Below are 113,240 nucleotides of genomic sequence, written 5' to 3' on the forward strand. Positions count from 1 at the left end.
TTCGCTGGCAGCGTGGTGTGTGCAGAACGCATGGGCTTGCGAAGCGTGTTGTTTTCTCAGTGATAGGGCGAGGACCAGAGTCTACAGAATGAGTGTGGTGGCCAGCGTCAGATGTGTATACGAGCCGGGCCCGGTGCCGGCGGAGCGGCGGCGCGCCCGCTTCGGCGGCGGCAGGGTGCACCAGTGCGGCGTCGATCACGCGCTGGTCGGCGGGCTGCGCATACAGGCCGTACAGGCAACGGTCCATGATCTGGTGGATGCGGCGCGGGTTGCCGCCGCTGGCGCGGTGCAGTGCCTGTGCAGCGTCGGCGCGCAGGCGGATGCCGGGGCTGGGGTTGCCGGCCGCCTCGAGGCGATAGTGCACGTAGCGCTGCACTTCATCGGCGGCCAGCACGTCGAGCTGTACGTGCTTGCAGATGCGGCTGGTCAACTGGCGGATGCCGGGCTGCTCCAGGTTGTCGCGCAGTTCCGGCTGGCCGGCCAGGACGATCTGCAGCAGTTTTTCCTGGCCGGTTTCCAGGTTGGTGAGCAGGCGCAGCAGCTCCAGGCTTTCGAGCGTGAGGTTCTGCGCGTCGTCGATCATCAGCACGCAGGTGACCTGCGCGCGCCATTGCTGGACCAGGAAGCGGTTGAGGGTATCGATGTCGGCCGCCGGCGTGCCGCGCGCCTCCAGGCCGAAGTCGCGCAGCACCGCGGCCAGCAGGTCCGGTCCCTGCAGGAAGGTGTTGAACACCATCGAGGTGACCACGCCTTCGCCGTCGAGGGAGAACAGCAGCCGGCGCAGGAAGGTGCTCTTGCCGGTGCCGATCTCGCCGGTCAGCAGCACGAAGCCGGCGCGGGTGCGCAGGCAGTGCGCGGCTTCGACCCGCTCGGCCTCCAGTCGCGCGGTCTGGAACCACGCCGCGGCATCGGGCGTGGGCGGGAACGGCGCGCGCTCCAGTCCCAGCGTCTGCAGGTGGCGGGCCAGGGCCGGGTTCATGGCGACGGGCCATCCAGTTCGGCGAGGGCGCGGGTGATCTGCTGCGAGCGCGGATAGCGGCCGGACAGCCGGGTCAGGCGCTGGCGTGCGTCGTCCAGGTCGCCGCGGCGTGCGTCCAGCAGCGCGATGTTCACGCCGGCGTTGATGTCGTCGGGCACGCGCTCGACGATCCGCCGGTAGAGCCTTTCGGCGTTGGCGGCGTCGTTGTCCGCGTGTGACACCCACGCCTGCATGCGCAGCAGGGTGAGGCTTTCGCCTGGCAGCTGCGCATCCAGTTGCGCCAGCGCACGGCGTGCCGCGGGCAGATCGCCGGTCGACATGGCCGATTCGATGTCCGCCACGGTACGCGCCACCTGGCCGTCGTCGGCATCGGGCCGGGCGGTGGTGCCGGCGCCGGTACGGCGCTCGACCTTGATGCTGATCGGCGATGGTGCCGAAGGCGAAGCGGCGGCAGGGGCGGCGGCAATCGTGTTCGCGGCGCCGGCTGCGGTGACAGGTGGTGCAGGAACAGCCAGTCCGGCGTTGCGCGCGTCCACCGCCGGGACAGGCTGCGGAGCGGATGCGACAACCGGCTCCAGCGGCGGCGCGGCGCCGGTCGCCAACGGCGCGCCCGCCTCGATGCCCACCGGTTCCGCCACCGCCAGGCCTGCCGGCGGCGCTGCCTGGGTTTTTTCCACGGCCATGGGCACGGCCACGGGCGCCTGCGGTTCGCTCGTTGCCACCGGCGGTTGTGGAAGGGGGCCGCGATGCTTCAACGCGGAAGTGGCGGCGTAGGTCAGCGGTACCGCCAGTACCAGCAAGCCCGCGAGCAGCAGGGTTGTACGCGTGCGCTCGGTCTGCCCGGCCCACCACGACGCGCGTGTCCGTGCCCGGTCCGTCGTGGCCGGGCCGGTCTGTTCCTTCAGCGCGTCGTAGATCAGGCTCATATCACCTTGACCCGCAATACCAGCACCAGCTCGCGGGTGTTCTGCTGCTTGCCGCGGGAGCCGAACAGCTTGCCGAAGGCCGGCACATCGGACAGGCCGGGGATGCCGCTGTCGTTGAGGCTGGCCTTCTGGTCGATCAGGCCGCCGAGCAGCACGGTGTCGCCGTCGCGCAGGTTGAGCGTGGTGGTGATGCCCTTGACGTTGATCACCGGCAACGTGACCGCGTTGCCGTTGGGGAACTCGCGCAGCGTCAGGCTGCCCGGCTCCACCTCGGTCTGCATCGGGTGCACCAGCAGTTCGACGGCGCCGTCTTCGCGCACGATGGGGGCCACGCCGATGACCACGCCGGAGAACAGCGAGTCGGTCTGGATGTCGGTGGACTGGTTGTAGGCGCTGCCGCCGCCGGTGTTGGAGAAATTGCTGGTGGACTTGGTGACGTAGCGGATGTTGGAGCCGACGCTCAGGTAGGCCGGGCTGCCGTTGCGCACGCGCACGCTGGGATTGGACAGCACCTTGACGTTGCCGAAAGTGCGCAGCGCGTTGAGCGCGGCCGAGAAGGTGTCCGTCAGGTAGCTGACGCCCAGCCCGCGGCCGATTGCCGAGCCCAGGGTCTGGTTGGGGAAGACGATGTTGCGCGCCTGGTCGCCATAGCGGCCGTAGCGCTGATAGGGCAGCAGATTGGGGTTGTCGGGGATGCCCAGGTCCGGGTTGCCGGTGGTGCCCGGTGCCGGCGTGATGGTGGCAGGGCTGTCGCCGTAGATGCCGGCCACGCGGTTGCGCAGCAGGTTCCAGTCCACGCCGTACTGGAAGTCGTCGTTGAGCGAGACGTCCAGGATCTGCGCTTCCACCAGTACCTGGCGGCGCATTTTCCCGGTGGTGACGGCGATCAGCTCATCGACCGCGCGGATCTGCGAGGGACGGGCGCGCACGAACAGCGTGCCGGTGCCGGGGTCGAGGCTGTAGCGGCCGGCTTCCGGCGGGGGCGGATCATCCGGGCCGCGCGCGGCGGCCGCGCCCTGCTCGCCGCCCAGGATCACCTTGAGCGCGGCATCGAGCTGCTTGTACGGGTCGTTGTCCTTGCCGACGCTGCCGGTCATGGTCAGGGTGCCGCGCAGCGACTGGCCGCCGCCGCCCGCGCTCTGCATGCCGGCGCCGAACACGTCGCCGCCGGTGGACAGGTCGAAGGAGGTGTTGGAGTTGAGCATGTCCACGTTGAAGATGCGCTCGCGCATCTGCCCGACCACCAGCGCGCCGCCGCGGATTTCGCCGTGCAGGTCGAAGGCGTCGAGGATGTGGTTGTAGACCTCGCGCGCGCTGACGTTGCGCAGGTGCAGGCTGGTGCGCTGGCGCTGCTCCAGCACGTGCGGGTCGACGATCAGGTTCATCTTCAGCTCGTCGGCCAGCGCCCACAGCAACTGGCCGACGTCGGCGTTGAACATGCTGATGCTGACCACCGTGTTTTCCAGCGGGTCGTAGGCAGGCGCGACCGGTGCGGCGGGTTCGGCAAGCTGCTGCAGGCGCTGTTCGACCTGTTCGCGCATGCGGTCCTGCTGGCTGGCGAGCTTCTTCGATTCCTCGACGATGGCCGTGCCGCTGCGTTCCAGGGCCTTGTATTCGGTCGGCGGCAGTTCCTGGACGCTGCGCGGCGGCATGTTGCTGCATGCGGTCAGCGCCAACGCGCCGATCGCGCTGACGAGCGTTCTGACCGTGGGACGGCGTGGGACGCGGGCGGTGCGGGCGTTGGGATTCATCGGTTCTGTACCTTGGAAGGAAACGGTGGAATGCAGGAGGAAGGGCATCGGCGGTCAGCGCGCGGTGGCCATCAGCCAACCGAGCAGGGCAGTGGCGCTTTCGGCGACGACGAGATCGTCGTAGCGCTCATCGCCGGGGTAGTCGGGAGGAGTGACGCACTTGCCGTTGCCCTGGGCGAAGGCGCGGTTGTTGGCGCCGTCGAAGCCGGCATCGCCGGTGCCGCCGTCGCGGGCGCTGACCGGAGCCACCAGCACGAAGGCGGGATTGACTACCCGCGAGCCGGCGCCGCCGCTGCCGCACTGCGTGGGCGTGCCGTCGCTGACGTAATGCGGCTGGCTGGCGAGCGGCGCGGTGGCGGTGCCGGCGGCCATGCGCGACAGTGCCGAGCCGAAGCCGCCCGCGTATTCCAGGTCGGGCTGGTCGGCCGATTCGCGCAGGGGAGCGACCAGGTCGGTGGCGGTCGTCCCGCGATGGACGCCATAGCGCAGGCGCTCGCCGCGTACCGGTACGTCCAGCCCGAGACTGGCATAGGGCAGCCAGCCGACATTGGCGCTGGCGGCGCAGCTGCCATTGCTGCCCTCGAAGCCGGTATCGCCGTTGGCCGACAGGTCGGGACAGGGCAGGCGCTTGTTGCGCAGCGCGAAGGCGTACAGCGCCTGCCGCGCGGCTTCGGCATGGGCGCGGGCGGCATTGTGGCGGCGCGCCTGGCCGAGATTGTCGAAGGCGGAGAGCGCGGTCATGGCCAGCAGGCCGAGCACGCCCACGACCACCGCCAGCTCCACCAGCGAGAAGCCGCTGCGCGTGCCGGGGCCGAGCCGTGCGGGGCGGTGGCGTGGCTGCATGTCACCGGGTCCGGTCCGCGGCGGTGGGCAGGCCGGCGGGGGCCACGTCGTAGCGCAGCTGGCCCTGCAGCTGCTGCAGTTCGGCGACGATCTCGGCGTTGCGCTGGCGCCGCTGCGGGCTGTCGGGCAATTGGGTGGATTCGGCCAGCTCGCGCGCCAGCGACTGCGCGCGCTTGGCGATGACCAGATTGTTGCGCAGCGCATCCAGCCGCAGATCCGGCGGCACCTTGCCGGATTTCTCCAGGGCATCGAGCTGGGCCAGCATGTCGTCGGCAGCGCGGATGTTGTGCTCCGACTTCTGGCGGATGTCGGCAAGCGAGCGGTCGATCTCGGCTTGCGCCACCGCCTGCGGTGCATTGCCAGCCGCGGCACGCGCAATGGCGGTGCCGCCGGCAGGGGCACCTTCGCCCTGCATCCATGGCATCGGCTCATCGGCGGAGGACGGAGCGACGGCGGCGGCTGCCGCCGGTTCTTGTGCCGGTGCGGTTTGCGTCGCCGGGGCTGGCGCGTCGCCGCCGCCGCCGATTCCGCGCAGGGCGATAACCGCCAGCGCGCCCACGACGATGAGCGCGCCACCCCACAGCAGGGGCTTGTGTGCCGGATTCATCGTGCGGCTCCGCTGGCAGGCTGATAGGGCGAGGGCACCGCGTGCACGGCGCGTGCGCCGTCCGAGCTCTCTATGCGCACCCAGTCGGCACCGATGGCCGCCACGCGCGAACCATCGGCGAGCCGCGTGCCGGCACGGACATGGCGGCCATCGATGATGGCGCTGCGCTGGCCATTGGCGACCAGGACCACGGAAACCGTATGCGTCGAAGGATCGGCGCCGGTGCTGGCGGTTCCGTGTGGGGCGGCGGCGCCGCCAGCAGTTGCGGCCGGAAGTGCCGAAGGCAGGGCCAGCAGCGGCTGGTTGCCATCGGTATAGGCGGACTGGCGCAACAGGGCCACGCGTTCCTGCATCTGCCGGTTGTGCTCGATGGCGCCGCGCAGTTGCGCCATCTCCGCGGTTTCGTCCGCATCGTTGCCCAGGTGCAGGACTGCCGGTTTGACGATGACCATGGTCGCCAGCCAGCCGGTGACCACCAGCCAGACCGCCAGGGCGAAAGCGGCGGTGAATTTCATTTTCATGGACGCGACTCCGCGGCCTGCGACAGCGGGCTCTTGAGCAGATAGGAGAAGAAGCCGCCGGCCGAACGCGTGTTGAGCCCGCCGCCCTGGGGATCGACCGGTTGCGGATCGAAGCCGGCGCGACGCAGTCGTTCGACGAAGGTGGGCACCTGCATGCCGGCCGTGCCGCGCCAGGCATCGGCGACACCGTCCACGCGCAGGGTGTAGCCGTCGGCCGCGGGCGCCGGTTGCGGGGCAGGCATGCCCTGCGCCGCCTGCGCAGGTGGCTCCTCCAGCCGCACCCGCAGGATGCGTACCTGGCCGGCTGCGGCATCACGCACCAGGGCCAGGCTGGCACTGGGGTCGGCACCGTTCTGCAGGCGCGCGGCACGTTCGATGAAGGCCTGGGTAGCTGGGAAGTCATCGGGCATCGCTTCACGCGCGTGCAGGCCGTCGATCTGCCGCTCGATCGCCGCGATTTCCTCGCCCAGCTGGTCCGAGCGCACATTGGCTTCGCGAGCGCCAAGCGCCCAGCGCGCGCCCAGTGCGCCCAGGATCATCGCGAACACCAGCGACGCCGCGCTGGCGATGGGCAAGGCTCCTTCGGCGAACCAGGCAATGCGGCTGCCCAGCGGATTGACCGCGATCGACGTGCTGGCCATGGACTGGATCCAGCCGATGCCGCTGCGGTACTCGTTGCCGTGCTCGTCCACCACCTGCCGCAGCGGTACGCTGGTCACCGGCAGGCCGCTGCGCGCGGAGAAGATTTCGCGCAGATCATCGTCCGCCCATGACCCGCCTTCGCCAGGCTGCCGGACCAGCACCGGGCACCACTGGATCGACAGCGGCTCCAGGTTGTCCTCGCCGGTGCCCAGGTCCTCGGCGAACTGCTCGGCCAGGGCGCCCACGGTCATCGCCAGGTCGGAAGGGTCCTCGCTGTAGGCCAGTGCGGTGCGATAGACCATGTCGTGCTTGAGCACGGCCAGCACGCTGACCTGCCGGCCGGACTGGAGCACCAGTCCCAGGCCGGGCCTGAGCGACTTGAACAACAGCGAGGTGAACGGGATCAGCAGGCAATGGTCTGGCTGCGCCTCGGCCCAGGCGTAGGTCTGTTGCCACAGGTCCAGCGGAACAGCGGTGAACAGCGTCTGGTAGCCGGCGCCGACGCCGCGGGTCTTGTGGATCAGGATCTTGCTTTCGCTGTCGATCAGGCCGTCCGAACGCAGGCGCTTTTCGATCAGCGCGACCGCATGGGCCGGGCTGCCTTCCAGCGAGATGACGTTGCTGACCGCATTCTCGAAATCGCTGACTACCACGGCCGAGCGTTGCAGACGCGGACGACTGTCGCTGCGCGATACGTTGCGGCCATCGAATACCAGCCACTGGCCCTGCTGCTGGATGACGTGAAGCTGGCTCATGGCGAAGAGGTTCCCTGATGGGCGCCGGGATCGTTGGCGGTCTGGAACAGCAGGCTGCCGCGCAGGGTCAGCGACAGCGGCGCAGGCTTGCGGTCGGCGCTGTCGGGCGGATCGAACAGCCCTTCGTCCGGGTGCGTGACGGCGATCTCGAAGGCCTCGGCGCCGAACAGGCGGTCGGGCGCGCGCTGCACGGTGGCGAGCAGGGGCAGCGTTTCCTCGCGGCTCATCTGGCTCTGGCGCAGGTTGATCAGCCGCTCGCCCCAGATGTCCGGAGCCAGCCCATGGGCACGGGCCGACGCCAGCAACTGGCGCGAGGAATTGGCGTAATCCACGCGCAGCCGGGTTTCCTGCTCGCGCACCTTCGCCTCGGACAGCGACTGGTTGCGTTCGCCCAGCCGCTGGTAGGCATCGGCCAGGGCCGAGCGCGCGTTGACGAACCAGATCGCCGCGACCACCAGCGTGGCCAGGGTCGCGGCGAACAGCAGCAGCGAGGCGCGGCGCGAGTCGCGCAGGCGCGCGAGCAGGAAGAAGGGACGCATCGGCTTACTGGTTCATTTTGTAGTTGGCGACGACGGTCATCACCTGGTCGTCGTCTGTGGCGGAGCCGAACTTGCTGCCTTCGGTGGTGGCGCTCATCGAGCCGGTGTTGTTGCCGCCCCACTCGGTGCCGATTTTCGTGGCATCGGTCGCACCGCCGGCATTGGTCGCCTGGCGGGTCAGGCCGGTGATGTACTGGCGGAACGCGCCGTTGCCGGCGTCCGGCTTGCCGTCGATCATCTGGTCCAGTGCGCGGGCCAGGTCCGGGGTCAGGCCGGTGATGATCATCGAGTTGCCCGAACCGTAGGCGCTGCCGGGCTTGTTCCAGCCGAAGCAGATGCGGATTTCCTGCGGATTGCCGTTGGTGTCCAGGTAGGCGTAGCGGTCTTCCTTGCCCTCGCCGCGGCCCGGCGGCAGGGTGATGCCAGCCTTGCGTACCAGGTCGCGCAGATCGAATTCGGCGGTGGTTTCCTTGCTACGGCCCACGTCCTTGGGTATGTCACCGGCGCCGGAGCAGATCAGCGACGGCTCGGTGGCGTTCTTGCTCATGTCGCCGCCGGAGAAACCAGTGAAATGAGCGCCATTGACCATCAACTGCGGCGCGGACTGGTTGTCGCCGATCGGTGCGCCATAGCGCTGGTGGTAGCTGTTGTAGGTGACCACCCACTGGTCGATGAACTTCTGCTTGATGCGGGTGTACTCGGCGTTGCGCTGCACGTCGCGGCCGATCATCACCGCACCGATGATCACGCCGATGATGACCAGCACCACGGCCATTTCGACAAGGGTGAAGCCGCCCTGGCGGCGCTTGGAAGACATTTGCATTGGATTGCCCCTTTGATGGAAACCTGCGCGGCCCGGCGGAAACGGAGGTTCCGCAGGGCGTGTGTTGTTTCGGGCAACTTGATAGGCCACCGGCGTAAGAGGAGCGTAAGAGCGCATCGCGGCCGGGCTTGATGGCAGCCGGGGCGGCCGCGCGACGCCTTGCGGTGGCGGGCGTGCAATCCGGCGGGAACGATGAGCACCGCTCCGCGTGCGGCGACGGATGCACGAATGCCGTCGTCCGGTTATCGTCCGGGTCCGTTCCTGCTCCCGGCTGCGCCCATGAAACGTTTCCCGCTGCTGCTCCTGTCCTGCCTGGCCATTCCCACCCTGCACGCCGCCGACCGCATCACCGGCCCCGGCTTCGCCACCCGCTCGGAGGTGATCGCGCCGCATGCGATGGCGGCGACCTCGCAGCCGCTGGCCACGCAGATCGCGCTGGAGGTGATGAAGTCCGGCGGTTCGGCGGTGGACGCGGCGATCGCCGCCAACGCCGCGCTCGGCCTGATGGAGCCGACCGGCAACGGCGTCGGCGGCGACCTGTTCGCCATCGTCTGGGACCCGAAGACGCAGAAGCTGTATGGCTACAACGGCTCCGGCCGCTCGCCCAAGTCGCTCACCCTGGCCGAGTTCCAGCGCCGCGGGCTGAAGGACATCCCCGCCACCGGGCCGCTGCCGGTGTCCGTGCCCGGTGCCGTCGATGGCTGGTTCGCCCTGCACGAGCGCTTCGGGCGCAGGCCGATGGCCGACAACCTCGCCCCGGCGATCCGCTACGCGCGCGAGGGCCATCCGGTGGCCGAGGTGATCGCCTACTACTGGGACCGCTCGGTGCCGCGCCTGTCGCAGTACCCCGGCTTCAAGGAGCAGTTCACGATCGACGGCCACGCGCCACGCAAGGGCGAGCTGTGGTGCAACCCGAACCTGGCCGACACCCTGCAGAAGATCGCCGACGGCGGCCGCGATGCGTTCTACAAGGGCGACATCGCCCGCACCATCGATGCCTACTTCAAGGCCAACGGCGGCTTCCTGGCCTACGAGGACATGGCCAGCCACCACGGCGAATGGGTCGAGCCGGTGAGCAGCAACTACCGCGGCTACGACGTGTGGGAGCTGCCGCCGAACAGCCAGGGCATCGCCGCGCTGCAGATCCTCAACATACTTGAAGGCTATGACTTCACGAAGATCCCGTTCGGCTCGCCCGAGCACGTGCACCTGTTCGTCGAGGCCAAGAAGCTGGCCTTCGCCGACCGCGCGCGCTTCTACGCAGATCCTGCGTTCTCACCTGCGCCGGTGCAGCGGCTCGTGTCCAAGGACTACGCGGCGCAGCGGCGCGCGCTGATCTCGATGGACAAGGCGTTGAAGGAGGCGCAGCCGGGCACGCCGAAGCAGCTGGAGGAGGGCGACACCATCTACATGACCGTGGCCGATGCCGACGGCATGATGGTCTCGCTGATCCAGTCCAACTACCGCGGCATGGGCAGCGGCATGGCGCCGCCGGGGCTGGGCTTCATCCTGCAGGACCGCGGCGAGATGTTCGTGCTGCGCAAGGACCATCCCAACGGCTACGCGCCGGGCAAGCGCCCGTTCCAGACCATCATCCCGGCCTTCATCACCAAGGACGGCAAGCCGTTCGCCAGCTTCGGCGTGATGGGCGGGGCGATGCAGCCGCAGGGCCATGCGCAGATCGTGATGAACCTGGTGGACTTCGGCATGAACCTGCAGGAAGCCGGCGACGCGCCGCGCATCCAGCACGAGGGCTCGACCGAGCCGACCGGGCAGGGCACGGCGATGAGCGATGGCGGCGAGGTCAACCTGGAGACCGGCTTCCCCTACGAGACCATCCGCGCGCTGATGCGCAAGGGCCACCGCGTGGTGTTCGCCGACGGCCCCTACGGCGGTTACCAGGCGATCATGCGCGACGCGGAGACCGGCGTGTACTACGGCGCGTCGGAAAGCCGCAAGGACGGGCAGGCGGCCGGTTACTGATGCCGAAGGCGCCGGGCGCTGCCCGGCGCTCCCTCGTCAATCCAGGTCCTGCGCGCGGGTCGCTTCGCTGCGGGTTTCCTCCTGCGCGGCCTTCTCGCGCTCGATCCAGGCCTCGACCATGTGCCGCGCGCGCTGGGCCAGGCGCCGCTGGCGGTTGTGTTCGGCGTCCAGCACGCGGTACAGGCAGACCATCACCAGCACCATCAGCAGCGCGAACGGCAGCGCGGCGATGGTGATCATGCCCTGCAGCGCGTCCAGACCGCCGGCCAGCAGCAGGACCGCGGCGATCAGCGCCACCGCCACGCCCCACACCGCCTTGCGCGACAGCGGCGGATCGCCGGCCTCGTCGGTGGACATGCTGGCCAGCACCAGCACCGCCGAATCGGCCGAGGTGACGAAGAAGATCACCAGCAGAACCAGCGCGACGATGGACAGCAGCAGTGGCCCGGGCAGGCTGTCGAACAGGGCGAACAGCACGGTTTCATAACCGTTGCCCAGCGCCTGCAGCAGGTCGGCGTGGCCGGTGATCTGCGCCCACAGCGCGGTGCCGCCGAACACCGAGAACCACAGGAAGCCGAGCAGGGTCGGCGCCAGTACCACGCCGACCACGAACTCGCGTACGCTGCGGCCGCGCGACACGCGGGCGATGAACGCGCCGACGAACGGCGCCCAGGCGATCCACCACGCCCAGTAGAAGATGGTCCAGTCCGCCACCCAGGTGCTGCCGGAGAACGGCGACATGCGCAGGCTCATCGTCACCAGCTGGTTGAGGTAGGCGCCGAGCGTGGTGGTGAAGGTGTCGAAGATGAAGCCGGTCGGGCCCAGCACCAGCAGCGCGGCCAGCAGCACGGCCGCCAGCAGCAGGTTGAAGTTGGACAGCCACTTGATGCCGCGCTCCACGCCGCTGAGGGTCGAGGCCATGTACAGCACGAAGGCGATGGCGATGATGGTCAGCTGCACCGGCACCGTCGCGGCGATGCCGAACACGCGCTGCAGGCCGGCGGCGATCTGGATGGTGCCGAAGCCCAGCGTGGTGGCCACGCCGATCGCGGTGGCGACCACCGCGGCGATGTTGACCGTGTGGCCGATGGCGCCGCGGTGATGGCGGCCGATCAGCGGCTGCAGCATGTCGCTGATCAGCCCGCGGCCGTTGCGGTTGTACTGGAACCAGGCCATCGCCAGGCCGATCAGCGCATAGATCGCCCACGGGTGCAGGCCCCAGTGGAAGAAGGCGTAGCGCATCGCCGCGCGCGCGGCATCCACGCTCTGCGGGGCCAGGCCTTCCGGCGGCTTGGCGAAATGCGAGATCGGTTCGGCCGCGCCCCAGAACACCAGGCCGATGCCCATGCCGGTGGCGAACAGCATCGCCAGCCAGCTGGCGCACGAAAAATCCGGCTCGGCGTCCTCGCCGCCGATGCGCAGGTTGCCGAAGCGGCCGATGGCCAGGTACAGCAGGAAGGTCAGCGTCAGGAACACGATCAGCAGGTACATCCAGCCGACGCTGCGCACGACCTCGACCAGTGCGGCCTGCACGACGTCGTTGAAGGGGCCGGGGGCGATGCCGGCCAGCAGCACCAGTGCGGCGACCAATGCGATGGAAACACGAAACACCATGGAGGAGCTTCTCCGATCTGGGGATGGGGGAGCGAGCCAGGGCTTGCGGTGGAACCGGCCACGAACAGGCGCGGAAGAGGAAGGGCCGGCGTGGCGGCACAGGAGCGGCATGAATGCGGCAGCGGCGCATCCTACTGAAAGGGCCGTCACGATTCCGTTAGAACGCGCTTCGCCATCCACTGCGAGCGATGGCCGCGGTGTGCGATGGACGCGCATGCAGATCCTGCCGCGGCCGCAGGTGCGCTGCCGTGCCGGAATCCAGCGGGAAGGCTCGATCATGCGCTGGCATGCGTCCTAGCGGGCCGGCAGAGGCCAGCGGGGAGCGCCGGTGCCTTTGGCCTGCGCTTCATGCTCTAATGCCGCCCGAAGCGGGGGTACCGCGGCCATCGTGCCGCGGTTGAGACAGTCCCTTGGAACCTGATCCGGTTGATACCGGCGTAGGGAAGCTTCGCAATGCCCCATCGTGCGTGGATGCCTGCCCAGGGTGCGACCATGCGCCAGCGGCAGTGCGCCTTCGCTTCGTCCGGCCCGTGCATCCGCGCGGGCCCCAAACAGGACGCCGCCGATGAACGCACCACTTTCCGCCCTGCAGCAGCAGGCGCAGCAACTCTCCGAATCCGTGACCCGGCCGATTCCCGGCTCGCACAAGATCCACGTGCCGGGCTCGCGCCCCGACCTGCGGGTGCCGATGCGCGAGATCGCGCTGACCCGCACGCCGACCCTGTTCGGTGGGCAGGACAATCCGCCGCTCACGGTCTATGACACCTCCGGCCCGTACACCGATCCGGAGACGCGCATCGACCTGTCCGCCGGCCTGCCGGCGCTGCGTGCGCGCTGGATCGAAGAGCGGGGCGATACCGAACGGCTGCAGGGGCTGAGCTCGCTGTTCGGCCGCGGCCGCGAGCACGACCCGAAGCTCGACGCGGTGCGCTTTCCGGCGCGCAGCCTGCCGCGCCGTGCGCGTGCCGGCGCCAACGTCACCCAGATGCACTACGCGCGCCGCGGCATCGTCACCCCGGAGATGGAGTTCGTCGCCATCCGCGAGAACCAGCGGCTGGAAGCGGTGCGCGATGCCCTGTTGAAAAGTCCGCACAAGGAGGCGCGGGCTCTTGCGGAGGGATCGGCGCTATTGCGGCAGCATCCCGGCGAGGCATTCGGCGCATCCATCCCGAGGACCATCACCCCCGAGTTCGTGCGCGGGGAGATCGCCCGCGGCCGCGCCATCCTGCCCAGCAACATCAACCATCCGGAAAGCGAGCCGATGATCATCGGCCGCAACTTCCTGACCAAGATCAACGCCAACATCGGCAACAGCGCGGTGTCCTCGGGCATCGCCGAGGAAGTGGAAAAGCTGGTGTGGGCGATCCGCTGGGGCGGCGATACGGTCATGGATCTTTCGACCGGCAGGCACATCCACGAGACGCGCGAGTGGATCGTGCGCAATTCGCCGGTGCCAATCGGTACCGTGCCGATCTACCAGGCGCTGGAGAAAGTGGACGGTCGCGCCGAGGCGCTGACGTGGGACATCTTCCGCGACACGCTGGTCGAACAGGCCGAGCAGGGCGTGGACTACTTCACCATCCACGCCGGCGTGCTGCTGCGCTACGTGCCGCTGACCGCCGGACGCATCACCGGCATCGTCTCGCGCGGTGGCTCGATCATGGCCAAGTGGTGCCTGGCGCATCACAGGGAGAACTTCCTCTACACCCACTTCGAGGACATCTGCGAAATCATGAAGGCCTACGACGTGGCCTTCTCGCTGGGCGACGGCCTGCGCCCGGGCTGCATCGCCGACGCCAACGATGCGGCGCAGTTCGGCGAGCTGGAGACGCTGGGCGAGTTGACGAAGATCGCCTGGAAGCACGACGTGCAGACCATGGTCGAAGGTCCCGGCCATGTGCCCATGCAGCTGATCAGGGAGAACATGGACAAGCAGCTGCGCGAATGCGGCGAAGCGCCGTTCTATACGCTCGGTCCGCTGACCACCGACATCGCCCCCGGCTACGACCACATCACCAGTGCCATCGGTGCGGCGATGATCGGCTGGTACGGCACGGCGATGCTCTGCTACGTGACGCCGAAGGAACACCTGGGGCTGCCGGACCGCCAGGACGTGCGCGACGGCATCATGGCCTACCGCATCGCCGCGCACGCGGCCGACCTGGCCAAGGGCCATCCCGGCGCGCAGGTACGCGACAACGCGCTGAGCAAGGCGCGCTTCGAGTTCCGCTGGGAAGACCAGTTCCACCTCGGCCTGGATCCGGAGAAGGCCAGGGAATTCCACGATGCGACCCTGCCGAAGGACGCGCACAAGCTTGCCCACTTCTGCTCGATGTGCGGCCCGCACTTCTGTTCGATGAAGATCACCCAGGACGTGCGCGATTACGCGGCCGGGCAGGGCATCGACGAAGCCGCCGCACTGGAGGCGGGCATGGCCACCAAGTCGGCCGAATTCCGCGCGCAGGGCGCCGAGGTGTATCGCGTGGAGTGAGGCAGGATGAATGCGCGGAGCGGGCCTCGCTCCGCGCTGTCTGCCGTGTGCGGAGGGATGGCGCGCGGCTTCAGGGGGATGCCTGGCAGCCATGCCGCCTGATCGTCCCTTTAGGTTTTCTTCAGCTTGTTGAAGCGACGGCATCCGCATTGCGTCGCCGCGGCGCGTCCATCGGTCCGCGCACCAGCATTCAAAGGGTTTCACGCCAGGTGCAGCGCCTCACCAGCGTTGCCAAAAAATGAACGGGAGATAAAAAAATCGCGCCCTGGGGCGCGAATTGTGAAGCGGATTATATGGATTGCGTCGGCGAGAGAGCCTGATGTCGACCCGCATGGCTATGCAGGTAACTTCCATAGGCTAATATCCGTGCGCCTCGAAACATTTGCTCATTGCGTTGACGCCACTTGCGGAATTTGGCGGTTCACTGGCGGCGGCGCCTCCAGGGGGCGGGCTCAGGACGATGCCCTCCAGCGATTCATTCCCTGACCGGCATGGAAACCATCGACAGCGCGCCCCTCCTCACTGATCGCCTGCATATCGGCGATTGCCTGATCGTCCTGCCGTCGCGCGAGGTGCAGGCCCCCGGCGCACGTCGTCCGGCGCGGCTCACGCCCAAGGCGATCGGCGTGTTGCTGGTGCTGGCCCGTGGCGCGGGCAATGTGATTACCCGCGATGAACTGTTCGCGCAGGTGTGGCCCGATACCCTTCCCACCAACGATGTGCTCACCCAGGCGGTCACGCAGCTGCGCAAGGCGCTCTCCGCCGGCGGTACGTTCCCGGAAGGGCAGGAATACATCGAGACGATCGCCAAGACCGGTTATCGCCTGCTGGCTCCCGTGACATGGGAGACGGGGGAAGAACAGTCTCCGGAGACCGGCGAGCCGCCGGTGCCGGAAGCGGACGGGCCCGTGTCCAGTGCAGTCGCGCCGATGCCTGCTGCGCAGGTGGTGGCGGATCTCCCGGGCCAGCAGAAGAACAGGGGATTCTGGCGGCAGGCGCGGCGCAGGCTGCTGCTGGCGGTTGGGCTGTTGCTGCTGTGCAGTTCGGTGACGATGGCCTGGCTGCTGTGGCACCGCCCGGTGAAAGAAACCGCGCTGGACGCGGCCACGGCCGATGGTACGGGTGTGATCGGCAGTCCGGAGCGGCCCTATCGCCTGATCACCGCCAGGCAGGGCTTCGGCACGTTCCCCGCGCTGTCGCCCGATGGCGCGCTGGTCGCCTTCGCCGACGAAAGCGATGGCGGCTCGACGCTCAAGGTGCAGAGCACCGGCAGCGCGACGTCGGCGACGCTGGTGGAAGCGCCCCCGGAGGCGATTGACCGGTTCCCTGCCTGGTCGCCGGATGGGCGCGAGATCGCATTCGCGCGCTTCCGTCGCGATGGTGGCTGCGAGGTGCTGGTGATCGGCGCCACCGGCGGCAATGCCCGTCGAGCCACCGTCTGCGATGGCGCGGAGATGTTGAGTTTCAACTGGACGCCGGATGGGCGCGGCCTGGTGTTCGGTTCGATGACGGGCAGTCACGGGGCCCCTGGCATCCGCAGGCTGGATCTGGCGACCGGCCGCTGGACGGCGCTGGACTATGAAAGAGGCGAAGGCGACTTTGACTACGCACCGCGTTACTCGCCCGATGGCCGCCAGCTTGGATTCACCCGCAACCCGCAGTTGGGCGCTGTTTGGGTGATGGCAGCGAGCGGCGGTGCGGCCCGTCGCGTCACCGGCGGCAGTGTGGAAATGCGTGGTTGGGGATGGCTTGGCGACGACGCCATCGTGTTCGGGCGACGGGTGGATAGCGAATCCCGGCTGTACCAGGTGGATCTGGGTTCGGGTCTGCTGAAGGACCTGGGCGTGGACGATGCGCAGAGCCCGAGTGTGGCCGGCATGGGCAAGCTGCTCGCCTTCGTGCATCGTGCGCCGCAGTTCGGCCTGTTCCGGATTCCGCTCGATCATCCCGAGCGCAAGGAGCGGCTGTTCGCATCGTCTGGGCGCGACGCGCAGCCGATGATCGCGCCCGATGGGCAGCAACTGGTCTTCAATTCGAGCCGCTCTGGTGCGTTTGCGTTGTGGTGGGCGCGCCTGGGGCAGCCCGACTCCCTTCATCCGGTTGAAGGCCTGCGCCCCGAGGCGCGGCAATCGCCGGACTGGTCGGCCGACAGCCAGCAGGTGCTGGTAAGCGGGCGCGACGATACCGGGCAGCCGGGCATCTATGAGGTGACGCCGGAACAGGGACAGTGGAAGCGGCTGCCGATACCCGTTTCCGAGCCGTTACAGGCGATCTACGGCCCTGCTTCCAACCTGTTCTTCGTGATCGGGCGGGAGGGGCAGGGGCCGGTCACCCTGTCGTTGTTCGACCGCGCCGGCGGCAACTGGCGGCGCCTTGCCCAGGTACCCGGCGCATCGCAGGTGCGCTACGACCACCGGACCCAGCGGGTGCTGTTCACCCGGTTGGCGGAGGGCGGCCTGTGGTCTGCCGATGCGAACCTGTCGCCTTCCAGCTTTCGCGAGCTCAGTGGAGAAGTGCCGAGCCGGTGGCGATTCCGGACCTGGGCCGTCGGCAATGACGGCATGGTGACTTACCTGCACCAGGAAGCTGGCTGTTCCGTGCAGATGAGGCGGCTCGACCTGTCGCAGGCGCCGCGCTGCCTCGAAGCCAAGGCGGCGAGTGCGACCAACGGGTTCAGCGTGTCGCCCGATGGGGATGCGGTTTATGTGGCGCTGGCAGTGGCCGATGGCACCGACATCGGCATCATGCCGGTGCCGCAGACCGTTTCGCGCCCCTTGCTCGGCGTCCTCAAGTGGTTGCCTGCATTGGGAAAACCGGATTCGTGATTTCTTCGTCCAGCGTTCCGGAAGAATTCGTGAGGTTATCGTGGGAACTTCCTGACGCGTGCGGCCAGAGTTGGCAAAACCATCGGCCATTGAAGGCAAATGATGGTGAGTCATGCGACAGGTGGCCTGGGTCGATCGCGGTCAGTCGGTTTCGTTCGAGAAGCAGCCCGAGGACGGTCCGCGTCCCAACTGCGTCGGTGTTGCCCGGCTGGGCAGCCTGCAGACCTCCGGGACGGTATTTACCGTCTGGATGCAGCTGCGCGGCAGCGCCTGGGTGGAATCCAAGGAAGGCCGCTTCCGCCTGAGGCAGCGCGAGTGGATCGCGTTCGAGAAGGAATCGCGGCCCTTGATCCAGGCCAGCCGCGATGGACTCTGCATCGGCGTGGCCCTGGATGCCGAAGCGCTGCGTACCCTGGGCGACCTGGCCGACAGTGCGCTTTATGCCGGCCATGGCCTCATGAGCCGGACAGAGGCGCGGACGGCGCTGCACCTGTGGCGCGAAGCGCAGGCCAGGGGGCCGGGCTCGCACGTCCTGCGGCCATTGCTGCTGCACGTGGCTTCGCTGCAGCGGGCTTTCTCCGACGGCGTGCAGCGTTGCCCGGGGCGCTCGCGCATCCGCAAGCGCCAGGTGTTCGGCCGCATGCAGCGCGCGCGCATGTACCTGGAGGGCAACAGCCACCGGGTGGTGCGCATCGGCGAACTAGCCGAGCTGACCAACTTCTCCAGTTGGTATCTGTCCAAGACCTTCCAGAGCCTGTACGAGGAAAGTCCGCAGTCGCTGTCCGCGCGCCTGCGCCTGGAGCGCGCCGCGATGCTGCTGCGCGATACCGACATGATGATCGGCGAGGTCGCTTCGGCCAGCGGCTTCGACAACTGCTGCAGTTTCGCGCGCGCCTTCCGCGCGCGCTTCGGCGTCTCGGCCAGCGGCTACCGTGAAACGGCCGTCAGCCTTCCGCCAAAAACGGCAAAGTCTGCGACTGGTTCGCGCAAACCCATCACTTCGGTACAAACGTAACGTTCAGGGGTGTTTAACGCACCACTAACGTAACCGGAGAGATTGATGAAATTTCGTACTCCCGCAGTGCGGCTGGGCCTGCTCCCGGCCGGCATCGCGATTGCGCTGACGCCCGCCTTCGCTTCCGCGCAGGACGCCGCCACCGGCGCCACCACCCTGGACCGCCTGGAAGTGACCGGCTCGCGCATCCGCGGCGCGAACATGGAAACCCAGCAGCCGATCATCACCCTGAGCCGTGAGAACCTGGAGAAGCAGGGCTTCACCTCGGTTGCCGACGTGCTGCAGAACCTGACCTCGGCTGGTTCGCCGGCGATCTCCCGCGCCTACGCGCTGGCCTCCGGTGAAAACGTGGGCGGCTACTACGTCGATCTGCGCAACCTCGGTGCCAACCGCACCCTGGTGCTGATGAACGGCAAGCGCCTGGGCGCCACCACCGGCGGCTACCAGGATCTGAGCCAGATCCCGATGTCGGCCATCGAGCGCATCGAAGTGCTGAAGGATGGCGCGTCCGCCATCTACGGTTCCGACGCCATCGCCGGCGTGGTCAACGTCATCACCCGCAAGCGCTTCGACGGCGCCGAAGCCCAGGTCTATGTCGGCCAGTACGGCGAAGGCGACGGTGACACCGAACAGTATTCCTTCACCCTCGGCGCCGAAGGCGAGCGCGGTGGCGTGACCCTGTCGGCCGAGTACTCCAAGCAGGATCCGGTCATGGCCGGCGACCGCTGGTTCTCCAGGAACGGCGGCAAGGGCCCGAATTCGACCAGCGCCGATTGGAGCCCCATCAGCCAGAACGGCAGCTGGTGCCAGCCTTCGCTGAACAACTGCACCAAGGCCGGTTCGATCTGGCAGACGCTGAATCCGGGCGGCGATCCGTCCAACCCGGCCGATTACCATGAGATCACCGGCGCCGAGTTCGCCAACGCCAACCAGCAGATGATGGTGCAGACCGGCATCGTGCGTAAGTCGGTGTACATCAACGGCAACTACGACTTCACCGATTCGATCTCGTTCAATGCCGACCTGCTTTACAACGACCGCACCACCGACCAGCTGATCGCGGGTTATCCGTACCAGTCGCTGGCGTTCGGCACCCCGCTGTCGGCCGACAGCGCCTTCAATCCGGTTGGCGAGGACGTCGAGTTCCGCCGCCGCCTGTGGGAAGTGCCGCGTACCACCCAGAGCAAGCTCAAGACCCTGCGCTTCGCGCCGTCGGTCAGCGGCTTCTTTGAATTCGCCGGCAAGAGCTTCGACTGGAACGTCGGCGCGCTGTGGAACCGCAACGAAGTCACCAAGAGCAACCGCGGCGACATGAGCCTGATCGCCTCGGAGCAGGCGCTGGGCCAGTCGTTCATCGATGCCAACGGCGTCGCCCGCTGCGGCACCGCGGCCAAGCCGGTCGACGGCTGCTACGCCTGGAACCCGCTGCTGCCCTACGGCGTGAGCGGCCCCGGCTCGCTCGCCAACAAGGATCTGCAGGACTTCCTGTTCCCGATCTACACCACCACCGGCACCACCAAGACCACCAGCTTCACGGCCGACCTCAGCGGTTCGATCGTGACCCTGCCGGCGGGCGACCTGGGCTTCGCCGTGGGCGTGGAACACCGCAAGGAAGAAGGTCGTTACGTTCCGGACGCGTTCGCGCAGTCGGGCATGTCCACCGGTCTGGCCTCGACCACCACTTCCGGTGCCTATGACCTGGACGAGGTGTACCTGGAGCTGAACATCCCGGTGCTGGCCGACATGGCCTTCGCCAAGGAACTGACCGTCAACGTCGCCAGCCGCTACTCCGATTACAGCAACTTCGGCGGCACCACCAACAGCAAGTTCGGCCTGACCTGGCGTCCGACCGACGACCTGCTGGTCCGTGGTACCTATGCCGAGGGCTTCCGTGCCCCGTCGATCGACAACCTGTACGGCGGCATCGGCTCCTCGTTCGAGAAGTACACCGATCCGTGCTCGGTCGGTGTCGGCGGAAGCGTCGCCGGCAATGCCGCATGTACCGCTGCCGGCGTGCCGGGCGACTACGTGCAGCTGGGCCAGGGCCTGGCGCCGTGCACCACCTGGCCGTGCGCCACGCCGGACCAGTTCATCAGCGGCTCCAACGAAAACCTGCTGCCGGAAACCTCGACCAGCAAGACCGTTGGCATCGTGTGGAGCCCGCGTTGGGTGCAGGGCCTGGACGTTTCGCTGGACTGGTTCCGTTACGAGATCAAGAACATGATCATCGAAGACGACGTGGACCGCATCCTGCGTGACTGCTACGTGCTCGGCGATTCGAGCCGTTGCGCCGGCATCGTCCGTGCGCCCGATGGCCACATCACCCAGCTGTTCTATGGCCTGACCAACCTCGGCCAGATGAAGACCGAAGGCTACGATGTGGGCGTCAAGTACCGCCTGCCGGAGCTGGCGATCGGCCAGTTCAGCATCGATTGGCAGACCACCTACACCTCCAAGTACGACGAAGCCGGCCAGAACAAGGACGGTGATGACATCACCATCGGCAACGTTGGCGCCCCGGGCATCTTCCGCGTGCGTTCCAACCTGGGCGTGAACTGGGCGCTGGGCGATTTCGGCGTCAACTACACCGCGCGCTACTACTCGGGCATGAAGGAAGGCTGCGGCCTGACCAGCTACGCCTGGTGCAACAAGCCGGATCACATCTCCAATGGCGAGAGCGATCCGCTGCACGTTGCCGGCTCGAACACCTTCCACGACCTGCAGGTCAACTGGAAGGCGCCGTGGGATGCCACCATCGCCATCGGTGCGAACAACGTGTTCAACCACCGCGGTCCGCTGATGTACTCGGCGCCGAACTCGTCGTTCGCCTACTACGGCGGCTTCGACATCGGTCGCTTCATCTACATGAAGTACACCCAGCGCTTCTGATCCATCGAAGTTCTGAGCTGCATGACGAAGGGCGGGCCGCAAGGCCCGCCCTTTTTCTTTGTTCTTCCACAGGCAAACCCGGTCGTGGGCTCGGCAGACGCATCCCTGCAGAGCGGGACAACGCCCCGCTGGAGCTTTACCGGGCAGGCCCCAGCGGGGCGTTTCCCAGCTCTACGCATGCGGGCGGAATATCGACATGCGGGCGGAATATCGTTTCCGCAGTGCTGGGCGGCGCCCGGCCAGAATCTGCCGGGAGGGTCGCGCCGGGCGTTACTCCGCTTCGCCGGATGTCTTCGGCTGCAGGCACGTCGTTCTTCCGCAGGCGGACCAAAAAGCAACGGCCGCATCCCGTGCGGCCGTTGCAGGTGCATTCGTCGGTTGCCGCCTCAGGCGGTGGCGGCCAGCCCGGCGAAGTCGTTGGCCATCTCGCGCCAGCCGTCGAGCCGCGGCAGCACCGCGGTGCGTTCCAGGTACTGCTCGTCCACCTGGCTGCCGCCGGCCAGGGCCGTGGCCACGTGCACCGCGCCGGTGACCCAGAAGCTGCGCACGTTCGAGCGCTGCGGCTGCAGGTGGAAGGCGACCGCTTCGATGATCGGCATCGGCAGGCCCCACAGGCCCAGCAGGTAGGCGCCGGCCTCGGCGTGGCCCGGGCGCTCGTCGCCTTCGGCCGCGGGCTCGCGCTCGTCGCGCACGCCGGGCAGCAGCAGGCCGATATCGGCCAGCAGGGCCGCGGTCGAGCCGAGTTCGGAGCTGGAGGACGGCAGCATCTTCGCGGCCAGGCGTGAGGCGGTCAGGGCGCGCGCCTGCAGTGCGTTGCGCTCGGCGGGGGAGACCGACGGCACCGAGAACACTTCGCTGGCGAGCACCAGGTCGCGCAGGGTGGACAGGCCCAGCCGGGTCACCGCGCCGCGCAGGTCGGAAATCGCGCGGCCGCTGTTGAAAAAGGCGGAGTTGGACAGCTGCAGCACCTTGGCGGCGATGGCCGGGTCGGCCGATACCAGCTTGGCGATGTCGTTGGCGTCGCTGTTCTCGTCCTCTTCCAGCGCATGCATCAGGCTCAGGTACAGGTGCGGCGGCGAGGGCAGCTTTTCGATGCGGCCGATGGCGGCGCGCAGGCGCGGGCTGTCCAGCAGCTCGCGTAGTTCCTCCAGACTGGTCAGCGCCTCGAGCAGCACTTCCGGCGACAGCGGCAGCGGCAGGAAGCGGTGCGCGACGCCGATGATGCGGGCCGCGGGCGCGCGCTGGCTCTGCGCGGCATCGATCAGTGCGATGCGGATCGTCTCCGGGCGCAGGGTCCGGATCTGGCCGAGCAGGGTGGCGGCAGTGAGGTCGGGCAGGAGCGGGGCCACGATGACCGCGTCGATCGCGCTGGACGCCACCGTGGCGATGGCGGCATTGCCGTCCGGGGCGGTCTGGACCTGCCACTCCTCGCCCAGGTCGGTGATGTATTCGAGGAGATCGGCCGACAGGCTGGCTTCGTCACCGACTAGCAGGATACGCAAGACACTTCCCCCAAATGGAACCGTCCGGCTGCGACCGGAACAGGCCGGAAAACCGGCCTGTCAATGTAGCGGAACACCCCGCCGAGGTCATGCCCGGCGCGCATGAAACGTGATCGTCGTCGCTGGCGGCGGCCGCCTCCCCAGAGGCGCTGCCGGCACGATTCAGGCCTGCTTGGCGGCGAAGCTCTGCTGGGCCTCGACCAGGATGCGCTTGGCCTCGGCGGCGTCGCCCCAGCCTTCGATCTTGACCCACTTGCCCTTTTCCAGGTCCTTGTAGTGCTCGAAGAAGTGGCCGATGCGCTCCAGCCAGTGGCTGGAAACCTGGGCGATGTCTTCCACGTGGCCGTAGCCGCTGAAGATCTTTGACACCGGCACGGCCAGGATCTTCTCGTCGCTGCCGGCCTCGTCGGTCATCTTCAGCACGCCGACCGGGCGGCAGCGCACCACCGAACCGGGCACCAGCGGCAGCGGCAGCACCACCAGCACGTCGGCCGGGTCGCCGTCGCCGCCCAGGGTGTTGGGGACGTAGCCGTAGTTGCAGGGGTAGCGCATCGGCGTGGAGAGGATGCGGTCGACGAAGATCGCGCCCGATTCCTTGTCCACTTCGTACTTCACCGGTTCCGAATCCTTCGGAATCTCGATGATGACGTTGATTTCTTCCGGGGGGTTCTTGCCCGCGGAAACGAGTTCCAGACCCATGCGCTGCTCCGAATCGTGCGTTTGACAGAAGACGCCCATTCTACGCCTGCCGCTGGTGCGGCGCACCAAAGGACGGGGCGGACGAGGAGGGGCAGGGAAGGAGTGAGCGCCGGGGCCGAAGCCGCACGGCCGGGATTGCGGCCCCGGCCAGCGGGAAACAGACGGGCGAGAGGAGAAACGGGCTGCGTTGCCCTCGTTCGTTCCTTGCTCCCCTCCACCCGTGCACCGGGGTGGCGAGCGACGACGCCACGACAGCGATGAGTCCGATCAGCGCCCGATGCGCTGACCCCGTCCCGATCCCTTCCCCCGCAGGGCGGGGGAAGGGCGGAGGTGCCGTGCGCAGCCGGCTACGGTTACAGCAGCGGTACCAGCAGCAGCGCGACGATATTGATGATCTTGATCAGCGGGTTGATCGCCGGGCCGGCGGTGTCCTTGTAGGGATCGCCGACGGTATCGCCGGTCACCGCGGCCTTGTGCGCCTCGCTGCCCTTGCCGCCGAAGTGGCCGTCCTCGATGTACTTCTTGGCGTTGTCCCAGGCGCCGCCGCCGGTGGTCATCGAGATCGCCACGAACAGGCCGGTCACGATCGTGCCGATCAGCAGGCCGCCGAGCGCGCGCGGCCCCAGCAGCAGGCCGACCACGATCGGCACCGCCACCGGCAGCAGCGAGGGCACGATCATTTCCCGGATCGCCGAGCGGGTCAGCATGTCCACCGCCTTGTCGTACTGCGGCTTGCCGGTGCCCTGCATGATGCCGGGGATGTCGCGGAACTGGCGGCGCACTTCCTCCACCACCGCGCCGGCGGCGCGGCCCACCGCTTCCATCGCCATCGCGCCGAACAGGTAGGGGATCAGGCCGCCGATCAGCAGGCCGATGATGACGTAGTGGTCGGACAGGTCGAAGGCGAAGCTCTCGCCCGGGTGCGCGGCCTGCAGGTTGTGGGTGTAGTCGGCGAACAGGACGAGGGCCGCCAGCGCCGCCGAGCCGATCGCATAGCCCTTGGTCACCGCCTTGGTGGTATTGCCCACCGCGTCGAGCGGGTCGGTGATGTCGCGGATGTCGCTCGGCAGCTCGGCCATCTCGGCGATGCCGCCGGCGTTGTCGGTGATCGGGCCGTAGGCGTCGAGCGCGACGATCATGCCGGCCATCGACAGCATCGCGGTGGCGGCGATGGCGATGCCGTACAGCCCGCCGAAGTGGAACGCGCCCCAGATCGCCGCGCAGACCGCCACCACCGGCAGCGCGGTGGATTTCATCGACACGCCGAGGCCGGCGATGATGTTGGTGCCGTGGCCGGTGGTCGAGGCCTGCGCCACATGCTGCACCGGCTTGTACTGGGTGCCGGTGTAGTACTCGGTGATCCACACGATCAGCCCGGTCAGCACCAGCCCGATCAGCGCGCACAGGTACAGGTTGGTCGCGCCGTAGCTGGAGTCGGCCATCAACTGCGTGGTTACAGGCCAGAACGCGATGGCCGCCAGCACGCCGGAGACGATCACGCCCTTGTAGAGCGCGCCCATGATCGAGCCGCCGGTTTTCACCTTGACGAAGAACGCGCCGATGATCGAGGCGATGATCGACACGCCGCCCAGCACCAGCGGATACAACACCGCGTTGTGCCCGGCCTCGGCGATCATCAGCCCGCCCAGCAGCATGGTGGCGATCACCGTCACCGCGTAGGTCTCGAACAGGTCGGCGGCCATGCCGGCGCAGTCGCCGACGTTGTCGCCGACGTTGTCGGCGATCACCGCCGGGTTGCGCGGGTCGTCCTCGGGGATGCCGGCCTCGACCTTGCCCACCAAATCGGCACCCACGTCCGCGCCCTTGGTGAAGATGCCGCCGCCCAGACGCGCGAAGATCGAGATCAGCGAGCTGCCGAACGCCAGCCCGACCAGCGCGTGCAGCGCGGCCTCGCCGGTCACGCCCAGGTGCCGGGTCAGCAGCAGGTAGTAGCCGGCCACGCCCAGCAGGCCCAGCCCCACCACCAGCATGCCGGTGATCGCACCGCCCTTGAACGCCACGTCCATCGCCGCGCTCATGCCGTTGCGCGCGGCCTCGGCGGTGCGCACGTTGGCGCGGACCGAGACGTTCATGCCGATGTAGCCGGCCGCGCCGGACAGCACCGCGCCGACCGCGAAGCCGACCGCGGTGTACCAGCTCAGGAAGATGCCCACCAGCACGAACAGCACCACGCCGGCGATGGCGATGGTCAGGTACTGGCGGTTGAGGTAGGCGCGCGCGCCTTCCTGGATCGCCGAAGCGATCTCCTGCATGCGCGGGTTGCCGGCCGGCTGGCGCAAGACCCAGCGCGCGGCGAACAGACCATAGGCGATGGCGATGACCGCGCACGCCAGGGCGAAGACGAGACCGTAGTGTTCCAGCATGAACCCCTCCAGCACAGGTGGATGTCGCCCAGCAACAGCTGAACGCGGGACACGCCGGGGATGAAGCACTGGAACAGACCCGGAGCCATGCAGCGGCCGTGGTACGTGTCGCGGTGTTCAACTTTTCCTGGAGCCGTGGCGAGTATGGGTCAGCTGCCGTTCACTGTCACGGGTCGGTCACGCTTGCCATTGCGTTCAGCGCCGGGCTGGCACCGTGCTGCTTTCCATGATCAGCGAGGCTGGCCGATGAAGATGGGGCGTGGAATGCTGTCGATACCCTTGCTGGCCCTGCTTCCGCTGGCCGCAGGCGCGCAGGCGCCCGCGGCGGCGCAACCGGAGATACAGCGTCCACCCGGGACCGCGCAGGCGACGGGGGCGGTGCACACCGTGCGGCAGATTCCCGAAGCCTGCACCCGCATCGAAGGTCGTTTCACCGGCCAGGCCGATGCGCCCTACGACATGCAACTGGCGCGTACCGATGCGCGCTGCCAGCCGCGCGCGGCGCTGCTGGACTTCGCCCAGGTCCAGCCGGGCAAGGACGGCTGGCGGCTCAACGATCGCATCCGCATTCCCGCCGCGGCCTGCCCGGGCCTGCAGGCGGTGGTCGAAGTCTGGCGGCGTCCGGTCGAACAGCCAATGACCCGCGATGGGCAGGGCCAGTTGCGTGTCTACCTGGGCGAAGCCCGCCAGCAGGCCGAAGCCGGCAAACTGGCGTCGTTGCCGGCATTCGCGGTGAACCTGGCGATGGAAGGCAAACCCTGCCGCTGACCGCAGCCGGCGTAGAGCGGGCAACGCCCCGCTGGGGCATTACCGGCCAAGCCCCGCCGGGCGTTGCCCGGCGCCACAGATCGCCGCCATCTTGTAGAGCGGGGCAACGCCCCGCTGGGGCATTACCAGCCAAGCCCCGCCGGGCGCTGCCCGGCGCCACAGATCGCCGCCATCTTTGTAGAGCGGGGCAACGCCCCGCTGGGGCATTACCGGCCAAGCCCCGCCGGGCGTTGCCCGGCGCTACAGATCGCCGCCATCTTGTAGAGCGGGGCAGCGCCCCGCTGGGGCATTACCGGCCAAGCCCGGCCGGGCGTTGCCCGGCGCTACAGATCGCCGCCATCTTGTAGAGCGGGGCAAGGCCCCGCTGGTGCATTACCGGCCAAGCCCCGCCGGGCGTTGCCCGGCGCTACAGATCGCCGACATCTTTGTAGAGCGGGGCAAGGCCCCGCTGGGGCTTCGCCGAAAAAGCATCCGTCGTGTGTCGCCGGATGACGCGCGGCTCAGCCTTCCCAGTCCGGAAGCTTCTTCGCCACCGCCACGTTCTTCAGCGTCACGTACTTCGGCAGGCCGTCGCGGCCCCAGGGCAGCGGCGCTTCGCCGCGGATCAGCGGCTGCAGGTAGCGGCGCGCCTTCCCGGTGATGCCGAAACCATCCTTGCGGATGAAGCCGGCCGGCATCTTCTTCTCGTGGTTGGCCACCTTGGACAGCGGCGCGGCCTCGATCTTCCAGCGGTACGGCGCATCGGACGTGCGCACGATTACCGGCATCACCGAGTTCCGCCCCTCCAGCGCGAACCGCACTGCCGCCTTGCCGACGGCCTGCGCCTGCTCCCAGTCGGTCTTGCTGGCGACATGGCGGGCCGAGCGTTGCAGGTAGTCGGGCAGGGTCCAGTGCACCTTGTAGCCAAGCTCGGCCTTGACCCGGCCGGCCAGGTACGAGGCGACGCCGCCGAGCTGGGTGTGGCCGAACGAATCGGCAGCGCCGCCGGCATCGGCGACGAAGCGGCCATCAGCGGTGTGGATGCCTTCGCTGGCAACCACCACGCACCAGCCTACCTTCGCCACCACCTGCTTCACCTTCGCCAGGAAGGCGGCTTCGTCATAGGCGCGTTCGGGCAGCAGGATGATCTGCGGCGCGTCGTCGGGATTCTCCCCGGCCAGCCCGGCCGCAGCAGCCAGCCAGCCGGCGTGGCGGCCCATCGCCTCATGGATGAAGACGCGGGTGGAGGTCTCGGCCATCGCCGCCACGTCCAAGGCGGCTTCGCGCACTGAGACGGCGGTGTATTTGGCGGCCGAGCCGAAGCCCGGGCAGGTGTCGGTGACGGCCAGGTCGTTGTCGATGGTCTTGGGCACGCCCACGCAGGTCAGCGGATAACCGAACTCCTCCGCCAGTTGCGAGACCTTCAACGCGGTGTCGGCCGAATCGTTGCCGCCGTTGTAGAGGAACCAGCGCACGTCGTGCGCCCTCAGCACCTCCAGCAGGCGCTCGTACTTCGCCCGGTCCGCCTCCAGCGACTTGAGTTTGTAGCGGCACGAGCCGAATGCGCCGCCGGGGGTGTGGGCCAGCGCGGCGATGCTGGCGGCCGATTCCTTCGAGGTGTCGATCAGGTCCTCGCGCAGGGCGCCCAGGATGCCGTTGCGTGCCGCCAACACCTTGATTTTCTTCGCCCTTGCTTCGGCGATCACGGCCGAGGCGGTGGCATTGATGACGGCGGTGACGCCACCGGACTGGGCGTAGAGCAGGGTACCTCGGGACATGGGTGGGACTCTCCGGGCGGGGACATTTCCGGGACATTGGCCGGATGCGGTAAGCTGCGTTATTGCGGTGCAGCGTGAATCGGCCCATGAGTCTAACGCCGCTGTCCGTCCCTGGAAGAAACGTCCTCTACATATCAAGGGAGTCAGGAATGCGATTGGTTCTGTTGGGACCGCCCGGTTCGGGCAAGGGCACGCAGGCGACCCGCCTGAAGGAAGAACTGCAGATTCCGCACATCTCCACCGGTGATCTGCTGCGCGCCGAAGTGGCCGCCGGCACCGAGCTGGGCCGGCAGGCCAAGGCGGTGATGGATGCCGGCAACCTGGTGTCCGACGACATCCTGCTGGGCATGCTGGAAGCGCGCCTGGCCCAGGCCGACGTCGCCAATGGCTTCATCCTCGACGGCTACCCGCGCAACGTGGCCCAGGCCAACGCGCTGGGCGAACTGCTGGCACGCCTGCAGCAGCCGCTGGACGCCATCGTGCAGCTGGACGTGCCGACCGAACTGCTGGTCGAGCGCATCGCCGGCCGCGCCAAGGAGCAGGGCCGCGCCGACGACAACCCCGAATCGGTGCGCCAGCGCCTGCAGGTCTACAACGATTCCACCGCGCCGGTGATCGATTTCTACGCCGCCAAGGGCACCCTGGCCCGCGTCGACGGCGTGGGCGAGCTGGACGAGGTGCTGGCCCGCATCTTGGCCGCCATCAAGCATTGATGACACCGTTCCGGCGCTGCCGGAACGCAGAAAACGAACGCCCCGGACCATGCGCTGGTCCGGGGCGTTCGTCATAGAGGGGCCAGCAGATGGGCGTGCTCAGAGCCCCGCAGCATGAGCTCCCTGGGGATGGGCCTCTTGGGGAGTAGGACCTTAGGGATACTACGGCTGGCCCGTGCATTCTCGGTACGAATGTCCTGCGACGGTATAGGATTTTTCCCTACAGAACGGTAGGGGTGTCGCCGCGATGGCGTACCCGAGCGTCGGCGCATCGGCGACAATCGGCGCATGAGCAAGATCCATATCCTCGGCATCGCCGGTACTTTCATGGGCGGCGTGGCCGCCCTGGCCCGCGAACTCGGCCACCCGGTCGAAGGCAGCGACCAGGCGGTGTATCCGCCCATGTCCACCCAGCTGGAAACGCTGGGCATCGCCCTGGCGCAGGGCTACCTGCCGGGCAACATCGGCGCCGATTGCGACGAAGTCGTGATCGGCAATGCGCTCTCGCGCGGAAACGCGGCGGTGGAGGCGGTGCTCGATGCGGGCCGGCGCTATACCAGCGGCGCGCAGTGGCTGGCCGAAAACGTGCTGCCCGGCCGCGACACGCTGGCCGTGGCCGGCACCCACGGCAAGACCACCACCACGACGATCCTGGCCTACCTGCTGCAGGCGGCCGGGCGCGAGCCGGGTTTCCTGATCGGCGGCGTGGCCGAGGATTTCGGCATGTCCGCGCGCATCGGCCAAGGCCGCGAGTTCGTGGTCGAGGCCGACGAATACGACACCGCGTTCTTCGACAAGCGCAGCAAGTTCGTCCACTACCGGCCGCTGGTGGCGATCCTCAACAATCTGGAATACGACCACGCCGACATCTTCCCGGACGTGGCGGCGATCCAGCGCCAGTTCCACCACCTGGTGCGCACCGTGCCCGGCCGCGGCCGGCTGATCGTCAACGGCGAGGACGCGCGCCTGGCCGAAGTGCTGGCGATGGGCTGCTGGACGCCGGTGGAGCGCTTCGGTTTCGACCCTGCGCTGGAATGGAGCGCGCGCCTGCTCGAACAGGACGGCAGCGCGTTCGCGGTGCTGCATCGTGGCGCGGAAGTGGCGCAGGTGCGCTGGCCGCTGCTGGGCCGCCACAACGTGCTCAACGGCTTGGCCGCGCTGGCCGCGGCGCATGCGGTGGGCGTGGACGTGGCCGCGGTGGCGCCGGCGCTGGCCGGCTTCCACAGCGTCAAGCGCCGCCTGGAAGTGATCGGGCAGGCGCGCGGCGTGACCATCTACGACGATTTCGCCCACCATCCCACCGCCATCCACACCACGCTGGAAGGACTGCGCGCGAAGGTCGGCGCTGCGCGGATCGTGGTGGCGATGGAGCCGCGCAGCAATTCGATGCGCCTGGGCGCGCACGCGCAGGCGCTGGCGCCGTCGCTGGACATCGCCGATGCGGTGGTGTTCCTCGCCCGTCCGGAGCTGCCCTGGGATGCGGCCGGGGTGATCGCGGCGGTGCGCGGCGATGCGCAGGCGGTGGCCGACACCGACGCGCTGCTGGCGCGGCTGGGCGGGGCGGTGCGCGACGGCGACCACGTGGTGTTCATGTCCAACGGCGGCTTCGACGGCGCGCCACGCCGCTTCCTCGCGCAACTGCAGGGCTGATGCGCCTGCCGGGCGCGCGTCGGCGCTGCCGCCGCGCCGGCTCCATGCGAGCGGGGGTGTCCGTGCCCGCATACCGGCCGGACCGGGCAAGGGCAATCGTGGGCGGAACCTGTCCGCAAGGCGCAAGTCCGCCCGCGATGGTCCACAGGCAATCCATCGTGGCGGAGAGATAACCGCCGCTGCGCTACCCTCATCGTGTATCCCACTGTTCCCGGAGTCCGGCCAGGCCGATGACCGACACGCAAACCTTGCCCCTGTTCCCCTTGCACGGCGTGCTGCTTCCCGGCGCCGCACTCGGCCTGCGCGTGTTCGAAGCGCGCTACCTGGACCTGGTGCGCGAATGCGGCCGCCAGGGCGGCACCTTCGGCATCTGCCTGATCCTCGAGGGCGAGGAAGTCGGCGCGCCAGCCACGCCCGCGGCCTGGGGCGTGGAGGCGCTGGTCGAGGATTTCGATGTCGGCGCCGATGGCGTGCTGGAGCTGCGCCTGCGCGGCGCGCGCCGTTTCCACGTCAACCGCACGCGGGTGCGCGACAACGGCCTGGTGGTGGCCGAGGTCGAATGGCGCGATCCGGATCATGACGACGAACTGCGGCCCGAGCATGCGCTGCTGGGGCTGCTGCTGGAGCGCATCCTCGAACAGGCCGGCGGCGAATTCGCCGGCGCCGGGCCCGCGCAGCTGGACCAGGCGGCATGGGTGGGTTGGCGGCTGGCCGAACTGCTGCCGCTGGAGGATGAGCAGCGATTGGTGCTGCTGCAGGAAGACGACCCGCACCAGCGCCTGGACCAGCTGCTCACCTGGATTCCCGATTTCGAACCACCGGCGGAAGCCGAGCTGTAGCGCCGGGCGGCGCCCGGCGGGGCTTTGCCGGGAAGGCTCCAGCGGGGCGTTGCCCCGCTCTACAAGGCGGCGGGGTTCTGTAGCGCCGGGCAGCGCCCGGCGGGGCTTCGCCGGGAAGGTTCCAGCGGGGCGTTGCCCCGCTCTACAAGGCGGCGGGGTTCTGTAGCGCCGGGCAGCGCCCGGTGGGGACTTTGCCGGGAAGGCTTCAGCGGGGCGTTGCCCCGCTCTACAAGGCGGCGGGGTTCTGAGGCGCCGGGCAGCGCCCGGCGGGGCTTTGCCGGGAAGGCTCCAGCGGGGCGTTGCCCCGCTCTACAAGGCGGCGGGGTTCTGTAGCGCCGGGCAGCGCCCGGCTGGGCTTTGCCGGGAAGGCTCCAGCGGGGCGTTGCCCCGCTCTACATGCTCTCGTGGGCCTGCGCGCTGCGGACCATCAGCAGCGGCATCCCGCTCTCCGGCATCGCCTGGGTGCGGGTGTCCATGCCGTCGAGCGATTGCTTGACCGCCTCCAGCGCCGGATCCACGCCGCGCAGCGGCAGCCACAGGCCGAACAGCTTGAAATGGCGCTGGTAGCGCAGGGTCTGCGCGCTGCCCAGCCACAGTGGCGCCTGGCCCGGTTGCAGCCGTACCGGCGCCGGCCACAGGCGCAGTGCATACAGTTCATCCGGCTGCGCGCCCTGGCGCAGCATCAGCAGCGACTCGACATTGGTGTCCAGCGTCGCCGGCAGTACCGGTACCTGTTCCGGCGTGGCCTTGCTGTCGAGCATGGCCAGGGCCTGCTGCCAGCCGGCCTGCGGCTGCAGCTTCCAGCCGTGGCGCTCCAACTGCTGCTGCAGGGGCGCCAGCGGCCCGGCTACCTGCACGTCCAGCGGCCAGCGCTGGTCATCGTCGAACTCGTTGCGGCGCGCCGGCAGTTCGCGCCAGCCGTCCTGCCACCACCCGGCCGCGTCCATCATCCGTGGCGCTTCGGCCGCCGGTTCGAACTTGGCCAGCTTGGCCGGCACGTTGCGCGGCGCGTACCAGAATCCGGCCAGCAAGAACACGCCGTAGAACAGCCACGTCACCGGCTTGACCCAGAAGGAGCGGTTGAAGCGGCGGCGGTAGGCGATGCCCAGCACCAGCAGCCAGAAGATGCCGAACAACATGCCGCCGATGACATCGCTAAGCCAGTGCGCGCCCAGGTAGAGGCGGGCGAAGCCAATGATCGTGACCACGATGCCCGACACCAGGTACGGCCACACCCGCGTGCGGCCGGGCAGTTCGCGGCTGATCAGCACGGCGAAGAAGCCGAAGGTGATGGTGGCCATGGTCACCGATACCGAGGGAAAGCCGAAACCGCTGCTGGCGGCCGGCGGCCGCACCACGTCCACGGTGGCGCCGAGCAGCTTGGTCAGCGCCAGGCCGAACGCCAGCGCGGCCAGCCAGTGCGCGGCGGCCATCCAGCGCCGGCGCCAGCACAGGTAGCCCATGCCCGCGGCGGTGGCCGGCAGCAGCACCTGCCAGTCGCCCAGCGAGGCCAGCGCGGCCATCGGGTAATCGGCCAGCGGATTGCGCAGGGCCAGCATCAGGTGGTGCACGGCCAGGTCCAGCGCCAGCGGCTCGCCGTGGCCGACCACGACCATCAGCAGCACGAACCAGCCCCAGCCCAGCAGCAGCAACATCAGCGCGAGCATCGCCAGCGGCACCGACTCGCGCCGGCGCGGGTCGAACAGGTCGTTCCAGTAGCGGCCGAGCAGGTGCGGATGGCGCTGCGACCAGCGCAGCAGGCGCGCCAGCCAGCCGTCCATGCGTGCGGCCGACCATCGGTAGCCATACAGCACGATGGCCCATACCAGCCCCAGCATCACCCCGAGCAGGGCCACCACCAGGAACAGCCGCCCGGCCACTGCCGCCACCGCGTCGTAGGCCTGGCCCAGCGCCCAGCCCGGCAGCAGGAACAGTACCGCCCACGACAGGCTGGCGACGGCGCTGGGTTGGGCGTAGCGCGCCAGCGGCATCTTCGCCATGCCGGCGATGGCCGGCACGAACGGACGGATCGCGCCGACATAGCGCGCCACCAGGATGCTCTTGAACGCATTGCGCCTGAACAGCAGTTCGCCACGCTCCAGCAGCTGCGGATAGCGGCTGAACGGCCACACCCCGCGCAGGCGGTCGCCCCAGCGCCGGCCGACCCAGTAGCTCAGTCCATCGCCGCAGAACGCGCCCAGGGTGGCGCAGGCCACCGCATAGGGGCCGGAGATCTCGCCCATGCCGATCAGCACGCCGACGGCGATCATCAGCGGCAGCGCCGGCACGATCGCACCGAGGATGATGACGGCGTCGCAGAAGGCGATGGCGAAAATGACGGCGCCGGCCAGCACCGGGTGCGCGGCGATCCAGGCCAGGGTGGTGTCGATCCAGGAAGAGTCCATCGCGGGATTATAGAAGGGCGCGGGTGTCAGACCGGTGGCATGCGACGAGGTTCCGGACAGCGGCCGTGCAGGTAGGGAAAACCCCTGGACACGGGGCGGCCGGCCCGGCCAACGAGGGCCGGACGCTAGAATGGCGCCGATGGCGAACACCAACGAAGACGGCATCCAGATCCTCAAGTCCGACAGCTTCGGCCGCATCCTGCTGGTGCGCGAGGGGGGGCGCCGTTTCGTGCGCCGCGATCTCGGCGCCACGCCGTGGTGGCTGCGGCTTCCGGCCTGGTGGCTGGCACGGCGCGAGGCCCGCGCGCTGGCCAGACTGGGCGGCATGGAGGCGACCCCGCAGCTGCTGGGCTGGGACGGGCGCTGGCTGGACCGCAGCTACATGGAAGGCGCGGCGATGCACCTGCGCCCGCCGCGCGGCGACGTGGCCTGGTTCCGCGCCGCGCGCCGGCTGCTGCAGCAGGTGCACCGCCATGGCATCGCCCACAACGACCTGGCCAAGGAAGCCAACTGGCTGGTACGCGCCGACGGTTCGCCGGCGCTGATCGATTTCCAGCTGGCGGTATGCGGCGACCCGCGCTCGCGCTGGATGCGCCTGCTCGCCCGCGAGGACCTGCGCCACCTGCTCAAGCACAAGCGCATGTACTGCAGGCAGGCCCTGACGCCGGTGGAGCTGCGCCTGCTCAAGCGCCATTCGTGGGTGCGCGAACTGTGGTTCGCCACCGGCAAGCCGGTCTACCGCTTCGTCACCCGGCGCATCCTGCACTGGGAAGACAACGAGGGGCAGGGGCCGAAGATGTGATCCATCCCGCGCAGCGGGATGGATCACCGGAAAACCAGACCGCCTTGTAGAGCGGGGCAACGCCCCGCTGGGGCATTACCAGGCAAGCCCCGCCGGGCGTTGCCCGGCGCTACAGAACCCCGCCGCTTTGTAGAGCGGGGCAACGCCCCGCTTGGGGCATTCCCAAGCAGGCGCCGCCGGGCGTTGCCCGGCGCCACGGAACCGGGTCGCCGTATAACGCTCCGACCCGGCTCAGCGCACCTCCACCACCTGCCTGCCGAGGTAGCGACGCTGGGCGTCGAAGTCATAGCCCAGAGTGAGCACGCCGTCGTCGGCGCAGGCATGGCAGCCGCGCAGCGGGGTGGCGTAGAGCAGGCGCACGCCGCCATCGGGCAGGGGCGCAGTGCCGGCCGCCTGTGCCGGGGCGAAGGGTGTGGCATCCGGATGCCTGTCGAAGAAGGCCTTGGCCGATGCCTCGGCGCGCGCGCTGTCCGGCAGCACGTCGGCGTCCACGTCGATGGTCCTGCCCTCGGCGTCCACCAGCCAGGTGCCCTCGTTGGTGTTGGCGCGCAGCGGGAATTCCAGCGTCGCCACGCCGACGCCGGACTGGTCGTCCCATGCGCTCACGTAGCCGGGGTTGTCCTGTGCGGCCAAGCGCTGCGCGGCGGCGATCGCGGCCGGTGTCGCCCCGGCGCCGCGCATGGCCTCGACCACGCAGTTGCCGCCGGCGGGCGGTGCGTCGCTGCGGCAGGCGTCGGTCGATCCGCTCCACACCGCGCTGGCGTCGATCCGCGAGGGGACGGCGTCGCTGTTGCCAAGGCCGGTGGTCTGCCCGGCGGCATCGCGCGGGCGCGGCGCATCGGCCGGCGCGGCGGCCTGTTTCTGGCAGGCCGCCAGGGAAAGGGCGAGCAGCAGGGGAACGGCAACAGTCAACGGTTTCATTGGAACGCACGACGGATACGGGAGGGCGCCAGTATCGGCATCGCGCATTAACGGCAGGTGTTCGACGCGCGCGGCCATGGGCGGCGGCGGTCATGGCGCATAATGCGCTCCGCTTTCATCGGGTATCGCGGAGTCGCGCATGAGCAGCCTGCAAGGCAAGACCCTCTTCATCACCGGCGCCTCGCGCGGCATCGGCCTGGCCATCGCGCTGCGTGCCGCGCGCGACGGCGCCAACGTCGCCATCGCCGCCAAGTCGGCGGTGCCCAATCCCAAGCTGCCGGGCACCATCCATACCGCGGTCGAGGCGGTGAATGCGGCCGGTGGTCGCGGCCTGGCGCTGAAGTGCGACATCCGCGAGGAAGACCAGGTGCATGCGGCGGTGGCGGCCACGGTCGACACCTTCGGCGGCATCGACATCCTGGTGAACAACGCCTCGGCGATCTGGCTGCGCGGCGCACTGGACACGCCGATGAAGCGCTTCGACCTGATGCAGCAGGTCAATGCGCGCGGCAGTTTCCTGTGCGCGCAGGCCTGCCTGCCGCACCTGTTGCAGGCGCCGAATCCGCACATCCTCACCCTCGCGCCGCCGCCGAGCCTGGATCCCAAATGGTGGGGGCCGCACACCGGCTACACCCTGGCCAAGATGGGCATGAGCTTCGTGACCCTGGGCCTGGCCGCCGAGTTCGGGCCGCAGGGCGTGGCGGTGAACGCGCTGTGGCCGCGCACCATCATCGCCACCGATGCGATCAACATGATTCCCGGCGTCGATGCCGCCGGCTGCCGCCGCCCGGAGATCATGGCCGATGCCGCGCATGCGGTGCTGGTGCGCGAGGCGGCCGGCTTCAGCGGCCAGTTCCTGATCGACGACGAGGTGCTGGCGCAGGCCGGCGTGGCCGACCTGTCCGCCTATGCGGTCGATCCGTCGCGGCCGCTGCTGCCGGACCTGTTCCTCGACTGAGCCACCGCGATGGCCGCGGCCATCGCCCGGCGCCGCGATGGGGCATGCCGCCTGCTGCCTCCCGGTGCTGGTGCCGGCCGGGTTCGCCCGGGCCGGCAGCGCGTGGAGCAGCCGGCTCGTGCTTACGGCTCGAGCGGCTCGGGCAGTTCATGCCCGCAGCGGTTGCAGTAACGCGCCGCCGGCTCGTGCCCCTCATACCCGCAGACGACGCAGCCGCGGTCATCGCGGCGGCGCCGGCCGGCCGCGGCCTCGGCCTGGCGCATGCCGTTGGCCAGTTCGGCGGTGTAGATGCCGGTGGGCACGGCGATGATGCTGTAGCCGATCAGGATCAGCGCCGAGGTGACGAAGCGCCCCAGCGTGGTCTGCGGCACGATGTCGCCGAAGCCGACCGTGGCCATGGTCACCACCGCCCAGTACATGCTGGCCGGGATGTTGCTGAAGCCGTGGCTGGGGCCCTCGATCACGTACATCAGCGAGCCGGCGACGATGGCGATGGTGATCACCAGCGACAGGAACAGCAGGATCTTGCGGCGGCTGCGCCACAGCGCCTGCATCAGGATGCCGCTTTCCTCGATGTAGCGGGTCAGCTTGAGGATGCGGAACACCCGCAGGATGCGCAGGGCGCGCACCACCAGCAGGGTCTGCGCGCCGGGCAGCAGCAGCGAGAGATAGGTGGGCAGGATCGCCAGCAGGTCGATGATGCCCCAGATGCTGAGCGCATAGCGCAGCGGCCGCCGCACCACCAGCAGGCGCAGCGCGTACTCGGCGCTGAACAGCAGGGTGAAGCCCCATTCGGCCACGTAGAACCACGACGCCCAGGCGGCATGGATGTGCTGCACGCTGTCCAGCATCACCACCAGCACGCTGGCGACGATGGCGTAGACCAGCAGCAGGTCGAAATTGCGCGAAGGCCGGGTATCGCGCCGGTAGATGATGTCGAACCAGCGGCGGCGCCAGCCGGTCTCGGAGGCGGGGTTCAGTTGCGGGGTCGAGAACAGTCGCATGGCGGCATTGTGCCGCAGCCCGCGTAATGGGAGAGAATGCGTCTTTCGCCCACCCTACTTGCCGGAACGCCATGACCGCTGTCGCCGAACCGCTGTTGTCCCTGTCCCAGTACTACCTGCCGGTGTACCGGCCCCGCCAGCTCGTGCTCGAGCGCGGCCAGGGCGCCCGCCTCTGGGATACGCAGGGACGCGAGTTCATCGACCTGGCGGCCGGCATCGCGGTGTGCAGCCTCGGCCACAACAACCCGGAGCTGAAGGCCGCGCTGCTGGCCCAGGCCGACAAGCTCTGGCACACCAGCAACATGTTCTACAGCGAGCCGCCGCTGCACCTGGCGCAGGAGCTGGTGGAGGCCTCGCGCTTCGCCAGCCGCGTGTTCCTGTGCAATTCCGGCGCCGAGGCCAACGAGGTGGCGATCAAGCTGGTGCGCAAGTGGGCCGCCGCGCAGGGCCGGCCGCCGGAGAAGCGCGTCATCCTCACCTTCCGCGGCAGTTTCCACGGCCGCACCCTGGCCACGGTGACCGCCACTGCCCAGCCCAAGTACCAGGAGGGCTACGAGCCGCTGCCGGGCGGTTTCCGCTATGCCGACTTCAACGACGTGGCGCAGCTGGAAGCGGCCATGGCCGGCGGCGACGTGGCCGCGGTGATGTTCGAGCCGGTGCAGGGCGAAGGCGGGATCATGCCGGCCTCGGCCGAGTTCATGCGCCGCGCCCGCGAACTGTGCGACCAGCACGATGCGCTGCTGGTGCTGGACGAGATCCAGGTCGGCATGGGCCGCACCGGCGAGCTGTTCGCGCACTGGAACTGGGGCGTGACCCCGGACATCGTCAGCCTGGCCAAGGCGCTGGGCTGCGGTTTCCCGGTCGGCGCCATGCTGGCCGGCCCGAAGGTGGCCGAGGTCATGGGCGTCGGCGCCCACGGCACCACCTTCGGCGGCAACCCGCTGGCCGCGGCAGTGGCGCGGGTGGCGCTGCGCACGCTGGCCTCGGACGAAATCCGCGCCAACGTCGCGCGCCAGTCGGCCGCGCTCAAGGCCGGGCTGGAAGCCATCGGCGCCGAGTTCGGCGTGTTCGAGCAGGTGCGCGGCATGGGCCTGATGATCGGTGCAGTGCTCAAGCCCGAGTACGTGGCCGACATCGGCACGCTGCTGGACCTGGCCGCCGAAAAGCAGGTGCTGATCCTGCAGGCCGGCACCAGCGTGCTGCGCTTCGTGCCGCCGCTGAACATCACCGACGAGGAACTGGCCGAAGGCCTGAAGCGCGTGCGCGAGGCGATCGCGGCGTACGTGGCTTCGCGCTGATGCAGGAATGTGTGTTCTGCGCCATCCTGGCCGGCGAGCTGCCGGCCAGGATGGCGTGGGAAGACGCGCAGGTGGTGGCCTTCATGGACCTGCGCCAGGCCGTGCCCGGGCACGTGCTGGTGGTTCCACGGCAGCATGCCGAAACCCTCTACGCGCTGGACGAAGCCCTTGCGGGGCAGGTGATGCGCGTGGCGCACCGGGTGGCGCGGGCGTTGCGCGACACGCTCGCACCGGACGGGCTCAACCTGTGGCAGTCCAACGGCGAGGCCGGCGGACAGGAAGTGCCGCATTTCCATCTGCATGTGCAGCCGCGCAGACATGGAGACGGCCTGCTGGACGTCTACCCGATGGGCGTGCCGGCCCCTTCGACGATGGCGCAACTGGAGCCGTTGGCGACGCGGCTGCGCAACGCGCTGGGCGGCGGTTCACAGCAGGTGCCAGCGCCGCAGCACGCGGCGCAGTGACTGGGTGTGGTGCGCGGTGTCGGCGTGCAGGCCGGCGCTGCGCGCGCCCTGCACGTTGCGGAACAGATGGTCGATGAACAGCGTGCGCGCGGGTGCGCTGCCCAGCCTTTCGGCGGCGGCCAGATAGATGCGCGGGTCGGGTTTGCGCACGCCCACCGTGGCGCTGCACAGCACGTCGGTGCCGGGCAGCAGGGCGGCGATCGCGGCCACGCTCAAGGGACCGTTGTTGGTGAGCACGGCGACGCGGATGTCGGGCGGCAACCGTTGCAGCAGGGCGAGCGTGTCGCGGCGCAGGCTGCTGGCATGGGTGCGTGCGGCGGACCAGTCGGCCGCGGACAAGCGGCTGCCCAGATGTGCGTTCAGGGCCTGCAACAGCGCATCGCCATCGAGCTCGCCACGCGCGTGGGCCAGCTCCAGCCCTTCGCCACGCAGCAGTTCGTCGACCTGCGCCGGCATGCAGCCGGCTGCATCGGCCAGGTGCCGGAGATGGCGCGGATGGTCGTAGTCGGCGAGCAGGCCGTCGAAGTCGAGCAGCAGGGCGTGGATCATCGGAATCATGGATGCCGCCCCCGTGGGAGCGGCATCCATCGCGACCGAAGTGTTCCTGCGAAAGCGCCGGTCGCGGCCTGCATTGCCACTCCTGCACGGGCGAGGTGGAGGGCGATCAAGCGGCGGCGACCACCTTGAACGCTTCGCGTGCGGCGGCCAGGGTGGCATCGATCACCGCGTCGTCGTGCGCGCTGGACAGGAAACCGGCCTCGTAGGCCGACGGCGCCAGGAACACGCCGCGCTCCAGCATCGCGTGGAAGAAACGGTTGAACGCCGGGAGGTCGCAGGCGGTGGCCTGGGCGTAGGTCTCCACCTTCTCGTGGGTGAAGAACAGGCCGAACATCGCGCCGACGCAGGTGGTGGTGACGGCGACGCCGGCCTCGCGCGCGGCCGCTTCCAGCCCTTCGCACAGGCGTGCGGTACGCGCGGCCAGCGCATCGTGGAAGCCCGGCTGCTGGATCAGCTCCAGCATCGCCAGCCCGGCGGCCATCGCCACCGGATTGCCGCTGAGCGTGCCGGCCTGGTAGATCGGGCCGGCCGGGGCGATCTGCTGCATCAGTTCGCGGCGGCCGCCATAGGCGCCCACCGGCATGCCGCCGCCGATGATCTTGCCGAAGGTGGTCAGGTCCGGGGTGATGCCGTAGTGCGCCTGCGCGCCGCCCAGCGCCACGCGGAAGCCGGTCATCACTTCGTCGAAGATCAGCAGCGTGCCGTGCTTCGTGCACAGCGCGCGCAGGTGCTGCAAATAGCCCTCGCGCGGCGGGATGCAGTTGGCGTTGCCGACCACCGGCTCGATGATCAGGCCGGCGATCTCGCTGCCCTGCTGCTCGAACAGGGCGGTGGCCGCCTCGAAATCGTTGTAGGGCAGGGTGAGGGTGAGTTCGCTCAGGCCGGCCGGCACGCCCGGCGAGGTCGGCACGCCCAGGGTCAGCATGCCGCTGCCGGCCTTGACCAGGAACGAGTCGCCGTGGCCGTGGTAGCAGCCTTCGAATTTGACGATCCTGCTGCGCCCGGTGGCGCCGCGCGCCAGGCGGATCGCCGACAGCGTGGCCTCGGTGCCGGAGTTGACCATGCGCACCATCTCGCACGAGGGCACCAGGCCGGTGATGGCCTCGGCCATGGTCACTTCGGCCGGGCACGGCGCGCCGAACGACAGGCCGTTGCCGATCGCCTGCTGCACCGCCTCGCGCACCGCCGGGTGGTTGTGGCCGACGATCATCGGGCCCCACGAACCGACGTAGTCGATGTAGCGGTTGCCATCCACGTCGAACAGGTACGCGCCGTCGGCGCGCTGCACGAAGAACGGCTCGCCGCCGACGGATTTGAACGCGCGCACCGGTGAGTTGACGCCGCCGGGCAGCAGCTTCTGCGCGCGGTTGAACAGGGCATGGGACTGGTCGTGGTTCAAGGACATGGCATAGCTGCGTGGCGGGGATTGCGCCCATTGTCCGCTTTCGCGCCGGGCGCTGCCACGCGCCGGGGAATCCATGACCAATGGCCTGCAAGGGGGCGGGTGGGCGCATGCAAGAATGCGGGATGATCCGTTCCGAAGGGAGAGCCATGAAGTTCGATACGACGTTCAAGGCCGGCGCGCTGTCGGCTGCGCTGCTGCTGGTCTTCGCCGCGACCGCCCAGGCCGGTACCGGCCCGGAGAAGATCTCCGAGCGCGCACGCGCCATCCAGGCCCGCGCGATCAATCTCGATACCCATCTGGATACGCCGGCGCTGTTCTCGCAGCCGGGCTGGAAGATCACCGACCGCCATTCATTCCAGGGCGACGGCTCGCAGATCGACTACCCGCGCATGCTCGAGGGCGGGCTGGACGGCGGCTTCTGGGTGATCTTCACCGGCCAGGGCGAGCGCGATGCCGCCGGCAACCTGAAGGCGCGCGATGCCGGCCTGGTGCGCCTGTCCGAGATCCGCGAGATGGTCGCGGCCAACCCGGACAAGTTCGAACTGGCCACCACCGCCGACGACGCGGCGCGGATCAAGGCGGCGGGGAAGAAGTCGGTCTACATCAGCATGGAGAACGCCTACCCACTGGAGCATGACCCCAGCCTTCTGGGTTTCTATTACAAGCAGGGGCTGCGGATGCTTTCGCTGGCGCACATCAGCCACAACGATTTCGCCGACTCGGCCGGCATGGGCGTGGCCCCGGCAGGCGAGCACGGTGGCCTGAGCGACAAGGGCAAGGCGATGATCGCCGAAGCCAACCGGCTGGGCATCATCCTCGACCAGTCGCATGCCTCCAATGCGGTGTTCGACCAGATGCTCGAACTGAGCAGGGCCCCGATCATCCTTTCGCACAGCGGCGCCTATGACGTGTTCGCGCACTCGCGCAACATCGACGACAAGCGCATCCGCGCGCTGGCGAAGAAGGGCGGCGTGATCCAGGTGAACTCGCTGGGCGGTTACCTGATCGACACCGGCGCCACCCCGGAGTACCGCGCCGAGCGGCGCAAGGTCTATGAGTCCTTCGGCGACCGTCACGACCTGAGCGACGCCGAGCGCGAGCAGGTCAAGGCGCGGATGGCGGAGCTGGACGCGAAGTACCACATCCGCAAGGCCGATTTCGACGACTACATGCGCCACCTGCTGCACATCATCAAGGTGGCCGGCTGGGAGCATGTCGGCCTGGGCGCGGACTGGGACGGCGGCGGCGGTGTCGACGGCTACGAGGACATCACCGCGCTGCCCAAGGTGGTGCAGGCCCTGCTCGATGCCGGCTACGACGAGCGGCAGATCGGCGGCATCCTTGGCGGCAACACCGTGCGCCTGATCCGCGACGTACAGGCGCTGGCCGACCCGGCGGCGGTGAAGGCGGCGCTGGAGTAAAGCGCTGCCCTGCGGGAGCGGGGCCGTCCGCGATTGCTCCTGCGCCGACGCAACGGAGGGCGCTCGCTGACAACGCCCGGCTGGGCTTTGGCGGCAATGCTGCAGCGGGGCGTTGCCCCGCTCTACAGGGATGGCCGATGGTGCGGGTGCCTGTAGCGCCGGGCATCACCCGGCGGGGCCTGCCCGGTAATGCCCCAGTGGGGCGTTGCCCCGCTCTACATGGGCGGGACGATGGTGATGGCGCTTGTAGCGCCGGGCATCGCCCGGCGGGGCCTGCCCGGTAATGCCCCAGCGGGGCGTTGCCCCGCTCTACATGGGCGGGACGATGGTGATGGCGCCCGTAGCGCCGGGCATCGCCCGCTGGGGCCTGCCCGGTAATGCCCCAGCGGGGCTTTGCCCCGCTCTACATGGACGGACGATGGTGATGGCGCCTGTAGCGCCGGGCATCGCCCGGCGGGGCTTTGGCGGCAATGCCCAGAGGGGCGTGGCGCCGCTCTACGCGAAACAGGCCCGGTAGCCGCGCAGCGCGGCTACCGGATCGTCGGCGGCGAACACGCTGCTGATGACCGCGAGCAGGTCGGCGCCGGCCTCGACCAGCGGCGTGCTGTTGTCCGGGGTCAGTCCGCCAATCGCCACGCGCGGCACGCCCAGCGCCGCGGCCTCGCGCAGCAGGTGCGGATGCGCGCGCCGCGTGGTGGCCTTGCTGCGGCTGGGAAAGAACGCACCGAAGGCGACGTAGCTGGCGCCGGCGGCCACGGCACGTTGCGCCAGTTCGATCTGGTCGTAGCAGGACGCGCCGATGATGGCGCCGGGGCCGAGCAGGGCGCGCGCCGCGGCGATGTCGCCGTCGTCCTCGCCCAGGTGCACGCCGGCCGCGCCGATGGCGGAAGCCAGCGCGGCATCGTCGTTGACGATCAGCGGCACGCCGGCGGCGGCGCATAGCGCCTGCAGGGCCAGAGCCTGTTCATGGCGGGTGGCGGCATCGGCCACCTTGTTGCGGTACTGCAGCCAGATGGCGCCGGCGGCGAGCAGCGGGCGCGTGCGTTCGAGCAGGCGCGCGGTATCGGCTTCGTCGGGGGTGATCAGATAGACGCCGCGGGCGGCGCTCAGAGCGTGGGGCATGGATGGCTACCTGTACGGCGGCGGGAGTGGGACAATCAGCGGCCGCCCTTGTGTTGCTGTGATTATCCAATGCCTGACGCTCCGCCTCCACTTTCCGCACCTGGATGTGCGTCGTCTGCGGCTTCATCTACAACGAAGCCGACGGCCTGCCCGAGGAAGGCATCGCCGCGGGCACGCGCTGGGAAGACGTGCCGGAGACCTGGACCTGCCCGGACTGCGGCACGACCAAGGACGATTTCGAGATGGTGGAGCTGGACTGAGGTCCAGCAGGCGCCGGGCGATGCCCGGTGCGCTTTCCCGGTGAGGCCCCAGCGGGGCGTTGCCCCGCTCTGCACGGGACAGGGTTCTGTAGCGCCGGGCAGCGCCCGGCGGAGCTTTCCCGGCGAAGCCCCAGCGGGGCGTTGCCCCGCTCTACACGGGACAGGGTTCTGTAGCGCCGGGCAGCGCCCGGCGGAGCTTTCCCGGCGAAGCCCCAGCGGGGCGTTGCCCCGCTCTACACGGGACAGGGTTCTGTAGCGCCGGGCAGCGCCCGGCGGAGCTTTCCCGGTGAAGCCCCAGCGGGGCGTTGCCCCGCTCTACGGGGTCAATGCAGCTGGGGGCGCTCGCCGCCCAGGTCGATCAGGCGTTCGCGCATCTGCGCCGCGTCGGCGGCGTCCGGCTCCAGCCGCAGGTATTGCGACAGGTCGGCGCGGGCGCCGGCCAGGTGCTGCAGCCGCAGGTAGGCCAGGCCGCGGTCGCGCAGTGCTTCGGTCTGTTCGGGGGCGAGCTTGAGGATGCGGTCGGCACTGCGCGCGGCGCGATCCCATTCCTCGCGTTCGGCGTAGACGCCGTAGAGATTGCGCAGCATGCGCATCAGGATCGCGCGCGCCGGCGCCGGGTCCAGGATCTGCGCCAGCACCTGGTCGTCGGGCGTCTCGCCGCCGAGGTTGCTGCGCGCGCGCTCGCGCAGTTCGTCCACGCTCAGCGGGCGCCCGCCATTGAACGGGTCCATGACCAGCACCCCTTCCTCCACCGGCAGCCGCACCAGGAAGTGCCCGGGGAAGGAAATGCCTTCCAGTGGCAGGCCGAGCCGGCGCGAGACTTCCATCTGCACCAGGGCCAGCGAGATCGGGTTGCCGAGCCGGCGCGTGACCACCTCGTTGAGGTAGCTGTTGCGCGGGTCGTAGTAGGCGTCGTGGTTGCCGCTGTAGCCCAGTTCGTTGAACAGGTGGTGGTTGATGGCGGCCACCTTCAGCGGCCACTCGGCGATGGCCTCCACCTCCACCCGCAAGTGGTCGGCATGGGCCTGCAGCAGCCGGTCGTAGCGGGCCGGGTCCAGTTCCGGGTATTCGTCGCGTGCGATCAGCAGCGCGGTGGGCAGCAGGGGCAGCGCGTCGTCGGCCAGTTCGGCCAGCGCGTCCCAGTGCGGCAGGGTGAGGCGTGTGTCGGACATGGCCCAAGACTGGCGGCAAAGCGCGGCCGGTTCAAGGCATGGCGCTGCGGGCGGTGCAGGGGCCTTTTGCGGACGCGCCGGTGGTCGGTCGCAGTGCGCCAACGGAGCCGGTCGCGGCGGGCGTGGCCAGCGCCGCAGAGGGTGCTCCGGCGATGGTGTCGAATAATATTCACGCTCGTGTGAGTGAGTGTTGACATCGGCCCCCGCCAGCCCGCAGTATCCGGTTCGAAGCGTCTTGCTGAGTCAGCACTCTGGGAGGGGGTCTGTGTATGGGAAGTCGTACGTTTGCAGTTGCATCAATGGCCGCATTGCTCGCGATGCCGGTATCCGTTCTGGCGCAGGCCACGGCGGCGGTGATCGAGAAGCAGGCCCGGGAAGGGAGCGAGCGGGAGACCGCCAAGGCCCATGAGCTGGATACCGTCATCGTCAGCGCCACGCGTCGCAGCGAGCCGCTGAAGGACGTGCCGCTGAGCGTGTCGGTGATGTCCCAGGAAGAGCTCGATGCCAAGGGTGTCGTCGGTTACGAAGGGCTGGCCTATGAAACGCCGGGCGTGATCCTCAACCGTGCCAGCGCAAACTTCAACAATTTCACCGCGCGCGGCATCGCCACCAACGGTTATGGCGCTGGCCTGCAGAGCACGGTGGCGATCTATATCGACGAACTGCCGATCTCGGCCAACGGCAACTCGACCATTCTCGACCCCAGTCTCTACGACGTGGAGCGGGTGGAGTTCCTGCGCGGGCCGCAGGGCACGCTGTTCGGTTCCGGCTCGCTGGCCGGCGCGCTGCGCATCCTGACCCATGCGCCGGATCCCAATGTGTTCGAGGGATCGGCGCTGGTCGACCTCGGCGTCACCGGTTCCGGCGCGCTGCGCCAGCGCTACAACGCGATGCTGAACATCCCGCTGGCCGAGGACACGATGGCGCTGCGCGTGGTCGGTTTCTCGCGCAATGAAGACGGCTACATCGACAACGTCGGTACCGGTGTCAAGAACGCCAACTCGCTCAAGAGCTGGGGCGGCCGCGCCACCCTGCTGTGGGAGCCGACCGACCGCCTTTCGGCGCAGATGCGGCTCTCGCGCGAGGAAAGCACGCCGGAGGATTCGTCCCTGGTCAATCCGGACCTGGGCAAGGACAAGCGCCGCTCGGACCGGCCGGACAAGTTCACCGGCACGATGACCAACTACAACCTCACCCTGGGTTACCAGTTCGATGGGGTGAAGCTGACCAGTTCCTCGACCTGGTCGGACTACAAGGCGCTGTTCAACGTCGATCTCGCCGGTACCTACAACCAGGCCCTGGCTTTCGCCCTGGACGGGCCGGGCGAGAACCGTACCTTCGTGCAGGAAGTACGGCTGGTGTCCGACACCGACGGCCCGCTGGACTGGGTGCTGGGCGGCTTCCACTACAAGCGCGACCGCGACGTGTTCTTCGGTTACCGCTCCAACGAGCAGTACCTGGCGCAGAGCGGCATCACCGGCCTGCCCGACGAGTACTACCTGCGTTACCACACCTACGACGTGACCAGGGAACAGGCGCTGTTCGGCCAGCTGACCTGGCACTTCAGCGACGATGTCTGGGCGACCGCGGGGGTGCGCTACGGCAGCATCCAGGCGCAGGGCTTCACCCGCGAGGGCGGCTACAGCAGCGACTACCTGACGCTGGCCTACTACTGCAGCTTCTACGGCGTCTGCGGGCTGCCGGTGACGATCACCCCGGTCGAGGCTGCCACCGGCGCCAAGGCACGCGAGACCGGTCCGTCCTACCGGGTCAGCGCTTCGTGGCGGCCGGTTCCGTCGATCACCACCTATGCGGCGGTCGCCACCGGCTTCCGCGCGCCGGTGGTCAATGCCCGCGCCGGCTCGGCCAGCACCATGGATCCGGACGACCTGATCATTCCGTACGGTGCCGATTCGGACAAGCTGACCAACTACGAGCTGGGCTTGAAGGGTCGCTGGCTGGACGGCCGCATGGCCGCCAACTTCGCGCTCTACTACATCGACTGGAGTGACATCCAGGTCCAGGCCAACCGCGTGTCCGACCAGGTGCAGTTCGCCACCAACATCGGCGGCGCCTACAGCCGCGGGCTGGAGTTCGAGCTGATGGCGATGCCGGCGATGGGCTGGACGCTCGCCCTCAACGGCGCGTTCAACCAGGCCCGGGTGGACCGGCTGACTCCGGCCGAGGCGGCGATGTCCGGCGCGGTCAAGGACGCACGCCTGTCGGGTCCGAAGTTCAGCGGTTCGGCCACGGCCAACTACAGCTTCGACCTGCCGCGCAACGCCCAGGGCAATGCCTCGCTGGCCGTGGCCCACGTCGGCGCCTACCCCAACGCGTTCCCCCATGTCCCCGGCCAGCCCGGCGTGGTCAGCCCGACGTTCGACTACACCCAGGCCCACACCGTGGTGAACGCGAGCGTGGCCGCGGCCTTCGGCACCACCACCGTCGGCCTGTACGTGGAGAACCTGTTCGACGACCGCTCGGTCAACTACGTGCATCCGGAGGCCTTCATCGACGGCCGCTACGGCGTAGTGCGGCCGCGTACGGTAGGCGTGCGCGTCGGGTACACGTTCTGATGGCCGGTGTCGTTCCGGCCCCCCCGGGCGCGCCAGCCGCGCGCCCGGGAGTGGCGGCCTGGCTGGTGCTGGCGGTGCTGTGCTTCGTCTATGTGCTGAACTTCCTGGACCGGCAGCTGCTGTCCATCCTGGCCAAGCCGATCCAGGACGAACTGGGGATCAGCGACGGCCAGCTTGGCCGTATCGGCGGCCTGTACTTCGCGATGTTCTACTGCATCCTGGCGATCCCGGTGGGCTGGCTGGCCGACCGTGCCAACCGGGTGCGGGTGCTGGCCTTCGCCTGCGCCCTGTGGAGCGCGGCCACCGCTGCCTGCGGGCTGGCCGCCAACTATCCGCAACTGGTGCTGGCGCGGATGACCGTGGGCGTCGGCGAGGCCGGCGGGGTGCCGCCGTCCTACGCGATCATCTCCGACTATTTCCCCTCGGGTACGCGCGGTACCGCGCTGGGCCTGTTCAACCTCGGCCCGCCGATCGGGCAGGCGCTGGGCGTGGCCTTCGGGGCCTCGATCGCCGCCGCCTATTCCTGGCGGCTGGCTTTCGTGTGGGTCGGCGTGATCGGCATGGTCACCGCGGTGGGCGTGTGGGCATTCGTGCGCGAGCCGAAGAAGGGAGGCCTTGACCAGCCCGCCGACAGCGGCGATGCCGCCGCGGCGCTGGAGCCAAGGCCGGGCCTGGGCCAGACCTGCAGGGCGTTCTTTGCCAATCCGGTACTGCGCGGCATGGCGCTGGCCTGCGGCGCGACCCAGTTCGTCACCTACGGCATGATCAACTTCACCGTGCTGTTGCTGATGCGCGAGAAGGGCATGAGCCTGGAGGACGTGGCGCTGTGGTACGCGCTGGTGATCGGACTCGGCACGATGTCGGGCATGGTCCTGTCCGGGCGCCTGATCGACCGCCTGGCGCGGCGTTCCAGGACCGCCTACGCCTACCTGCCGGCCGTGGGCCTGATGCTGGCCTTGCCGTTGTTCGTCGCTTTCGTCTGGGTGGACAGCTGGCGGCTGGCCTTGTTGTTCCTGCTGCTGCCGACCGGGCTGAATTATTTCTACCTGTCGCCGGCGGTGACCCTGGTGCAGGAGGACGTGCGCCCGAACCAGCGCGTGCTGTCCGGCGCCTTGCTGTTGCTGGTGATGAACCTGATCGGTCTCGGCCTGGGGCCGACCTGGCTGGGCGCGGCCAGCGACTTCTTCCGCGCCAGCCATCCGCACAATTCGCTGCAGATGGCGTTCTACACGCTCATTCCGTTCTACGTGCTGGCCATCGCCCTGTTCCTGTGGCTGGCGCGCAGCATCCGTCGTCAGGCATTGCAGGAGGCAAATCCATGATCCGTACCCTCATCCGCGCGCTGGCCGTTTCCGCGGCGCTGTGCAGCGCGCAGGCCCTGGCGGCGCCGCAGGTCCAGGCCCCGGCCGGCACGCTGAAAGGCGAAGCGCTGGCCGACGGCATCCACGCTTTCCGCGGCATTCCCTATGCGCAGGCGCCGGTGGGCGCGCTGCGCTGGCGGCCGCCGGTGGCCGCCGCGGCGTGGAAGGGGGTGCGCGATGCCACCCGCTTCGGCCCGGCCTGCATCCAGCCCGCGCCGCGCCCGGGTAGCCTGTACGCGCCGGGCGAGCCGCTGCCGACCAGCGAGGATTGCCTGTCCTTGAACGTATGGGCGCCGGCCGACGCGAAGGACGCCCCGGTGTTCGTGTGGATCCATGGCGGCTCGCTGACCGGCGGCTCGGGCAGCGAACCGATGTACGACGGCGCGCGGCTGGCCGCCCAGGGGCTGGTGGTGGTGAGCATCAACTACCGCCTCGGCGTGCTGGGCTACCTGGCGCACCCGCAGCTCAGCGAGGAGTCGGCCGACGGCGTGTCCGGCAACTACGGCCTGCTCGACCAGATCCAGGCGCTGCGCTGGATCCAGCGCAACATCGGCGCTTTCGGCGGCAGTGCCGGCAATGTCACCATCGCCGGCGAATCGGCCGGCGCGCTGAGCGTCATGTACCTGATGGCCGCGCCCGACGCGCGCGGGCTGTTCCACAAGGCCGTCGCCCAGAGCGCCTACATGATCTCGACGCCGGCGCTGCGCACGACCGTGCACGGCACCCCGGCGGCCGAGCAGTCCGGCCTCGAGCTCAGCCGCAAGATCGAAGTGCGCGGGCTGGCGCGCCTGCGCGCGATGGACGCGCAGGAGCTGACCGCCAAGGCGGCGGCCTCCGCGTTCCTGCCGCTGGCCAACGTCGACGGCAAGGTGCTGCCGCTGCAGCCGGTGGAGGCCTTCGACCGCGGCGAACAGGCGCCGGTGCCGATCCTGGCCGGCTACAACGATGGCGAGATCCGCTCGCTGCGCTTCCTGCTGCCGCCGGCACCGGCCGATGGCGCGGCCTACGCGGCCGAGATCCGCGCCCGCTACGGCGACCTGGCCGAGGCGATGCTGCAGCGCTATCCGGGCCAGGACCTGGACGCGGCCATGCTGGCGACCACGCGCGACGCGATGTACGGCTGGACCGCGGAACGGCTGGTGCGCAAGCAGACCGCGCTGGGCCAGCGCGCCTACCTGTACTACTGGGACCATGGCTACCCGACGGCCGACGCGGCCGGGCTGCATGCCTTCCACGCCGGCGAGCTGCCCTATCTGTTCGGCACGCTGCGCACGACGCCGCCGTGGTGGCCGCAGATCCCGGATACGGCGGCCGAGGCCAGCCTGTCCGCGGCGATGGCCGGCTATTGGGCGTCGTTCGCGCGCACCGGCGTACCCGCCGCGACGGGCATGCCGGAATGGCCGGCCTTCGGCCAGGCGCAGGCCTACATGGCGTTCGGCGCCGTGCCGGCGCCCGGCGAGCATCTCAAGCCCGGCATGTACGAACTGGTGGAGACGGTGGTGTGCCGGCGCCGTGCGCACGGCGGCCTGCCGTGGCACTGGAACGTCGGTATCGTCGCGCCGCCGCTGCCGGAGGGAATGGCAGGATGTCCTTGATCCACGGCCAGATGCAGGACTTCGCGCTGACTCTGGACAAGTTCCTGGACCACGGCGCCAAGTGGCACCCCGATGTGGAAGTGGTCACCGCCGGCGGCGACGGCGCCGTGCAGCGGATCGGTTATGCCGCGCTGGCGCAGCGCTGCCGCAAGGCATCGGCGGCGCTGGTGGCCTTGGGCCTGGGCGCCGGCGACTGCATCGCCACCCTGGCCTGGAACACGCAGGCGCATGTGGAAGCCTGGTTCGCGTCGATGGGCATGGGCGCGTTCTGCCATACCTTGAACCCGCGCCTGAGCGATGCGCACCTGGTGGACATGCTGCTGCAGTCGCGCGCGCGCGCGCTGCTGGTGTCGGCCGACCTGGCGCCGCTGGCGCGGCGCATCGCCGCGCGGGTAGCCACGCTGGAACACGTGCTGTCGATCGACGGCGACGCACTGGAGGGCGGCGGCACGCAGGTCGTCGCGCCGTTCGAGACGCTGGTCGAGCAGGCGCAGGGCCAGGTCCGGTGGGGCGGGTTCGACGAGCAGGCACCGTGCGGCTTGTGCTTCACCTCCGGTACCACCGGCGCGCCCAAGGGCGTGACCTATACCCATCGCGGGGTGTTCCTGCACACGCTGCGCGCGCTGCAGGCCGACACCATGGCGCTGTCCACCCGCGACAGCGTGCTGCTGGCGGTGCCGATGTTCCATGCCAACGGCTGGGGCGTGCCGTTCGCCACGCCGGCGGTGGGTGCGCGGCTGGTATTGCCGGGCCGGCACTTGGACGGCGCCAGTCTGGCGGCGCTGATCAATGCCGAGTCGGTCACCGTGGCGCTGGGCGTGGCCACGGTCTGGCTGGCGCTGCTCGAGCACCTGGAGGCCACCGGTGGGCAGGTGCCGACGCTGCAACGGGTGATCGTCGGCGGTGCGCCGATGGCCCCGGCGCTGATGGAACGCATCGAACAACGCCTGGGCGTGAGCGTGCAGACCAGCTGGGGCATGACCGAGCTGTCGCCGACCGGTACCGTGGCGCCGCCGGGCGACCGGCAGCGGGCGGCGCACCTGTCCGGGCGGCCGTCCATCGGCGTGGACCTGCTGTTGACCGATGCCGAGGGCAACGCACTGCCGCAACAGCGCGGCGTGGAAGGCCACCTGCGCGTGCGCGGGGCCAGCGTGGTGCAGTGCTACTTCGGCCAGGTGCAGCCGGCGGTGGACGCCCAGGGCTGGTTCGATACCGGCGACCTGGCGCGCATCGACGGCGATGGCAGCCTGGTCATCACCGGGCGCGCCAAGGACCTGATCAAGTCGGGCGGGGAATGGATCAACCCCGGGGAAATCGAAAGCATCGTCGGCGAGCGGCCCGAGGTCTCGCTGGCCGCGGTGATCGGCCGCGCGCACCCCAAATGGGGCGAGCGTCCGATCCTGCTGGTGGAGCTGCGCGACGGCTGCGCGCTGACCGATGCGGCGCTGCTCGACGCGCTGCGCGGGCGGGTGGCGTCGTGGTGGTTGCCCGACGCGGTGGTACGGGTGGACCACATGCCTTTGGCAGCGACCGGGAAAATTGACAAAATGCGCCTGAGAACCGAATACGGCGCCGCCGGCAAGGGGCAATGAACGCGCTGTCGCCCAGCCGCGTGCGCCGTGCGATGCACTGGAGGCGCAAGCGTGTCAACGGACACAGTATCCCGGCCTGGACGCAGGAAGAAACCGCAACCGGCCGGCACCCGGCCCCGACGCGCGACCAAGGCCGAGCAGCGCGCGGAGATGACCGAGCAGATCCTCGACGTCGCCGAGCTGCTGTTTTCCCAGCATGGCCTGTACGGGGTCACGCTCAAGGACGTGGCCAACCGGGTCGGCGTCCACCACACCCTGCTCAACTATTACTTCACCGACAAGCAGACCTTGTTCGATGCGGTGATAGCGCGCCGGGCGGACGTGACCAGCGGTCTGCGCATGCAGGCCCTGGACGAGTACGAGGCGGCCAGTGGCGGCAAGCCCACGGTGGAAGGCGCGCTGCATGCCTTCCTCGACACCGACCTGGACCTCTACATCCAGGGCGGCGAGAACTGGAAGAACTACGGCGCGCTCGGCGCGCTGGCCTCGAACACGTCCTATGGCGCCGAGCTGATGGACCGGCATTTCGATCCGGTGGTGCTGCGCCTGATCGACCTGCTGAAGAAGGCGATGCCGGAGTGCGCCGAGGAGGACATCTTCTGGGGTTACCACTTCGTCACCGGCGCGCTGATGCTGACGCTGGCGCGCACCGGGCGCATCGATCGCCTGTCCGGCGGCCTGTGCCAGTCGGACGACTACGACGCGGTCAAGGCGCGCATGGCCACGTTCATGGCCGCCGGCTTCAGGCAGATATGCAAACCACGGGGAGGCCGCAAGGCCCGCTGAACGCGGCTGGCTCCCCTTCACCATCCACAGCAAGGGGAATCGAACAATGGCAATGCCGCTGAACGGCCGCGTGGCGGTCATCACCGGGGCGGGAGGCGGCCTGGGCCGCGAACACGCGCTCTACCTCGCGCGCAAGGGCGCGCGGGTGATGGTCAACGATCTTGGACTGGACGCCGCCGAGGCGGTGGCCGCGGAAATCCGCGCGGCCGGCGGCCAGGCCCTGGCCCTTGCCGGCTCGGTGACGGACGCCGAAGCCGTGGCGGCGCTGGTGGAGCGGACCCTCGCCGACTGGGGGCGCATCGACATCCTGGTCAACAACGCCGGCATCCTGCGCGACAAGAGCTTCGCCAAGATGGAGCTGGACGATTTCCGGCGCGTGGTCGACGTGCACCTGATGGGCGCGGCGATCTGCAGCAAGGCGGTATGGGAGACGATGCGCGCCCAGCAGCACGGCCGCATCGTGATGACCACCTCGTCCTCGGGCCTGTACGGCAATTTCGGCCAGGCCAACTATGGCGCGGCCAAGATGGCGCTGGCCGGCCTGATGCAGACGCTGGCCATCGAGGGGAGCAAGTACGGCATCCGCGTCAACTGCCTGGCGCCGACCGCGTACACGCGGATGATGGAGGGCATCCTGCCCGAGGCGCAGCTGCAGGCGCTCGATCCGGCGCTGGTCAGCCCGGCGCTGCTGCCGCTGGTGGTGGAGGATGCGCCGACCCGCGCCATCGTCTGCGCCGGCGCCGGCCACTTCGCCCGCGCCTACGTGACCCTGACCGAGGGCTGCTACATCGGCGCCGGTGAGGATGCCGGCGAGCGCCTGATGGCCGCCTGGCGGCAGGTCTCCGACCCGACCGGGCAGGTCGTGCCGGACTATGGTTTCACCCAGGCCGAGCGCGAAGTGGCCAGCGCGCAGGCGCACGCCGCGACGCCGGACTGAGCGCCGGCCACGGGAGAGCCGCCATGCTGGATCGCCGCCGCTTCCTGGGCACGGCCGGCGCGCTCGCGCTGGTCGGTGCCGCCCCCGCCCTGGCCGCCGGTGGCCGCTTCGACACGGTCGTCGCGCGCCTGCGCGGGCTGGTCGAGGACGGGCGCCTGCCGTTCGCCTCGCTGCGCATCGCGCGGCGGGGCGAGGTGCTGGCGCAGGCGTACATCGACGGCCGCGAAACCGTCGGCGCGGGCAGCCTGTACCGCATCTATTCGATGACCAAGCCGGTGGTCGCCGCGGCCATGGTGATGCTGGTGGAGGACGGCAGGCTGGCGCTGGAAGATCCGGTGGCCCGCTACGTGCCCGAGTTCGCCGACCTGCAGGTGGCCACCACGTCGCTCGATGCGCGGGAACCGGCGCGGCCGATGACGCTGGCGCACCTGCTGACCCACAGTTGCGGACTGGCCAACAGCTGGGGCGATGCACGGGTCGCGCCGCTGTACCGCCAGGCCGGGCTGGTCGCCGCGGCGTGGATGTACGATCCCGCGGTCGGCGGCCTGGCCGGTTTCGCCCAGCGCCTGTCGGCCCTGCCGCTGGCGTTCCAGCCGGGCTCGGACTGGCTCTACGGCTACGGCCTGGACATCGCCGGCCTGGTGATCGAGCGGATCACGGGCGAGCGACTGGGAACCTTCCTGGAACGCCGCATCTTCAGCCCGCTGGGCATGGCCGCGACCGGCTTCCAGGTGCCGGAGGAACATGCCGGCCGCCTGGCCGGCCTGTACAACGCGGGCGCCGCCGGCCTGGTACGCGTGGCAGATGGCAGCGAGCGCCTGCCGTTGACGCGGCCGTTCGCCGATGCCGGCAGCGCCGGGCTGGTTTCCACGCTGGAAGACTATGGCCGCTTCGTGGACATGCTGGCCGGCGCCGGCGCGCGCGGTGGGGTCCGGGTCATGCGTGCGGCGTCGGCGCGCCTGGTGATGGCGCCGCATGGGCCGCAGGCGCCGCTGTGGCCGGCGTTGCAGCGCTTTGGCGGGTATGCCCCCGGCAGCGTCGGCCAGGCGCTGGGCGGGATCACCCGGCTCGACGACCGCGACGGTCGCGGGTCGAGCGGCGAATACAGCTGGGGCGGAGCGGCGGGAACCGGATTCTGGGCCACGCCGTCGCTGGGCCTGTCGGTGACGCTGATGACCCAGCTGATGCCGGCCGGCGCGGTGCCGGCCCGCGACATGCTGCGGCCGCTGGTCTACGCCGCGCTCTGAGCATCGCGCGCGCCGCGCGCCGCGCGGTGCCGGAGCGGAGCGGCGTGCTTTCCCGCCACGGCGGCGTGCGCGGCCGTGGCGGGAGCGCATCAGATCCGGTTCGCCCGCGCGATCGCGCCCAGGTGATGCGCGCTTGGCTTCGGCGTGCGCTTGAAGGTCTGCCGATCCACCGCCACCAGCCCGAAATGCTTGTCGTAGCCGGAGGTCCACTCGAAGTTGTCCAGCAGCGACCAGTACAGGTAGCTGTGCACCGGGATGCCCGCTTCCAGGCAGTCGCGCACGCCATCCAGCGCCTGGTCGATGAAGGCGATGCGGCGCGCGTCGTCGTCGGTGGCGATGCCGTTCTCGGTGACGTAGATGGGCTTGCCGACCGCCGCATGCGCCCAGCGGATGGTGTTGGCCAACGCCTGCGGATAGAACTCGTAACCGGCGTCGGTCATCTCCGCCCCGGCCGGCGGCGGCACGATCCCGCCGGCATCGACGCGGAAGCGGGTGTAGGTCTGCACGCCGAAGAAATCGGCATGGGTGCGCGCCACCTCCACCCAGTCGCCATACAGCTGCTGGCGATAGGCCTCCACCAGCGCGGGGTCGCCGACCGACTGGATGTCCTGGGTGGTCAGGGTCAGGCCGACCGGCAGCGTCGGCCGGGCCGCCTTGATCGCGTCATAGCCCAGGCGGTGCGCCTGCTGCAGCAGTGGCGTGCTGATCTCGGGGTCGGAAAAGGCCAGGCTGGAAAAATGCGTCGAACCGGTGGCGCGCGCGGCGGCGTCGGCGGCGGCGCGCACCGCCGGCGAGACCGTGTTGCCGTAGAGCAGCCGCACCAGCAAGGTGATGTTGGCCTCGTTGAAGGTGGTCGCCAGGTGCATCAGCCCGCCCAGGTGGCTGGCGACGCGGCCGCAGTAATCGGCGAACAGCGCCGGCGCGTCCGCCACTTCGAAGCCGCCGCGCGCGGCGAACCAGATCGGCACGGTGAAATGGTTGAGCGTCACCACCGGCTTCAGGCCGTGCGCGTGGCAGGTCTCCAGCACCCGCGCGTAGTGGTCGAGCTCGGCGCTGGAATAGAACCCGGGCGCGGGCTGGATGCGCGACCACTCGATGCCCAGGCGGTAGCAGTTGAAGCCCAGCTGCGCGGCCAGGGCGATGTCCTCGGCATAGCGGTGGTAGCTGTCGCAGGCGTCGCCGGAGGGCTCGGCGAACAGCGTGGGGCGCACGTTCTCGCGCACCCAGGCGTCGCTGTTGGTGTTGTTGCCCTCGCTCTGGTGCCCGGAGATCGCCGTGCCCCACAGGAAGTCGCGCGGCAAGGCGCGGCTGCGCGCCGGTGTCGGTGCCGCCAGGGCGGTGGCCGGCAGGCCGCTGGCCAGGGCCGCCCAGCCCAGCAACTGCAGGATGCGACGGCGCAGCGGGGAGTCGGGAAGCGGCATGCCGGTCATGGCTGGCTTCGTTCCGGTGCCGGTCATCAGCAGCGCTCGAACACGGCGGCGATGCCCTGGCCGCCCCCGATGCACATCGTGGCCAGCCCATAGCGGCCGCCGCGGCGCTGCAGCTCGTGCACCAGCTTGACGGTGATGATCGCGCCGGTCGCGCCGACCGGGTGGCCCAGCGCGATGCCGCTGCCGTTGGGGTTGACCTTGGCCGGGTCCAGGCCGAGTGCGTCGGATACCGCGCAGCACTGGGCGGCGAAGGCCTCGTTGGATTCGATCACGTCCAGGTCGTCGACCGACAGCCCGGCCCTGGCCAGCACCACCTGCACCGCCGGCACCGGTCCCATGCCCATGTACAGCGGCTCGACGCCGGCGTGCGCGTAGGCCACCAGCCGCGCCAGCGGGCGCAGGCCATGGCGCGCCACCGCCGCGCCGGTGGCCAGGACCAGCGAGGCGGCGCCATCGTTGATGCCGGAGGCGTTGCCGGCGGTGACCGAACCGTCGGGCTTGAACACCGGACGCAGCGCGGCCAGGTCCTGCGCGGTGACGTTGGCGCGGACGTGCTCGTCGGTCCGGAACTCGGTTTCGCGGCCACGCCGGCCTACCTTCACCGGCACGATCTGGTCGTCGAAACGGCCCTCGGCGATGGCGTCGGCCGCGCGTCGATGGCTTTCCAGCGCGAACGCGTCCTGGCGCGCGCGCGCGATGCCGTGGCGCTCGGCGATGTTCTCGGCGGTGATGCCCATCAGCACGCCGTTGAACGGGTCTTTCAGGCCTTCGTTGAGCCCGTCCACCAGCACCGCGTCGCCGAGCTTGCGGCCCCAGCGGTGGGTGGGCAGGTAGAACGGGGTGCGGCTCATGGATTCGGCGCCGCCGGCCAGCGCCACCTCGCAGTCGCCCAGCAACAGGGCCTGCGCCGCCGAGACGATGGCCTGCAGGCCGGAGCCGCACAGCCGGTTGACGGTCAGCGCCGGAGTTTCCACCGGCAACCCGGATTCGATGGCGATGATGCGCGCCATGTAAGCGTCGCGCGGTTCGCTGGGCAGCACCTGGCCGTAGACGGCGTGGCCGATGGCGTCGGCGGCCACGCCGGCGCGGGTGATGGCCTCCCTGGCGGTGGCGACGCCGAGTTCGGAGGGCGCAGTGTCCTTGAGCGAGCCGCCGAACGCGCCGATGGCGGTGCGTACGCCGGAAACGATGAAGACGTCGGTCATGTCGAATTCCTCAGCAGTGGAAACAGTCTTGGGTGGTTGAGGCGATCAGGTCGTCGCGCGTGGCGGCCAGGTCCAGCCAGAGCGCGGCGCGGGGCAGTTCGTGGGCGAAGAACCAGCGCGCCGCGGCGCGCTTGCCGCGGTGGAACGCGGTGTCCCCGGCGCACAGGCGGGCCATGTCCAGCCACAGCCAGCCGACCACGGCGTGGCCGAAGGCGCGCAGGAAGGAGGTGGCCTGTTCCAGCGCCTGCGGCGCTGGCGCCGAGGCCAGCTCCGCCACCACCGCGCCGAGCCGCTGCCAGGTGGCCTCGAGCTGGCGCGCGAGCGGAGCGAGCCGGGCGTCGGCGACGCTGGCGGCCACGGTCGCCTCGACCCGCGCGCGCAGCTGCGCGACGCCGGCGCCGCCGTCGCGCAGCACCTTGCGGCCCAGCAGGTCCAGCCCCTGGATGCCGGTGGTGCCTTCGTGGATCGGGTTGAGGCGGTTGTCGCGGTACAGCTGTTCCACATCGTAGTCGCGGGTATAGCCATAGCCGCCGTGGATCTGGATGGCGAGGTCGTTCGCCGCCAGCCCGTACTCGGACGGCCACGCCTTGACCACCGGCGTCAGCAGGTCGAGCAGGCGGCCGGCGTCGGCGGCCGTGCCGGCATCGCCGCTCAGCTGGTCGTCCAGCAGCCGCGCCGCATACAGCACCAGCGCGAGCGCGCCCTCGGCGTAGGCCTTCTGCGCCAGCAGCATGTGTTTGACATCGGCATGCTCGATGATCGCGGCCGGCCGCGTGGTGCCGCCCTCGGCGGTGCGCCCCTGCACCCGGCCGCGTGCGTATTCGACCGACAGCAGGTGGCCGCGGCAGCCGGCGGCGGCGGCGCCGAGGCCGACGCCGGTACGCGCCTCGTTCATCATGTGGAACATCTGCGCCAGCCCCTCGCCGGGCTCGCCGATGCGCCAGCCGATCGCGCCGCCGGCGCCGTCGGGGGCGTGCCGGCCCTCGCCGAAATTGAGCAGGCAGTTGGACGTGCCGCGATAGCCCATCTTGTGGTTGAGCCCGGCCACGGCGATGTCGTTGGCCTGGCCATCGGGCAGGTGCTTGGGCACCACGAACAGCGAGATGCCCTTGATGCCCGGCAGCGGCTTGCCGTCGGCGCCGGGCGTCCTGGCCAGCACCAGGTGCACGATGTCGCCGGTGATGTCGTGGTCGCCGGCGGAGATCCACATCTTGTTGCCGTGCAGGCGGTGCCGCGCGCCCAGCGCGTCCTCGCCGTCGGGCAGCGCCAGGGTGCGGATGTCGGCCAGCGAGGAGCCGGCCTGCGGCTCGGACAGGCACATCGTGCCCAGCGCCTGGCCGCGGATCTGCGGCAGGGCGAAGGCCTCGACCTGGGCAGCGTTGCCGAACGCGGCCAGCAGGCGGGCGTTGGCGATGGTCAGCATCGGGTAGGCGGCCACGGCCAGGCTGGCGGCCATGAACTGGCCGATGCTGGCGTAGTGCAGCAGCTGCGGCAGCTGCAGCCCGCCGACGTCCTGCCCGAACGGCCCGGCGAGCAGGCCGGCGTCGATGTAGTCGCGCACCGCGGCGGTGACTTCGGGGGCGAGCGCGACGCCGTCCGCCGTCAGCGCCGGTTCGCTGCGGTCGCTGGCCCTGAGCGCCGGCAGGAACGCGTCCGCGGCCAGGCGCTCGCTCAGGTCGAGCACGGCGGCCACGGTGTCGCGGCTGTGCTCGGCATAGTGCGGCCGTGCGAACAGGGCCTCGATGCCCAGCCAGTCGAACAGCAGGAAGTCGAGGTCGCGGCGGTCGAGCAGCGCGGTGCCCATGCTCAGATCACTCCCGCGCCGCCATCGATCACCAGTACCTGCCCGGTGATGTGGCGCCCGGCTTCCGAGGCCAGCAGCAGGGCCGCGCCCTTGAGGTCGTCCTCGCCGCCGAGGCGGCCCAGCGGGGTGTGCGCGACCATGTAGTCGCCGTGCTGGTCGATCATGGCGTTGGCCAGCCGGGTGGGGAAATAGCCCGGCGCGATCGCGTTGACGTTGATGTTCCTCGGCCCCCACTCGGCGGCGAGCGCGCGGGTGAAGTTGACCACCGCGCCCTTGGCCGCGTTGTAGGCGATGGTGCCGATCATGCCCGGGTAGTTGCCCTGCAGGCCGGCCACCGAGGCGATGTTGAGCACCTTGCCGTAGCCATTGGGGATGAAGCTGCGCCGCCCGGCGGCCTGGGTGAGCAGGAACAGGCCGGTGAGGTTGAGGTCGATGACCTTGTTCCAGCCGTCCAGCGGGTAGTCCTCCATGGGCGCTCCCCAGCTGGTGCCGGCGTTGTTGACCAGGATGTCCAGCCGGCCATGCCGTTCGACGATCTGCGCCACCAGCGCGTCGGCCGCTTCCGGCGTGCCGAGGTCGCAGGCCACCGCTTCGGCGCGGATGCCGCGCGCGCCCAGGTGCGCGACGGCCGCATCGAGGTCGGCGGGCCGGCGGGCCGCCAGCACGATGTGCGCGCCGTACTCGCCCAGCGCTTCGGCGATCTGCAGGCCAAGGCCACGCGAGCCGCCGGTCACCAGCGCGATGCGGCCGCCCAGGTCGAACAGCTGGGCCAGGCGGTGTGGGGTCGAGTCAGTCATTGAGGTCTCCGAAAGTCCGGTTTTCGCGCACCAGGCGCACAAGCAGTTCGGCCGGCTGCCAGGTCCAGCCCGCGTGGCCGCCGGCGAAGCGTTCGATGTCGGCCAGCAGCCGCGGCAGGCCGAGCCGGTCGGCGTGGAGCATCGGTCCGCCGCGCACGGCGGGGAATCCATAGCCGGCGGTCCATACCACGTCGATGTCCAGCGGCCGCCAGGCGATGCCTTCCTCCAGGATGCGCGCGCCTTCGTTGACCAGCGCCAGCAGGCAGCGGGCGACGATTTCCGCATCGTCGATGGCGCGGCGCGGCAGCCCGATCTCGGCGGAGTGCGCGACCACCAGCGCGTCGATCTCCGGATCCACCACCGGCGTGCGACCGTCCGGATAGCGGTAGACGCCCATGCCGGTCTTCTGCCCGAAGCGGCCCAGTTCGCACACCTTGTCGGGGAAGCGCGAGTACGGACGCTGCGGCTGTTCGATGGCGCGGCGCTTGCGGATGCTCCAGCCGATGTCCTGCCCGGCCAGGTCCATCACCCGGAATGGCCCCATCGCGAAGCCGAACGCTTCCATGGCGCGGTCGACCTGCTGCGGCAGCGCGCCTTCTTCCAGCAGCAGGTAGGCCTGCCGCAGGTATTCCTCGAACATGCGGTTGCCGATGAAGCCATCGCACACGCCGGCGACGACGCCGACCTTGCCCAGCCGCCGCGCGAACGCCATCGCGCTGCCCAGCACCTCCGGCCGCGTGCGCGCGCCGCGCACGATCTCGACCAGGCGCATCACGTGCGCCGGGCTGAAGAAATGCATGCCGAGTACACGCCCGGGATCGCGTACCGCATCGGCGATGGCGTCGACGTCGAGCGTGGACGTGTTGCTGGCCAGGATCGCGTCCGGCCGGGTGGCCTTGTCCAGCGCGGTGAACACCGCGCGCTTGACGGCCATGTCCTCGAACACGGCCTCGATCACCAGGTCGGCGTCGGCGACCCCGGTCTCGAGCCGCGGTGTCGCCGTCAGTGCCGCCATGCGCGCGGCGGCGGCGGCGCTGGACAGGCGTCCCTTCTGGACATCGCGGCCGAAGGTGGCGTCGATGCGGGCGACGGCCCGGTCCAGTGCCGCCGGGTCGGGGTCGATCAGGGTCACCGGCAGCCCGGCGGCCAGCAGCGCGGTGGCGATGCCCGCGCCCATCACCCCGGCGCCGATCACCGCGGTGCGCTCGAGCGGGTGCGCGCCGCTGCCGGCCAGCGATGCCGGCAGCCGCGCTGCCGCGCGCTCGCCGAGGAATACGTGGCGCAGCCCCTGCGATTCGGGCGAAGCGAGCAGGTCGTCGAACAGCCGTTGTTCCAGTGCCAGGCCTTCGTCGAAAGAGAGCCCGAGCGCGGCCTCGACGCAATCGACGATGTGGCCGGCCGCGACCGCCCCGGCGCCGCGGCGCGTGCCGGCCGCCTGGCGCGCGCTGGCGAGCGCGGCCTGCGCCTGCTCATCCCGCGCCTGGCGGTCGCGTACGCGCACGCAGCGGCCGCCGAGCGAGTCGGCGTGGCGCAGCGCCGCTTCCAGCAGGTCGCCATCGGCGATGGCGTCGATCAATCCGCTGGCCAGCGCCTGCCCGGCGTCTATCGGCGTGCCGTCGATCATCAGCGACAACGCCTTCGCCGCACCGACCAGGCGCGGTGTGCGCTGCGTTCCGCCGGCGCCGGGCAGCAGGCCCAGGCTGATCTCCGGGAAGGCGAAGCGGGCGCTCCTGGCGGCCACGCGCGCATGGCAGGCCAGCGCCAGCTCCAGCCCGCCGCCGAAAGCCACGCCGTGGATGGCGGCGACCACCGGCACCGGCGAGGCATCCAGCGCCTGCATCAGCGCGCGGATCGCGTCGGCCTGGCCGGAATCGTTGCCGAGCTCGCCGATATCGGCGCCGGCGCAGAAGCAGCGGCCATCGCCGACCAGCACGAGGGCGGCGACGCCGGCGGCGCGACCGCTGCGGGCGATCTCGCCGGCCAGCTCGCCAGCCAGGGCGCGCCCCAGCGCGTTGACCGGCGCGGAGGAGAAGCGCAGCACGGTGGTGCTGCCGTATTGAATGGGTTCGATCGGCATGGAGTCCCCTGTCAGCGGGACGGGCCGCGAGAGCCCGTCGGCGATTGGTTACCCATTGAATGATTATTTTACCGATTGTTCAATAGATGGGCGCGGGCGAGCGCGCCGCGGCGGCCTGCGGGCGGGGTGTCCGATGTCGAGAGGGGGCGCCGAAGCCGGCGCGCTCAGCGCCGGCGCGCGGGGCGTTGGGGGGCGTCGGCCGCGGTTGCCGCGCCGGTGCGACGCCGGCGCGGCGCCTGCAGCCTGGCCGCCGGGGCGCTGCTGAGCATCCGTTCCAGCAGCTCGGTCATCAGCGTGTTCAACTGCGCCCGCGACCAGTCGCCGTCGGCCCGGTACCAGCGCGGCACCCAGCTCAGCGCGCCGAGCAGGGCCAGTACCGCCAGCTTCGGATCGCACGGCACGATGCTGCCGTCCTTGATGCCTTCGCCGACGATGTCGCGCAGTGCGTGCTCGAAGCGCTGGCGCTCGGCTTTCACCGCCTGGAAATCGTCGGGCGACAGCGAGCCTTCCTCCAGCACGGTGATGGCCACGCTGTGCTCGCCGATGAAGTACTCCAGCAGGTCGGAAAGCGCTACCCGCAGTTTCTGGCGGCCATCGCCGCCATCGCGGCGCGCGCGCTCCAGATTGGCGAAGGCCACTTCCATCGCCTGGTCGAAACAGGCCTTGAGCATGGCCTGCTTGTTGGGGAAGTAGTAATAGAGCGCCGGCTTGGTGACCTCGAGCCGCTGGGCGATGTCGTCCATCGAGGTGCCGTGGTAGCCATGCTTGTTGAACGAGGCCGAGGCCTCGCGCAGCACGGCGTTGCGCTTGGCGTCGCGCAACTGTTCACGGCTGGGGACGCTGCGTTTCCAATCCGCCAAGGAACCTGCTCCTCACTTGCCCTTCGGGATGCCGGGGCCGAACACCAGTTCGGTGCCGTCCTCCAGTTTCAGCTTCTCGGCCTGGCCGGCGTTGAGTTCCAGCACGTAGCGCGCCGGCCTGAAGCTGGGGTAGGGCGGGCAGGCATCGCCGGCCGAGCAGGGCGGCACGTCGCGCTGCTGGCTGACCAGCCGGCGGCCGTCGTCGAAATAGAGGATGTCCAGCGGGATGCGGGTGTTCTTCATCCAGTACGCCTGCGGTTCCTGGCGGTCGTGGATGAACAGCATGCCGCGGTCGCCGTCCATGCGGTCGCGGAACATCAGCCCGCGCGCGCGGCTGGCGTCGTCCTGGGCCAGTTCCACCTGGTAGCGCGTGCCGCCCAGTTCCACCCAGCTCCCGCCGGCGCTGGCGCAGCCGCCGGACAGCGGCAACAGGAACAGGCAGAGGGCGAGGCGCGGCAGGGACATGGCGGAATCCACGAGCGGAAGGGCGTTGCGCACCTTCACGGATGCGTGGCGTGGCGTCAAGCGCCGCCGCCGCGGGGTTGCGGCGCGCCTGGCGCGGTGGCGAAGGCATCGAGCAGCGCGGAAAACAGGGTGTGCACTTCGTCGTGCAGCCACGCCCGCGTGAGTGCGGAAGGCTGCACGAACAGCTGGCAGGACAGCGCCAGCGCCACGGCATCCAGGCCGAGCGGATCGTCGTGGGTGCGGCCGAGCTGGAAGAAGCGGTCGTACAGATCGAAGCGGCTTTCCAGCAGATGGCCGTGCCAGGTGTCCAGTGCGCGGTCGATATCCAGGCCGCTGGCCTGTCGCGGCGGCGTCCATCCGGGCGGCAGGCAGAGCGGCGGCGTGGGGGCCGGCATCGCGCCTGAATGCGCATAGGCGCGGCAGGCCAGCCAGAAGCGGAACAGGCACAGCTCGGCGATGGCTTCCGACGGTGTGGGGTGCAGGTGCAGCACGCCGGCGTAGCGGCTGCGGTAGTCCACCTCCATGTAGCCGCGGACGAACTGCTCCGGTGCCATGCCGGTGGCGGGGGTGTTTTCCATGGTGCTTCTCCTTGGCGGGGCGGGCGCCTGCAAGGCACCGCGCGTGGGTCCATGCGCCAATGAAAGCAATTAGTTCATTCAAATGAAAGCGAATGGTGATCCCGCCGCGGGCGTGGTCCGTAACGTTGCCGGCCATGAGCGACGAACGCTTCGAATTCTCCCGACGCTTGCAGCAGGCGATGAGCGCGGCCGGTTACGAACCGCGCCCGGCGATCCTCTTCCGCCTGTTCAATGCGCGCTACACGGGACGTTCGGTGAGTTTCCAGAGCGCATCGCGCTGGCTGGGTGGCCGCTCGCTTCCCGAGCAGGACAAGCTGCAGGTGTTGGCCGAGCTGTTCGGCGTCGCGCCGCAGGCCCTGCGTTTCGGCGACGCGCCGCGGGTGGCCGAGACGCACGGCGAATGGAATGCGCTGGGCGCGCACGAGCGCTCCGTGATCAACAGCTTCCTGGCCCTGCCGGTGCGGCAGCGCGAACTGGTCGGCGAACTGGTCAAGGCGCTGGCGCAGACGGAGCGGAAGTCCGCGCGCTGACGGCGCCGCCGCGGCCGCCCGCGGTGTCGATGCATGCGGTTGGACACATCCGCCGGTTCCGTACGTCAGGGAAGCATTCCCTTCCGGAGATGTGCGCATGCCTCTTTCCCGTTTCCCGGCTCCTGTCCTGGCGTCGTTCCTGCTGCTGCTCGCGGGCAACGCGCGGGCCGAAGCGGATTGCCCGCCGCTGCCCGGGCTGGACCGCTGCGCGGCCGGCGCGCATGGCTGGGTCTATGGCCGCGATGCCGACCAGGTGCGGATGCTGGCCGGCGACCTCGCCGCCAGCGCCGCGGCCTTCGAACATCACTTCGCCCGGCCGCCGCTGCGGTTGGCGGTGCTGCTGGATGCGCCCGGTGGCATCGGCGCCGATGACCGCGCGCGGCTGCTCGCCGCCGGGGCCGTGCAGGTGATCGACTGGCCCGGCATGCAGGCCTTCCAGGCCGCGCGCCAGTCGGCGGTGGCGGCCGACGACCCGGGCAGCCGCCTGCTCGCCGCCAACCCGGCCATCGGCCAGGCGATCTGGCGCAACCTGACCCGGCACGAGCTGGGGCATGTGGTCTTCAACCTGGCCTACTGGCCGGACCTGGGCAGGACGTCCGGACATGGCCACGCGCGCAGCCCCGACTGGCTCAACGAGGCGGCGGCGATGACCCTGGAAGCGGACGAACTGGTCGCCCAGCGCAGGCGGATGCTGCGCAGCCTGCGGGCCGATCCGGCCCATCCGCTGCCCGGTCTTGCCGTTTTCCTGGCCATGGCCAACCCGGCCCGTCCCGACGGACAGGCCGCACCGGCCACCAAGGGCGTCAGCCTGGTCTATCGCAGCCCGGCCGAGGCCGGCGACCCGGCGACCGGGGCGCGCTACTACGCCCAGGTGCAGGGCTGGGCCGACTTCCTGGACCAGGCCACGGCCGCTGTGCGACCGGGCGTGCTGGGCAGCATCAGCGAGCGCATTGCCGCCGGCGACCGTTTCGACGACTGGCTGGCCGACACCGGCCCGTCCTTCGGCCTGCCGGACACCCTGCCGGCACTGGAGCAGCAGTGGCGTGCCTGGCTGGACGCCACCGCCGGTTGACGCGCCGCGGCAACCGCCGTCGCGTGTGCGGGCTTACAGCACCTGCGGCGGTTCGCCGCCGACGATGACCACGTCGGCCGGGCGCCGCGCGAACAGGCCGACGGTGACCACGCCCGGGATCTGGTTGAGCTGCTGTTCCAGCTTCACCGGGTCGGTGATGGACAGGTTGTGCACGTCCAGGATCAGGTTGCCGTTGTCGGTGACCACGCCGTCGCGCCACACCGGCTGGCCGCCGGTCAGGGCCAGGATCTCGCGCGCCACCAGGCTGCGCGCCATCGGGATCACTTCCACCGGCAGCGGGAACTTGCCCAGCACCTTGACCTGCTTGCTCGGGTCGACGATGCAGACGAACTTCTTGCTGGCCTCGGCGATGATCTTCTCGCGGGTCAGCGCGGCACCGCCGCCCTTGATCAGGTTCCTGTTGCCGTCGCACTCGTCGGCGCCATCCACGTACAGCGACAGGCCGCCGGTGTGGTTCAGGTCCAGCACCTCGATGCCGTGGCCCTTGAGCAGGGCGGTGCTCTGCTCGGAACTGGAGACAGCGCCTTCGATCTGGTCCTTGATGCGGGCCAGCGCCTCGATGAAGTAGGCGACGGTGGAGCCGGTGCCGACACCGACGATCATTCCCTTCTGGACGTATTCGATGGCTTTTTCGGCGGCCAGGCGCTTGGCTTCGGACATGGTGGGCTCGGTGGAGTTGGAGGAATGCGTTTGTCTGCAGGAGTTCGGCCGCGAACGGGCTTTACCGGGAACGCGTCCTTCGCGGCTGATGGCCCGAGGCCCCCCGGAGCCGCTCCAGCGGGAGGTTCGGGATCAGGCCGGCTTCTTCTTTTCCAGCGCCAGCAGCAGCTTCCACTGCGCGGCCGTGACCGGGAACACCGACAGGCGGTTGCCCTTGGCGGTGAGCGGGAAACCCTCGCCCAGTTCGTCGGTGTGCCGCTTGATCTCGTCCAGCGCGATCACGTGCGCCAGCTTGCGCTCGAAGGCCACGTCCACCAGGTACCAGCGCGGCTGTTCGCGGCTGGCCTTGGGATCGTGGTAATCGGACGTCGGATCGAACTGGGTGTCGTCCGGGTAGGCCGCGCTGGCCACCGTGGCGGTGCCGACGATGCCCGGCACCTTGGTGTTGGAGTGGTAGAACAGGATGCCGTCGCCGACCTTCATGCCGTCGCGCATGAAATTGCGCGCCTGGTAGTTGCGCACGCCGTTCCACGGTTCGGTGCCCACGCGCTGCAGGTCGTCGATGGAAAAGGCGTCCGGTTCGGACTTCATCAGCCAGTAGCGCTTGCGGGCGGTCATGCGTGCGACGGTTCCGGGTAGAGAGTGGCGTGCTCGGTACAGATGGCATCCACCGCCACGTCCCAGTCCTCGACCGGCAGCGCCGGCACCTGCTGGGCGGCGAAGCCGGCGCCGACCAGCCACGGCGGCGCGCTCTGCCGCTGGCGGAAAGCGAAGCTGCGATCATACCAGCCGCCCCCCATGCCCAGCCGCCGGCCCTGCGGGTCGAAGCCGACCAGCGGCGCGACCACCAGCGCCATGTCCTGCGCGTGCAGCGTGCGTTCCGGATCGATGTCCGGTTCGGGGATGCCGTAGCGGTTGGCGCGCAGCGGCTGCCCGGGGCGCCACGGCGCGAAACGCAGCAGCTTGCCGTGCAGCACCGGCAGGCAATAGGTCTGGCGGGCGGGCAGTTGCATCTGCCAGCGGTGCAGGGCGATCTCGCCGTCCATCGCCCAGTAGCCGGCGACCGGGCCGGCCACGTCGGCGAAGGGCAGGGCGAGCAGCCGTGCGGCCAGCGCCTCGGCGGCGGCAATGCGCTCGGCCGCCGGGATGTCGCGGCGGCGCTGGCGCAGTTGTCGGCGGAGGTCCTGGCGGTCGTCGGCAGTCATCGGCGGCGTTGGAGCGGAACCTGTCGGGATTATCGGCCGGCATGCCGGCCGGCGCATGGACCTGACAAAGAAGAACGGCGCCTTGCGGCGCCGTTCCGGAATAATTGCATTCTCCGCCATGACGATGCGTGCGAAACGACCTTGAACCCGGGGTTCAAGTGGGAACGCTGGGGAATCTTCGGGCTTCCCGCTGCAAGGCGGACCTGCACACCTGACTCCGTCGCGCCCCCGTGGTCGTCATTAAGGGACAAGGCGAATGTTTGCACACGCCGTCGTTCACGGCAGAGAACGCGACGCCAGTATAGCCGTGTTGCACGCGCATGGCAGCCCACGGATGCAGCGAAGACGGAACCGTCCGTCGGATGAATGCGACGCCGTCAGCGGCCGTCGTCGATCGCGTTGTCCAGGCGGCGGTTGAGATCGTTCATCGCGCTCTGGAAACGCTGCTGCTGCTGCGCCAGTTCATCGCGCATCAGGTGCAGTTCGTGGGCCAGGTTGAGCGCGGCCAATACCGCCACCCGGTCCACCGCCGCCATGCGGTTGTTGCCGCGGATCTCGCGCATGCGCGCGTCGAGCATGCGCGCGGCGGCGGTGAGGCTGTCGCGCTCGGCCGGCTCCACGCCGACGGTGTATTCGCGGTCCAGGATGCGGACGCTGACCGGCTCGTTCTGGCTCACGTGTGCTGCTCCAGCGACTTGAGGCGGGTGATCATCGCTTCCACCCGCGAGCGCGCCTGTTCGTTCTTGGCCAGCAGCTGCGCGCGTTCGGCGACCAGCTGCTCCTGCTGCTGGCGCAGGCTGCGGTTCTCGTCGGCCAGGCGCTGGTTGCGCTCGAACAGCAGTTCGAGGCGCGCGGCCAGGGCCTGCAGCTGGGTGGCGGGGTCGAAGGAATCCATGCCCGGCACGATAGGCATGCGCGTCGGGGGTGGTCAAGATGGCGCGCATGGCGCCGTTGCTACACTGTGCAGCCGTTGCCGCGCCGCTGCGCGACATCGGCCTTTCCCGCTTCCACAGACCTGTGTGACATGACCGATCTTCCCGCCGTCAACGACATCCTCCAGGCCAGCCAGTCGCTGGACCTTGGCGCCACCCCGGCCGAACTCCACGGTGGCCTGTGCGGCTGGCTCGCCGCCGGCGGCGCCGACCTGCCGGCCTGGCCGGCCAGGGTGCTTGCCGACGACAACCTGCCCACGCCCGAACCGGGCAGCGCGCTCGACCGCCTGCGCGAAGCGGTGGTGGCGCAGCTGGAAGACCGCGATTTCGCCTTCGAGCTGGTGCTGGCCGCGCCGGCGGCGCCGTTGCAGGAGCGTACCGACGCGCTGTTCGACTGGTGCCGCGCGTTCCTCGGCGGCTTCGGCCTGGCTGCGGGCAAGCGCCCGGCGCTGAGCGAGGAGGGCGAGGAAGCCCTGCAGGACCTGGCGCGGCTGGCGCAGGCTTCCAGCGACGAGTTCGACAGCGCCGACGAGGACGAGGACGCGCTGGCCGAGATCGAGGAATTCGTGCGGGTAGCGGTGCTGCTGCTGCACGGCGACTGCGTGATGGGCGCGCGCCACCGCCAGCGCCTGAACTGAGCCGGCCATGCACACGCTGACCGGCATCGCGCCCGCCGAGTACGCGCATCGCCGCCGCCAGCTGATGGAGGCGGCCGGCGACGACGCCATCCTGGTGCTGCCGGCCGCGCCCGAGCGCGTGCGCAGCAACGACACGCACTACCCGTACCGGCAGGATTCGGACTTCTGGTACCTGTGCGGTTTCCCCGAGCCGGAAGCGGTGCTGGTGCTGATCCCCGGCCGCCGCCATGGCGAGACGATCCTGTTCTGCCGCGAGCGCGACGCCGAACGCGAAGCCTGGGATGGCCCGCGCCAAGGCCAGGAAGGCGCGGTGGCGCGCTACGGCATGGACGACGCCTATCCGATCGAGGACCTGGACGACATCCTGCCGGGCCTGCTGGAAGGGCGTTCGCGGGTCTATTACCACTTCGGCCGCGACGCCGATTTCGACCTCAAGCTGATCGGCTGGGTGAACCGGGTGCGCTCGCAGGTGCGCCACGGCGCGCAGCCGCCGCACGAGTTCCTGGAGCTGGGCCACCTGCTGCACGAGCAGCGCCTGTTCAAGTCGCCGGCCGAGATCGCGCTGATGCAGCAGGCCGCCGACATCAGCGTGCGCGCGCACCGCGCGGCGATGCGTGCCGCGCGCGCCGGCATCGGCGAATACGAACTGCAGGCCGAACTGGAACGCGAGTTCCGCCGTCACGACGCCGTGCCGGCCTACAACAGCATCGTCGGCGCCGGCGCCAACGCCTGCGTGCTGCATTACCGCGCCAACAGCGGCGGCAGCCGCGACGGCGACCTGGTGCTGATCGATGCCGGCGCCGAATACCGCGGCTACGCCAGCGACATCACCCGCACCTTCCCGGTCAACGGCTGCTTCAGCGCCGAGCAGCGCGCCCTGCACGAGCTGGTGCTGGCCGCGCAGGCGGCGGCGCTGGAGCAGGCGCAGCCGGGCATCGCCTATGAGGAGGGCCACCTGGCCGCGGTCGAAGTGTTGACCGAAGGCCTGCTGCGGCTGGGGCTGCTGCAGGGCGACCTGGAAGAGAACCTCATCGAAGGCCATTACAAGCGCTTCTACCGGCACAAGACCGGGCACTGGCTCGGGTTGGACGTGCACGACGTGGGCGACTACAGGCTCGCCGGCGAATCGCGGCTGCTGGAGGCGGGCATGGTGTTCACCATCGAACCGGGGCTGTACGTGTCGCCGGACGACGGTAGCGTGGAAGCGCGCTGGCGCGGCATCGGCATCCGCATCGAGGACGACGTGCTGATCACCGGCGACGGCCACCTTGTGCTGACCGGCGAGCTGGAACGCAGCGCCGACGAGATCGAGGCGTTCATGGCGCGCGCGCACCCGTAGCGACGTCCGCAGCAGCGGTTTCAGCCGCGACCAGGGTTTCCCGTCAACGCCCCGTTCGCGACTGAAACGCGCTCCTGCAGAAGCATCTGCGCGGACAGAAATCACGGAGAAAGCCGATGCCAGCGACATTCCACCTGCGCCTGCTGCTCGCCACAACGCTGGCCTTCGCTTCGCACGCCGTGGCGGCGCCTGCCCCCGCCGATGTGCTCGACCTGCACGGTACGCCCGCCAACGCCGACGACCGCAGCTTCAACATCTTCTTCGACGCCGGCGCCTGGCATGGCTACAGCCTGCCGGCCGCGGCCGATGCCGGCAGCGGCTTCAGCGGGCCGTTCGTGCACAGCCTCGGCGCCGGCCGCTGGGTCGGCAAGCGGATGGCGAACGTGACGCTGAAGGATGCCGCCAGCGGCACGCCGGTCGCGCTGCGCGAGGTCGCCAGTCACGCATGGCCGGGTTATCTGGAACGGCGCTTCGAGGGCGATGGGGTGCGCCTGCGGCAGGTGCTGTACTTCGCCGATGCGCGGCGTGCGTTGGTGCGCATCGAGTTGGATGCGACCACCGCACGCACGCTGGACATCGCGGTGGAGGCCGAGCCGATGCTGGCGCCCGGCGATGCCCTCACGCTGCGGGACGATGCGCTGGTGCAGACCTTTGCCGGCAGCGACGAAGCGCTGCTGACCCGGTTGCAGATGGACGCGGGCCGGATGCCGCCGCAGCAGGACCGGCAGGGCCATCGCTTCGCCTCGGCGGCGCCATTGCGGCTGCAGCCGGGACAGCCGTTGACGCTGGTGCTGGAGCAGTACCTGTCGGCGGAGACCGGCACCGCCGTGCCGCCCATCGCCGACGAACCGGCGCGGTGGCGGGACAACCGCGCGCGCTGGGACGGCTACCTGCGCGCGGTCGCGGCCAGCCATGTCGATGGCGTGCCCGACGAAGTGGCGCAGCGTGTCGCGGTGAAGGCGGTGCAGACCCTGATCGGCAACTGGCGCTCCGCACGTGGCGATCTGCATCACGACGGTGTCATTCCGTCGTATTCGGCCGACTACTTCAACGGTTTCTGGGCCTGGGATTCGTGGAAGCACGCCGCCGCGCTGGCGTGGTTCGCGCCGGAGCTGGCGCGCGACCAGATGCGCGCGATGTTCGACTACCAGGCCGCCAACGGCATGGTCGCCGACAGCGTCTACCTGGACGCGAAGGAGAACAACTGGCGCAACACCAAGCCGCCGCTCGCTGCCTGGGCGACGCGGGAAATCCACCGCGCCACCGGCGATGCGGCCTTCGTCGCCGAGATGTACGACAGGCTGGTGCGCTACCACCGCTGGTGGTTCGCCGAGCGCGACCACGACCGCAACGGGCTGGCCGAATTCGGCGCCACCGACGGCACCCGCATCGCCGCGGCCTGGGAAAGCGGCATGGACAACGCGGTGCGCTTCGACGACGCGAAGATGCTGGCCAATGGCGAGGGGGCGTGGTCGCTGGACCAGGAATCGGTGGACCTTAATGCCTACCTCTATCGCGAAAAGCTCGACCTGGCCGGACTGGCCGAGGTGCTCGGCAAACGCGATGAAGCCGCTGCGTGGCGGCATGACGCCGGGGCGATGAAGCAGCGCATCGGCACGCGCTTCTTCGATGCAGCCGCCGGCTGGTTCTTCGATGCGCGCCTGGGCACGGGCGAGCGCATCGGCGTGTTCGGATCCGAAGGCTGGACGCCGCTGTGGGCTGGTCTGGCCAGCCCGGTGCAGGCGCGCGCGGTGATCGCGACCATGCTCGACCCGGCGCGCTTCGCCACGCCGATGCCGCTGCCGACGCTGGCGGCCGACGATCCGCGCTTCTCGCCGGTCAAGGGCTATTGGCGCGGGCCGCTGTGGCTGGACCAGGCGCGCTTCGGTGTGGAGGCACTGCGCCGTTACGACCAGGCGGATGCGGCCGATGCGCTGAGCGCGCGCCTGCTGCTGGCCGCCGATGGCCTGGCCGCACAGGCGCCGATGTACGAGAACTACGACCCGACTACCGGCAAGGGCTACCAGGCGCGCAACTTCAGCTGGTCGGCGGCCAGCTACCTGTGGCTGCTGGGCATCGGCCGCGAATGAGGCGACGCCTGCAGGAGCGCACGGATGCGAGCTCCTGCAGGGCATGCGGGGCGAGCCCCGCATCTACACACCCTTAGGTGCCGGGCTTGCCCGGTACGGGCTTCACCGGGAAACCATACGGGACAAGCCCCGCATCTACGGGGTGCGTCCCCGGTTGCATGCCTGCGATGGGCTCAGGCTGCGAACACCGGGCGCGTGAGGTTGTCGGCCTCGCCGTCGGTGCACAGCACTTCGTCCTCGATGCGGATGCCGCCGTAGGGGCGGAAGAAATCCACGCGGTCCCAGTCCACGCTGGCGGCGTTGCCGGCCTGCTTCACTTCGTCCAGCAGCATGTCGATGAAGTACACGCCCGGTTCGATGGTGACCACCATGCCCGGTTCCAGCACGCGGGTCATGCGCAGGTAGGGATGGCCGGCCGGGCGCTCGATGCGGCCGCCGCGGTCGCTGGCGGCGAAGCCGGCCACGTCGTGCACCTGCGCGCCGATCAGGTGGCCGATGCCGTGCGGGAAGAACGCCGCGCTGACGCCGCTGGCCAGCGCCGCTTCCGGCGACACGGTGATGACGCCGAAATCCTTGAGGATGCCCATCAGCGCCAGGTGCGCATCGACGTGCAGCTGCTTGTAGTCGAAGCCGCCACGCACCGCCGCGCACATTTTCCGCTGCGCGGCGTCCACCGCGTCGATCAGCGCCTGGAACTCGTCATGGCCGGCGGCGGCGTAGGTGCGGGTGATGTCGCTGGCATAGCCATGCGCGGAGGCGCCGGCGTCGATCAGGAAGCTGCGCGCGGGCTGCGGCGTGGTATGGCCGAGGTCGGTGTAGTGCAGCACCGCCGCGTGCTCGTCGAGGGCGATGATGTTGCCGTAGGGCAGTTCGTTGGCGTCCTGGCCCACGGCGCTGCAATAGGCCATGTGGATGCCGAATTCGCTGGCGCCGGCACGGAACGCGGCCTCGGCGGCGCGGTGGCCGCGCACCGCGTGCACCTGCGCCTGGCGCATCAGCGCGATCTCGTAGGGCGTCTTGAACGCGCGCTGGTATTCCAGGTAGTCGATGACCGGCTGCGGATTGTTGGGCACGAAGCTGCCCAGCGCGCTCTGCGGCTCGCCGAGGATCGCGCAGCGCGCCGGATCCTTCGGCAACAGGGCCAGGGCTTCTTCCGGCGTGCGGATGACGTGGATGTCGAAATGCTCGACCCACCAGCCGCTGGGCGCGGCCGGCACCGCGTGCCAGTAGTCGTGCGGCTGGTGGTAGACCAGCTGCGGGCGGCGGCCGGGCGTGTACACCAGCCAGCTGTCCGGCAGGCGGGTCAGCGGCAGCCAGGTCTTGAATTGCGGGTTGACCGCGTACGGGTAGTCGCGGTCGTCGAACAGCTGGTAATGCAGGCGGCCGCTGGGCACGACCAGGTGATCGAAGCCGCCGCGGGCCAGGGCTTCGTCGGCGCGGCGGGCGAGCACGCCCAGGTGGTCGGAATACAGGGCGCCGGGGTCGGGCAGGTTCATGGTGGGGCTCGCGGCAAGGCTGGAATCGAACCACGATTCTGCCGCAATCGGCCCCGGGCCGCTGTGCCGGTTCCGTCGTTCAGGAGGCCGGAAGATTGGATTCGATCCACTGCCGCAGGCGTTCGCGGTGGGTCTTTTCCAGGGTCAGGAAGCGGAAGCCGGCCCAGAAGTGGCCCGGCGCCTGCGCCGCCTCGCGCCACAGCAGGTGCACGCCGACGTCGACCGGCTGCTCGCCGCCGCGGCCATCGGGGACCGGGAAGCGCAGCTGGTAGAGCGCGTCCTCGTTGAGCGGTTCGGAGGCGATCAGCAGCATGCCGGTTTCGGACACGTTGCCGAGCCGCCCGATCACGCCGGCGGTCATCGTGTCGGTGACCGGCACCAGGGCCGGCACCTGCAGGCGCGGGGCGCGCCGGGTTTCGGGGATCATGCGGACTCCGGAGCGGTGTGGCCGCCGGCGAGCGAGCGCAGGGCGCGGACGGTGGCCTGCCAGGCGCGGTCGATCAGGCGGCCGCGGTCCTCGGTGACGATGCGCAGCTGGTCGCGCGCCATCAGCCGCGCCAGCGCGTCGAGCGAATGCTCGGCCATCTTCTGCCCGCGCTGGTTCACGAACAGCGCGTTGTCGGTGACCAGGCTGTACCAGGACAGGCGCAGGCGGCGGGTGTCGCCCTGCTGGTTGGTGGTGAATTCGAACCAGGTGCCGAACGGCAGCGTGCGCAGCTGGCGGTAATAGCCTTCCTCGGCCGGGGTGCGCTCGGAAGGCGGCGGCGCCTGCGGGTCCGCTCCGTCCTTGCCGTCGCCACCGCCGAGCCGGGCGCGGGCCTTGAGCCGGGCGGCCAGTTCGGTGCGCGAGGTGATCTCGTCCTCGCCGCCGGGCGTGGACAGGCGCCGGGCGATCGCGCCGGCCTCGTCCTCGTGGTAGCCGACCTGCAGCAGCGATTCCTCGATCTGGCCGCCCAGCGCCGGATCGGCCGCGCCTTCGGCGCTGGCGGTGATCTCGCCGATGCGGCGGGTGGCTTCCTGACGCTGGCGCCATTCCTCCGAGTCCTCGCCCTGGCGCAGCAGGGTCAGGGTCAGTACGTCGCTCCAGGCTTCGTGCAGCAGGGTCTGCACGAACCGGGGCGGCGTCGCCGCGCTGCACAGCTGGCCGATGGTGCGGCCGGCCAGCTGCTTGGCCGCCTCCAGCCGCTCCTTGCCGCGCGCTGCCTCGATCTGCCGGCGCTCGGTGACCTCGGCCTTGCGTACCGCCGCCTGCAGGTGCGACTGCACCTGGCGGTTGGCGGCGGCGAACACGGATTCGTCGCCCTGGTATTCGGCGACCACGCGGTCCACCGCTTCGCCTAGCTTCTGCAGCAGCACCGGGTCGCCATCGTCCTCGCCCAGCCATACCGCGCCGGATTCGGCCACGGTGTTGAGCAGTTCGCGCGCCGGGTGCTGGTCGCGGATGAAGAACGCCTCGTCGCCGACGGCGGCGCGCGCCAGCGGCACCTGCAGGCGGTTGAGCAGGTCGCTGGCCGGGCCGTCGGCGCGCACTTCGCGCTGGATCTGGCCGTAGAGCATGCCCAGCAGGTCCAGGGTGTTGCTGTCGCGGGGCGAGAGCGTGGCGCTTTGGCCATGCTCGGCGCGCACCTGCGACAGCAGCGCCTTCTGGATGTCGCCGAAGCTGCGCCGCGTGCCCTGTGCCGCGCCCTGCGGCTGCAGGCGCGCGAGCACGTCCATCACCGCCTCGCTGGGAACGGCGCGTGCCGGCACCGCCGGTGCGGCGGCCTGCAGCGTCGCGGCCATGCTGGCCAGGTCGGCCACCGGGGCGGACGGAGCGCCTGCAGCGCCTGGCGCGGCGGCGGTGGCGCCAGCAGGGCGCTGCTGGCCTGCCAGGGCGGCCAGGGCGGCGAGCATGTCGGCGGGCGGAACCGCGCCGCCAGCGCCATTGCCGGCACCGGACTGCAGCTGCTGCGCCAGCAACTGGCGCGCGGTATCGAGCAGTTCGTGCAGCGAGGCCATGCCGGCCGGGGTCGGGGCGGAGGCCGTGCCCGGTCCCGGTCCCGTCGATGCGGGCGCTGGCGCCGCTGGCGTGGGCATTGCGCCCATCGCGGCGTCCGCCCACGACGCCGCCGGCGCCTGTCCCTGCCAATGGGTGAGCGGCCGCGGCGCGGCTGCGGCCTGGCCCTCGCGCGTGGCGCCCGCGGCGGGCGCGCCGACGGTGCGGCGCTGGCCCGCGGGGCGCGGCAGATAGGGGATGTAGACCAGCCCGGGCAATACGCCTTCGCGGGCCAGCAGGATGTTCAGGCGGTCCAGCAGTTCGACGTGCCGTTCCAGTGCCTGCCGTTCGAACACGTGGTAGAGCTGCTGCTGCGCTTCCAGGTTCAGGCCCAGCCGCTCGCCGCAGGCACGCAGTATCCGGCACAGCGCGTGCGGGCCCACCGGCAGCCGCTCGGCGTCGAATGCCGGCTGCGCGCAGAGCACGCCGAAGCGCTGCCCGAGCAGCTGCAGGTGCGACTGCGCGCGGTAGCTTTCGCGCCGCGCCATTTCGTGCAGGACGATGTCGCGGTCGATGTCGGTGTCGTTGACCAGGGTCATCGCCGGTATCGCCGGCGCCGGCGTGGCGCCGGGCGTGGACGGTTCGCGCAGCCGCGCCAGGTCGTCGGCCAGCGCGTCCAGGAACCAGCCGGGGAATTCGGCGGCATGCACGCCCAGCTGGCGGATCTGCGCGTAGACGTCGGCCTGGACCTGGCTGTTGCGCGCCTTCTCGGCGAGGCCGAACAGTTCGCGTTCCAGCTGCACCATGGTCAGCTGCAGCGGCGAGGCCAGCACCTGCGCGGCGATGCCGTGGACGGCTTCGAGCAGATGGCGCACGCGTTCGGGGACCTGCGCGCCGGCGAGCCGGGCGAGCGCCTGGCTGGAGGAGCTTGCTGTAATGCCTGACATCCGATGTGCTTTCCACGCCCCCTGGTGGGCGATTTCTATCATTTCGCCGGTGGCGCCGCCACTTGCGGGGCGGCGATGGCCCTGTTCAGGGCAGGAACAGTTCGACCACGTCGTTGGTGAAGCGCCGCCCCAGCTCGGTGGGAACGATGCGCTCGCCGTCGTGCAGCAGCCAGCCGCGCTCCACTGCGGTGGCCAGCGCCGGCCGCAGCACGCCGCGGTCCAGGCCGGTACGCGATTCGAAGTCGCGCAGCCCGAAACCCTCGTGCAGGCGCAGCAGGTTGAGCATGTATTCGAACGGCAGGCGCGCGGCGTCGATCACGTCGTCGCCGCCGATCGCCGCGGGCGTGCCGGCCGTATCCATGAACGTCTGCGGGTGCTTGTGCTTCCAGCGGCGCAGCACGTGCTGCTGCGCGCCGGAACTGATCTTGCCGTGCGCGCCGGCGCCGATGCCCAGGTAGTCGCCGAAGCGCCAGTAGTTCAGGTTGTGCTGGCACTGCCAGCCGTCGCGCGCATAGGCGCTGACCTCGTACTGGCCATAGCCGCGCTCGGCGAGCAGGGCCTGGCAATGCTCCTGGATGTCCCAGGCGCTGTCTTCGTCGGGGATGCCCTGCGGTGGCTTGGCGAAGAACACCGTGTTCGGTTCCAGCGTCAGCTGATAGTGCGAGATATGCGTGGGGTCCAGCGCAAACGCGCGCTCCAGGTCGTGCTCGGCCTGGGCCAGGGTCTGCTGCGGCAGCGCGTACATCAGGTCGATGTTGAAGTTGCTGTAACCGGCATCCTGGGCCAGCTTGACCGCGCGTTCGGCCTCGTTGCTGTCGTGGATGCGGCCCAGGCGCTGCAGCGCTTCATCGTTGAAGGTCTGGATGCCGAAGCTGATGCGGTTCACGCCGGCCGCGCGGTAGCGGTCGAAGCGGCCGTGCTCGGCGGTGCCGGGGTTGGTCTCCAGCGTCACTTCCAGGTTCGGGGCGAAGCGCAGGCGCGCGCTGGCCTGCTGCAGGAAGCGGTCGATCGCCTCGGGCGGGAACAGGCTGGGGGTGCCGCCGCCGAAGAACACGCTGTTGACCACCCGGCCCCAGACCAGCGGCAGGTCCTGGTCCAGATCGCGGATCAGTGCGTCGATATAGGCATCGAACGGCAGCGCGCCCTTGCCGGCGTGCGAGTTGAAATCGCAGTACGGGCATTTGCGCACGCACCAGGGCAGGTGCACGTACAGCGACAGCGGTGGTGGGACCAGCTGCACCGCGGCGGGCGCGTCGCAGCCGCAGGCGTCGTCATGCACGTGGGAATGCGCACTCATCGTCGCGACTCAGTGCGCCAGCTGGCGGGAAAGCTGCTGCAGCAGCAGGCGCAGCGCCGCGGCGCGATGGCTGCGGGCGTTCTTCTGCTCAGGCAGCATTTCCGCGGCGGTCAGGCCCAGTTCTTCATCCAGGAACACCGGGTTGTAGCCGAAGCCGTGGCTGCCACGCAGTTCGTCGATGATGCGGCCTTCCCAGCTGCCTTCGCAGATCAGCGGCTGCGGGTCGTTGGCGTGGCGCAGCAGCACGATCACCGCGTAGAAGCGCGCGCTGCGGCGCTCGGGCGGTACATCGCATAGTGCGGCGAGCAGCTTGGCGTTGTTGGCGGCATCGTCGGTGGGGCTGCCGGCGTAGCGCGCGCTGTACAGGCCGGGCGCGCCGTCGAGCGCATCGACGATCAGCCCGGAGTCGTCGGCAAGCGCCGGCAGGCCGGTGACCGTGCAGGCATGGCGGGCCTTGATCAGCGCGTTCTCGACGAAGGTCAGGCCGGTTTCGGGCACGTCGTCCACGCCCAGTTCGCGCTGCGGCACGATCTGCAGCGGCAGGTCGGCCAGCATCGCCTGCAGTTCCTTCAGCTTGCCGGCGTTGCCGCTGGCCAGGACCAGTTTCATTGCTTGGGCTCCAGCAGGTCCCAGGTGTTGCCGTACAGGTCGCGGAACACCGCGACCGTGGCATAGGGTTCTTCGCGCGGCTGTTCCAGGAACTGGACGCCGGCGGCCAGCATGGCCGCGTGATCGCGGTGGAAGTCGTCGGTGTCGAGGAAGAAGCCGACCCGGCCGCCGGTCTGGTTGCCGATGCGGCCGCGCTGTTCCTCGTCGCTGGCGCGGGCCAGCAGCAGGGCGGCGGCGCTGCCGTCGGCCGGCCCGACCACCACCCAGCGCTTGTGGCCCTGGTCGATGTCCTGCAGCAGCTGGAAACCGAGCTTGCCGGTGTACCAGGCGATGGCTTCGTCGTAGTCGGCCACCACCAGCGTGACCAGGGCGATGCGCCGGTTCATGCCTGGGCCAGGGCTGCCTGCTGCGCGGCGAACAGTTCGCCGATGCCCTTCTCGGCCAGCGCCAGCAGCGCGTCCAGTTCGTCGCGGCGGAAGGCATGGCCCTCGGCGGTGCCCTGCAGTTCGATGAAGCCGCCGCCGTCGTTCATGACGACGTTCATGTCGGTGTCGCAGTCGCTGTCCTCGGCGTAGTCCAGGTCCAGCACCGGCACGCCCTTGTAGACGCCGACCGACACCGCCGCGACTGCGCCGAACACAGGGTTGCGCTTGATCTCGCCGCGCTTGAGCAGGCTGTTCACCGCGTCCACCAGCGCCACGTAGGCGCCGGTGATGGCCGCGGTGCGGGTGCCGCCGTCGGCCTGCAGCACGTCGCAGTCCAGGGTGATGGTGCGTTCGCCCAGCGCGTTGCGGTCGATGCAGGCGCGCAGCGTGCGGCCGATCAGGCGCTGGATCTCCAGCGTGCGTCCGCCCTGCTTGCCGCGCGCGGCCTCGCGGTCGGAACGGGTGTGGGTGGAGCGCGGCAGCATGCCGTACTCGGCGGTCACCCAGCCTTCCCCCTTGCCGCGCAGGAACGCCGGCACGCGGTTCTCGACGCTGGCGGTGCACAGCACGCGGGTATGGCCGAAGCTCACCAGCACCGAGCCTTCGGCATGGCGGGTGAAGCCGCGTTCGAGGGTGACGGTGCGCAGCTGGTCGGCCTGGCGGCCGCTGGGACGGGAAAAGGTCATGGGAAGTCCGGGTGGCGATGGAGCGTCGTGGGGGTGTCCGGGCGGCCTGCGGGCCGGCATCCGGAGGCGCCTAGGGTACCATTCGCCCTTTGCAACGCACCGGAAATCCACATGATCCGAAGCATGACCGCCTATGCCGGCGGCGAACGCGTCACGCGCTGGGGCACCCTCGGCTGCGAGCTGCGCTCGGTCAACCACCGTTTCCTCGAAGTGGGGGTGCGGCTGCCGGAAGAACTGCGCGCGCTGGAGCCGCAACTGCGCGAGCGCGTGGCCGCGCGCATCAGCCGCGGCAAGGTGGATCTGGTCATGCGCCTGCGCGCGCCCGAGGCGGCGCCCACGCTGTCGGTGGACGAGGCGCTGGTCGAGCAGCTGGGCGAGGTGGCGCAGCGCCTGCACGGGCATTTCCTGAACATGCGCGTCAGCTTCACCGAGCTGCTGGCCTATCCGGGCGTGCTGCGCGGCGAAGCGGTCGATGCCGCGGCGCTGCACGCCGAGGCGCTGGCGCTGCTGGACGAGGCCATCGACGGCTTCGTGGCCGCGCGCGAGCGCGAGGGCGCCAAGCTGACTGCCGCGATCAGCGAGCGGGTGGATGCGATCGAACGCATCGCCGGCGAGGTGCGCGAATTGATTCCCGCCATCCGCGAGGGCCAGCGCGCCAAGCTGGCCGCGCGTCTGGCCGACCTGCCGCATCCGGTCGATCCGGGCCGCGCCGAGCAGGAGCTGGTGCTGTGGCTGCAGAAGCTCGACGTGGACGAGGAGCTGGACCGCCTGGGCAGCCACATTGGCGAGATCCGCCGCGTGCTGCGCCAGCGCGAGCCGGTCGGCCGCCGCCTGGATTTCCTGCTGCAGGAGTTCAATCGCGAGGCCAATACGCTGGGCTCCAAGTCGGTGGACAGCCGCACCTCCAATGCCGCGGTCGAACTGAAGGTGCTGATCGACCAGATCCGCGAGCAGGTGCAGAACCTGGAGTAGGACCTGGGCGTGCGCAGGGGCCATGCCGGGCATGGCCTTCCTGCACGCAGGGGCGTGTGCTCGGTACGTTGACGCCCTGCCCGCAAACCCCCGGGTCCGGCAGGTGGCGGATGTGGGAGTGGAAAGGCCGCAATGCTGGACGGGAGCGCCATCGGGCTTCGGCGGCGAAGCGGGCATGGGGTGGATCTGTTTTTCGTCGGCCGGAAACCGGACTTCGAGGCCGCGCAGGCGCCCGGGTCCGGGCTTTCCGCCGCGCGGTCGCACCGGCGGGCCGGGGTGCTCGCGGCCGAGGCCGGGAAATCCGGGCGGCCATGATCGGCGACGGCGCCTGCTGCGGCCTGCGGCTGGGTTTGCCCGGGGCGAGCCGCCCGCGCATCCGGGCCATCCGCGCGAGGCGGCGCAGGGCATCCCCGAGGGCCGCCTGATCCGGCGAGGCGCGACTCTTCACCGGGGCAGCCGCGGCGCGGAAGCTGCCCGGGAGAATCCGAAAGCCACTGGCCGAACAAGCCCTGACCCTGTGGGGGCGTGCAGTGCCCGCAACGGGAGTTTCCAGGACGGCATGGTCGCCAGGTAGGCTCCTCCCGGACTGATGTTTCGATCCCAGGGGTGATGTACATGCAGGAGATGGCCGCCATGCCGACTTCCCGGCGCAGGTTCCTCGCCATGGCCTCGGCCAGCGCGTCGCTCGCGCTGCTGCCGGCACCGGCGCTGCAGGCAGCCCCGCCGGTGCGCGATGACCGGCCATGGATTCCGTCCGACGCCTTCCTGGCCGGACTGCCGGAATGGATGCGCGCCTTCGGCGTGCCCGGCGTCGCCATCGCGGTGGTGGAGCGGGGCGAACTGGCCTGGCATCGCGGGTTCGGCGTGGCCGACGTGGAAAGCGGCGCGGCGGTGGACGCGGACAGCGTGTTCGAGTGCGCCTCGCTGAGCAAGCCGGTGTTCGCCTACCTGGTCCTGCAGCTGGTCGATGCCGGCGTGCTGCAGCTCGACCGCGCCCTGGTGGACTACCACCGCCCTGACTTCCTGGCCGGCGACGACCCCCGGCTGGAGCGGATCAGCGTGCGCGACGTCCTGCGCCACGGCAGTGGGCTGCCGGACTGGCGCGCGCATCCCGAGCGCGATCCGCTGCGCACGATCGCCGAGCCGGGGCAGCGGGTGAACTACTCGGGCGAGGCCTTCTTCTGGCTGCAGCGGGTAGTGGAGACCGTCACCGGCCAGAGTCTGGATCAATTGGCGCAGCGGCGCCTGTTCGAACCGGCCGGCATGCGCGGCAGCACCTACACCTGGAACGCGCATGCCGCGCGCCATTCGGTGACCGGCGTGCCCGCGCCCGGCGCGCAGCCGGTGGTAGAGACCTTCCGCGCGCAATGGCCGCTGCTGCAGCCCTTGGCCGAGGCGCAGGGCAAGCCGCTGTCTGCCTGGACCTGGGACGACGCGGTGCGCGCGCTGCCGCTGGCCCAGGCCGCGGCGCCGGAGGGCATGTTCGTGTGGCCGGGGGATCTGCTCGCCAATGCCGCCGCCAGCCTGCGCGGGCCGGTGCAGGACTATGCGCGCTTCATCGCCCACGTCATGCGGCGCGAGACTCGGCAGGAGTGGGAGATCGGCGAAGCCACCCGGCAGGCGATGCTGGCGCCGCAGCTGGCGGTGCGGCCGGGCTGGCTGGACAAGGGCCTGGGCTGGAACCTGGAACGCGTGGATGCGGATGCGCGCTGGTTCTTCCACGGCGGCTCCAACGCCGGCCGCTACAAGACCTTCGCGGTGGGCGATCCGCAGCGCCGCCGCGGGCTGGTGGTGATGACCAGCGGCGGTGGCGGCACCGGCGTCTACCAGCGCATCGTGCGCGCGGCGACCGGGCGCGACATGCTGGCCTTCGACCTCTGATCCGGCGCCGGCGGCCCCGGCCCCGTGCGCGGTGGGAATCGGCGGCACCGCCGGCCCCGGCATTTGCAGCGGCGGCCCGGGCTGGTTATCGTGCGCCGCCCGAACCATCGACCGGAGATCCGCGCGATGCGTGGCACCCTCTATATCGTCGCGGCACCCTCCGGCGCCGGCAAAAGCAGCATCGTCAACGCCACCCTGGCGCGCGATGAGCAGATCGCGCTGTCCATTTCCTTCACCTCGCGGGCGATGCGCCCGGGCGAGGAGAACGGCCGGCACTACCACTTCGTCAGCGCCGCCGAGTTCGAGCGGATGATCGCCGCGGGCGACTTTTTCGAGCACGCCAGCGTGCACGGCGACTGGAAGGGCACCGCGCGGCAGTCGGTGGAGCCGCAGCTGGCCGCCGGCAAGGACGTGCTGCTGGAGATCGACTGGCAGGGTGCGCGCCAGGTGCGCGAGAAGGTGCCGGACGCGGTCAGCGTGTTCATTCTGCCGCCCTCCAAGCAGGCGCTGGACGACCGCATGCGCAAGCGCGGCCAGGACAGCGAAGCGGTGATGGCGCAGCGTCTGGCCGCCGCGCGCGAGGAGATGCTGCATTACGACGAATTCGACTACGTCATCGTCAACGAGGTGTTCGACACCGCGGTCGACGAGATGTGCGCCATCTTCACCGCCAGCCGCCTGCGGCGGGCGCAGCAGCAGGTCCGCCACGACGGCCTGATCCGCTCGCTGCTGGACTGAGGCGGCGCTGCGCCGGGATGGGCGGGACAGGGCGAAGCCGGCCGGAGGGCCGGTCCCACGGGCTTTCCCGAACGGCAACTGATTGATTCCAAAGGGCTGGCCTGGGGCGCGATTTGATTTTCCCGGGTGCCGGCCTGTACAATCCACGCCCTTTCCCTCATCCGATCGAGCGGCCGCTGCTGGTCGCCGGGAGCTCGCATGGCCCGCATTACCGTAGAAGATTGCCTGGAAGTCGTTAACAACCGTTTCGAGCTGGTCATGATGGCGTCCAAGCGCGCCCGCCAGCTGGCCAACGGCGTGCAGGCGACCCTCGACAACAGCGAGACCGAGGACAAGCCGACCGTGCTGGCGCTGCGCGAGATCGCCGCCCGCAAGATCGACAACGCGCTGATCGAGGAAGTCGAGAAGGCCGAGCGCGAGCGCGCTGAGCGCGAAGCGCTGGAATGGGCGGCCGCCGAAGTCGTCGCCGACGAGGACATGTCCAAGAACGACGACTGATCGCCTGCCGATCATCGTTGTGCACCGACAGCCCGCCGCGTGCGGGCTGTCTGCTTTCCGGGCATCCGCCACCCTGGAAACCCGTCCCCCGGATGCGTCTGGAGGAAAGTCCCCTGAGTCAGGAGGCGCCGCGAAGCGGCGGGGCGTGGGTGAGCGGAAGACGGGGCTCTCGGTTTGCAATGCAAACCGCGGGGCGACAGCGCGGGAGCGGTGTCGCGTCTCCGGCGTTGCCGTGTTGTTGCCGCTGGCATATCTTCCAAGCATGAACCCAGGCCCCTCTGCCCAGGTCGCTGCGTCCGCGGGTGGCGCGGTGCCGGACTACGTACTCCAACTCGAACGCGCAGCCAGCTACCTGCCCGCCGAGCAGCTGCCGATGCTGCGCCGCGCCTGGGAAGTGGGCGCGGCCGCGCACGCAGGCCAGACCCGCAAGTCCGGCGAACCCTACATCACCCATCCGGTCGCCGTGGCCGGCATCCTGGCCGAGCTGGGCCTGGATGTGGAAGCGCTGGTCGCGGCGATCCTGCACGACACCATCGAGGACACGCCGCTCACCCACGATGAGCTGGCCGGACAGTTCGGGCAGACCGTGGCCGAGCTGGTCGAGGGCGTCACCAAACTGGACAAGCTGCGCTTCCGCGACCGCCAGGAAGCGGCGGCGGAAAGCTTCCGCAAGATGCTGCTGGCGATGTCGCGCGACCTGCGCGTGATCATGATCAAGCTGGCCGACCGCCTGCACAACATGCGCACGCTCGGCGCGCAGAGCGCCGAAGCGCGGCGCCGCATCGCGATGGAGACGCTGGACATCTATGCGCCCATCGCCCAGCGCCTGGGCATGAGCCTGATCAAGTCCGAGCTGCAGAACCTGGGCTTCAAGGCGCTGTACCCGTGGCGCCACGCGATCCTGGAAAAGCACATCCGCAGCCAGCCGGTGGTACGCCGCGAGGCGATGGCGCAGGTGGAGGTGCAGTTGTCGCAGCGGCTGGCGCGCGAGGGCCTGGAGCACCGCCTGATCAGCCGCATCAAGACCCCCTGGAGCATCTACACCAAGATGCACGAGGAGAACAAAACCTTCGACCAGGTGATGGACGTGTTCGGCTTCCGCCTGGTGATGCGTTCGGTGCCCAGCTGCTACCACGCGCTGGGCGCGGTGCATGCGGCGTTCAAGCCGCTGGACGGGCGCTTCCGCGATTTCATCGCCATTCCCAAGGCCAACGGCTACCAGTCGCTGCACACGGTGCTGTTCGGGCCCTACGGCTCGCCGATCGAGGTGCAGATCCGCACCGAGGAAATGGACCTGATCGCCGAACGCGGCGTGGCCGCGCACTGGACCTACAAGTTCGGCGGCGATACGCCCAACAGCGCACAGAGCCGCGCCCACGCGTGGATCGTCGAGCTGATCGATTCGCAGCGCTCGGCCGGTTCCTCGCTGGAATTCCTCGACAACGTCAAGGTCGACCTGTTCCCGGACGAGGTCTACCTGTTCACGCCCAAGGGCAAGATCCTCGCCCTGCCGCGCAACTCCACCGCGCTGGATTTCGCCTATGCGGTGCACACCGACGTCGGCAACCGCGCGGTGGCCTCGCGCGTGGACAAGAAGCTGGTGCCATTGCGCACCCGGCTGGTCAGCGGGCAGACGGTGGAAGTGATCACCGCGCGCTCGGCTACGCCCAAGCCGCAGTGGCTGGAATTCGTGGTCAGCTCCAAGGCGCGCACCGCCATCCGCCACCAGCTCAAGCAGCTCGAGCACGAGGACGCGGTGCAGCTTGGCCACCGCATGCTCGACCGCGCGCTGGAGGCGATGGACAGCTCGATCGAACGCCTGCCCAAGGGCCGGCTGGACGCCTTCCTCGCCGAGCACCGCTACCCGCGCCTGGAGGCCTTCCTGGCCGATGTCGCGCTCGGCAACTGGATGCCGACCCAGGCCGCGCAGGCGCTGATGGCGCACGGCGAGCCGCGCGCCGGCGGCACCACGCAGCGCGCGCAGGAGAAGATCCTGATCAACGGCAGCGAGCGCGGCGTGGTCAGTTTCGCCGGCTGCTGCCAGCCGATCCCGGGCGACGAGATCATGGGCTACCACACCGCCGGCAAGGGCATCGTGGTGCACCGCATGGACTGCCCGAACCTGGCCGAGCTGCGCAAGTCGCCCGAGCGCTGGGTGCCGATCGGCTGGGACAGCAGCGTGGTCGGCGACTACGACACCGCGCTGGTGGTGGAAGTGGAGAACGGCACCGGCGTGCTGGCGCAGCTGGCGGCGGCCATCGCCCAGAGCCAGTCCAACATCGAGCGCGTGGATTACCTGGACCGCGATTTCAACGCGGCGGTGCTGTGCTTCAACATCCAGGTGCGCGACCGCAACCACCTGGCCGAAGTGATGCGGCGGCTGCGCCGCCTGAGCGTGGTGCAGGCGGTACGCCGCCAATGAGCGCGGCCAACGGGTAGGGCGGGCAACGCCCCGCCGTGGCCTCTACGGGGAAGCCCCGCCGGGCGCTGCCCCGCGCAACCGAACCCGCACCGCCTTGTAGAGCGGGGCAATGCCCCGCTGGGGCATTACCGGCCAAGCCCCGCCGGGCGTTGCCCGGCGCCACAGATGTAGAGCGGGGCAACGCCCCGCTGGGCTTTACCGGCGAACCCATATCAAATGCAGCCGCTCCCCCGGATTGCCGCATGGGCCGCGGGTTCTCCACAAGCGATGTGCAACGCCATGCCGACAACCTGTGGATAACCGTCCGTGCGCATTGCAGGGCGGGCATCCGCGAGAGGTGGTGAAGAATTGTCCAGCATCGCGCTGCCGGGGTATTGCCCCGCAGCGCACGGGAGCCGATGCGCCGGGAGCGGACGGTACAATGGCCCGTCTTTATCCCAACCGGAGCTCCCCATGTCCCGCCAGATCATCAACACCGCCAATGCGCCGGCCGCCATCGGCCCGTACTCGCAGGCCGTGCGCGCCGGCAACACCGTGTACTTCTCCGGCCAGATCCCGCTGGACCCGGCCACCGGCGACATCGTCGCCGGCGACGTCGCCGCGCAGGCGCGCCGCGCTTTCGACAACCTCAAGGCGGTGGCCGAGGAAGCCGGCGGCTCGTTCGACAAGATCGTGCGCCTGGGCCTGTACCTGACCGACCTGGGCGAGTTCGCCAAGGTCAACGCGGTGATGCAGGAATACTTCCAGGCGCCGTTCCCGGCCCGCTCCACCATCGAAGTGTCGGGCCTGCCCAAGGGCGCGGCGTTCGAGGTCGATGCGGTGATGATCCTGGACTGATCTCCACGCATGGCGCGTACCCGGCCGGCCGCCCCCGCACTGGCGGCCAATGGCGAAACGCCGGTGACGGCGCTGCCGGGCGTCGGCCCGGCGGTGGCCGCCAAGCTGCAGGCGCGCGGCATCGGCAGCCTGCAGGACCTGTGGCTGCACCTGCCGCTGCGCTACGAGGACCGCACCCGGTTGAGCGCCATCGCCGCGCTGCAGCCGGGCGCCGCCGCCCAGGTCGAAGGGCGGGTAGTCGCGGTGGAGCGGGGCTTCCGCTACCGGCCGATGCTGCGGGTAGCGGTGGAGGATGGTTCGCGCGGCACCCTGGTGCTGCGCTTCTTCCATTTCCGCGCCGCGCAGGTGGCGCAGTTCGCGGTTGGCGCGCGCCTGCGCTGCTATGGCACCCCGCGCCCCGGCCAGCACGGGCTGGAGATCGTGCACCCCAGTTACCGCATGCTCGGCGATGGCGAGGAAGCCGGCCTCGACGATGCGCTGGATCCGGTCTATCCGGTCGTCGAAGGCATCGGCCCGGCGACCCTGCGCAAGCTGATCGGGCAGGCGCTGGAACGCCTGCCCGGCGAGGCCGCGCTGGAGCTGTTGCCGGCGCACCTGCTCGACGGACTGGCCCTGCCGTCGCTGCGGCAGGCGCTGTTGACCATGCACCGCCCGCCCGCCGATGCCGACGTGGCCGCGCTTGGCGCCGGCACGCATCCGGCGCAGCGGCGGCTGGCGATGGAAGAGCTGCTCGCCCACCACCTGAGCCTGCGCCGCCAGCGCATCGCCCTGCAGCAACACCACGCACCTGCGTTGAAGGGCGGCGACAAGCGCGTGCGGCAATTGCGCCAATCGCTGCCGTTCCGGCTCACCGGCGCGCAGCAGCGCGTATTCGCGCAGATCCGCGAGGATCTCGCGCGCCCGCACCCGATGCTGCGGCTGGTGCAGGGCGATGTCGGATCCGGCAAGACCGTGGTGGCGGCGCTGGCGGCGATGCTGGCGGTGGAGCAGGGCAAGCAGGTGGCGCTGGCGGCACCGACCGAACTGCTCGCCGAGCAGCACCTGGCCAACCTGCGCGGCTGGCTTGAACCGCTGGATGTGCGCGTGGCGTGGCTGGCCGGCAAGGTCACCGGCAAGGCGCGGGCGAAGGTAGTGGAGGACATCGCCTCCGGGCAGGCGCAGGTAGTGGTCGGAACGCATGCGCTGATGCAGGACAGCGTGGTCTTCCACGACCTGGCGCTGGCCATCGTCGACGAACAGCACCGCTTCGGCGTACACCAGCGGCTGGCGCTGCGCGACAAGGGCGCCGACGGCCGCAACGTGCCGCACCAGCTGGTGATGACCGCCACCCCGATCCCGCGCACGCTGGCGATGGCGGCGTATTCCGACCTGGACGTATCGGCGATCGACGAACTGCCGCCCGGGCGCACCCCGGTACGGACCATCGTCATCAGCGCAGAACGCCGCCCTGAACTGGTCGAGCGCATCCGCCTGGCCTGCGCGCAGGGGCGCCAGGCCTACTGGGTGTGTACGCTGATCGACGAGAGCGACGACGAGGACGGAAAGCCCGGAGCGAACGCGGGGCGCATGGAAGCCGTCGCCGCGCAGGCCACCTTCGAGGCCTTGTCGGCGCAGTTGCCGGGCGTGCGCGTCGGGCTGGTGCATGGGCGCATGAAGGCCGCCGAGAAGCAGGCGGCGATGCGCGCGTTCAAGGCCGGCGAGACCGGCCTGCTGGTCGCCACCACGGTGATCGAGGTCGGCGTCGACGTGCCCAATGCCTCGCTGATGATCATCGAGAACGCCGAGCGCCTGGGCCTGGCACAGCTGCACCAGCTGCGTGGGCGGGTGGGGCGCGGCGCCGCCGCGTCGAGCTGCGTGCTGATGTACCAGGCGCCTTTGTCGGCGATGGCGCGGCAGCGGCTGGAGGCCATGCGCCAGACCAATGACGGTTTCGTGATCGCCGAAAAGGACCTGGAACTGCGCGGTCCCGGCGAACTGCTCGGCACCCGCCAGACCGGCCTGGCCGCGTTCCGCATCGCCGACCTGGCCCGCGACGCGGCGATGTTGCCGGGCGTGCATGCCCTGGCCGAACACCTGCTGGCCGAAGCGCCGGCCGTTGCCGACCGTGTCGTCGCGCGCTGGGTGGGCGGCGCGGCGCGCTACGCCTCGGCCTGAACGGGCGCGGCAGATCACGGCGCTCGGGTAGCGCCGGGCAATGCCTGGCGGGGCTTGGCCGGAAAAGCCTCAGCGGGGCGTTGCCCCGCTCTACAGATTGGTGGGCCGCAACGGCTCCGTAGCGCCGGGCGGCGCCCGGCCGGGCTTGGCCGGGAGAGCTTCAGCGGGGCGTTGCCCCGCTCTACAGATTGGTGGGCCGCAACGGCTCCGTAGCGCCGGGCGGCGCCCGGCCGGGCTTGGCCGGCGACCGTTCCAGCGAATCGCTGCTCCGCTCCGCGGGTGCTTGCGGGGAGCGTCCGGCCGCGATGCTTCCCCTGTCATGACGGAGGTGCCAGACTCCATGGCCGACCAGAAGACAAGCATGAGATGAGCAAGAAGATTCCGTTGCTGATTGATACCGACCCGGGCGTGGACGATGCGCTGGCGCTGTTGATGGCCTTTGCCGACGAACGCCATGACGTGGTCGGGTTGACGGTGGCGGCGGGCAACGTCGGCCTGGACTACACCGTGCGCAATGCGTTGAAGCTGTGCGAAGTGGCCGGCCGCGAGGACGTGCCGGTGTTCGCCGGCGCTCCCGATCCGCTGGTATACCCGGCCGAGGACGCCGCCCACGTGCACGGCCGCGACGGCTTCGGCGATGTCGAACTGCCTGCCGCCGCGCGAGCGGTGGAGGCCGAGCACGCGGCGCTGGCGATCCTGCGCCTGTCGCACCAGCACGCCGGCGAGCTGCTGCTGGTCGCGCTGGGGCCGCTGACCAACATCGCGCTGGCGCTCAAGCTCGATCCGACCCTGCCGCAGCGCGTGAAGCGCTTCCTGGTGATGGGCGGGGCGATCACCGGCCACGGCAACATCACGCCGGTGGCCGAGTTCAACATCGCGTTCGACCCGGAAGCGGCGCACATCGTGTTCACCGCCTTCCCGCACATCGAAGTGGCCGACTGGGAAGCCACCGTGGCCCATGGCCTGCTGCACCGGAACGTGGAGCAGTGGCTGGCTGCCGATACCGACAAGGCGCGCTTCTACGAGCTGATCTCGCGCCAGACCCGGCTGTGGTCCGAGGACAGTCGCGGCGAATACTGGTACGCGGCCGATGCGCTGGCGATGGCCTGGGCGCTGCAGCCGGAAGGCGCGACGAAGGTGGAGCGGCGCCCGCTGGCGATCGAGATGGCCGGTGGCCGCACCCGCGGCGCCACCGTGGTGGACTGGAACCGCCAGACCGGCGCTGCGGACAACACCACCCTGCTGATCGGCTACGACCGGGAGCGCTTCGAACGCCAGGTACAGCGGGCGTTGGGGCTGGTTTCCTGATTTCCTGCATTCCCGGCTTGCCCCCGCGGGCGAGCCGGGACTATAATGCCGCTCTTGACCACCAGCCCACACGGTGTGAGCCCATGAAGGCCGATATTCATCCCGATTACCACAACGTCGTGTTCCACGACGTCACCTCCGATTTCAAGTTCCTGACCCGTTCGACCATGTCCTCCAAGGACACAGTCAAGTGGGAAGACGGCGAAGAGTACCCGCTGATCAAGGTCGAAATTTCCTCGGCCTCGCACCCGTTCTACACGGGCAAGCACAAGGTCATCGACACCAGCGGCCGTATCGACAAGTTCCAGAAGCGCTACGCGCGCTGATCGGAAGCTGTCGTTTCGCCCGAGCAGCGGCCGCGCCTTGCGCGGCCGCTGTTTTGTTGCCGCCTTCTTCCATGGCGGCGAGCCGTGCGCCAACCGCAAGCTGACGCAGCAACCGCGCCGGCTGCTTCGGTGTGCCTGTCATTCCATGGCAGTCGTTCGCCGGCGGCATTGCTGATGCAGCCAATGCTTCCCGCCGGAGCTTCCATGCCGTTCACCGGCCGCCTGAACACCGGCGTACCCGCAGGCGGCGTGATCGCGACGCTGTGTCGCAGGCATGCGCCGTCCATAGGACTTTCGTCTGGCAACCGGCAAATGCTGCTGTGCGATAATGGCGCGAATCCGCGGTGGAAAACCGCGGAACTTCTTTCACGCGCCTGCCCGTCATTCCTCGTCAGGACAGGCGCCTTCCACTTGAGGAGCGCACACTGTGTCCGATCTTGATCAGGTCACGCTCAACGCCGGCGACAAGTCGGTCGTTCTGCCTGTAGTCAAACCCGTCCTGGGCAACGACTGTGTCGATATCTCGAAGCTGACCAAGGAAACCGGTCTCTTCACCTACGATTCCGGTTACACCGCGACCGCCAGCTGCAAGTCGGCCATCACCTACATCGATGGCGACAACGGCGTGCTGTTGTATCGCGGTTACCCGATCGAACAGCTGGCCGAGAAGTCCAGCTTCGTCGAAGTGGCCTACATGCTGGTCAATGGCGAGCGCCCGGACGCCGCGCAGCTGAAGGCCTTCGAGGCCGAGCTGGCCGAAGAGGCCGGTGTCGACGCGTCGATCAACACGCTGATCGGCAGCTTCGCCAAGGACGCGCACCCGATGGCGATTCTGGCTGCCTCGATCGCGCAGCTGTCGGCCAAGTACCACGCTTCGCTGGACCTGGCCGACGCCGAGCAGCGCCGCAAGGCCGCCGTGCGCCTGATCGCCAAGGTGCCGACCCTGTCGTCGCTGATCTACCGCCATGGGCAGGGCCTGCCGGCCAACACCCCGGACACCTCGCTGGACTACGTCAGCCGTTTCCTGAAGCAGACCTTCGAGTCGGCCGACGGCAAGTACGAGCTGAACCCGAACGTGGTGAAGGCGCTGGACCTGCTGTTCATCCTGCACGCCGACCACGAGCAGAACGCCTCGACCTCGACCGTGCGTCTGGTCGGCTCCACTGGCGCCAATCCGTATGCCTCGGTCGCCGCCGGCGTCACCGCGCTGTGGGGTCCGGCCCATGGCGGCGCCAACGAAGCCGTGCTGAAGATGCTGGAAGAGATCGGCAGCGCCGACAACGTCGAGTCCGCCGTGCTCAAGGCCAAGGACAAGACCTCCGGCTTCCGCCTGATGGGCTTCGGCCACCGCGTCTACAAGAACTTCGACCCGCGCGCCAAGGTCATCGGCAAGATGACCCAGAGCGTGCTGGAGCAGCTGAACCTCAAGGACCCGCTGCTCGACGTCGCCATCAAGCTGGAGCAGGCGGCGCTGCAGGACGACTACTTCGTCGCCCGCAAGCTGTACCCGAACGTCGATTTCTACAGCGGCATCATCTACAAGGCGCTGCAGATCCCGACCGAGATGTTCACCGTCATGTTCGCCCTCGGCCGCACCGCCGGCTGGGTGTCGCACTGGCTGGAGCAGCAGGTCGATCCGGAAATGAAGATCGGCCGCCCGCGCCAGGTCTATACCGGCCACGACGTGCGCGACTACAAGTAAGTCCGTGGGCGCAGCGATGCGCCTGCACGGCAGCAAGGAACCCCGCTTCGGCGGGGTTCTTCGTTCATGGCATCGTGGGCGCGCCTTCCTGGTGCAGAGAGTGGAGCAGGTGCCACAGGCGGATTTCCTCCTCGCTCCCTGAATCGCGTTTCCGCGCGGCGTAGTGCCCGTTCACGCAGGCCTCCAGGAAGAGGGTGTGGCCATCGAGCCGCGGCGCGGGCGTCCCGGTTGGAGCGACCTGCGGCGAGAGCCATAGCGCCTCGGATGCCCACGCCGCACGGATCTCCTCCATCTGCTGCCTGGGCAGGCTGCGGACCGTGACCGGTCCCGGGGCGTCGGATGCGAACGGCGGGTGCCCGGGCGGTGGCGGCAGTTCTCGGGGTGGCGGGACATCTGTCTGGAACCGGACCGTTATCGTGCTCGCCTGCACCTGCAGCACCGCGTGGATGTAGGGCCGATCCCAGCTTTCGGTTGTGTAGATGGAATAGGTGTCGAGCTCTGCGCCGGTATCGCGCCCGCGCGCCGGGTTCCCGCACCGGAGGGCCAGGTTCGCCTCCAGTGGACGGTTGCCGGCATACCAGAGCAGCCAACGGCTGTCAGCGTCGGTCTGGCCCAGTGGAATGGAGGGCAGCGGAATCCAGGGCGTCGCGACCGGGAGGGTGGGGCGGCGGGAAAACGGGAGGATCAGGGCGAGCGCGACGGCGGCGGATACCGCCGCAGCGATGATGGCGATCCGGTAGATGCCGATGCGATGTACCCGCATGCCTCACCTGGAATCCGCGGCATTCTGGCTGGAAGGGGTTTCCAGCAGCTGCCGCAGCTGCGCCAGCGTCGCCCTCGGCAGCGGTCGTCCGTCGTCACTGGAAACCGGCGGATGGCGCAGGGCGTCCTCGGGCAGCACGACCAATTCGAAGGCGATGCCGTCGGCGGCGAATTCCCAGCCCGGATAACGTTGCCGCGATGCCTGTCCGGCCAGCTGCAGCAGCGACGTGCACGCCTCGGCGGGAATGCGCTGCTCGTGCAGGAAGCGCTGTACGGCGTCGGTGTCGTCGCAATGCAGGTGCAGGACCACCGGGCTGCCGCCATCGGCGGTGCCGGCGAGCACCGCGCCGGCCAGGCGCGGATGGAAGGCATACAGGAACTGCATGGCCTGCACGGCCGATTCGCGATGTCCGCGCAGCGCCGCCGGCTGGGAGTCCATGTCGAACAGACGCTGCTGCTCGCGCAGCACCTCTTCGACCTGTGCCTGGCGCGGCCACAGCGCTTCGTCGTGGATGCCGAGCCGGCCGGCCGCCTTGCGCCGGGCCTGGTCGAGATCGTGGATGCCGCTTTCACGGACCAGGCGGGCGGCTTCCTGGGCGATCAGCAGCCGCTCGCGGCTGCCGCGTTGTGCATTCGGTAGCGGGCGTGGCATCGCTCGTCCCCTGGTTGTCGGCGGCCCGCGCCGGAACCCGGGCCGGTGCGGGAAGGCGGCCCGTGCCGCCTTCCCGGCGTGCGTCAGAAGATATCGAACGCGGCGTCGTCGGCCTGCTGGTCGTGCTGGTCGAAGTCGAATTCCTGCATCCGGTCCAGATCCTCGACCTTGATCCATTCGGTGGCGCCGTTGATCGTGGCTTCCACCATGCCCGAGGGCGGGTCATTCCTGGCGATCGGCGCGTCCTTCAGCGCCACGCGCATGTAGTCGATCCAGATCGGCAGCGCTGCGCGGCCGCCGTATTCGCGATAGCCCAGCGAGCGGAAGTCGTCGCGGCCGACCCAGACGGTGGTGGCGAGCGCGCCGCCGAAGCCGGAGAACCAGGCATCGCGGTGGTCGTTGGTCGAGCCGGTCTTGCCGCCCACGTCCTCGCGGCCCAGCACCTTGGCCGCGGTGCCGGTGCCGCGCTGGACCACGTCGCGCATCATCGACACCAGCTGGTAGGCGGTGCGCTCGTCGATCGCGCGCGGTGCGGTGCGGGCGTCGGGGTCCGGTGCCGCCGGCTCGGCCTTGGCTTCGGCTTCGCTGGCGACGGCGTCGGGCCTGGCCGGTGCGGGTGCGGCCTCGGCGCCGAAATTGAAGCCGTCCACGACCTGGCTGGCCGGCATCGTGCCGGCGGCGCCGCCGCAACCGCGGCAGGCCAGCACCGGGTTCTCCTTGAACACCACGGTGCCGTCGCGGTCCCTGATCTCGTCGATGGCCCAGGTATCCACGCGCGAGCCGCCGTTGGCGAACACCGCGTAGCCGCGCGCGACGGAGAGCGGCGTCAGCGAGGCGGTGCCCAGCGACATCGACAGATTCGGCGGCAGCTCGGCTTCCTGGAAGCCGAACTCGCTGATGTAGCGGCGGGCGAAATCCACGCCGATGCTGTCCAGCAGGCGCACCGACACCAGGTTGCGCGACTGCACCAGCGCTTCGCGCAGGCGCATCGGGCCGCGGAAGCCGCCGCCGTCGTTCTTCGGCTCCCAGGTCTTGCCGCGCCGGTCGCGGAACACCACTGGCGCGTCGAGCACGATCGAGGCCGGATTGAAGCCCTTGTCGAAGGCGGCCGCGTACAGGAACGGCTTGAAGCTCGAGCCCGGCTGGCGGCGCGCCTGGGTGGCGCGGTTGAACTTGTTGCCGGCGAAGCTGAAGCCGCCGACCAGGGCGCGCAGGGCGCCATTGCCGGTGTCCAGCGAGACCAGTGCGGCCTGGCCGAGCGGCAGCTGCTCGATCAGCCACTCGTCTTCTTTCTCGCCGCTGCGCACGCGGACAAGGTCGCCGCGCACGACCAGCTTGGCCGGGGTGCGCGTGGTCCAGCGGCTGGCGGCCACCGGCAGGACCAGTTCGGCCCGGTTGGCCAGCACTACGCTGATGCTGCCGTCGGCATGGACCGCCGAAACGATGGCAGGCAGCAGCCCGGACTGCGACGGAATCGCGGCGATGTGGCGGGCGAGCGCCGCGGCATCGGCATCGGCCGGAACGTCGAAATGCTGTTCCGGTCCACGCCAGCCGTGGCGGTGGTCGTACAGCAGCAGGCCGTCGCGCACGGCGATGTTGGCCGCTTCCTGCATCTGGCTGTCGATGGTGGTGGTGACCCGGTAGCCCTTGTTGAGAACGTCGCCACCGTGCAGGGCGATCATCTCCTGGCGCACCATCTCGGCCACGTAGGGGGCGTTGACCTCGATCGGCGGCTCATGCGGCGTGGCGTGCATCGGCACCGCCTTGGCCGCATCGGCCTCGGCCTGGCCGATGAAGCCCAGGTCGGCCATGCGCTGCAGGACATAGTTGTCGCGGCGCTGGCGCGCACGCTCCGGATTGCTGATCGGGTTGCCGCTGGACGGGAACTTGGGAATGCCGGCCAGCGAGGCCATCTCGTCCAGGTCCAGTTCGCCGAGCTTCTTGCCGTAGTAGTACTCGGCCGCGGCGCCGATGCCATAGGCGCGGTTGCCGAAGAAGCTCTTGTTCAGATACAGCGCGAAGATCTCGTCCTTGCTCAGTTCGCTCTCGATCTTCCGCGCCAGCAGGATCTCGGCCAGCTTGCGGGTGTAGCTGTATTCGGAGCTGAGGAAGAACTGGCGGGCCACCTGCTGGGTGATGGTCGAACCGCCCGGCACGCGCTTGTCGCTGGTGGTGGCCAGCAGCCATACCGCGCGGGCGATGCCCTTGTAGTCGACGCCGCCGTGTTCGTAGAAGCGGGCGTCCTCGGTTGCGAGGAACGCCTGCTTCAGGCGTTCGGGCACGTCCTTCATCTCGATCGGATAGCGCCGGGTCTCGCCGAACACGGCCATCAGCTTGCCGTCGCTGGCATAGACGTACATCGGCTCCTGCAGTTCCACCTCGCGCAGGGCCTGCACGTCGGGCAGCTTCGAGGAAACGACGTAATAGAGGGCGCCTGCGGCGATCGCGCCAACCAGGGCCAGGGCAACGAACAGGGCCAGCAGCCAGCGCAGCCAGCGGCGGAAACGGGGCATCAAGCAGGATCCCGATTGCGGATTTCGTGGCCGCAGAGTATAGAGTACGCCGAGGAATGGCTGGGGCCGTTTCTGGGGACAAGCAGTTGGGGGTGGCTTCGCTGACGTGACGGGTTTCTCGGCCTGCATGCGGAGCGGTTGCCAACCGCTAAAAATTCATTATTAATGCGCGGGCGCAACACATGCGTCCAAGTGCCCGTCGGCAGGGGAGAAACCGTGGGGCTTATCCCAAAGAGTCAGCCACCGATCATCGGTGTTGACATCAGTTCGACTGCGGTGAAGCTGCTTCAGCTCGCCCGCAGCGGCAACCGCTTTCGCGTGGAACATTACGCCGTGGAACCGCTTCCGCCGAATGCGGTGGTGGAAAAGAACATCGTCGAGGTCGAGGCGGTCGGCGAGGCCATCCGCCGCGCGGTGGCGCGTTCGGGGACCCGCGCCAAGGGCGCGGCGGCCGCGGTGGCCGGTTCGGCGGTGATCACCAAGGTGATCCCGATGCCGGCCGAGCTGGACGAGGCCGACATGGAAGCCCAGGTCGAACTGGAGGCGGTGAACTACATCCCGTATCCGATCGAGGAAGTGAGCCTGGACTTCGAGGTACTCGGGCCGGTGCCCAACAACCCGGAAATGGTCCAGGTGCTGCTGGCGGCCTCGCGCTCGGAAAACGTCGAACTGCGCCAGTCGGCGCTGGAACTGGGCGGTTTGACGGCCAAGGTCATGGACGTGGAAGCGTTCGCGATCGAGAACGCCTTCGCGCTGGTGGCCAGCGAGCTGCCGGTGGCCAGTGACGGCGTCGTGGCGCTGGTGGACATCGGCGCGACCATGACCACGCTCAACGTCCTGCGCGGCGGACGCAGCCTGTACAGCCGTGAGCAGGTGTTCGGCGGCAAGCAGCTCACCGACGAGGTGATGCGCCGCTACGGCCTGAGCTACGAGGAGGCCGGGCTGGCCAAGCGCCAGGGCGGCCTGCCGGAGAGCTATGAAGTCGAGGTGCTGGAGCCGTTCAAGGAGGCCACGGTCCAGCAGATCGGCCGCCTGTTGCAGTTCTTCTATGCCGGCAGCGAGTTCAATCGCGTCGACCACATCGTGCTGGCTGGCGGCTGCGCTTCGCTGCCGGGCCTGCCGACGATGGTCGAGGAGCAGCTGGGGGTGAGCACGTCGGTGGCCAATCCGCTGGCGCAGATGACGCTGGGGCAGAAGGTGCAGGCGCATGCGCTGGCCCAGGATGCCCCGGCCCTGATGATCGCCACAGGCCTGGCCCTGCGGGGGTTCGACTGATGGCACGCATCAATCTATTGCCATGGCGCGCCGAACGGCGCAAACAGCGCCAGCGCGAGTTCTACGCCATGCTCGGCTTGGCCGCCGTCGCGGGCGTGCTGCTTTCGCTGCTGCTGTATTTCTATTACGACGGGCAGGTCAGCGGCCAGAACGAGCGCAACGCCTACCTCGAGGCCGAGATCGCCAAGGTCAAGGAGCAGAACAAGGAGATCGACCGGCTCGACAGCCAGAAGAAGCGCCTGCTCGCCCGCAAACAGGTCATCGAGGAACTGCAGGGCAAGCGTTCGCAGATGGTGCATCTGTTCGACGCGCTGGTGCGCACCATTCCCGACGGCGTGGTGCTGACCGCGCTCAAGCAGGAAGGTGAGACCCTGACGCTGGAGGGCCGCACGCAGTCCAACGCGCGGGTCAGTACCTATATGCGCAACCTGGAAGGCTCGGGCTGGATGTCCAATCCGGAGTTGACGGTGATCGAGGCCAAGGCGCAGGAAACCTCGGGTTCGGCGGTGGACATCAAGTCGCTGCCTTACGTCTTCACCTTGAAGGTGAGACTGCCGGCGCCCGGCGAGAACGCGGCGCAGCAGGCTGAAGCAGAGGCCGCCGCACCGGCCACGGCAGCGCCCGCGGTGGCTGCCCCTGCCGCCGACACGGCGCAGAAGGAGGCCCGCCCGTGAGCCAGAAGAAGAGTGGTTTCAACAATCTGGACCTCAACAACATCGGCAACTGGCCGCAGGGCCCCAAGCTGGTGTTCTGCGCCCTGCTGACGGTGCTGATCCTCGGCCTTTCCTACCTGCTGGTGATCCGCGGCGCGGCGGAGGAGCTGGAAGGGCTGGAAGCCAAGGAAGTGGAGCTGCGCGCCAAGTTCGAGGAAGAGCAGAAGCGTGCGGTCAACCTCGAGCCGCTCAAGCAGCAGCTCGCGCAGATGGAACAGGTGCTGCAGCAGATGCTGCGCCAGCTGCCCAGCAAGACCGAGATGCCCGACCTGATCATCGACGTATCGCAGACGGCGCTGTCCAGCGGCCTGAACAATGAATTGTTCAAGCCCGGCGACGAACAGCTCGAGGAGTTCTATGCCGAGAAGCCGATAGCGTTGCGCCTGGTGGGCAGCTACCACCAGTTCGGCGCCTTCGTCAGCGGCGTGGCCTCGTTGCCGCGCGTGGTGATCCTGACCATGCATGACATCAACCTGAAGCCGCGGGATCCCAAGGCCGGTATCTCCGCGCGCAGCGGCGCGCTCGAATTGTCGGGAACGGTCAAGACCTACCGCTATCTGGACGACAACGAGCTGGCAGACCAGGAAAAGAAGGCCGCCGATGAAGAAGCGGCACGCAAGAAGGGGGGCAGGTGATGAATGGTTCCCTTCGCATCCGGGCGTTCGGTGCGGCGGTTCTGCTGCTGGCCGCGACCGGTTGTTCGCGCGACATCACCAGCACGCCGGGCGATGCGCCCAATCTTGAGAAGTGGGTGGCCGACGTGCGTGCGCGTCCGGCCACGCCGCTGGATCCGCTGCCGGTGATGCAGCAGTTCGAGACCTTCGAGTATTCGGCGCAGGGGCTGCGCGATCCGTTCAGCGATGCCTGGGCCAATCCGGAGGGGAACAGCGCGCTGCGGCCGGATCCGAACCGGCGCAAGGAGCCGCTGGAAGCCTTTCCGCTCGACAGCCTGGACATGGTCGGGACGATCGGCAACGGCGCCGGCATGGTCGCGCTGGTGATGGGGCCGGACAAGGTGACCTACCGCGTCCGTCCGGGCGTGTACCTGGGGCAGAGCGATGGCCGCGTCACCAGCGTGCGCGAGGACGGCATTGAGCTGATTGAACTGGTGCCCGATGGTGCCGGCGGCTGGCTGGAACGTCCGGCTTCGCTGGCACTTGACGATCGATGAATGATTATTGGGGATAGCACGATGACTTTTTCCAAAGCCCTGAGCCTGCGTCCCGCCCGGCGCCAAGCGATGGTCCATGCCCGCGCATTGGGAGTTGCGCTGGCGTTGGCCTGCGGCTCTCCGTTCGCCGCCTTTGCCGCGGACGCTGTTCCGTCCGTTGCGGCGCAGCCTGCGGCGACCGTCGCGATCACCAAGGTCGACTTCAAGCGCGGCGACGACGGTGCCGGCCGCCTGGTCCTCCAGTTCGACGGACAGGGCGCCAGCCCCGACCTGCGGACGCAGGGCAACAGCGTCGTGGTCGACATGGGCAATGCCACCCTGCCGGGTGAGTTGCAGCGTCCGCTGAACGTGGTGGATTTCGCCACGCCGGTGCAGCGCATCGACGCCAGGCCGTCGGGCCATGGCTCGCAGCTGGTACTCAGCACCCAGGGAGCGTTCGAGTCGCTGGCCTACCAGTCCGGCAACGAGTACGTGGTGGAAATTTCGCCCCGCCAGGAGCAGGCCGCGACCGGTGCGGTTACCGCCCGGACCGTGGCGCAGGCCGCGGCGACGGTTGCCGCCCGCGGCTACAGCGGGCGCCCGGTGACGTTCAATTTCCAGGACGTGCCGGTGCGTACCGTGCTGCAGCTGATCGCGGAGGAGTCCAACCTCAACGTGGTCGCTTCCGATACCGTGCAGGGCAGCGTGACCCTGCGCCTGGTCAACGTGCCCTGGGACCAGGCGCTGGACATCGTCCTGCGCGCCAAGGGCCTGGACAAGCGCCGCGATGGCGGAGTGATCTGGGTCGCGCCGCAGCCGGAGCTGGCCAAGTTCGAGCAGCAAAAGGAAGACGCGCGCATCGCGCTGGAAGAGCGCGAAGGCCTGGTGACCGAATACATCCAGATCAACTACCACAATGCGGAAGCGATTTTCAAAGCTCTGACCGAAGCCAAGGGGATTGGCAACAACGGCAATAGCGGCAGTGGTGGTGGTGCCAATGGTGGTCAGCGCGAGAACGGCTTCCTGTCCCAGCGCGGCATGATCGTGGCCGACGAGCGCACCAACACCTTGATGGTCAGCGACATCCCCAAGAAGATCGCGCAGATGCGCGAGCTGATCGCGGTCATCGACCGGCCGGTCGACCAGGTGTTGATCGAGGGGCGCATCGTGATCGCCACGGACACCTTCGCACGTGACCTCGGTGCGAAGTTCGGCGTCAACGTCAACAACATGAATGCTGCAGGACGCGGTGATGCCTATGGCGGTTCCCTCGGTACGATCGGCAACACGACCGATGGCCGCGGACTCAACGTGAACCTGCCGGCCAAGACGTTCACCGAGAGTCCGGCCGGCGCCATCGCCTACACGCTGCTGCGTGGCGGCTTCTCGCTGGACGTGGAACTGTCTGCGATGCAGGAGGAAGGCCGTGGAGAGGTGGTTTCCAATCCGCGCATCGTCACCGCCAACCAGCGCGAAGGCGTGATCAAGCAGGGCAAGGAAATCGGCTACGTCACCATTTCCGGCGGCGGTGGCGCGGGTGGTGCGCCTACGGCAAACGTGCAGTTCAAGGAAGTGCTGCTGGAACTGAAGGTGACGCCGACCATCACCCAGGACAACCGCGTGTTCCTCAACATGAACGTGAAGAAGGACGAGGTCGACCGGATGCTGGAAGTGACCGACTACGGCACCGTGCCGGTCATCAACCGCCGCGAGGTCAATACCGCGGTGCTGGTGGACGATGGCCAGACCGTGGTGATCGGTGGCGTGTATGAGTTCAACGACCGCAGCAGCGTGGCCAAAGTGCCGTTCCTGGGCGATGTGCCGTTCCTGGGCAACCTGTTCAAGAAGCGCGGCCGCAGCAAGGACAAGGCCGAACTGCTGGTGTTCGTGACGCCGAAGATCCTGCGCGTCGCCAAGCCGCACTGAGCCAGCTCCGGCTCGACGATCGTGGGAAGGCCGCCGCAGGGCGGCCTTTCCCATTGCGGGTCCTGCTGCAGTGCAGGCCTCATGCGATGAACCATTTCATCGCGGATCGGTCAAACTGCCCCTATGAACCTGCCCCCGCACATGTCCGAACCGCCGGTCGCCGAGAACGGCCTGCATGCGGCCTTCATCGCCCTGCGCGATGCCCTGGCCACCGAAATCGTCGGCCAGTCGGTACTGGTCGAGCGCCTGCTGGTCGCGCTGCTGGCCGATGGCCACCTGCTGGTGGAAGGGGCGCCCGGCCTGGCCAAGACCACGGCGATCCGCGCGCTGGCGTCGCGCATCGACGCCAGCTTCGCGCGTATCCAGTTCACTCCGGACCTGCTGCCGGCCGACCTGACCGGCACCGATATCTGGCGTCCGCAGGAAGGGCGCTTCGAATTCCAGCCCGGTCCCGTGTTCCATCCCATCCTGCTGGCCGACGAGATCAACCGCGCCCCGGCCAAGGTGCAGTCCGCCCTGCTGGAGGCGATGGGCGAACGGCAGGTGACGGTGGGGCGGAAAACCTACCCGTTGCCGACGGTGTTCCTGGTCATGGCCACGCAGAACCCGATCGAGCAGGAGGGCACCTTCCCCCTGCCCGAGGCGCAGCTGGACCGTTTCCTGATGCATGTACGCATCGGTTACCCGGATGCGGGCGCGGAAACCGAGATCCTGCGGCTGGCGCGCGAGCGCGCGCTGCGCGAGATGGATGCGGCCCCCGTGCAGTTGGAAAAACTGTCGCTGCAGCAGGTCGAACAGGCGCGCCGCGCGGTGCTGGAACTGCACATGGCGCCGCAACTGGAGCGCTACCTGGTCGAACTGGTGCTGGCCTCGCGCGATGCGGCCGCCTATGACGCGTCGCTGGCGCGCCGTATCGCCTGGGGCGCGAGCCCGCGCGGTTCAATCGCGCTGGAGCGCTGTGCACGGGCCAAAGCGTGGTTGGCGGGGCGCGATTACGTGACGCCGGACGACGTGCGTGCGGTCGCGCCGGACGTGTTGCGGCACCGGATCCTGCCCAGCTACGAAGCGGCGGCCGAGGGCTGGGACGGCGAGCGTCTGGTCGCGGCGCTGCTCGACCGCGTGCCCCTGCCCTGAGACCGGCATGAGGGCGGCGGGGCGCGATGCGGAGCGCGGGAGCGAGGCGGCCATGGCGGCTGCACAGGCCGCGCCTGCGCCATCCGGAGGCGAGGGCATCGTGCCTTCGCTGGCAGAACTGATCGCGCTGCGGCGTTCGGCGACGCGGGGCCGCGACCCACGCCATGGGCTGCGCGGCGTGTCCGCGCGCGCGACATCGGCGCAGCGCGGGCGTGGCATGGAGTACGCCGAGTCGCGCGAATACGTCGCCGGCGACGATGCCCGCCACATCGACTGGAAGCTGAGCGCGCGTACCGGCTTCACCCATACCAAGACGTTCCAGGCCGAACGCGAACGGCTGACCCTGCTCGTGGCCGATACCGCGCCGGCGCTGTACTTCGGCACCCGCGCGCGCTTCAAGTCGGTGCAGGCCGCGCGCGCCGGTGCGGTCGCGGCCTGGTCGGCATTGCGCGACGGCGATCGCGTGGCGGCATTGTGCAGCGGCCGGGAAGACGGGCTGGTGCCGCCCGCCGGCGGCATGCGCGGCGTGCTGCGCGTGCTCGATGCACTGGTGCGCTGGTACCACGCGCCGTCCGCCGCCGGCGCCGGCCTGCAGTCGGCGCTGGAGCGCGCGACGCGCCTGCTGCATCCGGGCGCGCGGGCGCTGGTGCTGGCGGACCCGGCCAGCGCCCTGGCCGTGGCGCCGGCCACCTGGTCGGCGTTGTCGATGCACGTGGACGTGCGCCTGTTGCTGCTGGTCGATCCGCTGGAGATGCAGCCGCCGGAATGCCTGCTGCCGGTGGTGGCACCCGGCGGGCGCATGGAACTGGACCTGGCGGGCGGGGCGATGCGCGATGCCTGGCATGAAGCCTTCGTCGCCCCGGTCGAAACGCTGTGCCAGGCCTTGCCGGGCCGCAGGATCCAGGTGCAGGTGCTGGCCTCCGACGATGCCAGCGATGCCTGGCTGGGCGCCGCCGCGGGGAGGGGAGGCGGATGATCGGCACCTCCCTGCCGCTGCGCGACGTGCATCTGCCTGCGGCTCCCGGCTGGTGGCCGCCAGCGCCGGGCTGGTGGCTGCTGCTGGCCGCGATGCTGCTCGTCCTGCTGGTGGTCGTGGCGGTGCGCGTGCGCCGCCAGCGTCGGCGCCGGCGCTGGGAATCCCTGTTCGAGGCATCGCTGGCGGCAGCGGCCGGACCGGCCGCCCGCATCGGCATGGCATCGGAACTGCTGCGACGCGCGGCCCGCCACCGCGACCCGCAGGTCGCGCTGCTGCAGGGCGAGGCGTGGCTGCGCTTTCTCGATGGCGGGCAGGGCCATGATTTCAGTGAGGGCGACGGGCGGGTACTGCTCGATGGCGGGTTCCGCCGCGAGGTCGACGACGCACCGGCCGCGCGTGCCTGCGCGCTGGCGCGCAGCCGCTTCATCGGCCTGATGGAGCTGCGCCGGTGATGGAACACCTGCACATGCTGCTGGGCGGCCTGCCGCAATTCGCCTGGCCATGGCTGTGGCTGGCCGTACCCCTGCCGCTGCTGATGGGGTTGTGGCCGCTGCGCAGCGGCAACGGCCCGGCGCTGCGGGTGCCCTGGGAGCCGGCGCGGCTGCAGGTGGCGTCGCCGCGCCGGCGCGCGCCTTCGCTGCGCACGGTGCTGTTGTGGCTGGCGTGGCTGTGCCTGTGTGCCGCCGCCGCGCGGCCGCAGCAACTGGGCGATGCGGTCGAGCCGCCGCGGCAGGCGCGGCAGATGATGCTGGCCGTGGACCTGTCCGGCAGCATGAGCGAGGACGACATGCAGCTTGGCGGCCGGGTGGTGGACCGGCTCACCGCGGCCAAGGCGGTGCTGGCCGACTTCCTCGACCGCCGCGAAGGCGACAGCATCGGCCTGCTGGTGTTCGGACAACGGGCTTATGCGCTCACCCCGCTGACCCGCGACCGCGCCAGCGTGCGCGAGCAGCTGCGCGACAGCGTGGTCGGGCTGGCCGGACGCGAGACCGCGCTGGGCGACGCCATCGCGCTGGCGGTCAAGCGCCTGCGCGAACAGCCCGAAGGCCAGCGCGTACTGATCCTGCTGACCGACGGCGTCAACACCGCCGGCGTGCTCGACCCGCTGAAGGCGGCCGAGCTGGCCAAGGCCGAAGGCGTGCGCGTGCACACCATCGCCTTCGGCGGCACCGGCGGATTCTCGCTGTTCGGCCTGCAGGTCCCGGGCGGCGAGGACCAGATCGACGAGGACACGCTGACCCGCATCGCTAACGAAACCGGCGGGCGGTTCTTCCGCGCGCGCGATACCCGCGAACTGGCCGGCATCTATGCCGAGCTGGATCGCCTGGAGCCGGTGCGCAGCGCCGGCCCGGCGCTGCGTCCGCGCCTGGAACGGTACGCATGGCCGCTGGCGGCGGCCCTGCTGCTGGGGATGCTGGCGCTGGCCTGGCCGGGGCGTCGCTCATGACCGCGTTCTGGGACAGCCTGCATTTCATCCGCCCCGATTGGCTGTGGGCCTTGTTGCTGTTGCCGGCCGCGCTGCTTGGTGGCCGCTACCGGCGCCGCCGCCGCGGGGACTGGCGCCGTGCGGTGGACGCGCACCTGCTGCCGCACCTGCTGGTGGGCGGCGGCAGGCACGGCATCGGCGGATGGCTGGCCCTGTTGGCCGGCCTGCTGTTGGCGGTGCTGGCCCTGGCCGGGCCGAGCTGGCGCCAGGTCGAGCGGCCATTGTGGGAATCGAAGACGCCGCTGGTCGTGGTGCTGGACCTGTCCAGCCGTACCGGCGCGGCGGACCTGCCGCCGAGCCGGCTGCTGCAGGCGCGCGCCAAGCTGGCGATGCTGCTGCGCGAACGCCGGGGCGGCGGCGTGGCGCTGGTCGCCTATGCGGACGAACCTTTCACCGTGGCGCCGCTCACCGACGATGCCGCCAATGTCGCGCTGTTCCTAGACGCGCTGGCGCCGGACATCATGCCGGTGGACGGGCAGCGGGCGGACAAGGCGCTGGAATGGGCCGGTGACCTGCTGCACCAGGCCAGCGCGCGCGATGGCGCGATCCTGCTGGTCAGCGACCACGCCGATGCCGCGGCGCGGGCCGAGGCCGTGCGCCTGCGCGCGAACGGCTACCGGGTATCGGCGCTGGGACTGGGCACGCCGGTGGGAGCCGCCTATCGCGACCGCGAGGGGCATATCGGCCAGGCCCGGCTGGACGAAGGCACGCTGCGTTCGCTGGCCGTCGCCGGCGGCGGCCGCTACGCGCGGCTGTCGGCCACGGATGCGGACCTGCAGTCGCTGGGCGTGCTGCGACCGCAGGCGGCCGATGGCGACCGGCCCGGTCGCGGCGCCGGCAAGACCTGGCAGGACGAAGGCTATTGGCTGCTGCCACCGCTGATGCTGGTCGCGCTGCTGGCATTCCGGCGGCGCCGGCAGGCACTGGCCGCCGTCGTGCTGTGCCTGTGGCTGCCGTTGGCCATGCCTGCCCAGGCAGCCGGAAGCGGAGGCTGGTGGCAGCGCGCCGACCAGCGCGACCACCAGCGCCTGGCCGAAGGTGTCGAGGCCTACCGCAAGGGCGATTTCGCCGCCGCGCAGCGTCGCTTCGAGGGCATCGACAACGCGCAGGGCTGGTACAACCTGGGCAACGCATTGGCGCGGCAGGGCCTTTACGACGAGGCGGTCGACGCTTACGACCATGCGCTGAAGCTGGCGCCAGGCATGGCCGATGCGAAGGCCAACCGCGCCGCGGTCGATGCCGTGCGCAAGCGCAAGCCGCCGCCGGGGCAGCAGGGTGGCGGCCAGCAGAACAAGCCCGATACGCAACAGGGCAAGCCATCGCCCGTGCAGCAGTCGCAGGACGGCAGGTCGCAGGATCCGCCATCGCAGAGCCCGTCGCAGCAGGGGCAGTCGTCGCAGCAGAAGGACGCGCAACCCCCGCAGCCCGGCCAGGGCCAGCCCTCGGCGGACGAGCAGGGCAAAACGCCGCAGGCGGAAGATGCCCGGGGCCAGCAGCAGGCCGACCAGGCCCAGCGCGAGCGCATGGCCGAGGCGATGCGCCGGCAGCAGGACAACGACGGCGACGCCGCGAAGCGCGCGGCGCAGGCGGCGATGAGCCCGCAGGAGCGCGAGCGGCGGCAGGCGATGGAAGCGTGGATGCAGCGCGTGCCCGACGAGCCGGGCGATCTGTTGAAGGCGAAATTCCAGCTCGAATACGAGCGGCGCAGGCGGGAAGGGCGATGAAGCGGCGAAGCGTTCTGATGATGGTGTGGTTGTTCGCGTTGCTGGCCAGCGCCGCCGGCGTGCAGGCGCAGACCCGCGCGTGGCTGGATCGCGACCACATCGGCGAAGGCGGCGTGGTCACCCTCAACATCGAGACCGACCAGGCCGGCGCGGCGCCGGATTACACGCCGCTGCAGGCCGATTTCGCGCTGGGCGGGCGCACCAGCGGGCGACAGACGCGCATGGTCAACGGCAGCGTCAGCAATACCGCGCTGTTCGGCGTCGTGCTCAGCCCGCGCCGCAGCGGTGTGCTGGACGTGCCGCCATTGCGCGTCGGCGCGACGCAGACCCAGCCGCTGCGGCTGACGGTCGAGGCCGCGCCGGTGGCCAGCCGCGCCGGCGATGCGGCGGCCTTCGTGGAAACCGAAGTCGACGACCCGCAACCCTACGTGCAGCAGAGCGTTGGCGTGGTGGTGCGGCTGTATTTCGCGACCCAGCTGGCGTCGGGCGAACTGGACCTGGCGACGCCCGCCTCCGCCTCGCTGCAGCGCGTGGGCCAGGACCGCAGCTCGTCGCGCGAAGTCGGCGGCCGCCGCTACAACGTGGTCGAACGGCGTTTCCTGCTGATCCCCGAGCGCAGCGGCCCGCTGCGGCTGGAAGGCGCGCGCTTCAGCGGCCGCGGTGCCGGCGGCTTCTTCGACGATGTCTTCGGGCGCGGCAACGGCGCGCTCAGCGCGCGCGCACCGGACCAGACCCTGCAGGTGCGCGCCGTGCCCGATGCCGCGCCGCAGCCCTGGCTGCCGCTGAAGGATCTGCGCCTGCGCTACACCGCCGCGCCGCAGTCGGCGCGGGTCGGCGAGGCGGCGACCCTGGAAGTGGAGGCCACCGCCGTCGGCGCCACGCGCGCTCAGTTCCCGGACCTGCCGGTGCCCGCGCTCGGCGACGCCGCGCAGGTATTCGCCGAACCGGTCCAGTACGACGAGACCTTCGATGGCAACGGCCCGCAACTGAAGCTGACGCGCCGCTATTCCATCGTGCCGCAGCAGTCCGGCACCCTGGTGGTGCCCGGCATCCGCCTGCGCTGGTGGGACGTGCGCGCCGCCGAGGCCAGGACCGTCGCGTTGCCCGACCTGAGCCTGCCGGTGGCGCCGGGGACCGCGGCTGCGATGCCGCCGCCCGTCGTGCCGGATACCGCCCTCGTCCCGGCGCCCGCGCCGCAGTCCGGCGATGGCGCGATCGCGCTGCAGGGCGGCCGCAGTCTGCCGAAGATGCCGTGGCCGCTGCTGGCGGCGGGATTCGCCCTGCTGTGGCTGGCGACCCTGGTCTGGGCGCTGGCCCGCCGGCGTGCGGCGCCGCGCCGCGACCTGCCGGCAGGAAACGACGCCGGGCGTCCCGCCACGGGCACGGCCACGCATTCGCTGGCCGATCTCAAACGCGCGCTGGATACCGGCGATCTGGACGACGTCGAGCAGGCGCTGCGTGGCATGGCCCGTCCCCCGGTCGCCGACCTGGACGCGCTGGCTGCGCGCCTGGGCAATGCCGCGCAGCGCGAGGCGCTGGATGCGCTGCGCCGCGCGCGCTGGGCCGATGGCAACGGAACTGCGGCACGGACCGCGCTGCGCGCGGCATTCAGCGGTGGGCCTTCCTGGCGGACGGACGAAGAAGCGCCGCCAGGGCCGTTGCCGCCGCTCTATCCCGGCCGCAGATCCAGCTGATCCTTTCCTGTCGAAGGCGCCTCCGCTGGCCGGTACGCGCCGATGGCGCCGGGCAACCGGGCGCGCACCCGCGCGGCAAACGAGGCGATGCCGGCGCGGAGGGAACTGGCCCATATGGCAGGGGTGGCCGGTGTGCAGCTTTTGTTAAGCTACGCGACCTTTCGCCCGCGAGTACCGACGCATGCCCAACGCCCAAGCGCCAAGGAAACCCTCCATGCCGTTGCACATCAAGGTGCTGCTTGGGTTCATGCTGGGCACGATCGTGGGCCTGGTCGCACACGCCACCGCGGCCGACGCGGCCTGGGTGAAGACCACCATCGACTACGTCACCCAGCCATTCGGGCAGATCTTCCTCAACCTGCTGTTCATGCTGGTGGTGCCGCTGATGTTCTCGGCGCTGGTGCTGGGCGTGGCCGAGCTGGGCGACATCGCCTCGCTGGGCCGCCTGGGCTGGAAAACGCTGAACTACACCGCGGTGGTGACCGCGCTGGCGGTCGGCATCGGCCTGCTCTGCGTCAACCTGCTGCAGCCGGGCACGCACATGGACCCGGCCCTGGTCGAGCAGGCGATGAGCAACGCCAAGACCGGCGAGATCATCAGCAAGGGCAACGAACTGCGGCTGATGGACCTGCTGGTCAACATCGTGCCGCACAACATCGTCAATGCGATGGGCGACGACAGCAAGAAGCTGGGCATCGTGTTCTTCGCGCTGATGATCGGCATCGGCCTGGTGATGAAGCCGACCGCCGGCACCACGGCGTTCAAGAACGCCGTGCAGGGCCTGTTCGAGGTGTGCATGCACCTGATCGGCATGTTCATCAAGCTGGCGCCGTTCGCGGTGGCGGCCTTCATGTTCAACCTGACCGCGCGGCTGGGCTGGGACGTGATCCAGAGCCTGATGTGGTTCGTGGTCACCGTACTGCTCGCGCTGGCGATCCATGGCTTCGTGGTCCTGCCGCTATGGGTGCGGCTGCTCGGCGGAATGCCGGTGCGCACCTTCTTCCGCGGTACCCAGGAAGCCACGCTGACCGCCTTCGCCACCGCCTCCTCGTCGGCGACCCTGCCGGTGACCCTGCGCGTGGCCGAGGAGAACCTGAAGCTGCCGCGCAAGGTCTCGCGTTTCGTGCTGACCGTCGGCGCCTCGGCCAACCACCACGGCACCGCGCTGTTCGAGGGCATCACCGTATTGTTCCTGGCGCAGGTCTATGGCCTGCACCTGGGCATGCCGCAGCAGCTGATGGTGCTGCTGCTGTGCATCCTCGGCGGCATCGGCACCGCCGGCATCCCGTCCGGCTCGCTGCCGGTGATCGCGATGATCTGCGGCATCATCGGCATCAAGCCCGAAGGCATCGGCATCATCCTGGGCGTCAACACGTTCCTGGACATGTGCCGCACCTCGCTCAACGTCACCGGCGACCTGGCCACCGCCGTGGTGGTCTCGCACCGCAGCGGCGTGACCGACGACGAGGTGCCGGAAGTTCCGGACAACGCCGGCCATCATTGAGCCGGCCGCAAGCCGGAGCCGCACGAAGGCCGCCCCTGGGCGGCCTTCGCCGTTCCGGAAGCAGGCGCGGCTTGCCTGTGCCGCAGGCGGACATGGCCTGACCTGCCCGGTGCTCTGTGGGACAATGGGCCGCCCGCAGCTCCGCGGGAGCCTCCCGACCCGACGAACCATGACGCAGCCCACCCGCCGCCAGTTGGCGAACGCCATCCGTTTCCTCGCCGCCGATGCGGTGCAAGCCGCCAACTCCGGCCACCCCGGCATGCCGATGGGCATGGCCGACATCGCCGAAGTGCTCTGGAACGACTATCTCCGCCACAATCCGAACAACCCGAAGTGGTTCAACCGCGACCGCTTCGTGCTGTCCAACGGCCATGGTTCGATGCTGCAGTACGCGCTGCTGCACCTGAGCGGCTACGACCTGCCGATCGAGCAGCTCAAGGCCTTCCGCCAGCTCGGCAGCAAGACCGCGGGCCACCCGGAGCGCCATGAAACCCCGGGCGTGGAAACCACCACCGGCCCGCTGGGCCAGGGCCTGGCCAACGCCGTGGGTTTCGCGCTGGCCGAGAAGCTGCTGGCGCAGCGCTACAACCGCCCCGAATTCGAAGTCGTCGACCACCGCACCTGGGTGTTCATGGGCGACGGCTGCCTGATGGAAGGCATCTCCCACGAAGCCGCCTCACTGGCCGGCACCTGGGGCCTGGGCAAGCTGGTCTGCTTCTGGGACGACAACAACATCTCCATCGACGGTGAAGTGGAAGGCTGGTTCACCGACGACACCCCGGCGCGCTTCGAGTCCTACGGCTGGAACGTGGTGCGCGGCGTCGACGGCCATGATCCGGAAAGCATCAAGGCCGGCATCGACGCGGCGCTGTCGCAGTTCGACAAGCCGACCCTGATCTGCTGCAAGACCACCATTGGTTTCGGTTCGCCGAACAAGGCCGGCCAGGAGTCCAGCCACGGCGCACCGCTGGGCAAGGACGAGCTGGAAGCCACCCGCAAGGCGCTGGACTGGCCGTATGGCCCGTTCGAGATCCCGGAAGAGATCTACGCCGGCTGGCGCGCCGGCGGCACCGGCACCCTGCGCCAGGCCGAGTGGGAGCAGCTGTTCGACAAGTACGCCGCGCAGTTCCCGGCCGAAGCCGAGGAGCTGACCCGCCGCTCGCACGGCGAGCTGCCGGCCGACTTCATTGCCCAGGCCGATGCCTACATCGCCCAGGTGCAGGCCGAAGCGCCGAACATCGCCTCGCGCAAGGCCTCGCAGAACGCCATCCAGGCCTTCGCACCGCTGCTGCCGGAAATCATCGGCGGCTCGGCCGACCTGGCCGGTTCCAACCTGACCCTGTGGAAGGGCGCGCATACCGTGGTCGGCGACGACCCGCAGGCCAACTACGTGCACTACGGCGTGCGCGAGTTCGGCATGAGCGCCATCGCCAACGGCCTGGCCCTGCACGGTGGTTTCCTGCCGTTCGACGCCACCTTCCTGGTGTTCAGTGACTATGCCCGCAACGCGCTGCGCATGAGCGCGCTGATCCCGGCGCAGGTCATCCACGTGTTCACCCACGACTCCATCGGCCTGGGCGAGGACGGCCCGACCCACCAGCCGGTCGAGCACGTCTCCTCGCTGCGCTACATCCCCAACAACGATGTGTGGCGTCCGTGCGATGCCGCCGAATCGGCGGTGAGCTGGAAGGCGGCGATCCTGCGCAGGGACAACCCGAGCTGCCTGATCTTCAGCCGCCAGAACCTGGCGCCGCAGCAGCGCAGCGCCGAGCAGGTCAAGCAGATCGAGCGCGGCGGCTACGTGCTGGCCGATGCCGCCGGCACGCCGGACGTGATCCTGATCGGCACCGGCTCGGAAGTGGGCCTGGCCATGGCCGCCAAGGCCGAACTGGACGCGGCCGGCATCAAGACCCGCGTGGTGTCGATGCCGTCCACCAACGTGTTCGACCGCCAGGACGCGGCCTACCGCGAATCGGTGCTGCCCAATGCCGTGCGTGCCCGCGTGGCGGTGGAGGCCGGCGTCACCGGTTTCTGGCGCCAGTACGTGGGCCTGGACGGCGCGGTGATCGGCCTGGATACCTTCGGTGCCTCGGCCCCGGCCGACAAGCTGTACCAGCACTTCGGCATCACCACCGAAGCGGTGGTCGCCGCAGCCAGGGCGCAGCTGGCCAAGTAACGCGCGACAGCGTTGCGAAGCGGAAAAGGCCGGGGATTCCCCGGCCTTTTCCTTGTCGGCCTATCACCACCTGGCCTGTAGAGCGGGGCAGCGCCCCGCTGGGGGCATTGTCGGCCAAGCCCCGCCGGGCGGTGCCCGGCGCTACAGAGTCACCGCGACTTCACCCCCCATGTAGAGCGG

93 protein-coding genes, 1 other RNA gene, 1 pseudogene and 1 riboswitch are annotated in these 113,240 nt (G+C 69.7%); of the genes and pseudogenes, 50 read left to right on the forward strand and 45 right to left on the reverse strand.

What is annotated here, in order from left to right; genetic code table 11:
- The 9 genes from ABB22_RS05860 to ABB22_RS05900 form a co-directional block, all read right to left on the reverse strand.
- Window positions 1-979, reverse strand: a 979-nt coding sequence (locus ABB22_RS05860; RefSeq protein ID WP_211264512.1) for an ExeA family protein, incomplete at its 3' end; no start/stop codon positions are given.
- A complete protein-coding gene (locus tag ABB22_RS05865; RefSeq protein WP_055771819.1) occupies window positions 976-1,905 on the reverse strand; it encodes a tetratricopeptide repeat protein in 930 nt (309 codons plus the stop codon). The genes ABB22_RS05865 and ABB22_RS05860, both read right to left, overlap by 4 nt.
- Complete coding sequence (mshL, locus tag ABB22_RS05870; RefSeq protein WP_082443732.1) at window positions 1,902-3,656, reverse strand: pilus (MSHA type) biogenesis protein MshL; 1,755 nt, start codon at window positions 3,654-3,656, stop codon at window positions 1,902-1,904. The genes ABB22_RS05865 and mshL overlap by 4 nt, the downstream gene beginning before the upstream one ends.
- 54 nt (window positions 3,657-3,710) lie before the next feature.
- A complete protein-coding gene (locus ABB22_RS18390) occupies window positions 3,711-4,499 on the reverse strand; it encodes a type II secretion system protein (protein ID WP_055771816.1) in 789 nt (262 codons plus the stop codon).
- A 1-nt stretch (window position 4,500) separates the two neighbouring features.
- Entirely contained in the window at window positions 4,501-5,106 is a 606-nt protein-coding gene (locus ABB22_RS18395) for a hypothetical protein (RefSeq protein WP_055771813.1), read from the reverse strand.
- Window positions 5,103-5,627: a hypothetical protein gene (locus ABB22_RS05885; RefSeq protein WP_152984055.1), complete on the reverse strand. Its 525-nt coding sequence runs from the start codon at window positions 5,625-5,627 to the stop codon at window positions 5,103-5,105. The genes ABB22_RS18395 and ABB22_RS05885 overlap by 4 nt, the downstream gene beginning before the upstream one ends.
- Window positions 5,624-7,024, reverse strand: a complete 1,401-nt coding sequence (locus ABB22_RS05890; protein ID WP_055771808.1) for a hypothetical protein — start codon at window positions 7,022-7,024, stop codon at window positions 5,624-5,626. Before ABB22_RS05890 ends, ABB22_RS05885 begins: the two co-directional genes overlap by 4 nt.
- Window positions 7,021-7,563 (reverse strand): hypothetical protein, encoded by a 543-nt coding sequence (locus ABB22_RS05895; protein WP_055771805.1) that lies wholly within the window; start codon window positions 7,561-7,563, stop codon window positions 7,021-7,023. The genes ABB22_RS05890 and ABB22_RS05895 overlap by 4 nt, the downstream gene beginning before the upstream one ends.
- Before the next feature lie 4 nt (window positions 7,564-7,567).
- Window positions 7,568-8,380 carry a prepilin-type N-terminal cleavage/methylation domain-containing protein gene (locus ABB22_RS05900; protein ID WP_055771803.1) on the reverse strand — a complete coding sequence of 271 codons (813 nt, stop codon included), beginning with the start codon at window positions 8,378-8,380 and terminating at the stop codon, window positions 7,568-7,570.
- 285 nt (window positions 8,381-8,665) lie between these two features.
- Here ABB22_RS05900 and ggt point away from each other — a divergent pair, with 285 nt between their 5' ends.
- Window positions 8,666-10,369 (forward strand): gamma-glutamyltransferase, encoded by a 1,704-nt coding sequence (gene ggt / locus ABB22_RS05905; protein WP_055771800.1) that lies wholly within the window; start codon window positions 8,666-8,668, stop codon window positions 10,367-10,369.
- A gap of 36 nt (window positions 10,370-10,405) precedes the next feature.
- On the opposite strand, the gene ABB22_RS05910 is transcribed toward ggt, so the two are convergent.
- The gene (locus tag ABB22_RS05910; RefSeq protein WP_055771797.1) at window positions 10,406-11,983 is read right to left on the reverse strand and encodes a BCCT family transporter; all 1,578 of its coding nucleotides are present in this window, start codon (window positions 11,981-11,983) and stop codon (window positions 10,406-10,408) included.
- Between the two features lie 360 nt (window positions 11,984-12,343).
- Window positions 12,344-12,445: riboswitch (TPP riboswitch) on the forward strand.
- A 103-nt stretch (window positions 12,446-12,548) separates the two neighbouring features.
- Here ABB22_RS05910 and thiC point away from each other — a divergent pair.
- The 4 genes from thiC (at window position 12,549) to ABB22_RS05930 (ending at window position 21,203) form a co-directional block, all read left to right on the forward strand.
- Entirely contained in the window at window positions 12,549-14,474 is a 1,926-nt protein-coding gene (gene thiC, locus ABB22_RS05915) for a phosphomethylpyrimidine synthase ThiC (RefSeq protein ID WP_055771795.1), read from the forward strand.
- Between the two features lie 491 nt (window positions 14,475-14,965).
- Complete coding sequence (locus ABB22_RS05920) at window positions 14,966-17,299, forward strand: winged helix-turn-helix domain-containing protein (RefSeq protein ID WP_055771792.1); 2,334 nt, start codon at window positions 14,966-14,968, stop codon at window positions 17,297-17,299.
- A gap of 112 nt (window positions 17,300-17,411) precedes the next feature.
- Complete coding sequence (locus ABB22_RS05925) at window positions 17,412-18,314, forward strand: helix-turn-helix transcriptional regulator (protein WP_055771788.1); 903 nt, start codon at window positions 17,412-17,414, stop codon at window positions 18,312-18,314.
- 45 nt (window positions 18,315-18,359) lie between these two features.
- The gene (locus ABB22_RS05930) at window positions 18,360-21,203 is read left to right on the forward strand and encodes a TonB-dependent receptor (RefSeq protein WP_055771786.1); all 2,844 of its coding nucleotides are present in this window, start codon (window positions 18,360-18,362) and stop codon (window positions 21,201-21,203) included.
- A 386-nt stretch (window positions 21,204-21,589) separates the two neighbouring features.
- On the opposite strand, the gene ABB22_RS05935 is transcribed toward ABB22_RS05930, so the two are convergent.
- From ABB22_RS05935 to ABB22_RS05945, 3 genes are all read right to left on the reverse strand, one after another.
- Window positions 21,590-22,705: an HDOD domain-containing protein gene (locus tag ABB22_RS05935; RefSeq protein ID WP_055771783.1), complete on the reverse strand. Its 1,116-nt coding sequence runs from the start codon at window positions 22,703-22,705 to the stop codon at window positions 21,590-21,592.
- Window positions 22,706-22,867: 162 nt separating this feature from the next.
- On the reverse strand, window positions 22,868-23,404 hold the full coding sequence (gene ppa / locus ABB22_RS05940) for an inorganic diphosphatase (RefSeq protein WP_055771780.1): 537 nt from the start codon (window positions 23,402-23,404) through the stop codon (window positions 22,868-22,870).
- Between the two features lie 353 nt (window positions 23,405-23,757).
- Entirely contained in the window at window positions 23,758-25,788 is a 2,031-nt protein-coding gene (locus tag ABB22_RS05945; protein ID WP_055771948.1) for a sodium-translocating pyrophosphatase, read from the reverse strand.
- Window positions 25,789-26,034: 246 nt separating this feature from the next.
- Between ABB22_RS05945 and ABB22_RS05950 the strand changes: the two genes are divergently transcribed.
- Window positions 26,035-26,556, forward strand: coding sequence for a hypothetical protein (locus ABB22_RS05950; protein ID WP_425477785.1), 522 nt, complete (start codon window positions 26,035-26,037; stop codon window positions 26,554-26,556).
- Between the two features lie 500 nt (window positions 26,557-27,056).
- On the opposite strand, the gene ABB22_RS05955 is transcribed toward ABB22_RS05950, so the two are convergent.
- Complete coding sequence (locus ABB22_RS05955) at window positions 27,057-28,313, reverse strand: 6-phosphofructokinase (protein ID WP_055771773.1); 1,257 nt, start codon at window positions 28,311-28,313, stop codon at window positions 27,057-27,059.
- A 149-nt stretch (window positions 28,314-28,462) separates the two neighbouring features.
- Here ABB22_RS05955 and ABB22_RS05960 point away from each other — a divergent pair, with 149 nt between their 5' ends.
- The 3 genes from ABB22_RS05960 (at window position 28,463) to ABB22_RS05970 (ending at window position 31,515) form a co-directional block, all read left to right on the forward strand.
- The gene (locus ABB22_RS05960) at window positions 28,463-29,026 is read left to right on the forward strand and encodes an adenylate kinase (RefSeq protein WP_055771770.1); all 564 of its coding nucleotides are present in this window, start codon (window positions 28,463-28,465) and stop codon (window positions 29,024-29,026) included.
- A 288-nt stretch (window positions 29,027-29,314) separates the two neighbouring features.
- Window positions 29,315-30,676 carry a UDP-N-acetylmuramate:L-alanyl-gamma-D-glutamyl-meso-diaminopimelate ligase gene (mpl, locus tag ABB22_RS05965; RefSeq protein ID WP_055771767.1) on the forward strand — a complete coding sequence of 454 codons (1,362 nt, stop codon included), beginning with the start codon at window positions 29,315-29,317 and terminating at the stop codon, window positions 30,674-30,676.
- Between the two features lie 230 nt (window positions 30,677-30,906).
- Window positions 30,907-31,515 carry an LON peptidase substrate-binding domain-containing protein gene (locus ABB22_RS05970; protein ID WP_055771764.1) on the forward strand — a complete coding sequence of 203 codons (609 nt, stop codon included), beginning with the start codon at window positions 30,907-30,909 and terminating at the stop codon, window positions 31,513-31,515.
- A gap of 392 nt (window positions 31,516-31,907) precedes the next feature.
- On the opposite strand, the gene ABB22_RS05975 is transcribed toward ABB22_RS05970, so the two are convergent.
- Window positions 31,908-33,920 carry a bifunctional DedA family/phosphatase PAP2 family protein gene (locus ABB22_RS05975; RefSeq protein WP_055771762.1) on the reverse strand — a complete coding sequence of 671 codons (2,013 nt, stop codon included), beginning with the start codon at window positions 33,918-33,920 and terminating at the stop codon, window positions 31,908-31,910.
- A 139-nt stretch (window positions 33,921-34,059) separates the two neighbouring features.
- Here ABB22_RS05975 and ABB22_RS05980 point away from each other — a divergent pair, with 139 nt between their 5' ends.
- Window positions 34,060-34,722: a phosphotransferase gene (locus tag ABB22_RS05980; RefSeq protein WP_055771758.1), complete on the forward strand. Its 663-nt coding sequence runs from the start codon at window positions 34,060-34,062 to the stop codon at window positions 34,720-34,722.
- A gap of 231 nt (window positions 34,723-34,953) precedes the next feature.
- Here ABB22_RS05980 and ABB22_RS05985 read toward each other — a convergent pair whose 3' ends face one another.
- Entirely contained in the window at window positions 34,954-35,643 is a 690-nt protein-coding gene (locus tag ABB22_RS05985) for a hypothetical protein (protein ID WP_055771755.1), read from the reverse strand.
- A gap of 139 nt (window positions 35,644-35,782) precedes the next feature.
- Here ABB22_RS05985 and ABB22_RS05990 point away from each other — a divergent pair, with 139 nt between their 5' ends.
- Window positions 35,783-36,601: an SDR family oxidoreductase gene (locus ABB22_RS05990; RefSeq protein WP_055771752.1), complete on the forward strand. Its 819-nt coding sequence runs from the start codon at window positions 35,783-35,785 to the stop codon at window positions 36,599-36,601.
- A 122-nt stretch (window positions 36,602-36,723) separates the two neighbouring features.
- Here the strand turns inward: ABB22_RS05990 and ABB22_RS05995 are convergent, their stop codons facing one another.
- Window positions 36,724-37,605, reverse strand: a complete 882-nt coding sequence (locus ABB22_RS05995; protein ID WP_055771749.1) for an ion transporter — start codon at window positions 37,603-37,605, stop codon at window positions 36,724-36,726.
- 71 nt (window positions 37,606-37,676) lie between these two features.
- Between ABB22_RS05995 and ABB22_RS06000 the strand changes: the two genes are divergently transcribed.
- On the forward strand, window positions 37,677-38,903 hold the full coding sequence (locus ABB22_RS06000) for an acetylornithine transaminase (RefSeq protein ID WP_055771746.1): 1,227 nt from the start codon (window positions 37,677-37,679) through the stop codon (window positions 38,901-38,903).
- A complete protein-coding gene (locus ABB22_RS06005) occupies window positions 38,903-39,367 on the forward strand; it encodes an HIT family protein (RefSeq protein ID WP_055771743.1) in 465 nt (154 codons plus the stop codon). Before ABB22_RS06000 ends, ABB22_RS06005 begins: the two co-directional genes overlap by 1 nt.
- Here ABB22_RS06005 and ABB22_RS06010 read toward each other — a convergent pair.
- Both ABB22_RS06010 and hemL read right to left on the reverse strand, forming a co-directional pair.
- The gene (locus ABB22_RS06010) at window positions 39,329-39,925 is read right to left on the reverse strand and encodes an HAD family hydrolase (protein WP_057505107.1); all 597 of its coding nucleotides are present in this window, start codon (window positions 39,923-39,925) and stop codon (window positions 39,329-39,331) included. The genes ABB22_RS06005 and ABB22_RS06010 overlap by 39 nt on opposite strands.
- Window positions 39,926-40,031: 106 nt before the next feature.
- Window positions 40,032-41,324, reverse strand: coding sequence for a glutamate-1-semialdehyde 2,1-aminomutase (gene hemL / locus ABB22_RS06015; RefSeq protein ID WP_055771945.1), 1,293 nt, complete (start codon window positions 41,322-41,324; stop codon window positions 40,032-40,034).
- 152 nt (window positions 41,325-41,476) lie between these two features.
- On the opposite strand from hemL, the gene ABB22_RS06020 reads away from it, so the two are divergent.
- Window positions 41,477-42,751 (forward strand): dipeptidase, encoded by a 1,275-nt coding sequence (locus ABB22_RS06020; protein WP_055771738.1) that lies wholly within the window; start codon window positions 41,477-41,479, stop codon window positions 42,749-42,751.
- Window positions 42,752-43,246: 495 nt separating this feature from the next.
- Here the strand turns inward: ABB22_RS06020 and thiE are convergent, their stop codons facing one another.
- On the reverse strand, window positions 43,247-43,873 hold the full coding sequence (thiE, locus tag ABB22_RS06025) for a thiamine phosphate synthase (RefSeq protein ID WP_055771735.1): 627 nt from the start codon (window positions 43,871-43,873) through the stop codon (window positions 43,247-43,249).
- Between the two features lie 104 nt (window positions 43,874-43,977).
- Between thiE and ABB22_RS06030 the strand changes: the two genes are divergently transcribed.
- Window positions 43,978-44,133, forward strand: coding sequence for a rubredoxin (locus ABB22_RS06030; protein ID WP_055771732.1), 156 nt, complete (start codon window positions 43,978-43,980; stop codon window positions 44,131-44,133).
- A 323-nt stretch (window positions 44,134-44,456) separates the two neighbouring features.
- Here ABB22_RS06030 and ABB22_RS06035 read toward each other — a convergent pair whose 3' ends face one another.
- Window positions 44,457-45,305, reverse strand: coding sequence for a SirB1 family protein (locus ABB22_RS06035; RefSeq protein ID WP_055771729.1), 849 nt, complete (start codon window positions 45,303-45,305; stop codon window positions 44,457-44,459).
- A 299-nt stretch (window positions 45,306-45,604) separates the two neighbouring features.
- Here ABB22_RS06035 and ABB22_RS06040 point away from each other — a divergent pair, with 299 nt between their 5' ends.
- The 7 genes from ABB22_RS06040 (at window position 45,605) to ABB22_RS06070 (ending at window position 55,399) form a co-directional block, all read left to right on the forward strand.
- On the forward strand, window positions 45,605-47,881 hold the full coding sequence (locus ABB22_RS06040; protein WP_162838909.1) for a TonB-dependent receptor: 2,277 nt from the start codon (window positions 45,605-45,607) through the stop codon (window positions 47,879-47,881).
- Complete coding sequence (locus tag ABB22_RS06045) at window positions 47,881-49,203, forward strand: spinster family MFS transporter (RefSeq protein ID WP_055771723.1); 1,323 nt, start codon at window positions 47,881-47,883, stop codon at window positions 49,201-49,203. Before ABB22_RS06040 ends, ABB22_RS06045 begins: the two co-directional genes overlap by 1 nt.
- Entirely contained in the window at window positions 49,200-50,837 is a 1,638-nt protein-coding gene (locus ABB22_RS06050; protein WP_055771720.1) for a carboxylesterase/lipase family protein, read from the forward strand. The genes ABB22_RS06045 and ABB22_RS06050 overlap by 4 nt, the downstream gene beginning before the upstream one ends.
- Window positions 50,828-52,429, forward strand: coding sequence for an AMP-binding protein (locus tag ABB22_RS06055; protein WP_055771717.1), 1,602 nt, complete (start codon window positions 50,828-50,830; stop codon window positions 52,427-52,429). The genes ABB22_RS06050 and ABB22_RS06055 overlap by 10 nt, the downstream gene beginning before the upstream one ends.
- 150 nt (window positions 52,430-52,579) lie before the next feature.
- Window positions 52,580-53,215, forward strand: a complete 636-nt coding sequence (locus tag ABB22_RS06060) for a TetR/AcrR family transcriptional regulator (protein ID WP_055771714.1) — start codon at window positions 52,580-52,582, stop codon at window positions 53,213-53,215.
- Window positions 53,216-53,261: 46 nt separating this feature from the next.
- Complete coding sequence (locus ABB22_RS06065) at window positions 53,262-54,152, forward strand: SDR family NAD(P)-dependent oxidoreductase (RefSeq protein ID WP_235504334.1); 891 nt, start codon at window positions 53,262-53,264, stop codon at window positions 54,150-54,152.
- A gap of 23 nt (window positions 54,153-54,175) precedes the next feature.
- Window positions 54,176-55,399 (forward strand): serine hydrolase domain-containing protein, encoded by a 1,224-nt coding sequence (locus ABB22_RS06070; protein ID WP_055771707.1) that lies wholly within the window; start codon window positions 54,176-54,178, stop codon window positions 55,397-55,399.
- A gap of 89 nt (window positions 55,400-55,488) precedes the next feature.
- On the opposite strand, the gene ABB22_RS06075 is transcribed toward ABB22_RS06070, so the two are convergent.
- The 8 genes from ABB22_RS06075 to ABB22_RS06110 form a co-directional block, all read right to left on the reverse strand.
- Window positions 55,489-56,829 (reverse strand): glycoside hydrolase family 1 protein, encoded by a 1,341-nt coding sequence (locus tag ABB22_RS06075; RefSeq protein WP_200911399.1) that lies wholly within the window; start codon window positions 56,827-56,829, stop codon window positions 55,489-55,491.
- A gap of 26 nt (window positions 56,830-56,855) precedes the next feature.
- Window positions 56,856-58,034, reverse strand: coding sequence for a beta-ketothiolase BktB (bktB, locus tag ABB22_RS06080; protein ID WP_055771704.1), 1,179 nt, complete (start codon window positions 58,032-58,034; stop codon window positions 56,856-56,858).
- A gap of 10 nt (window positions 58,035-58,044) precedes the next feature.
- Window positions 58,045-59,838, reverse strand: a complete 1,794-nt coding sequence (locus ABB22_RS06085) for an acyl-CoA dehydrogenase (RefSeq protein ID WP_055771701.1) — start codon at window positions 59,836-59,838, stop codon at window positions 58,045-58,047.
- A 2-nt stretch (window positions 59,839-59,840) separates the two neighbouring features.
- Window positions 59,841-60,635 carry an SDR family oxidoreductase gene (locus ABB22_RS06090; protein ID WP_055771698.1) on the reverse strand — a complete coding sequence of 265 codons (795 nt, stop codon included), beginning with the start codon at window positions 60,633-60,635 and terminating at the stop codon, window positions 59,841-59,843.
- Window positions 60,628-62,712 carry a 3-hydroxyacyl-CoA dehydrogenase NAD-binding domain-containing protein gene (locus ABB22_RS06095; RefSeq protein WP_055771696.1) on the reverse strand — a complete coding sequence of 695 codons (2,085 nt, stop codon included), beginning with the start codon at window positions 62,710-62,712 and terminating at the stop codon, window positions 60,628-60,630. Before ABB22_RS06095 ends, ABB22_RS06090 begins: the two co-directional genes overlap by 8 nt.
- A gap of 164 nt (window positions 62,713-62,876) precedes the next feature.
- Complete coding sequence (locus ABB22_RS06100) at window positions 62,877-63,572, reverse strand: TetR/AcrR family transcriptional regulator (protein ID WP_082443724.1); 696 nt, start codon at window positions 63,570-63,572, stop codon at window positions 62,877-62,879.
- A gap of 12 nt (window positions 63,573-63,584) precedes the next feature.
- Window positions 63,585-64,037, reverse strand: coding sequence for a DUF192 domain-containing protein (locus tag ABB22_RS06105; protein ID WP_057505121.1), 453 nt, complete (start codon window positions 64,035-64,037; stop codon window positions 63,585-63,587).
- A gap of 56 nt (window positions 64,038-64,093) precedes the next feature.
- The gene (locus ABB22_RS06110) at window positions 64,094-64,615 is read right to left on the reverse strand and encodes a hypothetical protein (RefSeq protein WP_057505108.1); all 522 of its coding nucleotides are present in this window, start codon (window positions 64,613-64,615) and stop codon (window positions 64,094-64,096) included.
- A gap of 134 nt (window positions 64,616-64,749) precedes the next feature.
- Between ABB22_RS06110 and ABB22_RS06115 the strand changes: the two genes are divergently transcribed.
- Together ABB22_RS06115 and ABB22_RS06120 are read left to right on the forward strand one after the other, a co-directional pair.
- On the forward strand, window positions 64,750-65,145 hold the full coding sequence (locus ABB22_RS06115; RefSeq protein ID WP_055771688.1) for a hypothetical protein: 396 nt from the start codon (window positions 64,750-64,752) through the stop codon (window positions 65,143-65,145).
- A gap of 97 nt (window positions 65,146-65,242) precedes the next feature.
- Window positions 65,243-66,217: a hypothetical protein gene (locus ABB22_RS06120; protein ID WP_057505109.1), complete on the forward strand. Its 975-nt coding sequence runs from the start codon at window positions 65,243-65,245 to the stop codon at window positions 66,215-66,217.
- Window positions 66,218-66,250: 33 nt separating this feature from the next.
- On the opposite strand, the gene rpiA is transcribed toward ABB22_RS06120, so the two are convergent.
- From rpiA to ABB22_RS06145, 6 genes are all read right to left on the reverse strand, one after another.
- On the reverse strand, window positions 66,251-66,898 hold the full coding sequence (gene rpiA / locus ABB22_RS06125; protein WP_057505110.1) for a ribose-5-phosphate isomerase RpiA: 648 nt from the start codon (window positions 66,896-66,898) through the stop codon (window positions 66,251-66,253).
- A gap of 132 nt (window positions 66,899-67,030) precedes the next feature.
- Complete coding sequence (locus ABB22_RS06130) at window positions 67,031-67,516, reverse strand: EVE domain-containing protein (RefSeq protein ID WP_055771679.1); 486 nt, start codon at window positions 67,514-67,516, stop codon at window positions 67,031-67,033.
- The gene (locus ABB22_RS06135; RefSeq protein WP_057505111.1) at window positions 67,513-68,103 is read right to left on the reverse strand and encodes a 5-formyltetrahydrofolate cyclo-ligase; all 591 of its coding nucleotides are present in this window, start codon (window positions 68,101-68,103) and stop codon (window positions 67,513-67,515) included. The genes ABB22_RS06130 and ABB22_RS06135 overlap by 4 nt, the downstream gene beginning before the upstream one ends.
- A gap of 106 nt (window positions 68,104-68,209) precedes the next feature.
- A non-coding RNA gene (ssrS, locus tag ABB22_RS17690) (6S RNA) lies at window positions 68,210-68,394 on the reverse strand.
- An 86-nt stretch (window positions 68,395-68,480) separates the two neighbouring features.
- The gene (locus tag ABB22_RS06140) at window positions 68,481-68,780 is read right to left on the reverse strand and encodes a cell division protein ZapA (RefSeq protein WP_057505112.1); all 300 of its coding nucleotides are present in this window, start codon (window positions 68,778-68,780) and stop codon (window positions 68,481-68,483) included.
- Window positions 68,777-68,998, reverse strand: a complete 222-nt coding sequence (locus ABB22_RS06145; protein ID WP_055771670.1) for a TIGR02449 family protein — start codon at window positions 68,996-68,998, stop codon at window positions 68,777-68,779. The genes ABB22_RS06140 and ABB22_RS06145 overlap by 4 nt, the downstream gene beginning before the upstream one ends.
- A gap of 129 nt (window positions 68,999-69,127) precedes the next feature.
- Here ABB22_RS06145 and ABB22_RS06150 point away from each other — a divergent pair, with 129 nt between their 5' ends.
- The 3 genes from ABB22_RS06150 (at window position 69,128) to ABB22_RS06160 (ending at window position 73,102) form a co-directional block, all read left to right on the forward strand.
- On the forward strand, window positions 69,128-69,673 hold the full coding sequence (locus ABB22_RS06150) for a YecA/YgfB family protein (RefSeq protein ID WP_055771667.1): 546 nt from the start codon (window positions 69,128-69,130) through the stop codon (window positions 69,671-69,673).
- A gap of 7 nt (window positions 69,674-69,680) precedes the next feature.
- On the forward strand, window positions 69,681-71,012 hold the full coding sequence (locus ABB22_RS06155) for an aminopeptidase P N-terminal domain-containing protein (RefSeq protein ID WP_057505113.1): 1,332 nt from the start codon (window positions 69,681-69,683) through the stop codon (window positions 71,010-71,012).
- Between the two features lie 116 nt (window positions 71,013-71,128).
- Entirely contained in the window at window positions 71,129-73,102 is a 1,974-nt protein-coding gene (locus tag ABB22_RS06160) for an MGH1-like glycoside hydrolase domain-containing protein (protein ID WP_057505114.1), read from the forward strand.
- Window positions 73,103-73,275: 173 nt separating this feature from the next.
- On the opposite strand, the gene pepQ is transcribed toward ABB22_RS06160, so the two are convergent.
- The 7 genes from pepQ to rph all read right to left on the reverse strand — a co-directional run bounded on the left by pepQ (window position 73,276) and on the right by rph (window position 80,537).
- Window positions 73,276-74,598 carry a Xaa-Pro dipeptidase gene (pepQ, locus tag ABB22_RS06165; protein WP_057505115.1) on the reverse strand — a complete coding sequence of 441 codons (1,323 nt, stop codon included), beginning with the start codon at window positions 74,596-74,598 and terminating at the stop codon, window positions 73,276-73,278.
- A 79-nt stretch (window positions 74,599-74,677) separates the two neighbouring features.
- Complete coding sequence (locus ABB22_RS06170; RefSeq protein WP_055771656.1) at window positions 74,678-75,025, reverse strand: PilZ domain-containing protein; 348 nt, start codon at window positions 75,023-75,025, stop codon at window positions 74,678-74,680.
- Window positions 75,022-77,520 carry a DUF1631 domain-containing protein gene (locus tag ABB22_RS06175; protein ID WP_057505116.1) on the reverse strand — a complete coding sequence of 833 codons (2,499 nt, stop codon included), beginning with the start codon at window positions 77,518-77,520 and terminating at the stop codon, window positions 75,022-75,024. Before ABB22_RS06175 ends, ABB22_RS06170 begins: the two co-directional genes overlap by 4 nt.
- 85 nt (window positions 77,521-77,605) lie before the next feature.
- Complete coding sequence (gene hemW, locus ABB22_RS06180) at window positions 77,606-78,817, reverse strand: radical SAM family heme chaperone HemW (RefSeq protein ID WP_055771650.1); 1,212 nt, start codon at window positions 78,815-78,817, stop codon at window positions 77,606-77,608.
- A gap of 9 nt (window positions 78,818-78,826) precedes the next feature.
- Window positions 78,827-79,426, reverse strand: coding sequence for an RdgB/HAM1 family non-canonical purine NTP pyrophosphatase (gene rdgB, locus ABB22_RS18575; protein ID WP_057505117.1), 600 nt, complete (start codon window positions 79,424-79,426; stop codon window positions 78,827-78,829).
- On the reverse strand, window positions 79,423-79,812 hold the full coding sequence (locus ABB22_RS06190) for a VOC family protein (protein WP_055771643.1): 390 nt from the start codon (window positions 79,810-79,812) through the stop codon (window positions 79,423-79,425). Before ABB22_RS06190 ends, rdgB begins: the two co-directional genes overlap by 4 nt.
- Window positions 79,809-80,537 carry a ribonuclease PH gene (rph, locus tag ABB22_RS06195; protein WP_057505118.1) on the reverse strand — a complete coding sequence of 243 codons (729 nt, stop codon included), beginning with the start codon at window positions 80,535-80,537 and terminating at the stop codon, window positions 79,809-79,811. Before rph ends, ABB22_RS06190 begins: the two co-directional genes overlap by 4 nt.
- Window positions 80,538-80,648: 111 nt before the next feature.
- Here rph and ABB22_RS06200 point away from each other — a divergent pair, with 111 nt between their 5' ends.
- The 10 genes from ABB22_RS06200 to ABB22_RS06245 all read left to right on the forward strand — a co-directional run bounded on the left by ABB22_RS06200 (window position 80,649) and on the right by ABB22_RS06245 (window position 93,375).
- Window positions 80,649-81,509 carry a YicC/YloC family endoribonuclease gene (locus ABB22_RS06200; protein ID WP_055771637.1) on the forward strand — a complete coding sequence of 287 codons (861 nt, stop codon included), beginning with the start codon at window positions 80,649-80,651 and terminating at the stop codon, window positions 81,507-81,509.
- A 633-nt stretch (window positions 81,510-82,142) separates the two neighbouring features.
- Complete coding sequence (locus ABB22_RS06205) at window positions 82,143-83,390, forward strand: serine hydrolase domain-containing protein (protein ID WP_161809350.1); 1,248 nt, start codon at window positions 82,143-82,145, stop codon at window positions 83,388-83,390.
- A 126-nt stretch (window positions 83,391-83,516) separates the two neighbouring features.
- Window positions 83,517-84,128, forward strand: a complete 612-nt coding sequence (gene gmk / locus ABB22_RS06210) for a guanylate kinase (RefSeq protein WP_055771629.1) — start codon at window positions 83,517-83,519, stop codon at window positions 84,126-84,128.
- A 198-nt stretch (window positions 84,129-84,326) separates the two neighbouring features.
- Complete coding sequence (gene rpoZ, locus ABB22_RS06215; RefSeq protein ID WP_054667378.1) at window positions 84,327-84,626, forward strand: DNA-directed RNA polymerase subunit omega; 300 nt, start codon at window positions 84,327-84,329, stop codon at window positions 84,624-84,626.
- A 262-nt stretch (window positions 84,627-84,888) separates the two neighbouring features.
- A complete protein-coding gene (locus tag ABB22_RS06220; protein WP_055771626.1) occupies window positions 84,889-87,048 on the forward strand; it encodes a RelA/SpoT family protein in 2,160 nt (719 codons plus the stop codon).
- Window positions 87,049-87,501: 453 nt separating this feature from the next.
- Window positions 87,502-87,885 (forward strand): RidA family protein, encoded by a 384-nt coding sequence (locus ABB22_RS06225; protein WP_055771623.1) that lies wholly within the window; start codon window positions 87,502-87,504, stop codon window positions 87,883-87,885.
- 9 nt (window positions 87,886-87,894) lie between these two features.
- Window positions 87,895-90,039: an ATP-dependent DNA helicase RecG gene (gene recG, locus ABB22_RS06230; RefSeq protein ID WP_055771620.1), complete on the forward strand. Its 2,145-nt coding sequence runs from the start codon at window positions 87,895-87,897 to the stop codon at window positions 90,037-90,039.
- 366 nt (window positions 90,040-90,405) lie between these two features.
- Entirely contained in the window at window positions 90,406-91,347 is a 942-nt protein-coding gene (locus tag ABB22_RS06235; protein WP_055771618.1) for a nucleoside hydrolase, read from the forward strand.
- An 83-nt stretch (window positions 91,348-91,430) separates the two neighbouring features.
- Entirely contained in the window at window positions 91,431-91,673 is a 243-nt protein-coding gene (locus ABB22_RS06240; RefSeq protein ID WP_054667367.1) for a type B 50S ribosomal protein L31, read from the forward strand.
- 427 nt (window positions 91,674-92,100) lie between these two features.
- On the forward strand, window positions 92,101-93,375 hold the full coding sequence (locus tag ABB22_RS06245) for a citrate synthase (RefSeq protein ID WP_055771615.1): 1,275 nt from the start codon (window positions 92,101-92,103) through the stop codon (window positions 93,373-93,375).
- Window positions 93,376-93,439: 64 nt separating this feature from the next.
- Here ABB22_RS06245 and ABB22_RS06250 read toward each other — a convergent pair whose 3' ends face one another.
- The 3 genes from ABB22_RS06250 to ABB22_RS06260 all read right to left on the reverse strand — a co-directional run bounded on the left by ABB22_RS06250 (window position 93,440) and on the right by ABB22_RS06260 (window position 97,302).
- Window positions 93,440-94,138, reverse strand: coding sequence for a hypothetical protein (locus tag ABB22_RS06250; RefSeq protein ID WP_055771613.1), 699 nt, complete (start codon window positions 94,136-94,138; stop codon window positions 93,440-93,442).
- 3 nt (window positions 94,139-94,141) lie between these two features.
- Complete coding sequence (locus ABB22_RS06255; RefSeq protein ID WP_055771610.1) at window positions 94,142-94,789, reverse strand: hypothetical protein; 648 nt, start codon at window positions 94,787-94,789, stop codon at window positions 94,142-94,144.
- Between the two features lie 83 nt (window positions 94,790-94,872).
- Window positions 94,873-97,302 carry a penicillin-binding protein 1A gene (locus ABB22_RS06260; RefSeq protein WP_055771606.1) on the reverse strand — a complete coding sequence of 810 codons (2,430 nt, stop codon included), beginning with the start codon at window positions 97,300-97,302 and terminating at the stop codon, window positions 94,873-94,875.
- A gap of 216 nt (window positions 97,303-97,518) precedes the next feature.
- On the opposite strand from ABB22_RS06260, the gene ABB22_RS06265 reads away from it, so the two are divergent.
- The 13 genes and pseudogenes from ABB22_RS06265 to tkt all read left to right on the forward strand — a co-directional run bounded on the left by ABB22_RS06265 (window position 97,519) and on the right by tkt (window position 113,060).
- Complete coding sequence (locus tag ABB22_RS06265) at window positions 97,519-98,577, forward strand: pilus assembly protein PilM (protein ID WP_055771603.1); 1,059 nt, start codon at window positions 97,519-97,521, stop codon at window positions 98,575-98,577.
- Window positions 98,577-99,248: pseudogene (locus tag ABB22_RS06270) on the forward strand (PilN domain-containing protein); the annotation flags it as partial. The gene ABB22_RS06265 and the pseudogene ABB22_RS06270, both read left to right, overlap by 1 nt.
- Window positions 99,248-99,925, forward strand: a complete 678-nt coding sequence (locus ABB22_RS06275; RefSeq protein ID WP_055771597.1) for a type IV pilus inner membrane component PilO — start codon at window positions 99,248-99,250, stop codon at window positions 99,923-99,925. The pseudogene ABB22_RS06270 and the gene ABB22_RS06275, both read left to right, overlap by 1 nt.
- Window positions 99,925-100,461, forward strand: coding sequence for a pilus assembly protein PilP (locus tag ABB22_RS06280; protein ID WP_055771594.1), 537 nt, complete (start codon window positions 99,925-99,927; stop codon window positions 100,459-100,461). Before ABB22_RS06275 ends, ABB22_RS06280 begins: the two co-directional genes overlap by 1 nt.
- A gap of 21 nt (window positions 100,462-100,482) precedes the next feature.
- Entirely contained in the window at window positions 100,483-102,366 is a 1,884-nt protein-coding gene (locus ABB22_RS06285) for a type IV pilus secretin PilQ (protein WP_055771590.1), read from the forward strand.
- Window positions 102,367-102,489: 123 nt separating this feature from the next.
- Window positions 102,490-103,500 carry an AAA family ATPase gene (locus ABB22_RS06290; protein WP_055771588.1) on the forward strand — a complete coding sequence of 337 codons (1,011 nt, stop codon included), beginning with the start codon at window positions 102,490-102,492 and terminating at the stop codon, window positions 103,498-103,500.
- A 52-nt stretch (window positions 103,501-103,552) separates the two neighbouring features.
- Window positions 103,553-104,476: a DUF58 domain-containing protein gene (locus ABB22_RS06295; RefSeq protein WP_055771585.1), complete on the forward strand. Its 924-nt coding sequence runs from the start codon at window positions 103,553-103,555 to the stop codon at window positions 104,474-104,476.
- Window positions 104,473-104,928, forward strand: a complete 456-nt coding sequence (locus ABB22_RS06300) for a DUF4381 domain-containing protein (protein ID WP_055771582.1) — start codon at window positions 104,473-104,475, stop codon at window positions 104,926-104,928. Before ABB22_RS06295 ends, ABB22_RS06300 begins: the two co-directional genes overlap by 4 nt.
- Window positions 104,928-105,923: a vWA domain-containing protein gene (locus ABB22_RS06305; protein WP_055771579.1), complete on the forward strand. Its 996-nt coding sequence runs from the start codon at window positions 104,928-104,930 to the stop codon at window positions 105,921-105,923. Before ABB22_RS06300 ends, ABB22_RS06305 begins: the two co-directional genes overlap by 1 nt.
- Window positions 105,920-107,686 (forward strand): VWA domain-containing protein, encoded by a 1,767-nt coding sequence (locus ABB22_RS06310; protein ID WP_055771576.1) that lies wholly within the window; start codon window positions 105,920-105,922, stop codon window positions 107,684-107,686. Before ABB22_RS06305 ends, ABB22_RS06310 begins: the two co-directional genes overlap by 4 nt.
- A gap of 17 nt (window positions 107,687-107,703) precedes the next feature.
- A complete protein-coding gene (locus tag ABB22_RS06315; protein WP_425477786.1) occupies window positions 107,704-109,380 on the forward strand; it encodes a BatD family protein in 1,677 nt (558 codons plus the stop codon).
- Window positions 109,381-109,561: 181 nt separating this feature from the next.
- Entirely contained in the window at window positions 109,562-110,884 is a 1,323-nt protein-coding gene (locus ABB22_RS06320; RefSeq protein ID WP_055771570.1) for a dicarboxylate/amino acid:cation symporter, read from the forward strand.
- A gap of 169 nt (window positions 110,885-111,053) precedes the next feature.
- The gene (gene tkt / locus ABB22_RS06325; protein ID WP_055771567.1) at window positions 111,054-113,060 is read left to right on the forward strand and encodes a transketolase; all 2,007 of its coding nucleotides are present in this window, start codon (window positions 111,054-111,056) and stop codon (window positions 113,058-113,060) included.
- The last annotated feature ends 180 nt before the right edge of the window (window positions 113,061-113,240 follow it).

Origin of the sequence: Stenotrophomonas nitritireducens (assembly GCF_001431425.1) — a bacterium.
Taxonomy (GTDB): Bacteria; Pseudomonadota; Gammaproteobacteria; order Xanthomonadales; family Xanthomonadaceae; genus Stenotrophomonas; species Stenotrophomonas nitritireducens.

What these genes read in the sequence shown, in the direction of transcription:
- ABB22_RS06110 (WP_057505108.1), bottom strand. Translation starts at nt 64,615, where the DNA reads ATGGAAAACACCCCCGCCACCGGCATGGCACCGGAGCAGTTCGTCCGC.
- ABB22_RS06020 (WP_055771738.1), top strand. Translation starts at nt 41,477, where the DNA reads ATGAAGTTCGATACGACGTTCAAGGCCGGCGCGCTGTCGGCTGCGCTG.
- ABB22_RS05970 (WP_055771764.1), top strand. Translation starts at nt 30,907, where the DNA reads ATGACCGACACGCAAACCTTGCCCCTGTTCCCCTTGCACGGCGTGCTG.
- gmk (WP_055771629.1), top strand. Translation starts at nt 83,517, where the DNA reads ATGCGTGGCACCCTCTATATCGTCGCGGCACCCTCCGGCGCCGGCAAA.
- ABB22_RS05930 (WP_055771786.1), top strand. Translation starts at nt 18,360, where the DNA reads ATGAAATTTCGTACTCCCGCAGTGCGGCTGGGCCTGCTCCCGGCCGGC.
- ABB22_RS06130 (WP_055771679.1), bottom strand. Translation starts at nt 67,516, where the DNA reads ATGACCGCCCGCAAGCGCTACTGGCTGATGAAGTCCGAACCGGACGCC.
- ABB22_RS06135 (WP_057505111.1), bottom strand. Translation starts at nt 68,103, where the DNA reads ATGACTGCCGACGACCGCCAGGACCTCCGCCGACAACTGCGCCAGCGC.
- ABB22_RS06145 (WP_055771670.1), bottom strand. Translation starts at nt 68,998, where the DNA reads ATGGATTCCTTCGACCCCGCCACCCAGCTGCAGGCCCTGGCCGCGCGC.
- ABB22_RS06300 (WP_055771582.1), top strand. Translation starts at nt 104,473, where the DNA reads ATGATCGGCACCTCCCTGCCGCTGCGCGACGTGCATCTGCCTGCGGCT.
- ABB22_RS06225 (WP_055771623.1), top strand. Translation starts at nt 87,502, where the DNA reads ATGTCCCGCCAGATCATCAACACCGCCAATGCGCCGGCCGCCATCGGC.
- ABB22_RS06005 (WP_055771743.1), top strand. Translation starts at nt 38,903, where the DNA reads ATGCAGGAATGTGTGTTCTGCGCCATCCTGGCCGGCGAGCTGCCGGCC.
- rdgB (WP_057505117.1), bottom strand. Translation starts at nt 79,426, where the DNA reads ATGAAACTGGTCCTGGCCAGCGGCAACGCCGGCAAGCTGAAGGAACTG.
- ABB22_RS06290 (WP_055771588.1), top strand. Translation starts at nt 102,490, where the DNA reads ATGAACCTGCCCCCGCACATGTCCGAACCGCCGGTCGCCGAGAACGGC.
- ABB22_RS05885 (WP_152984055.1), bottom strand. Translation starts at nt 5,627, where the DNA reads ATGAAAATGAAATTCACCGCCGCTTTCGCCCTGGCGGTCTGGCTGGTG.
- tkt (WP_055771567.1), top strand. Translation starts at nt 111,054, where the DNA reads ATGACGCAGCCCACCCGCCGCCAGTTGGCGAACGCCATCCGTTTCCTC.
- ABB22_RS06285 (WP_055771590.1), top strand. Translation starts at nt 100,483, where the DNA reads ATGACTTTTTCCAAAGCCCTGAGCCTGCGTCCCGCCCGGCGCCAAGCG.
- ABB22_RS06170 (WP_055771656.1), bottom strand. Translation starts at nt 75,025, where the DNA reads ATGATCCCCGAAACCCGGCGCGCCCCGCGCCTGCAGGTGCCGGCCCTG.
- ABB22_RS06075 (WP_200911399.1), bottom strand. Translation starts at nt 56,829, where the DNA reads ATGACCGGCATGCCGCTTCCCGACTCCCCGCTGCGCCGTCGCATCCTG.
- thiC (WP_055771795.1), top strand. Translation starts at nt 12,549, where the DNA reads ATGAACGCACCACTTTCCGCCCTGCAGCAGCAGGCGCAGCAACTCTCC.
- ABB22_RS05865 (WP_055771819.1), bottom strand. Translation starts at nt 1,905, where the DNA reads ATGAGCCTGATCTACGACGCGCTGAAGGAACAGACCGGCCCGGCCACG.
- ABB22_RS06305 (WP_055771579.1), top strand. Translation starts at nt 104,928, where the DNA reads ATGGAACACCTGCACATGCTGCTGGGCGGCCTGCCGCAATTCGCCTGG.
- ABB22_RS06035 (WP_055771729.1), bottom strand. Translation starts at nt 45,305, where the DNA reads ATGTCCGACACACGCCTCACCCTGCCGCACTGGGACGCGCTGGCCGAA.
- ABB22_RS06070 (WP_055771707.1), top strand. Translation starts at nt 54,176, where the DNA reads ATGCTGGATCGCCGCCGCTTCCTGGGCACGGCCGGCGCGCTCGCGCTG.
- recG (WP_055771620.1), top strand. Translation starts at nt 87,895, where the DNA reads ATGGCGCGTACCCGGCCGGCCGCCCCCGCACTGGCGGCCAATGGCGAA.
- rpoZ (WP_054667378.1), top strand. Translation starts at nt 84,327, where the DNA reads ATGGCCCGCATTACCGTAGAAGATTGCCTGGAAGTCGTTAACAACCGT.
- ABB22_RS06120 (WP_057505109.1), top strand. Translation starts at nt 65,243, where the DNA reads ATGCCTCTTTCCCGTTTCCCGGCTCCTGTCCTGGCGTCGTTCCTGCTG.
- ABB22_RS06160 (WP_057505114.1), top strand. Translation starts at nt 71,129, where the DNA reads ATGCCAGCGACATTCCACCTGCGCCTGCTGCTCGCCACAACGCTGGCC.
- ABB22_RS18390 (WP_055771816.1), bottom strand. Translation starts at nt 4,499, where the DNA reads ATGCAGCCACGCCACCGCCCCGCACGGCTCGGCCCCGGCACGCGCAGC.
- ABB22_RS06310 (WP_055771576.1), top strand. Translation starts at nt 105,920, where the DNA reads ATGACCGCGTTCTGGGACAGCCTGCATTTCATCCGCCCCGATTGGCTG.
- ABB22_RS06220 (WP_055771626.1), top strand. Translation starts at nt 84,889, where the DNA reads ATGAACCCAGGCCCCTCTGCCCAGGTCGCTGCGTCCGCGGGTGGCGCG.
- ABB22_RS06060 (WP_055771714.1), top strand. Translation starts at nt 52,580, where the DNA reads ATGACCGAGCAGATCCTCGACGTCGCCGAGCTGCTGTTTTCCCAGCAT.
- ABB22_RS06190 (WP_055771643.1), bottom strand. Translation starts at nt 79,812, where the DNA reads ATGAACCGGCGCATCGCCCTGGTCACGCTGGTGGTGGCCGACTACGAC.
- ABB22_RS06155 (WP_057505113.1), top strand. Translation starts at nt 69,681, where the DNA reads ATGCACACGCTGACCGGCATCGCGCCCGCCGAGTACGCGCATCGCCGC.
- mpl (WP_055771767.1), top strand. Translation starts at nt 29,315, where the DNA reads ATGAGCAAGATCCATATCCTCGGCATCGCCGGTACTTTCATGGGCGGC.
- ABB22_RS06095 (WP_055771696.1), bottom strand. Translation starts at nt 62,712, where the DNA reads ATGCCGATCGAACCCATTCAATACGGCAGCACCACCGTGCTGCGCTTC.
- bktB (WP_055771704.1), bottom strand. Translation starts at nt 58,034, where the DNA reads ATGACCGACGTCTTCATCGTTTCCGGCGTACGCACCGCCATCGGCGCG.
- ABB22_RS06240 (WP_054667367.1), top strand. Translation starts at nt 91,431, where the DNA reads ATGAAGGCCGATATTCATCCCGATTACCACAACGTCGTGTTCCACGAC.
- hemW (WP_055771650.1), bottom strand. Translation starts at nt 78,817, where the DNA reads ATGAGTGCGCATTCCCACGTGCATGACGACGCCTGCGGCTGCGACGCG.
- ABB22_RS06260 (WP_055771606.1), bottom strand. Translation starts at nt 97,302, where the DNA reads ATGCCCCGTTTCCGCCGCTGGCTGCGCTGGCTGCTGGCCCTGTTCGTT.
- ppa (WP_055771780.1), bottom strand. Translation starts at nt 23,404, where the DNA reads ATGGGTCTGGAACTCGTTTCCGCGGGCAAGAACCCCCCGGAAGAAATC.
- ABB22_RS06295 (WP_055771585.1), top strand. Translation starts at nt 103,553, where the DNA reads ATGGCGGCTGCACAGGCCGCGCCTGCGCCATCCGGAGGCGAGGGCATC.
- mshL (WP_082443732.1), bottom strand. Translation starts at nt 3,656, where the DNA reads ATGAATCCCAACGCCCGCACCGCCCGCGTCCCACGCCGTCCCACGGTC.
- ABB22_RS06205 (WP_161809350.1), top strand. Translation starts at nt 82,143, where the DNA reads ATGCCGACTTCCCGGCGCAGGTTCCTCGCCATGGCCTCGGCCAGCGCG.
- ABB22_RS18395 (WP_055771813.1), bottom strand. Translation starts at nt 5,106, where the DNA reads ATGAATCCGGCACACAAGCCCCTGCTGTGGGGTGGCGCGCTCATCGTC.
- ABB22_RS05990 (WP_055771752.1), top strand. Translation starts at nt 35,783, where the DNA reads ATGAGCAGCCTGCAAGGCAAGACCCTCTTCATCACCGGCGCCTCGCGC.
- ABB22_RS06175 (WP_057505116.1), bottom strand. Translation starts at nt 77,520, where the DNA reads ATGTCAGGCATTACAGCAAGCTCCTCCAGCCAGGCGCTCGCCCGGCTC.
- ABB22_RS06200 (WP_055771637.1), top strand. Translation starts at nt 80,649, where the DNA reads ATGATCCGAAGCATGACCGCCTATGCCGGCGGCGAACGCGTCACGCGC.
- ABB22_RS06320 (WP_055771570.1), top strand. Translation starts at nt 109,562, where the DNA reads ATGCCCAACGCCCAAGCGCCAAGGAAACCCTCCATGCCGTTGCACATC.
- ABB22_RS05920 (WP_055771792.1), top strand. Translation starts at nt 14,966, where the DNA reads ATGGAAACCATCGACAGCGCGCCCCTCCTCACTGATCGCCTGCATATC.
- thiE (WP_055771735.1), bottom strand. Translation starts at nt 43,873, where the DNA reads ATGCCCCACGCTCTGAGCGCCGCCCGCGGCGTCTATCTGATCACCCCC.
- ABB22_RS06085 (WP_055771701.1), bottom strand. Translation starts at nt 59,838, where the DNA reads ATGGGCACCGCGCTGCTCGACCGCCGCGACCTCGACTTCCTGCTGTTC.
- ABB22_RS05950 (WP_425477785.1), top strand. Translation starts at nt 26,035, where the DNA reads ATGAAGATGGGGCGTGGAATGCTGTCGATACCCTTGCTGGCCCTGCTT.
- ggt (WP_055771800.1), top strand. Translation starts at nt 8,666, where the DNA reads ATGAAACGTTTCCCGCTGCTGCTCCTGTCCTGCCTGGCCATTCCCACC.
- ABB22_RS06010 (WP_057505107.1), bottom strand. Translation starts at nt 39,925, where the DNA reads ATGATTCCGATGATCCACGCCCTGCTGCTCGACTTCGACGGCCTGCTC.
- ABB22_RS05980 (WP_055771758.1), top strand. Translation starts at nt 34,060, where the DNA reads ATGGCGAACACCAACGAAGACGGCATCCAGATCCTCAAGTCCGACAGC.
- ABB22_RS06255 (WP_055771610.1), bottom strand. Translation starts at nt 94,789, where the DNA reads ATGCCACGCCCGCTACCGAATGCACAACGCGGCAGCCGCGAGCGGCTG.
- rph (WP_057505118.1), bottom strand. Translation starts at nt 80,537, where the DNA reads ATGACCTTTTCCCGTCCCAGCGGCCGCCAGGCCGACCAGCTGCGCACC.
- pepQ (WP_057505115.1), bottom strand. Translation starts at nt 74,598, where the DNA reads ATGAACCTGCCCGACCCCGGCGCCCTGTATTCCGACCACCTGGGCGTG.
- ABB22_RS05960 (WP_055771770.1), top strand. Translation starts at nt 28,463, where the DNA reads ATGCGATTGGTTCTGTTGGGACCGCCCGGTTCGGGCAAGGGCACGCAG.
- ABB22_RS06315 (WP_425477786.1), top strand. Translation starts at nt 107,704, where the DNA reads ATGATGGTGTGGTTGTTCGCGTTGCTGGCCAGCGCCGCCGGCGTGCAG.
- ABB22_RS06065 (WP_235504334.1), top strand. Translation starts at nt 53,262, where the DNA reads ATGGCAATGCCGCTGAACGGCCGCGTGGCGGTCATCACCGGGGCGGGA.
- ABB22_RS05900 (WP_055771803.1), bottom strand. Translation starts at nt 8,380, where the DNA reads ATGTCTTCCAAGCGCCGCCAGGGCGGCTTCACCCTTGTCGAAATGGCC.
- ABB22_RS05895 (WP_055771805.1), bottom strand. Translation starts at nt 7,563, where the DNA reads ATGCGTCCCTTCTTCCTGCTCGCGCGCCTGCGCGACTCGCGCCGCGCC.
- ABB22_RS05945 (WP_055771948.1), bottom strand. Translation starts at nt 25,788, where the DNA reads ATGCTGGAACACTACGGTCTCGTCTTCGCCCTGGCGTGCGCGGTCATC.
- ABB22_RS05925 (WP_055771788.1), top strand. Translation starts at nt 17,412, where the DNA reads ATGCGACAGGTGGCCTGGGTCGATCGCGGTCAGTCGGTTTCGTTCGAG.
- ABB22_RS06030 (WP_055771732.1), top strand. Translation starts at nt 43,978, where the DNA reads ATGTGCGTCGTCTGCGGCTTCATCTACAACGAAGCCGACGGCCTGCCC.
- ABB22_RS05910 (WP_055771797.1), bottom strand. Translation starts at nt 11,983, where the DNA reads ATGGTGTTTCGTGTTTCCATCGCATTGGTCGCCGCACTGGTGCTGCTG.
- ABB22_RS06045 (WP_055771723.1), top strand. Translation starts at nt 47,881, where the DNA reads ATGGCCGGTGTCGTTCCGGCCCCCCCGGGCGCGCCAGCCGCGCGCCCG.
- ABB22_RS06105 (WP_057505121.1), bottom strand. Translation starts at nt 64,037, where the DNA reads ATGTCCCTGCCGCGCCTCGCCCTCTGCCTGTTCCTGTTGCCGCTGTCC.
- ABB22_RS06235 (WP_055771618.1), top strand. Translation starts at nt 90,406, where the DNA reads ATGAGCAAGAAGATTCCGTTGCTGATTGATACCGACCCGGGCGTGGAC.
- ABB22_RS05985 (WP_055771755.1), bottom strand. Translation starts at nt 35,643, where the DNA reads ATGAAACCGTTGACTGTTGCCGTTCCCCTGCTGCTCGCCCTTTCCCTG.
- ABB22_RS06055 (WP_055771717.1), top strand. Translation starts at nt 50,828, where the DNA reads ATGTCCTTGATCCACGGCCAGATGCAGGACTTCGCGCTGACTCTGGAC.
- ABB22_RS05995 (WP_055771749.1), bottom strand. Translation starts at nt 37,605, where the DNA reads ATGCGACTGTTCTCGACCCCGCAACTGAACCCCGCCTCCGAGACCGGC.
- ABB22_RS06280 (WP_055771594.1), top strand. Translation starts at nt 99,925, where the DNA reads ATGAATGGTTCCCTTCGCATCCGGGCGTTCGGTGCGGCGGTTCTGCTG.
- ABB22_RS05890 (WP_055771808.1), bottom strand. Translation starts at nt 7,024, where the DNA reads ATGAGCCAGCTTCACGTCATCCAGCAGCAGGGCCAGTGGCTGGTATTC.
- ABB22_RS06000 (WP_055771746.1), top strand. Translation starts at nt 37,677, where the DNA reads ATGACCGCTGTCGCCGAACCGCTGTTGTCCCTGTCCCAGTACTACCTG.
- ABB22_RS06040 (WP_162838909.1), top strand. Translation starts at nt 45,605, where the DNA reads ATGGCCGCATTGCTCGCGATGCCGGTATCCGTTCTGGCGCAGGCCACG.
- rpiA (WP_057505110.1), bottom strand. Translation starts at nt 66,898, where the DNA reads ATGTCCGAAGCCAAGCGCCTGGCCGCCGAAAAAGCCATCGAATACGTC.
- ABB22_RS06150 (WP_055771667.1), top strand. Translation starts at nt 69,128, where the DNA reads ATGACCGATCTTCCCGCCGTCAACGACATCCTCCAGGCCAGCCAGTCG.
- ABB22_RS06250 (WP_055771613.1), bottom strand. Translation starts at nt 94,138, where the DNA reads ATGCGGGTACATCGCATCGGCATCTACCGGATCGCCATCATCGCTGCG.
- ABB22_RS06115 (WP_055771688.1), top strand. Translation starts at nt 64,750, where the DNA reads ATGAGCGACGAACGCTTCGAATTCTCCCGACGCTTGCAGCAGGCGATG.
- ABB22_RS05955 (WP_055771773.1), bottom strand. Translation starts at nt 28,313, where the DNA reads ATGTCCCGAGGTACCCTGCTCTACGCCCAGTCCGGTGGCGTCACCGCC.
- ABB22_RS06050 (WP_055771720.1), top strand. Translation starts at nt 49,200, where the DNA reads ATGATCCGTACCCTCATCCGCGCGCTGGCCGTTTCCGCGGCGCTGTGC.
- ABB22_RS06090 (WP_055771698.1), bottom strand. Translation starts at nt 60,635, where the DNA reads ATGACTGACTCGACCCCACACCGCCTGGCCCAGCTGTTCGACCTGGGC.
- ABB22_RS05975 (WP_055771762.1), bottom strand. Translation starts at nt 33,920, where the DNA reads ATGGACTCTTCCTGGATCGACACCACCCTGGCCTGGATCGCCGCGCAC.